This window comes from Pandoraea bronchicola (assembly GCF_902459805.1).
Classification (GTDB): Bacteria; Pseudomonadota; Gammaproteobacteria; order Burkholderiales; family Burkholderiaceae; genus Pandoraea; species Pandoraea bronchicola.
In genome coordinates this window covers 114,670-226,837 of sequence record NZ_CABPST010000005.1, presented here as the reverse complement: position 1 = coordinate 226,837, position 112,168 = coordinate 114,670, and the positions used below count along the sequence as shown (strand labels likewise).

Genomic DNA, 112,168 nt, shown 5'->3' with positions numbered 1-112,168 from the left:
TGTCCTTCGGCGTAAAGTCTTTGAGCGACTTGATGTTCGGGTTGTTCGTATTGAGCCAGAGCGGGCCGGTCGACAGGGCCGACAGACCGATGACTTCCGAGCGCGGAATGCCGTGTGCCTTCGACCACAGCGTAACGAAGCCCGGCGCCCCCGTGCCTGCCACATCGAGATTGCCGGCGAGCATGGCGTCGTTGATGACGTTGCCGCCGTCGAGAATCGTCCACGTGGTCTTCACGTCACCCAACCCCAGCGCCTTTGCATGTTTCTCGATGAGATGCTGGTCGCGCATGACCATCAAAGGCAGATAGAGAATGCCGTAGCCATGCGAGAGCCGCACGGTGTTGGCTTCGGCGTGGGCAGCGTTGCCAAACGTGGTGAAGGCCGTCGTGGCGGCAAGCGTCAGTGCGCTTGCCCAGCGGGCAAAATGGCGTCGGTTCATGGTGTTGTCGTCTCCGGATAGTTCGAATTATTCATGCCCCCGAAGGGGCGTCAATCAAATACAGCTGCACATTCGCACGTCAGTGCTGCATGCCCCAGCGATGCAGCGTGCGCTTCTCGATGCGGGCGAACAGCAGGTTTTCGACCGCGAGCCCGATCAGAATCACGAAGAACAGCCCCGCGAAGACGTTGGCCGTCTCCAGCGAATTGCGGTTCTCGAAGATGTACCAGCCCAGACCGCCAGATCCCGAGGACACGCCGAACACGAGTTCTGCTGCAATCAGCGTGCGCCACGCGAACGCCCAACCCACCTTCAGTCCGGTGAGAATGCTTGGGAACGCGGCCGGAATGAGCACGTGCTGAACCAGCGCGAAACGCTTGAGCCCGTAGTTCTGGCCGACCATGCGCAGCGTTTTCGATACGCCGCGAAAGCCGCTGTGCGTGTTGAGCGCCACGGCCCACAGCACGGAGTGCACGAGCACAAAAATCACGCTGCCGTTGCCGAGCCCGAACCAGATCAGCGCGAGCGGCAGCAGCGCGATGGCCGGTAGCGGGTTGAACATGGCGGTCAGGGTCTCGAGCAGATCGTTGCCGATCTTCGAACTGATGGCGACGGTGGTGAGCACTGCGGCGAGCGCAATGCCGATGCCGTAGCCGACGAGCAGCGTCTTGAGCGAGATTGCTGCGCGCAGCAGCAGTACACCGCTCGTCAGGCCGCTTGCGAATGCGCTGAGGGTGTCGGTGAAGCTCGGAAAGAGCAGGGCGTTGTCGAGCCAGCGGCCGTAGATTTCCCAGATGATGGCGAGCACGCACAGGATGACGGTCTTGCGCAGCCAGCTCAGACGGTAAAGCGTTTCAAAGGTCGAGAGCGGGCGCTGAATCGACGACAGTTCGGCGGGCGTCGGCTCCAGCACGATTTCGGGCCGGTACACCGGCTCGATGGGCGCTTGCGCAGACGAGGGCGTGTGTTGCGAGGCGATGGCGTTCATGGACGTCCCCTCAATGTGCTGCGAACAGCAGTTGATCGATGCGCGTCTCGAGCGCGCTCTGGTGCGCCGTGCCGAGTTGTTCGGGCGCGATGCTGTTGAGTTCCGCCTTGACCTGACCCGGGTGCGGCGAGAGCAGCAGAATGCGCGTGCCGATGCGGATCGCTTCGTCGATGCCGTGCGTGACGAACAGCACCGTGAAGCGCGTGTCGTCCCAGAGGCGCAGCAGTTCGTCCTGCATCTTGCGGCGGGTGAGGGCGTCGAGGGCGGCGAAGGGTTCGTCCATGAGCAGGACGTCGGGCTCCATGGCCATGCCGCGCGCGATGGACACGCGTTGCTTCATGCCGCCGGAGAGCGTATGCGGATAGCTGTCGATGAATTTCGCCAGACCGACTTTCTCGATGTAGTGCGCGGCGCGCTCGGCGGCTTCACGACCTTTCAGACGTCCGCTCGCGGTGAGCGCGAATTCCACGTTCTGACGCACGGTCTTCCACGGCAGCAGTTGGTCGAACTCCTGGAAGACCATCATGCGATCGGGGCCGGGTTCGGTGATCGTGCGGCCTTTGAGACGAATCTCGCCATGAACCGGGGGCAGATATCCGCCAATCGCCTTGAGCAACGTCGATTTTCCGCAGCCGGACGGGCCGAGCAGTACGAACCGGTCGCCCGGATAAACGTTGAAGCTCACTTGCTGCGCGGCGGTCACGAGGTAATCGTCGGTCTTGTATTGCAGCGTGACTCGGTCGATTTCCAGCAATGGCGGCACCGAGGGCGCAATTGTCCCGGCGGCGCCCGCAAGGGGGGCGTTGTGCATTGCGTGTCTCCTGATGGATGCTCTTATAATCGGCTCCGATACTAAGCAGCAAAGCTGTAGCGAAGCTGACATGCCGGACAGGTGGTACCCGAATTCAGGGGAAACACTGAGGAAGTCGCCGACAATTTCCGAGAGAATCGCAGGCATACACCGTGAGATTCGCCTCGGCGCGGTGTCCGGGAAGCGTTTCGTGCGCCCGGGGATATAAGAGGAAGGAGACTCAGGAATCATGCGCATCATGCTGGTGGAAGACACCGCCGATGTTGCCGAAGCGATCGCCACGCAGTTGCGCAAGCTTGGCCATGCGCTCGATTGCGAGTCGGACGGCGCAGCCGCAGCGGCGCGCATCGGCGACGATTACGACCTGTTGATCCTCGACGTCATGCTGCCGCACGTCGACGGTTTCGAGTTGCTCAAGCGAGTACGCGAGCGCGGTTTGTCCACCCGCGTGCTGATGCTCACCGCGTGTGCCGAGATTGAAGAGCGGGTGCGCGCGCTGGATCTCGGCGCCGACGATTACCTCACCAAGCCCTTCGACTTTCGCGAGTTGGAAGCGCGCGTGCGGGCACTCATGCGCCGCACCGGACAGGACGCCACGAACCGGCTGACCTGCGCCAATCTCTCGCTGGATCGCAAGAGTCGCGGTGTCGAGATCGACGGTCAGCCGATCGAACTCACGCGCCGCGAAGTGACGCTGCTTGAAATTCTCGCGGCGCGTCCGGGGCGCATCTTCGGCAAGGACGAACTCATGGATCGACTGTACGGCGACGAGCCCGTACCGAACGCGAACGCCATCGAGCAGTATGTCGCCCGTCTGCGCAAGAAGCTGGCTGCCGCGCAATTCCAGATTCGCACGTTGCGCGGACTGGGCTATCAACTCGTGCTGTCATGATCGTTCCCGGCCGGTCACTGTATCTGCGGCTGGTGGTGCGCATGGGCGCCGTGCTGGCGTTCGCCGCCGTGGCGGTGCTGCTCGGTATCTGGTTTTCGACGCGCTCGGCCGTCGACCGTGCGTATGATCGCTGGCTGCTCGGCAGCGCGCTGCAAGTGGCGGAGAACACGTGGTATCAGAACGGCGAAGTGAATGTCGACGTGCCGCTGGCGGCATTTTCCGCGCTCGCACCGGGCGATCAGATCTTCTATACCGTGCTCGATCCGAATGGCCGCTCGGTCGCGGGAGATTCGGAGTTCCGTCCGGTCATTCCGTGGGACAAACTCGCCGACGGCCCCGTCGTGGTCGACGGCACTTATCAGGAGATGCCGATCCGCATCGCCATCGTCGGACGCCGCATGCCGGTGGCAGCACCCCATCCGTGGGCGGTGGTGGCGTTGGCACACACCCAGAACGCCCGGGTGCGCTTCACACGCGGGTTGGCAGATAACACGCTGCTCATCACCATTGCGACAGGGGTGCTGGCGATGTTCGCCGCACTCTGGACACTACGTCAGGCGCTCATGCCGCTCAAGCAGATCGAGGCGGCGATTCGGGCGCGCGACTCGAACGATCTCGTCCCGCTGGCGGTGACGGTGCCGGCGGAGACGCTGGCACTCGTGGGGGCGATCAACGACTTCATGCAGCGGCTGGCGACATCGCGCGCGCTGATGCGCCGCGTGATCGGCGATGCGGCGCATCAACTGCGCACGCCGGTAACCGCGCTCACGGCGCAAGCGGAAATGCTCACGCAGACGCAGGATGACGCCGCACGTCAGACGCATATCGCACGCATTCAGAAGCAGGCACGCGGGCTTGGCGGACTCATCCACCAATTGATCAATCATGCGATGGTGCAGCACCGGGCCGACAGCGTGGCGCCGGTGCCTGTTGATCTGAACGAGCTGTTGCAGACGGCAATGCGCGAGACGCTCTCTTATGCGACGCGCGACATCGATGTCGCACTCCATGCGCCGCAGACGCCATGCATGATCGCCGGCGACCCACTGAGCCTGCGCGAAGCGATCAAGAACGTGTTGGTCAATGCGTTGGCCTACGGCGCGCCGCAGCGTCTGCATGTCGACGTGACGCGTGCAGGCGATCAATGGCGCCTGAGATTCTTCGACGATGGTCCGGGCATCCCGGAAGCGGAATGGCAGCGCGTGCGCACGCCGTTTTCCTCGCGCGCCGATGGCCGCGAAGGGGCGAGTCTGGGGTTGGCGATGGTGGCCGAAGTGATGCACGCTCACGGCGGCCAGATGACCTTTGAGCGGGTGGCGGGCGAGGGTTTTGCGGTGGTGTTCACGCTGCCGATGGCGGCATAAAAAAATCGGCTCGTCTCCGAACCGATCTTTTTACCGCGCAGGGCTCGCGCGAACGCTCAGAACGAATGTTCTTGCGTCGGGAACGTCCCGTGCTTTACGGCTTGTACATACGCTTCGATGGCCGCAGCGATGCTCGGTTGTCCGTCCATGAAGTTCATCGAGAACTTCGGCGACTTGCCGGGGAACACGCCCAGCATGTCCTGCAGCACGAGCACTTGTCCGTCGCAGTCGGGACCGGCGCCGATGCCGATGGTCGGCATCGTCGGCAATTCCGGCGTCACGCGCGCCGCCGCGGCGGCCGGAATCGCTTCCAGCACCACCAATTGCGCCCCAGCCGTCTGCAACGCCCGGGCATCGTGGAGCAATTTTGCCTGTGCGGCATCCTCTCGTGCCTGCACCTTGAAGCCCCCGAATGCGTGTACCGACTGGGGCGTCAGGCCCAGATGTGCGCAGACCGGAATGCTGCGCTCGACCAGAAAGCGCACCGTCTCGGCCAGCCACTCGCCACCTTCGATCTTCACCATCTGCGCACCCGCCTGCATGACGGCCACGGCGCTCTGATAGGCCTGTTCCTTCGTGCCATAGGTGCCGAACGGCAGATCGGCCAGCACGAGTGCCTTGTTGACGCTGCGCGCCACGCACTCGGTGTGATAGCAGATATCGCGCAGCGTAACCGGCAGCGTCGTGCGCTGACCTTGGATCACATTGCCGAGCGAGTCGCCAATGAGAATGGCATCCACGCCCACGCGGTCGAGCAGCGCGGCAAAACTCGCGTCATAAGCCGTGAGCATGGCGATCTTCTCGCCACGTTCGCGCATCTGGGCAAGTCCGGGAACGGTCACGGCCTTGCGGTTGGATTCTTGCAGATAACTCATATCGGCCTCGGTTCAGGAGGTGTTGCTGGCGCGATGCTCGGTCGGAGTGCGCTCAGGGGCGGGCGCCCTTGACGAAGACTTCCTTGCGCCCGCGCATCTGATCGATGCGTTCGACCAGCAGGGCGAAGTCGCTGTCGTTGTGTGCCGGGTCGAATTGCTCCGTGTCGACAGTCAATACCGGCGCAGCGGCGTAATGATAGAAGAATTCGCCGTAGATGTCGCACAACGCGCGAAGATAGGTGTCCGGAATTTGCTGTTCCATCGGAATCGCGCGCTTTTGAATGCGCGCGAACAGCGTCTCGGGGCTGGCTTGCAGATGAATCACGAGATCCGGTGCCCGATGCGGCCGCTCGATGTGCGCCACGAGCTTGCGGTAAAGCTCGAGTTCGTCGGCAGCGAGCGTGAGCCGTGCAAACAGGCCGTCCTTCTCGGGAAGGAAGTCGGTGAAGATCGGCTTGCCGTCGATATCGTGTCGCGCAATTTCCGTCGCTTCGTGTACTCGTTTCAGGCAGAAGGACAACTGTGCAGGCAGCGCATAGCGCGCACTGTCGCGGTAGAAGCGTTCGAGAAACGGATTGAGGGCCGGCTGCTCGAGCATTAGATCGGCACCCGCAGCATCGGCGAGGCGCCGCGCCAGCGACGTCTTGCCAACACCGATGGGGCCTTCGACGGCCAGATAGCGGAAACGCCCGAGGACGGGCGATCTCATGATGCGTAGGCTCGCTTCGTCGGGCAGCAGCACTGCTCGACGCGCTCGATGCGCTGGTCCGCCACATCGGCCAGCAGGGCGCTCACGCGCCCCACGCCGGGAATGTCGAGTTCGGGAGCAAGATCCGCGAGCGGGCGCAGGACAAAGGCCCGCAACGCCAGGCGCGGATGCGGCACGATCAGATCGGGCTCTGCAATGCGCTCATCGCCATACAGCAGCAGATCGAGATCGAGCGTGCGCGGCGCGTTCTTGTACGGCCGTTCGCGCCCGAAATGGAGTTCGATCTTCAGACACAGCGTCAGCAACTGGCGCGCCGTCAACGTCGTCTCGACGGCGACGGCACAATTGAGATAGTCGTCACCGCTCGACTCGATCGGCGCAGTGCGATACAGGTCGGACTTGGCCGTGATGGTGACGCCGATTTGCTGCGCCAGACAGACAATGGCGTCCTTGATCGCTTGGCGGGCGTCGCCGAGATTCGCGCCGAGCCCGATATAGGCAACAGTCATGAAGCACCTTCGGAACCATGCTGTGGCGATGATACCCGCTTGCCATGATTCGCGCTGGCAGCGTTCTCGTTACCCCCTCCCCCATCGCCACGATCGCCGCCCGAGCCTTCACCGCCCCCGCCGCCCGACGGTTTGCGACGCCGGCGGCGACGCTTCGCGGCCGGCGTGGTGCTGCCCGATCCGCTGCCCTGGGCGAGCAGGGCGTCGCGTGTGGCGGCGTCGCCTTCGAGGAAGTCCGTCCACCACTGACCGGCTTCTGCCGGGACTTCACCCGACTCGCAACGCAACAGCAGGAAGTCGTAACCGGCGCGCAGACGCGGATGCTCGAGCAGACGCAGCGGTGTGCGACCCACGCGCTTGTCGAGACGCACCTGCAAGCCCCAGATTTCCTTCATGTCGGCGACGAAGCGGCGCTGGATGGCCAGCTTGCCCGTTTGCGCATCGAGCACGTCGTCCATCGCCAGATGCAACGCCGGAATCGGATATTCGCCTGCGCTTTGATAGGCCTGCCACTTTTCCAGCACGAGATGCCAGAGCAGGGCGGCGAACAGGAAGCCCGGCGAGACCGGTTTGCCTGCGCGAATGCGCGCATCGGTGTTGGCGAGCGCCAGCGTGACGAACTTCTCGCCCAGCGGCTGCTCCAGCACCACGTCGAGCAACGGCAGCAGACCGTGATGCAGGCCCTGCGTGCGCAGTTGCTGCACACATGCCCAGGCATGACCCGAGAGCAGCAGCTTGAGCATCTCGTCGAACAGACGCGCTGCAGGCACGTTGTCGATGAGCGGGGCCAACTGCGGGATCGGCGCCGCCGTGGCGTCATCGATCTTGAAGCCGAGCTTGGCCGCGAAACGCACCACGCGCAACATGCGCACGGGATCTTCGCGGTAGCGCGTGGCGGGATCGCCGATCATGCGCAGCACTCGCTTCTGAATGTCTTCCCAGCCGTGGTGATAGTCATGCACCGTCTGAGCCGCCGGGTCGTAATACATGGCGTTGACGGTGAAGTCGCGGCGTGCGGCGTCTTCATTCTGCTCGCCCCAGACGTTGTCGCGCAGCACACGGCCCGATTCGTCGGTGACGTGGGTCTTGCGGTCGAGTTCGCCTTTTTTCGGACGGCGCGCACCGATCTGCTCGCTGTCGACGGCATCGACCAACGCCCGGAACGTGGAGGTCTCGATGATCTCCTGCCCGAATTGAACGTGCACGATCTGGAAGCGGCGGCCGATGATGCGCGCGCGCCGGAACAGGCGTTGGACCTGTTCGGGCGTGGCGCTCGTGGCGACGTCGAAGTCCTTCGGGGCGATGCCCAGCAGCAGATCGCGCACGGCGCCGCCCACAATGAAGGCCTTGAAACCGGCTTGCTGCAACGTGTCGGTCACGCGCACGGCATTCTTCGAGAGCAGGCTCGGATCTATGCCGTGAACCGAGACGGGGATGACGACCGGCAGGCCGGTGGCGGGCGGATTACCTGCGGCGCTCTCGGACCGGCCGTCTTTGCCCAGCAGCTTCTTGATGAGTTTACGGATCACTGGAACAACTCGAGAATGGGCCAGCGACGCGCCAGCGCAATGCTGCGCAGCGCCTCATCGGGGTTCGTTGCCACCGGATGGTTCACCTTCTCCATCAGGGGGACGTCGTTGGCGGAATCGCTGTAGAAAAATGCGTGGTCGAAATCGCTCCACGTCTTGCCTAGCGTTGCAAGCCAGGCTTCGGTACGTGTGATCTTGCCCTCGCGGAAGCTCGGTGTACCGACGTATTCGCCGGTGTAACGCGCATTGGGACCGTCACCGGCGGTGGCCGGCTCGGTGCCGATCAGGTGATCGATGCCGAATGCCTTGGCGATCGGTCGCGTGACGAACGTGTTGGTGGCCGTCACGATGGCGCACAGGTCGCCCGCCTCGCGGTGCACGTCGAGCAATTCGAGCGCTTCGGGCCGGATGTGCGGCAGGATCGACTCTTCCATGTACTGCGCGTGCCATGCGTCGAGCTGGTCACGCGGATAGCGTGCGAGCGGGGCGAGACAGAAACGCAGATAGGCCGGCATATCGAGCCGGCCTGCACGGTAGTCCTGATAGAAGGCCTCGTTGGCCTGCGCGTACGAGTCACGCTCGACCGCGCCCTGGCGCACGAGGAAACGGCCCCACTCTTTGTCGCTGTCGGTCGGCAGCAGGGTGTGGTCGAGATCGAAGAGAGCTAAATTGGTCATTGCGCGAATTTTACCTGAAGCTAGGGTCTGCCTAGTTTTTACCGTCGGGGGTGGCAGGATCGGTGTGGGTGAGCATCTGACGCAGCAACGGTAAGGTCACCGCGCGCTTTTGTTCCATCGAAAACCGGTCCAGGCGGTCGAGTAATGCCATCAGACTCGACATATCGCGCTGGAAGTGAGTGAGCAGGTAGGCGGGCACGTCGGCCGCCAACTGCAAGCCGCGCTCGCGCGCGGCGTTCTGCAACGCCTGTTTCTTGCCATCGTCGTCAAGTCCAACAATATGAAAAACGAGGCCCCAGCCGAGGCGCGTGCGCAAATCTTCGCGCAGCGGCATGTCGACCGGCGGCTGGGAACCCGCCGCCACGAAGGCGCAATGCGGTCTGGCCCGCGTCTCGTTGAACAGATTGAAAGCCGCGATCTGTTGTGTGGCAGAGAGGTGGTCGCAGTCGTCGACGCAATAGACCGTGCTCGCGTCGTCGAACGTGAAGGCCGCCAGTGGGCTGTTCGGGCGCAGATAGCGTGCGCTCGGGCCGACGGCATGGCACAGCGCCTCCATCAGGTGGGTGCGGCCGGACCCGGCGGCCCCCCAGAGGTAGATGCCGCGGTCGCGTGCCGTGCCGGCCGAGAGTTCGGCATTCAGGCCGGCGAGCGTTTGCGCCGGCTCGCGATTGGGCCCGACAATAAAATTGTCGAACGTGGCGGGCGGCGGTGTGCCGAGGTCGAGATACAGTTGCTGGATCACGAACGAAGAAAGCCGGCGGAAGGCCGGCACAGTACGGTTTACAGGGCACGACGGCCTTCGCCGGCGTCCGATATCCGGTTTGCGTGCCGAAAGGACACGCGCATCGGGTAAAATCGCATTTTACCGAACCTTGATGCATTCCCGTCATGTCACACCCTAACGAAACTTCCGGCCTTTCCTATCGCGACGCTGGCGTCGACATCGAAGCGGGCGACGCATTGGTCGAAGCGATCAAGCCGTTCGCCAAAAAAACCCTGCGCGACGGCGTGCTGGGCGGCATCGGCGGCTTTGGCGCACTGTTCGAAGTGCCCAAGCGCTACAAGGAGCCGGTGCTCGTTTCGGGGACCGACGGCGTGGGCACCAAGCTCAAGCTGGCCTTCACGCTGAACAAGCACGACACGGTTGGCCAGGATCTGGTGGCCATGAGCGTGAACGACATTCTGGTGCAGGGCGCCGAGCCGCTGTTTTTCCTCGACTACTTCGCCTGCGGCAAGCTGGACGTGGCCACGGCCGCGACGGTCGTCAAGGGCATTGCCCAGGGCTGCGAGCTGGCCGGTTGCGCCCTGATCGGCGGCGAGACGGCGGAAATGCTGAGCATGTACCCGGACGGTGAGTACGATCTGGCCGGTTTCGCGGTCGGCGCGGTCGAGAAGAGCAAGATCATCGACGGCACGACCATCGTGCCGGGCGACGTGGTGCTGGGCCTGGCGTCGTCGGGCGCGCACTCGAACGGCTATTCGCTCGTTCGCAAGATTATCGAAGTGGCCAAGCCGGATCTGGACGCCGACTTCCACGGCCAGCCGCTGCGCGACGTGCTGATGGCGCCGACGCGCATCTACGTCAAGCCGCTGCTGGCGCTGATGCAGACGCTGCCGGTCAAGGGCATGGCACACATCACGGGCGGCGGTATCGTCGAGAACATTCCGCGCGTGCTGCAGGACAACCTGACGGCCAACATCTCGAAGAACGCCTGGACCCTGCCGCCGCTGTTCCAGTGGTTGCAAGCGCACGGCAAGGTGGCCGACGCCGAAATGCACCGCGTGTTCAACTGCGGTATCGGCATGGCGGTCATCGTTTCGGCGGCTGACGCCGATGCGGCCGTCAAGCACCTCGAAGCATCGGGCGAGACGGTCTACCGTCTGGGCACGATCCGCGAGCGCAAGGAAGGCGAGGCGCAAACGATCGTGTCGTAAGGCACGAGAATACACGGGGAGGGCAACGCCCTCCCGGCATGAGGAATGCACTGAAAGCCCGCCGGGGATTGCCTCGGCGGGCTTTTCTTTTGGGAGAGAGGCCGCGTGCCTCAGGGCGTCGCGATGTCGGCCGATGGCTTACCCAGATCGGCGGGGCCGGTTCGCGGTCTACCGCCGAGGCAGGCAAACACGACGATGGCGCACAGCAGGGTGACGATCGCGAGCCGGTCGAGCAAGGTCGCGAAGGCGTGCTCGTAAGCGCTACGCAATGCCGCTTCCCCCCATGCCGGGGCGCTGGCGAGCGCACCGTGCATATCCCCCGCGACGAGCCGGTTGACGGCCTCGCGGGCCATGCCGGGCGCCACGGCCCCCTGCATGCCGGGCAACTGCGCGCTTATCAACGCCACCAACACGGCCCCGACGATCGCGAGCGCCACGCCTTCACTTGCGACTCGCGTCGTATTGAAAATGCCCATCGCCATGCCCGCGCGGTCCGTGGGCACGACGCTCACCGACAGTCCGTCCATCAAGCCCCAAGGCATCGCGCTGCCGGTGCCGATCAGAAGCATTGGCCATAGCGCGGGACTCAGCACGCCAGTGTCCGGCGAGCCGCTCGTGCGGGCCAGCCACACGAGGCCCGCCGCAGCCAGCCCCAACCCTGCGCTGCACAACACACCGGCGGGAATGCGCCGCGCCAGTTGCGTGGCGACGAAGGGCACCACGAGCATCGGCAGTGACAACGCCATCATGCGCAATCCGGCCACGACCTCGCTGTCGCCATGCACACCAATGAAACGCAACGGCAGCAATACGAGCAACACGATGTAGCAACAGCATGTGGCGATGGGCAGCATTTGCACGCCGATGAAACGCACGTAGCGAAAGAGCGTCAGGTCGAGCATGGGGTGCGCCACACGCCGTTCGATCGCGATGAACGCGACGGCCAGCAGCACCGAGAACGCGAGTGTGCCGACGACTTGCGGCGCTGTCGCCCCCAGCGCAGGGGCCTGAATCACGCCGTATGTGAAGCACGAGAGGGCACCGGTGAACGACAGCGTGCCGGGCCAGTCGAGTCCCGTGGCGGAGGGATCGCGCGATTCGCGCATGCCGCGTGCGCCGATGATCAGCGCGAGCGCCGCGATAACAGCGGTGGCCGCGAACACGCCTTGCCAGCCGAAGCGCGCGATAAGCCCCCCCGCGAGCAACGGCCCGAACGCCAAGCCAACGCCAAACGTCGTGCCCAGCAGGCCGTAGGCGCGTGCACGGGCGTGTCCGTCAAAGTCCTGGGCGAGCGACGCGCCACCACCGGCGAGCGTTGCCGCCGCCGCCACGCCCTGCAACGCACGAAGCCAGTCGACAACGAGCGCGGAGCGAGACAGGGCGAGCGCGAGCGACGTCAACAGCAGGGCCCCCACACCCAGCAGGAACAGGCGTTTGCGCCCAAACGCGTCGGCGCACGCACCGGCGGCCATCAGACAGCCACCGAACGCGAGCATGAACGCGCTGGTGATCCAGCGCATCTCGAGCGCGCTGCCGTGCAGCGCGGCCCCTATGGCGGGCGTGGCGACTGCCCCGCCCGAGAAGCTCATCGGAAGTAACAACGCCGCGAGACAAACGGAGAAAAGGCCCAGCAGCCGGCGGCGCAATGAGGCGTCGGCGCGCGGTGAGGGCCGGGAAGCCATGATCGACATGAAGAGAATCCTGATGAAGACGCGCTCACGCGCATCTGAAGCCGAAGGGAACGTTGGCCGACGTCATGCGATACATGCTAAATATTCGTCAATGCCAGATAAACGGGCGGGAGGTTCGTAAATTAGGGAATAAAATTCCGTAATCGACGGAGGGCGTTCAACCGCACTGGAGCATGAGACGATGGACAATCTGGCGGAAATCACCGCGTTCGTGAGCGCGGCAGAGACCTTGAGTTTCGTGGCGGCGGGGCGGGCGACGGGCGTGTCGGCGTCGGCGATCGGCAAGCAGATTGCGCGGCTCGAAGCGACGCTCGGCGTGCGGCTTTTCCAGCGCAGCACTCGGCGCGTGAATCTGACGGAGGCGGGGCAGATGTATTACGAGCGCTGCCGGCGCGTGCTCGACGAACTGGCCGACGCCCGCGCCATGCTCTCGCAGGTCTCGCAGACACCGCGCGGCAAATTGCGCGTCGGGCTGCCGGTCACGGCCTACCGGTTTGTGATGCCGTTGCTTCCCGCATTCACCGAAAAGTATCCGGACATCGAACTCGATCTGGATTTCGACGACCGCATCGTGGATCTGATCAAAGGCGGGTTGGACGTGGTGATCCGCAGCGGCGACTTACCGGACTCCACGCTGATGTCGCGACGCGCGGGGCCGTTTCGATTCGTGCTGTGCGCGTCTGCGGCTTATCTCGCGAGGCGCGGCACACCGCAAACCCCGAACGATCTCGAGACGCACGCGTGTATCCGCTTTCGCTTTCCGACGTCCGGAAAATTGCAGCCGTGGGCGTTCGTGTCAGAGGTGACGCACGCGCCGAAGCTGCATACGAGCCTTACGTGCAACAACATGGAGGCGTTGTTGAGCGCGACCATCCACGGGCTCGGCGTGGCGTACATGCCCGATTTTCTCGCTCGCGACGCGCTGGCCGCAGGCGAGCTTCAGGTCTTCCTCGGCGACTATCTGGAAAATCCCGGCCAGTTCTGGATGCTCTGGCCGTCGAGCCGTCACCTCTCGCCGAAGCTGCGCGTGTTTGTCGACGCCATGTGCGACAGAATGCTGTCTGAGTAGACGACAGACCAAAGACGCCGCGTCAGCGCTTCATCCGCGCCTCGACGGCGCGCATGACGTCCTCGAGCGTAGTCTCCATCACGCGTACGAGGTCGTCGAGTTGCGCACTGGGCGCGGCGGCGCGCGGCGTGATACGCAACGTGTGAAACGGCATGGACGGTTCGAAGCGGCGCAACACCAGATCGGAGTCGAGAAAATCGTAGGCGGACACGGGGTGCAGCAACCCTATGCCGACGTTCTCCTTGACCATCGTGCCGATGTTGACGGAGTAACGCGCCGTGGCGACGACCTGCTGATGCAGATTGCCGTCGGCGAAGAGCTGATCCATGCCCCAGCGCACCATGTCGGTCGGCTCGTACGACAGAATCGGCTGCCCCTTGAGATCGGCCAGACGGATCACCTTCTTGCGGGCGAGCGCGTGGCCCGCGGGCAGCGCGCAGATGGCATCGAGCTTGGCGAACGAGACGGCGTCGGTCGCCGCGACATCGATGGTGTCGGTCACGAGACCCAGTGCGAGTTGATGCGTGACGACCTGATCGCGAATCAGATCCGACGCCCCCGTGGTCAGCGCGAGTTGCACGCTCGGATGCAGCGCCCGGTAGCCGGCCATCACGCGCGCAAAGAACCCGAGGCCAAACGACACCACGGACCCCACCCGAATGACGGCCTTGTCGGGGTTGCGCAAATTAAGCGCAAACTCACGGATGTTGTCGAGCCCGGCGTACCGGCGCTCGACTTCCTCGAAGAGTGCGAACGCCTCGGCCGTGGGTTCGAGCCGGCCGCGCGCACGGTCGAACAGCGTGAGACGCGTCGAGCGTTCGAGATCGGCCACGAGACGGCTGACCGCAGACTGCGACGTGCCGAGCACCTGTGCCGCTTTGGTCGTCGTGCGCGTGAGCATCAGCGCCCGAAAGGCGTCGATGTGCCGGAAATCCATCGATTCTCCACGGAAGGGTTTGCGCTTGTGTCGCACCTTGCGCCGCACCTCGTGCGGCGCTCGCCTTACAGCGCAAAAGCGTGGATTCTACCGCCCTTCATCACCATCGGAATCCGCTCTCCCTGGCCGAGCAGACAGTCGAGCGAGGCGAGCGGATTGCCGTCGACGATCAGGACATCGGCAAGCGCGCCAGGCACGATTTCGCCCAACTGTCCGGACTGGCCAAGCACCTCGGCGCCGATGACCGTCGCGCTGCGCAGAATCTCTGCGGGCGAGAGGACTTCGGCGCGCAAACGGAATTCGTCGCTTTGCAGACGCTGCGACTCGCCCAGCAGATCCGAGCCGTATCCCATCTTCACACCGGCTTCGCGGAAGATCTCCAGCGAGCGCAGGCCGGCCGCATGCACATCGGCGATCTTCGCTACGCTGTCGTCGGGCAGGCCGAGCGACCTGCCTTCGTTCGCGAGGGCGTCGTAGGTGACCAGGGTCGGTACCGCGTAGGCGCCTTGACTGGCCATGTAGCGCGCCGTGGCGGCATCGACGAGATTGCCATGCTCGATGGTGCGCACGCCACAGCGCACGGCGCGTTCGATGGCCTGCGCCGTGTAGGCGTGCGCAAGCACATAGGTGCCGCGCCCGCGTGCTTCCGCGACGATGGCGCGAATCTCATCTTCCGAATAGCCCCAGGCGCCGACGGGATCGGTGGGTGATGCCACGCCGCCCGAGGCCATGATCTTGATCTGGTCGGCACCCATCTGCAATTCTTCGCGCACGGCACGGCGCACTTCATCGACGCCATCGGCCACCCGGGACAGGGCACCCACGCGCACGCAGCATGGGCAGGGACCGTCCGTGCCGATGTAATCGGTGCGCGGGCGTCCGTCGCCGTGTCCGCCGGTCTGACTGATTGCGCGACCCGATACGAACAGGCGTGGGCCTTCGGCCAGGCCGCTGTCGACCGCGTGTTTGATGGCGTACCCTGCACCGCCGGCATCGCGCACGGTGGTGAAGCCGCGACGCAGCATGCCCTGCAATATCGGCACCGACTTGAGCGTGACGAGCACATTCGGCAGGTGCGCTTGCGCGGAGAGGTTCAGTTGCGTGGCGTGAACGTGGACATGCAGATCGATCAGCCCCGGCATGACGGTGCGGCCATGTGCATCGATCTCGCGCGCGGACTGGGTGCGAATCGGCTTATCCGATACTTCCTTGATGCGGCCGTCCTCGATCAGGACGGCGTGGTCTTCGCGCAGTTCGCCCTTGACCGGGTCGAGCAACGCGCAATTCGACAACAGAATCGACTCCATGACCTCTCCTCCGGGATGATGTGTCTGGTCTTTGGTTCAGCGTCAGGTCGTTAGGCTCGCGTGCCCGGCGTTCAGTCGATCGTGGCGTGGGCGAGTGTGCGTGGGGTGCGGGTGAGCATCACGGGGGTGTCGCCGGTGACGACCGAGTCGTCCAGCCGGAAGCCACCGAGGCCGTAGACATAGATGCCCGGCTCTGCCGAATAGACTTCGTTCGCAAGCAGCGGGCGATGGTTGAACGCCATGTCGTCGGGGTACTCGTGGCCGATGATGCCCATGCCATGTCCTGTGCGATGGCGGATGTACTCGCCGCAACCGGCCTTCTCGATGACGGCCTGCGCGGCGGCGTCGATGCCGGACACCGGTTTGCCGGTCACGGCGGCGCTCACGGCGGCCTCGTTGGCCGCGCGGGCGACCTCGTAGAAGCGGGCCTGCTCGCTCGACGGCTTGCCGCAGAACCATGTGCGTTCGTTCTCGATGACGAGACCGTTCAGGCGCGGGATCACGATGTTGACCATGCCGTCGCCCGCGCTGATGCGCGCGCCGCACGAGGCGCCGTCGCCGTGCGGTGAGGCCGACGCGGGGCCGGAGAGCGTCCAGCAGCGCATCACTTCGAGGTTTTCGCCGGGGAAACGCTTCGCGCCCTCGGTGACCATCAGCGCGGCCATCGAGTAATCGAGTTCCTGCACAAGGCGCCCCGGACGGATGTTCTCGCGATAGCGGTCCTGCACCCAGTCGGCCAGCTCGGCGGCGGCGCGCATGATGGCAATTTCCTCATCGTGCTTGACCCAGCGCAGCGCGCGCATCTCGGCGAGCATCGGCACGAGCTTCGCATCGGGCAGCAATGCACTCGCGCGCGTAAGCGGGCCACCGGCCGCGTCGACGCCAATGCGCGAACCCGCGAGGCCGGCGCTGCGCAACGTGTCGGCGATCAGGGCGGGGACTTCGGCGAGCAGCGGCTGGCGTTGCGTGACACGCGGGTGCTCGGCGTAGAGCGTGACGCGATCGAGGTCGAGCCACAGATGACCGCGCTCGCGCGCCATCATCAGATGATGGGTGGACAGCTCGTTCATCACCGCGAAGGGCTCGCCGTTACGCGGCACGCAAATGGCGATCGGGCGCTCCCACGTCTGCACGTCGACGTGAAAGTTGGTGGCCCACTGGAAGAAGTCTGCGGCGGTGAACACGAGCGCATCGACGCGCGTGCGGTCCATCAGATCGTTCATCAGACTGCGGCGGTACTGACGTGTGGCGTGAGAGAGTGTCGGCATGGGAGATCCTTATCTGCAGAAGGTTGCGAAAGGTCAGGCGATGCCCGTGCGATGCCCGGCGTGGCATCGCGCGGGCAGGCCGGACTAAGCGGCAATCGCAGTCGGGGGAGTCAGGTCATCATCGTCTTCGCGTAACGGCGGTGGATGACCCAGTGCGAGGCAATGGCCAGCGCGAACGTCACGACCATCGACACGATGGAGAGCACTGCGCCGAACGGCCAGTTGTTGGCTTTCGCGATCTGGTCGTAGATCGTAGGCGTCATCATCGTGATGCCGGTGCCGCCGAGCAGCACGGGCGTGGCGTAGGCGTTCATGCAGAGAATGAAGACGAGCATGGTGCCCGCCGCAATGCCTGGCGCCGCCATCGGCAGAATCACGCGCGTGAGTGTCTGCCGGAACGTCGCGCCCAGATTGCGAGCGGCTTCTTCGACGGAAAAGTCCATGCCTTCGAGCACGCTTTGCAACGTGAGGATCATGTAGGGCAGTACTACGGCGGTGGTGCCCACGACGACGGCGAACGGCGTGTAGAGCAGGCGAATCGGTTGCGGCACGATGCTCAGCGACACGAGCAGCGAGTTGACGAAACCGGCGTTGCCCAGCATGACCATCCACCCGGCCGCGCGCACGACGTTACCCACGAGCAGCGGGAAGACGAGCAGCATCACGAGCAGGCTCTTGAAACGGCTCTGCGTGCGGGCGAGCACGTAGGCGACGGGAAATCTGAACACGAGCGCGAGGGCGGTACACAGCGACGCGACCTTGATCGTCATCCATAACACCGACAGGTAGTACGGATCGGTGAAGAACTTGAGATAGTTCGCGCCGGTCAATGCCGCCTGCATCATGTCGACGGGATCGAACCGGTTGAAGCTGTAGCGCACCAGTTGCAGCCCGGGCAGTACGATGACGAAGAGCACGACGAGCGTGGCGGGGGCGGCGAGCGCGCCGCCCGTGAACGCGCCGCGCACCGCGCGAGCGGTGGCGGCCCGGGAGGCTTGGGTGGACGGCGGGCGCGACGTCATCGCGGGCTCCGGCGTGTCGGTGACGTTCACAGACCCACCTTGAATTCCTTGTTCCAGAAGTCGAGCAACGCGGGCTTGTCAGCGGTGAAGCGAGCGTAGTCGAGCTTGACCATGCGATCGAGTTCCGCACTGGTGAAGCCCACGCTTTGTTGCAGCGACGGCGGCAGATTCGCGTTCTTCACGGTCGGCGCGTAGCCCATCGTCTCGGCAAAGCCGATTTGCGCACGCGGGTCGAGCATCGCGTTCAGATAGTTGAAGCCGCACGGCTTCGACTGCGAGTTCTTCGGCACGGCGGCCTCGAACGTCACCGGCACGGCGCCTTCCTTGGGGACCACGTAGTCGATGGGCACACCGGCCTTCTTCCATTGCAGTGCTCGCGCCTTCCACATGCAGGTGAACCAGATATCGCCGCTCTTGAGCGCGGAGGCCACCGCCTCGTTCGACGGATAGACCTTCGGCTGCTGTGACTTGCGCAACTCGCGCAGGAACTGCACGCCGCCGGCCATGTCGCCGTCCTTGTGACCTGCCGCAAGCGAGCTGCTCACCACGTTGAAGTTGTAGAGGATGTCGGAGAAGCCGACTTTGCCCTTGAGCTTGGGATCGAGCGCGGCCGTGAACGAATCGGGCTTCGTGCCGAGCTTCTCCGGGTTGTAGACGATCACCATCGCGCTGAAGATGTGCGGGATGGAATACGGGCGGCGCAGCGCCTCCAGCGTATTCGTCAGATTCGGCACGAGCTTGGCGTCGACCGCCTCGAGAATGCCCGAGCGGTTGATGTCGTACATATCGAGATCAGCCAGACACGCGACGTCGAGCGAACCGCGCCGCGACGCCTTCTCGGCGCGCAACTTCGTCATGCGCTCGACCTGCCCGGCAGAGTCGTAAGTGACTTTGCCGCCCGCCGCTTCGATGATCGGCTTGCCGATGTTTTGCTCGAGCAGATTCAGATAGTCGCCGCCCCAGGTGCCGACGACCACGTTCGGACAGGCGTCGGCGGCGTATGCCGAGAGCGCATCGAGGCCGAGCGCGGGAGCGATCACCAGGCCGGAAGCGGTCTTCAGAAACGAGCGGCGGTTCAGGGCGTGCGTCATGTCGTCATCCTTCAAAACATTGGCCACGGGTTGGCCAATACATGGGCCGAAGCGTTGGGGTGATTGATGCGTTGCCGTCAGGCGTTGAAAAACAGGCAGTCGGTACTCGCGAAGCAAGCCTTGAGCGCGCGGCCCGGGGCGTAGCGGCTCGCGTCGTCGCGTGCGGTGTTCTGCACGTGTGCTACGAGCATCTCGCCTTGCGGGCTCTTCAGGCGCAGTTCGAGCGTGGAGCCCAGATAGATCGTCTGATCGACCGTGACCGGCAGGGCTGTCTCGTCTCGCGTGGGGGCGTCGGTCAGCCGCAGGCGTTCGGGGCGAATGCCAAGCGTCGTGGCGTCGTGCACGGCACCCGCCAGCGCAAGGCGTTCCCCTTTCGCGGTCACGAAGTGCCCGTCGCTCATCCGGCCCGCGAGGAAGTTCATTTTGCCGAGGAAGTTCGCGACGAAAGGATTCGCCGGACGTTCGTACAGGGCGTCGGCCGTGCCGATCTGCTGCACGCAACCGTCGTGCATCACGGCCAGACGATCGGCAATGGCCAGCGCCTCTTCCTGATCGTGCGTGACAAAGATCGTCGTCAGACCAAGCCGGCGTTGCAAGGCGCGGATCTCTTCGCGCACTTCGGTGCGCAGCTTGGCGTCGAGATTGGAGAGCGGTTCGTCGAGCAGAAAGACGTCGGGACGGATCGCAAGCGCGCGGGCAATCGCCACGCGCTGTTGCTGACCGCCTGAGAGCTGGCGCGGATAACGATCTGCCAGCGGTGTGAGACGCACCATGTCGAGCGCTTCGCGAATGCGCGTGGCACGATCCGCGCCCGAGACGTGCCGCATCTCGAGCCCGAACGCCACGTTTTCAGCCACGGTCATATGCGGGAACAGCGCGTAACGCTGGAACACCATACCGGTGTTGCGGCGATTCGGTGGCAGGCGGGAGACTTCTTTGCCGCCGATCCAGATTTCGCCGGCCGTTGGCTCGACGAAGCCTGCGACCATGCGCAGCGTGGTGGTCTTGCCACAGCCGCTCGGGCCGAGGAAGGCGACGAGTTCGCCTTCGGCGATCTCCAGCGAAAAGTCCGCGACGGCAGCGGCGTTTCCGTATTGCTTGCGCAGTCCACGAAGCGAAACGTTGGCCATGTCAGATCACCTGGCTGAGTTTGACGAAGCGATCGGTGATCAGCATGACAATGCCGAGCAGCACGATCTGCGCGGCGGAAACCGCCGCAATCGTCGGGTCGAGGTTGAATTCGAGGTACTGCATGATCGCAATGGGCAGGGTGGTTTTGCCCGGCCCCACGAGTGGCAGCGTGAGTTCGAGGTTCTCGAACGACACGATGAAGCTGAACAGGACGGACGCCACAATGGCCGGACGCAGCATTGGCAGCGTGACGCGCCAGAGCGTGCGCCACGGCCCCGCGCCGAGGTTGCGGGCGGCTTCTTCGATGGTGCCGTCGATCTGCGCGAGGCTCGCGCCCACGAGACGCATCGTCCACGGAATGGTCAGGCAGACGTGTGCGACCACGAGACCGCCGAAGGTGCCGACGATGTCGACGTCGAGCGTGTTCTCCGCGCGCAGGTAGAAGAGGTAAGTGGCAATGCCCGCGACGATGCCCGGCACGACCAGCGGCAGCAGCAAGACATTGCCCAGCGTGCGACGTCCCGGGAAGCGGTAGCGCGCGAGGGCGAGAGAGGCGGCAACGCCGAGGATCACGCCGCCGATGGCCGCGCAGGCGGCGAGCTGCAGCGAGAGCAGGAAGCCGTTGGCGAACGCGGCATTGCGCCAGGCGTTCAGATACCACGACACCGTATAGCCGCTCGGCGGGAACGTGATGATCGCGTCTTTGAAGAAGCTCAGCCAGACGACGAAAATCAGCGGGCTGAGCATGAACAGGTAGATCACCGTGACGCCTGCGCGCACCGCCCACTTTGCGAGCGGCACACGCCGCGGCCTGCCTGCCGGCAGCCTCAGCACATCGCCCGTCATCCCACCTGGCTCCATCGAAGTCTGCGTCATTGGCAACCTTCCCGGTATCGTGGATTCGATGCAAATTTGCATTGATCGAAACGTTGATATGCAAATTAGCATATCAAAATCGTCATGCAAACCGGAAAGCTGTCAGGGTTTCAACGGAGGCGAGAGCGGGACTGGATGCATGTTCGATGCAGGTATCGAACGGCGGAAATGAAGCGGAAATGAAGCGGGAATGAAGCGAAAATCGCGCTGGGTGGACGCTTCGCCGCGGCGGCGAAGCGTTGAGTGGGCGGTGCTCAGGGCTGCCAGAGGGCGCGCACGGTGGCAAGGGCGCGCGGCGAGGCGTCGGCGGCGGTGCAGTCGACGATGTGCCGTTCGGGCATCGAACGCAGCCAGGTGAGTTGACGCTTGCACAACTGACGCGTGGCAAAGATACCTTTGTCGCGCATCGTGTCGTAGTCGGTCTCGCCGTCGAGGTATTCCCACACCTGACGATAGCCGACGCAGCGCATCGACGGCAGCCCGGGGTTGAGATCGCCGCGTGCGCGCAGGTGTTCGACTTCTTCGATGAAGCCGGCGGCAAGCATCAGGCGAAAACGTTCGGCAATGCGCGCGTGCAGGACCGAGCGGTCGCCGGGCTCCAGTGCCACCGGCACGAACGTGTGGGCCGATGGGGTGTCCGGTGTCTGCGCCTGTTCCGCCAGCCACTGCGACATGGGTTTGCCCGACAGTTCGAAGATTTCCAGCGCGCGCTGGATGCGCTGTGAGTCGTTTGGCGCAAGACGTGCGGCTGTTACGGGGTCGATCCCGGCGAGCCGTGCATGCATCGCGGGCCAGCCGTCGCGGGCGGCGTCTTCGTCCAGTCTGGCGCGCACCCCGGCGTCGGCGGACGGCAGTGGCGAGAGACCCTGCGTGAGCGCCTTGTAGTACAGCATGGTGCCGCCGACGAGCAGCGGACGACGCCCGCGTGCGGCGATCTCGTCGACCAGCCGTAGCGTGTCTTCGCGGAATTGCGCAGCGGAGTAGGCATCGCGCGGATCGATGATATCGATCAGATGATGTGGCACGGCGGCCCGCTCGGCGGCACTGGGCTTTGCCGTGCCGATATCCATCTCGCGATAGACGAGGGCGGAGTCGACGCTGATGATCTCGAGCGGTGTGTCCTGCGCCAGCGCGAGGGCGGCGGCGGTCTTGCCGGACGCCGTCGGCCCCAGCAGGCAGACGATTGGGGGATTTGCCTTCATGAACCGCTCAACGTCCGCGCATGAACAATTTGTCGAGGTCGCCGAGCGTGAGCTGGTACCAGGTGGGACGTCCGTGGTTGCATTGGTCGGCCCGCTCGGTCGCTTCCATCTGGCGCAGCAGCGCGTTCATCTCCTCGTGCGTGAGACGCCGGTTGGCGCGCACGGCCGTGTGGCACGCGAGCGTGCCCAGCAGTTCGTGCTGACGCTCCGTGAGCACGCGCGAGCCGCCGTACTGACGCAGGTCGGCCAGCACCGCGCGCGCGAGCGCTTGCGCATCGGCACCGTCGAGCAGCGCGGGAATGGCGCGCACGGCGAGCGTGGTCGGGGACATGGCGGCGAGGTCGAAACCGAGTGCGGTGAGCGTCTCCTGATGTTCTTCCGTCGTGCCGATTTCCACCGGGTCGGCGAAGAACGTCACCGGAATGAGCAACGGCTGCACCGGCACGCTGCGCTCCACCAGCGCCTGCTTGAAGCGCTCGTACAGAATGCGCTCGTGCGCCGCGTGCATGTCGACCAGCACGAGACCGTGAGCGTTCTGCGAGAGGATGTAGATGCCGTGCAACTGCCCGAGCGCGAAGCCCAGGGGGTGTTCGAGCGACATGGCGTCGGCGGTGCTGCCGGTGCCTGCCGGCAACGTCTCGAGGCCGGCGGCGAGCGCGGCGCCGTCTGGTGCGTCGCCGGTATTGCCATACGGGGGCGAAGGCGCATCGGTGACGCCCGGTTGACCGTAGGGGCGTGGTGCAGGCGGTGCGGCGCGTCCGAACAGGTTGTCGTAGACAGACAGCGGTTGGGCCATCGGCAGCGAGCCTTGCTGCATGCGCGGGTTCCAACTGCTGCCGCCCGGCGTGCCGAAACCGGCGGCCGGGCGCGCGCCCATGAAGCCGCTTGCGCCAGCGCCACCGGCCGCTCCCGGCCCGGCGGCGAGACTGCCGCCATCAGTCAGGTGCGCTGCGTGCGTTGCGCCACCACTGCCCGCCGCCCGGGCCAGCGCACGTTGCACGGCGTGGAACACGAATTGGTGAACGCTGCGGGCATCGCGAAACCGCACTTCGATCTTCGACGGGTGAACGTTCACGTCGACCAACTGGGGCGGCAGTTCGAAATACAGCACATATGCCGGATAGCGGTCGCCATGGAGCACGTCTTCATAGGCGGCGCGCACCGCGTGCGTGAGCAACTTGTCGCGCACGAAGCGGCCGTTCACGAAGAAGAACTGCTGGTCGGCGCGGCCCCGGCTGGCGGTCGGCAGACCGACGAAACCAGACAGGCGCAGCTCGGCCGCCCCCTCGTCGAGCGCGAGATGCGCGTCGGCGAAATCGTTGCCGAGCACGCGCGAGACACGCGTGGCGGCGTCCGACGCGTTCCAGTGCTCTACCGCCCGGTTGTTATGCAGGATCGAGAAGCCGACGTCCGGCCGCGCCAGTGCGCTGCGCCGGATGACGTCCATGCAATGACCGAACTCGGTTTGCTCGGTCTTCAGGAATTTGCGTCGCGCGGGCGTATTGAAGTACAGGTCTCGCACGTCGACCGTCGTGCCCACGGGGCCCGCTGCGGGCGTGAGTGCACCGGTATTGCCGTCGATGGCAGTCGCATGCGGCGCATCGGTCTGGCGGCTCGACAGCGTGAGCTGCGCAACCGACGCGATGGAGGCGAGCGCTTCCCCCCGAAACCCGAGTGTGAGCACCGATTCCAGTTCGTCCAGCGTGCGGATCTTGCTCGTCGCGTGACGGGTGAGGGCGAGCGGCAACTGCTCGGCGGACATGCCGCCGCCGTCATCGGTAATCGCGATGCGGCGCACCCCCCCTTCTTCGAGCTTGATCTGGAGTGCGCGGGCGCCGGCGTCAAGGGCATTTTCGAGCAATTCCTTGACGACGGATGCCGGACGCTCCACCACTTCGCCGGCGGCGATCTGACTGATCAGTTGGTCGGGGAGGACACGGATGGCGCGAGCCGGCGCGAGGCCCGCCGGCATGGGGCCGGGGCGGCGCAGGGGGGCGTCGGCGCTGGCGTCGCCGGGCACGGCGGCCAGGTCTTGCGCCGCGGGGGCGGGGGTCGGGGTGGCAGACATGGGAACCATTATAAAGGTTGCCCTCAAAGACATAAGTCGATCGACGTTTCAGCCTGCAAGACGCATCAGAACGCGCCAGTTTCCCATCATGGGAATGGCCGAAGGCGGAAGGGGTGGTCGACGCGCCCGGGCGGGTCGATGCCGACCGTCACGGGGACTTAACGACGCCCGACGCTTGCGCTGGTATGATGCGACACGTCGCGCGCCCGCGGGGACGGGCCGGCGTCCTTTATCTTGAGGAATCGTCTTGGATACTTTGGTGCAATTGCTGGAGATGGTGCTCCACATCGATAAACATCTGGGGGTGTTCATCGATCAGTACGGAAACTGGGTGTATCTATTCCTGTTCATGATTGTGTTCGTGGAAACGGGATTGGTGCTCTTTCCGTTCCTCCCGGGCGATTCCCTGCTGTTCATCGGTGGTGCGTTCGCAGCCACTGGCGCGATGGATCCCTGGCTGCTCGGCGTGCTGCTCTTCATCGCTGCCGTGACCGGGAACACGCTCAATTACTGGATCGGCTCGAAGATCGGGACGCGCGTGTACGAGAAGAACTGGCGTTTTCTCGATCGCGACGCCTTGCGCAAGACGCATGATTTCTATGAGCATCACGGCGGCAAGACCATCGTGATGGCGCGTTTCGTGCCGGTCGTGCGCACGTTCGCCCCGTTCGTGGCGGGGGTGTCGGCCATGTCGTGGGCGCGCTTCCAGCTCTATAACATGCTCGGTGCGCTGATCTGGGTGGTGCTGCTCGTGGGCGGCGGCTACCTGTTCGGCAACCTGCCGATCGTCAAGCAGTATCTGAACGTTATTGTGCTGGTCGGGATCTCGGCAGCGGTGGTGCCGATTGCCCTTGGCGCGGTCTGGAAGCTCTTCACGCGCGGTCGCCGTCGCGTGGCGCAAAGCCAGAGCAAGTAAGCTCGACTCGGCGCGATCGGTGAAAAATGGCGCGTCCCGTGACCGGGGCGCGCCATTTTCGTTTGGGCCGTCGTACGGCGCCAGCCATCAGGCCGTACGATTTTTCGCGAGCGGCGGGTTCTTGGCGAAATAGGCCTTGATGCCCTTGAGCAGTGCGTTGGCGAGCCGGTCCTGATAGGCGGGATCGTTCAGGGACTGCTCTTCCTTCGGGTTGCTGATGAAGGCTGTCTCGACGAGCACCGACGGGATGTCCGGCGCCTTGAGCACCGCGAAGGAGGCCTGTTCGACGTTCTTGCTGTGCAGCCGGTCCGCGACCGTGCCGATCTCGGCGAGCAGCGCCGAACCGAACACCTTGCTGTCGCGGATCTGCGCGGTCGTCGACATATCGAGCAGCGCATGCGCCACGGCGCGGTCGTTGGTCTTGATGTTGACGCCGCCGATCAGATCGGACGCGTTCTGCGTCTTCTCCAACAGACGTGCCGTCGCACTTGTGGCGCCGCGCTCGGACAGCGCGAACACCGACGCACCGTTCGCCGAGGGCGACGTGAACGCATCGGCATGAATCGACATGAACAGATCGGCATCTACGCGACGAGCCTTCTGCACGCGCACGCCGAGCGGCACGAAGAAGTCGGCGTCGCGCGTCATCATCGCGCGCATATTGGGTTGCGCATCGATCTTCTCGCGCAGCCGCTTGGCGATCTGCAATACCACCACTTTCTCGTAGGTGCCGCTGCTGCCGATGGCGCCGGGATCTTCACCGCCGTGGCCGGGATCGAGGGCGATGGTGAGCAGGCGGGCCGTCTTCGGACCGCGCGAGGGCATCGGTGTCGACAGATCGTTGTCATCGTCACCCTTGCGCTGGGCGAGTGGGGGTGTCTTGTCCGGTGCCGGCGTGGGCGCTGGACGCGAGGGGCGTGGCCCCTGTTCGCGCTGCGCGTAACGCTGGAAGAACGCTTCGCTTTCTTCCGTACTCGGTGTGCCCGCGCCTGACGAAGGCGATGAAGGTGACGAGGGCGGCGAGTTCTTCGCCCAGGCCTCGGCCTTGTTGCCGGATTTGGCGAGCAACTCCATGAGCGGATCGGGTTCGACGGCCGGATACAGATCGAACACCGTGCGGTACTTGTAGCCCGCGACCGGCGGCAACGTGAAGGACTGCGGCTTCACACCGGCCTTCAGGTCGAAGACCATGCGCACGACGCCGGGTTTGAACTGCCCCACGCGCACCTGCATGATTTGCGGGTCGTTCGGCTGGATTTTCGACACGAGATCGCGCAGCGCGGGACTCAGATCCACTTCATCGAGATCGATGACGAAGCGGTTCGGACTCTCCATCAGTTGCTGCTGGAATTTGACCGGATTGTCGGTCTCGAGCGTGACACGTGTGTAGTCCCTGGCCGGCCAGACGCGCACCGCCACGATGGCATTGGCGAACGCGAGGCGAGGGCCGGTGAGGGCGAGAATCAGCGTCGACGCGCCTGCGCGCAGTGCGCGGCGGCGGCCGGCATTGGGCGATGAGGCGTCGTCGGTACGGGTGAAGCGTTTGATCAGCATGAGTTCTGGCAAGCAAGACCGGCTGGCGTGTAGGCGCTCGTCGTCAGACGGCGGCTGTTGCCAACAGGTTCCAGCCAAAGGCTCAAATCGGGGGTGCCCAGGAGACCTTCGGCCTTCTCTGGCCACTCGACGAGGCACAGGGCGTCGCCTGCAAAGTGCTCCCGAAAGCCCGTGTCATGCCATTCGGCCGGATCGGCGAAGCGGTACAGGTCGAAATGATAGACCGGCAACACGCCTTGCGGGGTATCGATGTTGTATGGTTCACACAGCGCGTAAGTCGGGCTTTTGACGCGTCCCGTGTGGCCCAGCGCACGCAGCAGCGCACGCACGAGCGTTGTTTTGCCCGCGCCCAGGTCGCCCGAGAGCTGCACGTGCAGCCCCGCGTGCGCGGCGTCGGCGTGTGCCATGCGTTCCACGATGGCGCGCGCGAGCGCTGCGGCGAAGGCCTCGGTGGCAGCTTCGTCCGGCAGCGCGAAGATGCGCTCGCCTAGCGGTGACGGCGTCGATGGATCGGGCATTGCGTAAAATGGAGTCAATGAAAGCTACCGTGATTTTCCCCGCTACCGCCGCACAAGTCGAGCCGTCGACACGTCCGAATGCCCTGGAAGTGTCGTCCTCGCGCGACAATGCGACGCCTCAGACGCTCGATGCCGAGCGCCTGCGTGCTCTCGCCAGCCAGATTCGCGAGTGGGCGGGCGAACTCGGCTTCGGCCGGGTGGGCATCACGGACACCGATCTCGCGCATGCCGAAGCGGGGCTGCAACAGTGGCTCGACGACGGCTGTCACGGCGATATGGACTACATGGCGGCGCACGGCATGAAGCGCGCGCGGCCGGCCGAGCTGGTTCCCGGCACGGTGCGTGTCATCAGCGCACGCATGAACTATCTCCCAAGCGATACCGATATGGCGAGCTGGCGCCAGCGCGAAGCGGCGCGTGCGACGATGCCCGCCGAGGCGGTCGTCTCGCTCTACGCCCGCGGACGCGACTATCACAAGGTCATGCGCAACCGGCTGCAACAACTGGCTGATCGCATTACGCAGGCCATCGGGCCGTTCGGTTACCGCGCATTCACCGATTCGGCGCCGGTGCTCGAAGTCGAACTCGCGCAGAAGGCCGGGTTGGGCTGGCGCGGTAAGCACACGCTGCTGCTCTCGCGCGACGCCGGTTCGCTCTTCTTCCTCGGCGAGATATTTGTCGACGTGCCGTTGCCGGTGGATATCGATGTCGAGACTACGCCGGATGAGGGCGTGGGGCGCGGCATGCAACGCGGCGAACACTGCGGGCAATGCCAGCGATGCCGCGACGTCTGCCCGACGGGAGCGATCACCGAAGCCTTTCGTGTCGACGCGCGGTTGTGCATCTCGTATCTGACGATCGAGCACAAGGGGGCGATTCCCGAGAATCTGCGTGCAAAGATGGGCAATCGCATCTACGGCTGCGACGATTGCCAGCTCTATTGCCCGTGGAACAAGTTTGCCCAGCCGTCGCCGCTCGCCGATTTCGCCCCGCGCAACCGGCTCGACTGCGCCTCGCTCGTCGAACTTTTTGCCTGGAGCGAAGCCGATTTCATGGATAAGCTGGCGGGCAGCCCGATCCGTCGCATCGGTCATGAGCGATGGTTGCGCAATCTGGCCGTGGGGCTGGGCAATGCATTGCGCGAGACGGCCCACGCCGATGCCCGCACGCCGCTGCGCGAAGCCTTGCTGGCGCGGCGCGATCATCCCTCTGCGCTCGTGCGCGAACATGTCGAATGGGCGTTGGCCCAGGAAGGAGTCACGGCTTGAGCACGCGCGCAAGTAAATCGACCGGCGCCGCCGCAACCGGCGGCAATGACGCATCGCGCGATGAGATCGAACGGCAGAGCGACGACGCGCGCGACGCCGGTCTCGACACGTTCGACACGTTCGACGGCGCCGACGAGCCGTTCGAACAGGCCGCGCTCGATGCAGGTCACGACGCCGGTCACGACGACGCCGGCGAAGACCCGTCGCCGCCGCCAGCTTTCGATCCCGACAGCGCAGCCTACGTGCGCAGTACCGCCCTCATCGACCAGTTCTGCGACACGATCTGGCTCGAGGACGGCCTCTCGCGCAACACACTCGACGCTTATCGTCGCGATTTGCGCCTCTTCGCGCAATGGCTGGCGGCCAAGCGCGAGACCGCACTCGATGGCGTGGACGAGGCTGCACTCTCTGCCTATCTGGCGTGGCGTCGCGATAGTCTGGCGAGCAGCGTGAACCGTCGTTTGTCCGTCTTCAAGCGCTTCTATCAATGGGCGTTGCGCGAGCACATCGTGCAGCATGACCCCTGCTTGCGAATCGCGTCGGCCAAGCGTGCCCAGCGACTGCCCTCGACGTTGTCCGAGGCGCAAGTCGAAGCACTGCTGGGTGCCCCCGATCTGACCCAGCCGCTCGGACTGCGCGATCGGGCCATGCTCGAGCTGATGTATGCGAGCGGTCTGCGTGTGTCGGAGCTGGTCGCACTCAAGACCATCGAAGTGGGTTTGAACGAAGGCGTGCTGCGTATTTTCGGCAAGGGTGCGAAGGAGCGGCTGGTGCCGTTCGGCGAGGAAGCCAATAGCTGGCTCACGCGCTATCTGGCCGAGAGCCGGGGTGTGCTGTTGGCCGGCCGCGCGTGCGACACGCTTTTCGTCACGCAACGCGGCGACGGTATGACACGGCAGGCGTTCTGGTATCTGATCAAGCGCTATGCGTTGCAGGCCGACATTCGTGCGCCGCTCTCACCGCACACGCTTCGTCACGCCTTCGCGACCCATCTGATCAATCACGGCGCCGATCTGCGTGTGGTGCAGTTGCTGCTCGGCCACTCCGATATTTCCACCACGCAGATTTACACGCACGTCGCGCGTGAGCGCCTCAAATCGCTGCACGCGCAGCACCATCCGCGAGGGTGAGTGGGCCGTGCGCGGATGCCGGCCGCGCTCGTCAGAGCAGTGCTTTCAACCTGTGCTTGAGCACCTTGCCCGTCGACGCCGCGGGCAAGGCGTCCAGCACGCGAATCAGCGCCGGACGCTTGTAAGGCGCGAGGCGTGTCGCCGCCCACGCCGCCAGCGACGCCGCATCGATGCTATGGCCCGGGCGCGCTTCCACAAACGCGATGACCTGTTCGTTGTCGGCTTCGGGGCGGCCGATAACGGCCGCCTGGAGCACATCCGGGTGGCTCGCCAGCGCCTGCTCGACTTCGAGGGGGTAGACGTTGAAACCGGAGTGAATGATGAGTTCCTTCGCGCGTCCGGCGAGGAAGAGCGCGCCGTCTGGCGCGCGGCGGGCAAGATCGCCGGTGCGTAACCAGCCGTCTGCGGTCACGCTTGCCGCCGTCAATTCCGGCGCGCGGTAGTAGCCGAGCATCACGTTCGGACCGCGTACCCAGAGTTCGCCCACTTCGCCGTCGGGCAGATCCTGTCCGTCATGACCCACGATGCGCACCGCCACGCCGGGGATCGCCGGTCCCACGGCGCAGTCGTCGCGTGGCGCGTCGAGCAGCGTTTGCGAGACGGTCGGGCTGCTCTCCGTCAGGCCGTAACCGTTGTGAATCGGCAGGCCGTAGAACGCTTCGACACGCGCCTTGAGCGCTGCATCGAGTGGCGAGCCTCCCGAGTAGACGAAGCGCAAACGCGGCGCGACGAGCGATGCACCTTGCGTCGCCACATAGGCCATCAGACGCGCATGCATGGCAGGCACGCCTTGCAGGATCGTCAGCCCGTCGTGAGCGAGCGAATCGAGTACGGCCTCGGGGGTGAAGCGTGCCGCGAGACGCAACGTGCCGCCCGCGTACAGCGTGCCGAGACACACCGAGGTCAACCCATAGACATGCGAGATCGGCAGCACACCGTAGGCGATATCGTCGGCGCCGACGCGTCGCAGCGTGCTGGAGACTGCCGCAATGAACATCAGATTGCGATGCGAGAGGCGAACGCCCTTGGGCGTGCCGGTCGTGCCGGTCGTGTAGATGAGTGCCGCGCATTGCGCCGCCGGATCGGTCTGCACCGGTTCGGCGAGACTGGCAGGGTCGACGTCGGACGCGGCAATGGCGCCCAGCGCGAGTTCGGTCCAGACGATCTGGGCGGCATCCGCGCGGGCATGGGCAGCGGCATCGGGCGATGCGTCGACCGTGTAAATCGTGCATCGCGGCTGCGCGTGATCGCGGATGGCGCCCAACTCCGCTGGCGAGAGCCGCGCATTGCTCAACAGCGGCCAGGCGTCGAGGGAGGCCACGGCGAGCAGCAGAACGACATAGGCGATGCCATTCTCGCCGACGATCATCACACGGTCGCCGCCCCGCACGCCATGGGTGCGCAGGCGCTCGGCGCAGGCCGTCACGGCATTTGCCAGTTGGCCGTAGGTCAGGCGGCCGGAGTCGTCGATCAGGGCGATACGGGAGGGCGTCTGCGCGGCAATACGCGCGGGCAGGGCGTCGATGCGTGCGGGCAGATTCGCGAGCAACGTGGCGGCGAAGGTGTCCTGAGGCGAGGGGTCGAGAGGGGCAGACATGGCCGCATTGTAATGCGGGTGAGGCGATGAGGCAGCCCTCGGGCGTCGCAGGACGACGTGACGCATGCATTCCGGGACCGCAACGGCGATGCGTTTCATTACAATAGGCGCCCATGAGCAAGACCAAACACGTCTCGGAAACGCCAGCCACGCAGTTTCTGAAGCAAAAGCAAGTGGCTTTCACGGAACACGTCTACGAGTACGTCGATCATGGCGGCACCGGCGAGTCGGCACGTCAGTTGGGAGTGGACGAGCATGCCGTAGTCAAGACACTCGTCATGGAAGACGAAAAGGCCCGGCCGTTGATCGTGCTCATGCACGGCGACCGGACTGTTTCGACGAAGAACCTCGCGCGGCAAATTGGCGCCAAACGCGTGGAGCCCTGCAAGCCGGAGGTCGCCCAGCGTCACTCCGGTTATATGGTGGGTGGCACGTCGCCATTCGGCACCAAGCGGGCCATGACGGTATATGTCGAGGCGTCGATTCTCGATTTGCCGCAGATTTTCATCAATGGCGGACGGCGTGGCTATCTCATCGGCATTGCCCCGCCGGTCTTGCTCAATACGTTGGCGGCCAAGCCGGTGTCGTGCGCATTGAGCGACGAGTAACCGCTTCAAACCCCTTGTCGGATGGCCGCCTGCCCGGCACTTTGCGCCTTGGCGCAACCCCGTGTTTGCCAGAATGGGGTGACCGGGCCGCTCAAGTAGAATGGCGGCCAATACAAATTCTGCTCACAGTCGAAGTTCATGGCCACACTGGTTTTTATCGTTCTCGCGTATCTGATCGGCTCGGTGCCGTTTGCGGTGGTCGTCAGCCGCACGATGGGGCTTGCCGATCCGCGCAGCTACGGCTCGGGTAATCCGGGCGCCACCAACGTGCTGCGCTCCGGCAACAAGAAGGCCGCAGTGCTTACTCTGATCGGCGATGCCTTCAAGGGCTGGTTGGCGGTGTTCCTCGCAGAACGCTTTGCCGACGCCTGGGGCGTGGGCGATTTCGGTCTGGCGGCAGTGGCGCTCGCGGTCTTCGTCGGCCACCTTTACCCGGTGTTCCTGCGCTTCGCGGGCGGCAAGGGGGTGGCGACCGCAGCCGGTGTGCTGCTCGCCATCGACCCCATTCTGGGCCTGGCCGTGATCGCCACGTGGCTCATCATTGCGATCTTCTTCCGCTATTCGTCGCTCGCCGCGCTGGTGGCCGCCGTGTTCGCGCCGCTTTACTACGTGTTCATGTTCGGCTTTGGGCCCTATGCGCCGGCAGTCATCGTCATGGCGATTCTGCTGATCTACCGGCACCGAGCGAACATCGGCAAGCTGATCGCGGGCAAGGAAAGCCGCATCGGGCAGAAGAAGTAAGGCTGGCGTCCCGGGCTCGGTGCGAATGCGAGCCGGTGTGGAAAATAAAAAACCCGCAGCGAGTCTGCGGGTTTTTTTGTGCCTGCCGCGCGCGTCAGTCGCGGAAGTTGTTGAAGTCGAGCGGGGTGTCGGTCACGTCACGGCGCAGCAGCGCCATGGCGCTTTGCAGGTCGTCGCGCTTGGCACCCGAGACGCGAACGCTGTCGCCCTGGATGCTCGCCTGCACCTTCATCTTGCTGTCCTTGATCAGGCGCACGATCTTCTTGGCCAGATCGCCTTCGACGCCCTTCTTCACCTTGACGACCTGCTTGACCTTGTCGCCGCTGATCTTCTCGACCTTGCCGTAGTCGAGGAAACGCACGTCCACATTGCGCTTGGCCATCTTGCTGACGAGCACTTGCGTGACCTGTTCGAGCTTGAAGTTGTCGTCGGCGAAGAGCGTGAGTTCCTGCTCTTTGTGCTCGACGCGCGAGTCCGATCCCTTGAAGTCGAAGCGCGTCGAGATTTCCTTGTTGGCCTGCTCGATGGCGTTCTTGACCTCTACCATGTTGGCTTCGCTAACCACATCAAACGATGGCATCTGGCTCTCCTGAAATGTAAAGGGTTCGTGAAAATGACACGCCGGGCGTGCCGGGGTGATTCGGCGGCGCTGGCGTGCCCGTCCGGGGGTGTCGCACGGCGCAGGGCATGGCCGCGCGGCCGGTATAATGATGCGCAAAATTCTTTCGCCCGACATTGTAATTCAGCCGCTGGTTCCGCGTCCCTTCCGGACGATGTCCGGCACGGCGGCGCTCACTGGCTTCTCGATACTCCATGCTCCAGTTGCAACGCGACGTCAGTCTGCGCGAACTCAACACCTTCGGCCTGCCGGCCACCGCCCGCTTCGTTGTGACGATCGACAGCGAGGCGGCGCTGCTCGAGGCGCTTGCCATGCCCGAACTGGCAGGCCTGCCCCGGCTGGTGCTCGGCGGCGGCAGCAATGTGGTGCTCACGCGCGACTTCGACGGCGTTGTCCTGCGCATGGCCATTCGCGGCCGCGAGCGGCTCGCAGACGATGACCACGCCCGCTACGTGCGCGGCGGTGCTGGCGAGGTCTGGCACGAATTCGTCGACTGGACGCTGTCGCAGGACTGTCCCGGCCTGGAAAACCTTGCGTTGATTCCCGGCACGCTCGGCGCGGCGCCGATTCAGAACATCGGGGCGTATGGGCTGGAACTGGCCGAACGCTTTGCCGAAGTGCGTGCCCTCGATACCGCCACCGGCACGTTTGTCACGCTCACGCGCGAGGTATGCGCGTTCGGCTATCGCGATTCGCTGTTCAAGCGTGAGCCCGGGCGTTACATCATCGTCGCCGTGACGCTGCGGTTGCCGCAGCCGTGGCAGCCCGTCACGGGCTATGCGGATGTGTCGCGCACGCTCGCGCAGGCGGGCATCGATCAGCCGAGCGCTCGCCAGATTTTCGATGCGGTGGCCGACATTCGCCGTCGCAAACTGCCCGATCCGCTCGAACTCGGCAACGCGGGCAGCTTCTTCAAGAACCCGGTCGTGGACGCGGCGACATTCGCCGCGCTGCGTGAGCGCTTCCCGCAGACAGTCGGGTACCCCCAGCCTGACGGCTCCTGGAAGGTTGCGGCGGGCTGGCTGATCGACCAGTGCGGCTGGCGTGGCAAGTCGCTCGGCCACGCGGGGGTGCATGAGCGCCAGGCGCTGGTGCTCGTGAATCGCGGTGGTGCGAGCGGCGCCGAAATCGTGGCGCTCGCGCGAGCGGTTCAAGCCAGCGTGCAAGCGCGCTTCGGTGTCGCGCTCGAGCCCGAACCCCTCATGCTTTGATGGCGGTAGCGTCGGGCAGGCGCTGCAGGTAGTCGCGTCGCAGATCGACGGTGGAGCGCACGCCGACATCTGCGAAGTGCGCATCGAGCCATCGGCTGGCCGCTTCACGGCCACGGTCGCGCAGCGTCGTGAGGAAATTCCAGTCGGTGACGAATTTCGTCGATGAGGACAAGTCGTACAGTTCCTTGTCTGCGCGAATCGAGTGAATCAGCGGGTACTTCAGACGCTTGCGAAACTCCGGCTTGAGCCATCCCTCGTCAAGTAGCTTGTGTACGAAGGAGATGGCGCGGAATTCGCGCTGCAGCGACGCGTTGAAGGTAATCTCGTTCACGCGGTTCATGATCTGCCCCGGCAGCACCGGCTTTTCCTTCCGCTCGATCGGATTGATGTGCACGATCAGGATGTCGCTCGTGACCGTCTCGTAATAGAAGGGGTAGAGCGCAGGGTTGCCCAGATAACCGCCGTCCCAGTAAAAGTCTTCGTCGATCTTCACCGGTTTGAACAGCCATGGCAGACACGCCGACGCCATGGCGACGTCAAGCGTGATCTCGTGTGTGCGGAAGATGCGAATGTTGCCGGTGCGGATGTTGGTCGCCGACACGAACAGGTGTGTCGTGGTGCTCTCGCGCAGACGCTCGAAATCGACCTGCGCTTCGAGTACGGTACGCAGCGGATTGATTTCGGCCGGGGGCTGCGAGAACGGCATCATCCACTGCTGCATGCTCTGCATCCAGTCGTGCCAGACCGGATATTCGGTGGGACGGCCATTGAGCCAACTGAAAACGGTTTGCGCCCAGGCTGTCGCCGACGAGCCAGCTTGCGACACGCCCAGCCAGAAACTGTGCAGCGATTCACGCGCTTTCTCGCGCGGATCGACGCCGGGGCGGTCGAGCAGGCCGTGCGCGAGCACGACAGCATTCATCGTCCCGGCGGACGCACCGCTGATGCCTTCGAATTCCAGACGCCCGTCTTCGAGCAGTTTGTCGAGCACGCCCCATGTGTACGCGCCATGCGCGCCACCGCCTTGCAGACCCAGATCGATGCCTTTGCGCCTCGGAGCGTCGCGGCGGTTGCGGGAGGATTTCGCGGACTTGGCGGGCGCACGTAGGCCAATGCCGTCTGAGGTATCCGCGCTGCCTTTGGCGGCGATGGCTTCGTCGCCATCGGCCTTGCGCTCAGTGTCAGGGGGAGGCTTGCGCGCGCGCGGTGTGGCGGCTTTCCCGGGCACTTTGCCGGTTCGCGCCGGCCGGGTGAGCCCATCGGGGGGAAGCAGCGGCACATCGGTTGGCTCGAGATCGGTGCTCGTGCCGTTGACGGCGTTCGTGGGTGTGCCGGTCGCATCGCCCGTCAGAGAAGGCTGAAATGCGGCCTGCCCATCGGCGGGCGTGGCGGAAGACGTGTCACCGGCAGCATTGTCGGCGGATTCGGGGGGCAGACGCGACATAGTGAGTAGCGGCGCCGGGCCGCGCTGAACCGGCCGAGAGGGCGATGGCGCGAGAGGTCGCGCGCCGTCGCGATGCTGGCCAGTCGGTTAGCCGTAGTGGCAAACGTAATCGAGCGTCTCGACGACCTCGATATCGAACTTGCTATTGCCTGGCACGCTGAATTGCTGACCGGCAGCATATTCCTGCCACTCGGTCTGACCGGCCAGACGGATGCGGCAACGGCCGCCCGTGACTTCCATGATTTCCGGGGCATCGGTACCGAACTGGAGCGTGGCCGGGAAGATCACCCCCAGCGTCTTGCGCGTACCGTCCGGGAACAGCACAGTGTGGGAAACACACTTGCCGTCGAAATAAGTGTTGGCGCGCTTGATTACGGAAACGTTGTCGAACTGCGTGGCGTTTTGCGTCATGACCGAATGCGGTGTCGAATGCGATGGAAAGTCGCGATGGAAGGTCGATATGCCCGCCCCCAATGGGACAGGCGTGAATTCATGCTAGCACGTTTCGAACGTCCACCCGGCGCATTTTTGTGCGCTGCACAACAAATTCGCCCCGTCTTGGTGCAAATTGCGAAATGTTCTGATGGGCGGTCCGGACTGCATCGTGCTGCCATGAAGCGCGTGTCAACGAGGGACGGCGGCGCGTCAGCGATGATAGCGGAACGTTGATCGCTGCGGGCGATGACGGTGCTGTGGGGAAAGGAGAAAGCGGGAGGGCGAGGCGGGCAAGAGGGCGCGGCGCCAGAGGTGCCGCCCGGATGACATGGCGTCGTCCGGGCGTGGTGAGGCGGCAGGGTCAGACGCGACCCAGCATCAGGAACTCCATGAGCGCCTTCTGCACGTGCAGACGGTTCTCGGCTTCGTCCCACACGACGCTTTGCGGGCCATCGATCACATCGGCCGACACCTCTTCACCCCGGTGAGCGGGCAGGCAGTGCATGAACAAGGCATCGGGCTTGGCGCGTTGCATGAGGTCGGTATTCACACACCATTGAGCAAACGCCGCCTTGCGGGCTTCGTTCTCCGCTTCATAACCCATGCTCGTCCACACGTCGGTCGACACGAGATCGGCACCTTCGCAGGCCTGGCGCGGATCGTCGAACTCGCGCACGAACGGACGGCTCGATTCGGCCACCATCGCCTGATCGAGGCGGTAGCCCGGCGGCGTCGAGACGTTGACCTGGAAGCCGAAGATCTCGGCGGCCTGAATCCACGTGTACGCCATGTTGTTGGCGTCGCCGATCCACGTCACGGTCTTGCCCTTGATCGGGCCGCGATGCTCGTAGTAGGTGAAGATGTCCGCCAGTACCTGACACGGGTGGTACTCGTTGGTCAGGCCGTTGATCACGGGTACGCGCGAGTGTTGCGCGAAGCGCTCGATGATCTCCTGACCGAACGTACGGATCATGATGATGTCGGTCATGCGCGAGATCACCTGAGCGGCGTCTTCGATCGGCTCGCCGCGGCCGAGCTGGGTGTCGCGCGTGTTCAGAAACACGGCGTGGCCGCCCAACTGGTGAATCCCGGCTTCGAACGACAGACGCGTGCGAGTCGAGCTTTTCTCGAAAATCATCGCCAGCGTTCGGTCATGGAGCGGGTGGTAGGTCTCGTAGTTCTTGAATTTCTTCTTGAGGATGCGGGTGCGCTCGAGCACGTAGTCATACTCGTCGAGCGTGAGATCCGAAAACTGAAGGTAGTGCTTGATGGGTTTGGCGGTGGTCATTTGGATGTTCTGCTGGAGGCCGATATCGCGGGAATTCGAAGGGAACTCGCTCGCTTGCGGCACGACGAACAAGCCTTGAGGCCTGTCCCCCGGTCAGGCTCGTGAAGGTGTTCTACCGGTTGCTGGCTTCAGGGGAACAGCCCCTAGTCTACCAAATCGTTTTGCCGTCACACGAAAAGCGTATGATCGAGCCCGCTGCTGCACAGCCGAAAATGGCTGGCAAGACCGAAAAAAACATCTGCAGCAATGGAGGGGGACGGGTTTGAGTCTTATATAAGATATAATACTGTCTCTGTCGGCTGCGCTACCCGCGGTATGGCCGTCCAGGTGTTTTTTGAGGTGATTGAGCGATATGACCGACCAGGTTTCCGCGCGCGAGTATTTCATCCAGGGGCTCACCCGGGGTGGCAAGAAGTTCCGGCCGAGTGACTGGGCGGAGCGTCTGTGCGGCGCCGTGTCGTTCTGCGGCCGAAGTGATACCGGCCCGAACGCATACATGCAGTACTCCCCCTATGTGCGTCCGATTATGGTGGGTGACGTGAAATGCGTCGTCGTTGACGAGCGACTGCGCGACATCGAGCCAATGGCTTTCGATTTCGTGATGAATTTCGCACGCGATAACGATTTGCAGTTGACCGAAGCCTGCTTCGTCCCCGACGTCAAGTAATTCCCCTTGGCCGTTTTCCGGCCAGACGTGAGTGCCGGGCCTTTGGCCCTGACTCACCGTCGATCTGCAACGTCCTCAGCTACCTCAGCCACTCGGCGCCTCTCTTCTCGTAGGGCTTCCTGCCGTGATTCCATGGGTTCGCGCGCGGTTTTCGCGATCGCATCGCTGATGCGCGCCCGGACAGCGTGTTTCGCCACGCGTATGGGCACACAATCCGGTCTTGATCGCTGAAACAGGCGGGGGGCCTTAACAAGCGCACAAAAGAAAAAAGCCCGCGTGAAGCGGGCTTTTTAGTGTTCCGACCGTAGCCGGAACCGGCAAGCAACTTGTTCTGCTTTGCAGCTTACGCTGTTTTAGGCAGCAGCCGACATCGCCTTGATGGCGGCCGACAGGCGGCTCTTTTGACGAGCAGCGGTGTTCTTGTGAACGATCTTCTTGTCAGCGATGATGTCGATCGTCTTGGCCGACGTGCGCAGAACTTCCTTCGCGGCAGCCTGGTCGCCAGTGGCGATTGCCTTGCGGACAGCCTTCACAGCCGTGCGCAGGCGCGAACGCAGCGCCGAGTTGTGGGCGTTGATCTTAACGGTTTGACGCGCGCGCTTGCGTGCTTGTGCGGTATTTGCCATGTTCGGTGAATTCCTTGAATTGCTCCGCCTGATGCGGCTTCTATGCAGTTTGGCTCGGCTCCCTGGGAGACACGGTGGCCAGGAAGCAATCCATTGACTTCGAAACCGTCGATTATAGCCGAAGGCCAACGGAAATTGCAACTTCTTTGCTGCAATGCTGTGCGTATAATACGCGCAACATGAATTTGCTCAAAGCTCTCGCTACGGTCAGCGGTTTTACGATGCTTTCGCGCATCACCGGTCTGGTCCGTGAAATTCTTATCGCGCGCATGTTTGGTGCCGGTCCCATGACCGACGCCTACAACGTCGCGTTCCGCATTCCCAACCTGCTACGCCGCTTGTCTGCTGAAGGGGCGTTTTCGCAGGCATTCGTGCCTATTCTGGCCGAATTCAAAACACAACGTAGTGAAGAAGAGACGAAAACCCTCGTCGATTCGGTCACGACAGTGCTGTTCTGGGTGCTGCTGTCGATCACGATTGCGGGGGTGCTCGGGGCGTCCGGTGTTGTCTACGCGGTGGCAACGGGGCTCGCGCATGAAAACGGCACGTTCGACGCCGCCGTCTTCATGACACGCGTGATGTTCCCTTACATCACCCTGATTTCGATCACGACGCTTGCCGCCGGGGTGCTCAATACCTGGCGGCAGTTCTCGATGCCCGCATTCGCGCCGGTGCTGCTCAACGTCAGCTCGATCGTCGCCTCGCTGTGGGTCGCGCCGCATCTGAAGACGCCGGTCTACGCGCTGGCCTACGCGGTGATCGTCGGTGGCGTATTGCAGTTGGTTATCCAGCTCCCGGCGCTCGCGCGTATCGGCATGGTGCCGCGAATCACGATCAATGTGGCCGCGGCGCTGCGCAATGCCGGGGTGAAGCGGGTGCTGGCGAAGATGGTGCCGGCAACGCTCGCGGTATCGGTGGCGCAGGTGAGTCTGATCATTAATACGAACATCGCGTCGCGCCTCGCACAGGGCAGCGTGTCGTGGCTGGCTTATGCCGACCGGTTGATGGAGTTTCCGACAGCGCTGCTCGGCGTGGCACTGGGCACGATCCTGCTGCCGAGCCTGTCGCGGGCCCACGCCGACGGCGACGCCGCAGAGTATTCGGCGCTGCTGGATTGGGGGCTGCGTCTCACGTTTCTGCTGGCGATGCCGAGTGCTGTGGGCCTGTTTGTCTACGCGCAGCCGCTGACCGCCACGCTCTATCAATACGGCCGTTTCGACGCAACCGATGTCACGATGACGGCGCATGCGCTCACTGCGTACGGCGTGGGGCTGGTCGGCCTGATCCTCATCAAGATTCTGGCGCCGGGCTTCTACGCCAAGCAGGACATCAAGACGCCGGTGAAGATTGCCATTGTGGTGCTCATTGCCACGCAGCTCTCGAACGTGCTCTTCGTGCGCTGGTTTGCCCATGCCGGACTGTCGCTGTCGATTGGTGTCGGGGCGTGCATGAATGCCGCGCTGCTGTTCGCCGGACTGTACAAGCGCGGCATTTATCGTCCGTTGCCGGGCTGGCGGCTGTTCTTCGTGCAATTGCTGGCGGCCTGCCTGATTCTGGCCGGCGTGCTGCTGTGGTTCACCCAGAGTTTCGACTGGGTCGCGCTCGGCGCACGGCCGCTCTCGCGCATTGCGCTGCTTGGCGCCAGTCTGGTCCTATGCGCCGTGGTGTATTTCGGGGCATTATTCCTCATGGGTTTCAATTTCTCGTTCTTCCGTCGACGCACTCGCTAGTGCTCCACTAGCGGGCCGTTCACACGGCAGAATCCACGGATACCGCATGGCGAATCGAATTCTCGAGTATTTTGCTGCGCTGGTTGCGTCCGACGACGGTCTGCCGCTTACCGAGGCGGCCATTGCAATCGCGCAAGACGTTTATCCAGATCTCGACGTGCAGGACACGCTGACGCAGATCGATACGCTTGCCGCGCGGCTGGCCAAGCGTCTGCCGCCGGATGCCGGACCGCTGCAAAAGCTCCAGCTGCTCGACCACTACTTCTTCCGCGAACTCGGGTTCTCTGTCAACCAGAACGACTATTACGACCCAGACAACAGCCACCTGCATGTCGTGCTGGATCGTCGTCGCGGTATTCCCATCTCGCTGGCGGTGCTTTGCATGGAGATCGGTCACCAGATCGGTCTGCCGTTGCGCGGCTTGTCGTTCCCCGGGCATTTTCTGCTGCGGCTTGCCGTGCCGGCGGGCGATGTCGTCATCGACCCGCTCTCGGGCAATTCGCTCTCGCCGCAACGGCTGCTGGAGATGGTCGAGCCCTATTTGAAGCACTATCGCGACGAAAGCGCCGAGCCGATTCAGGAACTGGCCCTGTGGGCGCTGCTGCACCCGTTTCTTGAGCCTGCGACACCGCGCGAAATCCTCGCCCGGATGCTACGGAATCTGCGAGCAATCTACACGCAGAGCGAACGATGGGAACGTCTGCTCGCGGTGCAGGAGCGTATGGTGCTTGTTCTGCCCGACCAGCCGGTCGAGAAGCGGGATCGCGGGCTGGCCTATGCGCGTCTCGGACTGGTGCGTCCGGCGCAGGACGATCTCGAATGGTATCTGGGCAAGCGTCCCGATGCGGACGACGCCGACGCCATTCGCCAGGTGCTCGATGATCTGAGTCGTCGTCCGGGCAGTCACGGGTAACGGCCAGCCGCTCCGCATGTTGTCTCGCCGAATGAAAAACGCCAGCCCTGTCGGCTGGCGTTTTGACTTTTCATGTCGATGCGCGAGGTGCTTCGACCTTCACACCGACTGCGCCGCGAGTTCCTGGACTCGCCGTTGCAGGCCCGGCTTGTAACCGAAGTGGAAGAACACCTCCGCCATCAGGAACATCGGCGCGATAAATATCTGAAAGAGGTTGTCGAGCAGCGCAGGTTTGCGGCCCTCGAAATGATGGCCAATCAGTTGAATGATCCAGCCCCCGACGAACAGCGCGCCAAAGACGGTCAGCGCCCAAGGCCACGGCAGTCTGGCCAGATGCTGCGTGACGGCCAGCAGCACGGCGAAAAAAGCCGTCATGGCCAGTGCGAGCGGGACATCGAGCAGGAAGTAATACATCAGCAGCACCAGCACGATCACATGCGTGGCATTCAGACCGCTCGGGCCGAGCGGCACCCACGAGAACGCCTGCATCACGGCAAGAATGATCATGGGAACGCCGAAGAAATGGGTGAGGCGATTCTTGGGACTGCGGTGATAGCGCTGGTAGAACGACATCTGTTGCGCCAGTGATTTCATGCCAGCCTCCTGCCAAGGGGGACGGGGACATTGCGAGGGCGCCGGCGACGGAACCGGCGTCTGAGCCGACCGCAAGAGACGGTCGGCATTCCATTGTAGTCACACTCGGAAAGACATTTTGCTGCGATGCGTCAAAGTGACTCGGATGCCGGACGAAGCGATTTCCCGTCCTATTTCGGCTGCATGCGGATTGCGCCGTCGAGCCGGATGACCTCACCGTTGAGCATCGGGTTGCGCACGATCTGCTCCACGAGCATCGCGTATTCGGCGGGTTTGCCCAGACGCGGCGGGAACGGCACCATCTGCCCAAGCGACGCCTGCACTTCGGCCGGCATGGCGAGCATCATGGGCGTCTCGAAAATGCCTGGCGCGATGGTCATCACGCGGATTCCGCTGCGCGACAGGTCGCGAGCCACGGGTAACGTCAGACTCGCCACGCCGCCTTTGGACGCCGCGTATGCGGCCTGCCCCATCTGGCCGTCGTATGCAGCGACCGAGGCGGTGTTGACGATTACGCCGCGTTCGCCTTCGCCGTTGGGTTCGCCCTGGCTCATCGCGCTGGCCGCGAGACGAATCATGTTGAACGTGCCGATCAGGTTGATCTGGATGACGCGAGAGAAGGTGTCGAGGGGATGCGGCCCATCGCGGCCCACGGTCTTGCTGCCAATCGCAATGCCCGCACAATTGACGAGGCCGCGCAGTGTGCCGAGCGCCTCTGCCGCCGCCACCGCCGCTTTGCCGTCGTCTTCGCGAGTGACATCGCACTTGACGAACTTGCCGCCGAGTTTCTCGGCAAGCGCTTCGCCCTCATCGACATTCACATCGGCGAGCACGACCTTTGCACCGAGTCCGGCAAGCCAGCGCGCGGCGGCCGCACCCAGGCCTGAGGCGCCACCGGTGATCAGAAACACATTGCCCTGAATTTCCATGCGTCATCCTCCTTCGGCAAAAAAGGCGGCCCAGTGTGAACTGGCCGCCTTTTTCTATGGCGTCATTAACGTCGACCTGACCGTGAGCGCTGAGTCCTGCACCGGGTCATGAGGGCGACGGCGACGGACTTACTTCAGTGCCTCGAACACGCGCGCGCGGATTTCGTCCACGCTGCCCTGGCCCGAGATCTTGCGATACTGCGGCGGCTCGACGATCGCGCCCGGGCTGCCATGCTTCGCCCAATCCGAATAGTAGGCGACGAGCGGCTTGGTTTGCGATTCGTACACGGCGAGGCGCTTCTTGACGGTTTCTTCCTTGTCGTCGTCGCGCTGCACGAGCGGTTCGCCGGTCACGTCGTCCTTGCCTTCGACCTTGGGCGGGTTGAACGTGACGTGATAGGTACGGCCCGACGCCGGGTGCGTGCGGCGACCACTCATGCGGGTAATGATTTCATCGAACGGCACGTCGATTTCGAGCACGAAATCGATCGCGACGCCAGCTTCCTTCATGGCTTCCGCTTGCGCGATCGTGCGCGGAAAACCGTCGAACAGATAACCGTTCTTGCAATCGTCGGCGGTCAGGCGTTCACGCACCATGCCGATGATGACGGCATCCGGCACGAGGTCGCCGGCGTCCATGAAGCGCTTGGCTTCGAGACCGAGTTGGGTGCCTTCCTTGATCGCGGCGCGCAGCATGTCGCCGGTCGAGATTTGCGGAATGCCGAATTTTTCTTTGATGAAAGTAGCTTGGGTGCCCTTGCCGGCCCCGGGTGCCCCCAACAAAATCAGACGCATTGATGACTCCTGAAAGTTTGTGATTTGTGAATGCTGTGCGTGCGGCAGGCGGGTGCGTCTCCGGCAATCTGCGGCGGTTGCGGGTCCTGTGACCGGCCAAACGCGCTGCGCGCAGACGACGCGCTCGGGCAGGGCGCGACGCGCGCGACCGGGGGTCTGCTCGCGAGAATCAGAGCGATTATGCCACGACGTGCCCGCCCGGCGGCGTTTTGCCGACTTGCGAACGTTGTGCCACTGCGATTTCCGGGACGCTGGCGAGCCCTTCCGACTCGCGTGATGGCCCGGAAATTCGCACGGGATTGGACTTCAGTTTTGCAGCAGTGCGCGAACGCGCTCGAGATCGTCTGCGGTGTCGACACCTGGCAGCGGTGCATCATCCGTGACCAGCACGGCAATGCGTTCGCCATGCCAGAGCGCACGAAGTTGCTCGAGCGATTCGGCGGTCTCGATCGGCGCCTGCGGCAGGCTCGGATAGCTGCGCAGGAACTTGGCACGATAGGCGTAAAGCCCGATGTGACGGAAGATGGGCGTGCTCGCCGCAGGCAAGGTTGCCGTATTGGCAAGCCCGGCAGACCATGCATCGCGCGACCAGGGAATGGGGGCGCGAGAAAAGTAGAGCGCCCGGCTATGCGCGTCGAGTACAACCTTGACGACGTTCGGCGAGAAGATCTCCGCGTTGTCGGTAATCGGGTGTGCGGCCGTCGAGAGGGCGCATTCCGGATGTTCCGCCAGATGCGCGGCCACCGCATGTATCAGACGCGGATCGATGAGCGGCTCGTCACCCTGCACGTTGACGACGATGGTCTCGTCGGACCAACCCTGCTGTACGGCGACTTCGGCAAGACGATCGGTACCCGTCGGATGATCGGCGCGTGTCAGCGCCACGTCGAAGCCGTGGTCGGTGACGGCGTCGACCACGCTCTGGGCGTCGGTGGCGACCACGATCTGGCGTGCGCCCGATTCGCGAGCCCGCTCAGCGACGCGCACGACCATCGGCTTCCCGCCGATATCGGCGAGCGGCTTGTTGGGCAGACGGGTCGACGCGAGGCGCGCCGGTACCACAGCAACGAAGTCGATGGTGCTGATCGAATCGCTCACGATGCAGATTTGTCGTCGTTGACCGGTACCGGGGTGCCCTCGACAGACTGGCGAGCTTCATCGGCCAGCATGACGGGAATGCCGTCACGAATCGGGTAGGCGAGCTTGTCTGCGTGGCAAATCAGCTCCTGGGCTTTCTTGTCGTACTCCAGGGGGCCCTTGCACAACGGGCAGACGAGAATCTCAAACAGTCGGTTGTCCACGCAATTTCTCCACTACCAGTGATACGAGGCGCGCATCGAGCGTGGCCTCGGCAGGAACGGCCCACACACGCGGGTCGGACCAGGTGACGCATTTTACTGCATCCTTTTCGGTGATCAGGATGGCATCGGCTGCGACGCCGTCGAACGGATTCGCCGCAAAGTCGTAATGATCGGGCAAGGCCAGCGTTTCGATTTGCAGACCGGCCGCCCGCAGCGCTGCGAAGAAGCGTTCCGGCGCACCAATGCCGGCCGCTGCCAGCACGCGTTTGCCGGCAAAGTGCGAAAGCGTCCGGGTGAGGGCGGGCTGGCTCACGCACCAGGCGTCACCCAGCACGAGCGTCAGCCGCCACGTGTGCGGCCACTCGGGAAGTGTTCTGCCGTACGGATCGTTGATGAGGTTGGCGTCGCGCTGACGCGAGAGCGGCTCGCGCAACGGCCCGGCGGGCAGCAGGAAACCGTTACCGCCCAGCCGATGGTCGAAGACGGCGATCTCGACGTCTCGCGCGAGGGCGTAGTGCTGGAGGCCATCGTCACAAACGATGACATCGCATGCCGGATGCGCGGCGAGCAGTGCACGGCCGCCTTCGACACGCGACGGCCACACCCACACCGGGGCACCCGTTCGCCTGGCGATCAGCAGTGGCTCATCGCCGACGTCCTCTGGACGTGCCGTTTCGCCGACTTCAGTCGGACGGGACAATGTTGCGCCATACCCGCGCGAGAGTACTCCGGGCGTATAGCCATGCTTACGCAGCGCGCCGACAAGTGCGATGACAGTTGGCGTCTTGCCCGTACCGCCCACGGTCAGGTTACCGACCACGATCACTGGCACCGGCAGTCGCGTCGACGTTTTCCAGCCCTGGCGAAAGCTCGCACGCCGCCATGCGGCAACGGCCCCGAAAACCCACGACAGGGGCCACAGCAGCCACGCGATGAGTCCTCGCCGCTGCCATTGCGCGCTCACCCAATGCACGAGCGAACCCGACAGGCGCGGCACCAGTGCGCGCGAGCGCGGGCCGGTGCTCGGACCAGAGCGTGATGAGGGCATCGTCATCGGGTCGGGGAGGCTGCCCCGCCGTGCGCGGCCGTCGAGCGCGCGGCGAAGGTCAGACGCGACAAACCGGCCTCGCGGGCAGCTTCCATCACGTTGATGACCGACTGATGGGAGCTCTTGGCGTCGGCGTTGATGATGATGACCGGTGATTCGGCGCCGCTGCTCGCGGGGCCCGCGGCCTGACGCAGCGCCGCGGTGAGGCTGGCTACATCGCGTTGCGCGAGCGCATGCCGATCGATCGCGTAACTACCGTCGGCACCCACCGATACCACGATCTGACGCGGCGGAACGACAGCCTTTTCCGCATCGGCCGTCGGGAGATTGACTTTGAGCGCCGTGTAACGCGTATAGGTCGTGGTGACCATCAGGAAGATCAGGATGACGAGCAGCACATCAATGAGCGGGATCAGATTGATCTCCGGCTCGTCGCGTGTGGAGAGACCTCGACGGAAATTCATCGTGCGTCTCTCGGTTCAGTGCCGCGGCAGTGTGGCATCGAGAAAATGGACCGCCTGCGTCTCGAGTTCGACCAGAAACGCGTCGACGCGCGTGCGGTAGTAACGATAGAAGATCATCGCGGGAATCGCGATCATCAGACCGAACCCGGTGTTGTACAGCGCCACCGAAATGCCGTGCGCCAGTTGCGCCGGGTCGGTGCCCGTGGCGTCTTGAGCGCCGAAGATCTCGATCATGCCGATGACGGTGCCGAACAGGCCCATCAACGGAGCGACGGACGCAATGGTGCCCAACGCAGGCAGGAAGCGTTCGAGTTCGTGCGCGACGGCACGTCCGGTCTCCTCCAGTGCTTCCTTGGCGCCTTCGCGCGGTCCCTGCGGGTTGTGCGCGACGAAACGAACGCCCGTGGCGAGTACGCGCCCGAGCATCGAACCACGTGCCAGCGCATCGGTCGCGTCCTGTTTGGCCGAACCGCGGCGGGCAAGCGTGATCGCGCTTTCGAGAACGCCACTCGGCAGTACGCGCGCGCGACGCAGCGACAGGGCGCGCTCGACAATCAGGGCGAGGGCGATAACGGAAGCGATGAGAAGTGGCCAGATGGGCCAGCCGGCGGCCTGGATGACGGCAAACAAAGACGACCTCTTACTTATTGCGGGGGATGGGCAAACGAGTCCGAACTGTAGCGTGCAGGGGGGGGATGGGCAAGCACCGTTTTCCACACCATCCGAGCACAAGGATGTGGACAACCTTGGGATACTTTAGGCAACTCTTTGACCTGACGGTACTTTTTAGTTCGTGATGAAAAAATGGGCAGCAAATCGTTTCAGAAATGAACACCGCCGCAAACTCACGATTCCCAAGAAACTCGAGATGGCCTGTGGATAACTATGTGCACATGTTGTCCTCTGAACATATATCTTCGTGGCCCCGCCGCAATGGCGCAGCGACGTCACTCTGATGCCCGCTGAAAAGCCCGGTAAATCAAGGATTTGGCATCTTGATGCTGGAAATATAGGGCGCCCGGGCGCGAAAACCCTTAAATTAGCGGGCCTGTGGACAGTTTTTCGTCAGCGAACACGCATGAACCTATCTTTCGACGACGCCCGGCCCACCGGTGGTGCGGATCGCGTGCTAAGTGTTTCGGATTTGAACAAGGCCGTTGCCGGCGTGCTGGAGCGCAGCTTTCCGCTGGCGTGGGTCAGCGGCGAAATCTCGAACTTCACGCGCGCGGCAAGCGGCCACTGGTATTTCTCGATCAAGGACGCACAGGCGCAAATGCGTTGCGTGATGTTCCGTGGCCGCGCGCAGCACGCCGACTTCTCGCCCAAGGAGGGCGATCGGGTGGAAGTTCGCGCGCTGCTCTCGATGTATGTGCCGCGCGGGGAGGTTCAGCTCAATGTCGAGGCGATCCGCCGCGCCGGACAAGGCAACCTGTACGAAGCGTTCCTGAAACTCAAGGAGAAGCTCGCCGCGGCAGGGTTGTTCGACGCTCAGCGCAAGCGTGCCTTGCCGAGATATGCCCGCCGCGTGGGCGTTGTCACATCGTTGCAGGCGGCGGCTTTGCGCGACGTGCTGACGACGCTGGCCCGGCGCGCCCCGCACGTCTCGGTCGTGGTCTATCCAGCCCCCGTGCAAGGCAGCGACGCCGCCTCACGGCTGGCGGCCGCGCTCGATACGGCCAACGCCCGTTGCGAGGTGGACGCCCTTTTGCTGTGCCGTGGTGGCGGTTCCATCGAAGATCTGTGGGCGTTCAACGAAGAAGTGCTTGCCCATGCCATCGCTCGCAGTGAGCTGCCCGTTGTCTCCGGTGTGGGGCACGAAACCGATTTCACGATTGCGGATTTCGTGGCCGACGTGCGCGCGCCCACGCCGACGGCCGCGGCCGAACTGATCAGTGCAGCCCGCGACGAGTGTCTGCGCGAGGTCGACCGGCAGCGCCAGCGCCTGACCCGGGCGATGTGGCGCATGTTGGAGCAGCGTGGCCAGCAGCTCGATAGTCTGTCTCGCGGGCTGGTTTCGCCTCGTGAGCGTCTGGCGCGTCAGCGCGGCGAACTCGCGCACCTGAGCGACCGAATGCGTCACGCGCTGGAACGGCCGCTGGCCCAGCGCCGCGGGCGTTTCGAGATGTTGCGCCTTCGTCTGGCGCGCGCCGTACCCGATGTGGCGTCGCAGCACGAGCGTGTCTCGCTACTCTTGCAGCGTATGCAAAGCACCATGTCACGCCGCGCAGAGCGCGCCACCCAACGACTCGCCGACGCCACGGCGCAACTCGAGTTGCTCAATCCGCGCCGCACGCTGCAGCGCGGCTACGCCGCCGTACTCGACGGGAAGGGCCAGCCGGTGCGCGATCCGAGAAAACTGCAGCGGGGCCAGCAAGTGACAATGCATCTGGCCGATGGCGCCGCGGACATCGGCATTGGTGATGTTCAGGTCAGGCTAGACGATACTTTTTAGCGGGACCGGTTCAGCAATACTGACAAATCGCAGCCATCGTGCGTCGATTAGCCGGGATTGGCAAACAATCGTCGCGTGGATATCGGATGGTGCGGCAAATCGAGTAACCGTGCGGTTTGCGGGGTTTTCGCATCTGCCCTAGAATCGATGGCTCCGGATAACGCAAAATCGGGTTCCCCTCAGAGCACAAAGGACAATTGCCATGGAACACAAGCTCCCTGAACTGCCGTACGCCATCGATGCACTGGCGCCGACCATCTCCAAGGAAACGATGGAGTATCACTACGGCAAGCATCACCAAGCCTATGTGACCAACTTGAACAACCTGATCAAGGGCACCGAGTTCGAAAACGCCAGCCTCGAAGACATCATCAAGAAGTCGTCGGGCGGCGTGTTCAACAACGCAGCACAGGTGTGGAACCACACCTTCTTCTGGAACACCCTGTCGCCGAAGGGCGGCGGCGCACCGACGGGCGATCTGGCCAAGGCCATCGACGCCAAGTTCGGTTCGTACGATGCCTTCAAGGAAGCCTTCTCGAAGTCGGCCGTGGGCAACTTCGGTTCGGGCTGGACGTGGCTCGTGAAGAAGGCCGACGGTTCGGTCGACATCGTCAACACCAGCAACGCTGCTACGCCGCTGACCGGCGCTGACAAGCCGCTGATCACCATCGACGTGTGGGAACACGCCTACTACATCGACTACCGCAATGCCCGTCCGAAGTTTGTCGAGGCATTCTGGAATCTGGTCAACTGGGAATTCGCCGCGAAGAACTTCGCGTAATCGAGCCTCCCGGACTTTGCTGGCCGAGACCATCGACTTCGGCGAGATTCGCTAAAAGGAGCGTCAGGCGCCCAACCCGAGCGTCTGGCGTTGCCGGCAAAACGAAAGCCCACCGCTTGCGGTGGGCTTTTTGTTTTCAGCGGTTGCAGGACCGCGCGCTTCTGCACATTGCTTGATCGCCATCAACATTCTTATATTCGCTCGTCATTAGAGTGTCCACTTCAAACTGAATGGACAACGTATGCCCGACCCTGCGCCAGCGCACGACACTCACGCCGCCCCGGTTTCATCCTCGCCAGATACCCTGCGCGATAGCAGCGGCCCTGAAGCCAGGAGTGACGCTTCACCTCATCGATACTGGCTCGCCGACGCCCGCCTCATGCGCAGTCTGCCGCCGGCCGCGTGGACACTCTTTCGCCTTGCCGAACACAAACGCGGCGGAACTGCCACGCACATGTGGCGCGTCGGCTCGCTTGCGTGGCGTTTCGCGCAAGCGCTCGGCATGCCGGCCGTCGAGGCCCAGGCCCTCGGGCTTGCCGCGGCACTGCACGATACCGGCAAGCTGTGCATTCCGAACGCGATACTCGAAAAGCCGGGCAGGCTGACGCCCGGCGAAATGCGTGTGATGCGAATGCATCCGCAATTGGGTGCCGATGTATTGGGGACGATTGGTGGCGCGGCATGTGAGCTGGCCGCCTGCGTCGCTCGCACGCATCATGAGCGCTATGGCGGCGGCGGTTATCCATACGGCCTGTCGGGGAATCGTATTCCGTTGGCAGGACGGATCGTCGCGCTGGTCGACGTATTCGACGCACTGGCGAGTCACCGCCCATATCGTGCGGCACTCAGTCCGGCGCAGATCGTGGGCGCAATGCTCGCCGAACGTGGGCGTCACTTCGATCCGTGGCTGCTGGATTGTTTTCTCGAGCGCTCGCTTGGCACCGCGTTGGAGATATCGAGCGGCGCCCGTTGAGCGAGCGCCGTCGAATGCCGACGATCAGCGCGGCAGGCCGGAGATCTTCGCGCCCGGGCCGAGGTTCTTGTGCTTGAACCAGCCGAGATTCATTTCGAGGGCGTAACGCACAGCCGCGCGCGGGCAGTGGTTATCTTCGGTCTGCGGTGCCATGTCTTCGATGTTCACGATCGTGCCGTCGTCGGCGAGAAACGCGATGGACAACGGCAGATTCGTGTTTTTCATCCAGAAGCAGTGCCCCGCACGTTGTTCGAACACGAAGAGCATGCCGGCGTTGGCGGGCATCGTCGTGCGATACATCAGACCCTGTTCACGGTCTGCCTCGTTGGCGGCGACTTCGGCCTTGATGAGGTACATACCGGCAGAGAGCTGGATGGTCGGGAACTGCCCCGGCTGCTTGATTTGTGCGGTGGCGCTCACTGGCACGAGCGCCATGATGGCAGCGGTGGTGGCAAACGTGGCGCTGGCGGCGATCGCAGCCAGTTGACGTGAAATCCGGATCACAAACGGCTCCTGGGAAGCTCGGGGGAACGTCAGATAGGTGGCGAGCCATTGTAGCCGCCGGACGAAAAAAAAGCAGGTTGCATGAGCAACCTGCTTATTACCGTCCGTTGCGCAGTGAGCCGCGCAATGCGGTACTTACTTGCTGGCAGCGGCCGGAGCTTCAGCAGCCGAAGCCTTCTTAGCCGACTTCTTGTGCGTCGACTTCTTGTGCGACGACTTCTTCTTGGCAGCCGGCTTGCTAGCAGCGGCCGGAGCGGCACCAGCGTCAGCGGCCGGAGCCGAAGCTTGGGCGAACACGCCAGTTGCGAACAGGCCAGCGACCAGGGCAGCGATCAGTTTTTTCATGAGATTCCTCGTTGAAGCTCGATGTTTGGGTGGTGTACTCGTTGACCCGCGAAGTGAGTCATCTCCTTTAACGTCCGGTCAGGACATCGGTTGACAACCCACCCGAGGATTTTTTCGATAGCCAGTATTACGGCTTATTGCCAGCCGGCGGTTGGCTCATTGCCTTCTTGCCGGACTTCTTGTGGTGATGCTTCTTGTGCGTGGAAGCCTTTTTCGCCGGGGCAGCATGATCAGCAGGCGCAGCTGCTGCAGGCGCCGCCGGGGCGACAGGCGCCGTTGCCGGTGCCGATTGTTGGGCCATCGCGGCGCCGGACACAATCAGGCCGGCGGTCAGTGCGAGCAGCAGTTTGTTCATGACTTGGTTTCCTCGTTTCAGTTAGTGGTGCGTATGTTGCGCACCTGTTCCCTCAACGAGATGGACGACTGCGCGGTTGACCCGAAAGTGTAAGTAATTGTTGCGGCAGTTCGCACCATTGTCCTGGGGCGAGGTTCAACGAAAAGACGTCGACCGGACCGATGGCGACGCGCACGAGCCGCAGCGTCGGTTTGCCGACGGCGGCGGTCATGCGTCTGACCTGACGGTTCTTGCCTTCGACAAGGGTGATCTCCAGCCAATGGGTCGGGATGCTGGCCCGATAGCGGATCGGCGGGTTACGCGGCCAGAGATGGGATGGCTCCGGGATTTCGCGCGCCTCGCACGGCAGCGTGACGAAGTCGCCCAGATCCAGACCGCGGCGCAGCCGTGCCACGGCAGTTTCGTCGTATGCACCTTCCACCTGCGCCCAATAGGTCTTTGGCAGTTTGCGTTCCGGTTCGGCGATGCGGGCTTGCAGTCGCCCATCGTCGGTGAGCAGCAGGAGTCCTTCACTGTCGGCGTCGAGCCGTCCTGCCGGATAGACGTCCGGCAGCGTAATGCACTCGGCAAGCGTCGGGCGCGTCGGATGCGGCGAAAACTGGCAAATCGTGCCGAAGGGTTTGTTAAGCGCGAGAAGTGTCATACCGGGGGAAGAAAATCGGAAATTGCCGAGGCATCGGTGTGCGATATTCGTTGCGTCGCCCATGACACGAACGCATGACGCGGTGACTCGCTCCTCTGGTCAGCCCCGCCATGTTAATGCATAATCCAAAACGTCAGTCTTATGTCTTATATAAGACTTAAGCCATGTCACACGCATCAACCGGTGCTGTGACTACAATAGGGCGGAAATGCGTCGAGCGGTCACTCACCCCTCATCCGGATCGATGCGCGCAGTCCGATCCCTTCATTGGAGCCCCACCATGTCGTATCAGCACATCAAGGTCCCGGCAGGCGAGAAGATCACCGTCAACAAGGATTTCTCACTGAACGTGCCGGACAATCCGATCATCCCGTACATCGAAGGCGACGGCACGGGCGTGGATATTACGCCAGTGATGCTCAAGGTCGTCGATGCTGCCGTGGAGAAGGCGTACGGTGGCAAGCGCAAGATCAGTTGGATGGAAATCTATGCGGGCGAGAAGTCGACCCGTATCTATGGCCCGGACGTGTGGTTGCCCGATGAGACGCTGCAGGTCGTGAAGGACTATGTCGTGTCGATCAAGGGGCCGCTGACGACGCCGGTCGGTGGCGGTATCCGTTCGCTCAACGTGGCAATGCGTCAGCAACTCGACCTGTACGTTTGTCTGCGTCCTGTGCAGTACTTCAAAGGGGTGCCGTCGCCGGTGCGTCAACCCGAGAAGATCAACATGGTGATCTTCCGCGAGAACTCCGAAGACATCTATGCCGGGATCGAATGGGAAGCTGAATCCGCCGGGGCGAAGAAGCTGATCGCGTTCCTGCAAAACGAAATGGGCGTGACCAAGATCCGCTTCCCTGGCACTTCGGGCATTGGCGTGAAACCGGTGTCTCGCGAGGGCACGGAACGATTGGTGCGCAAGGCCATTCAGTACGCGCTCGACAACAACCGCGATACGGTCACGCTCGTTCACAAAGGCAACATCATGAAGTTCACGGAGGGCGCGTTCCGCGATTGGGGATACGCACTGGCCAAGAACGAATTCGGTGCGACGGAGATCGATGGCGGCCCGTGGTGCAAAGTGAAGCACCCCAAGACGGGCAAAGAGATCATCATCAAGGATTCGATTGCAGATGCCTTCCTGCAGCAGATCCTGCTGCGTCCGGCAGAGTACGACGTGATCGCCACGCTTAACCTCAACGGTGACTACATCTCTGACGCGCTTGCCGCACAGGTGGGTGGCATTGGTATCGCGCCGGGCGCGAACCTGTCCGATTCGGTGGCGATGTTCGAAGCGACGCACGGCACGGCGCCGAAGTATGCTGGCAAGGACTACGTGAATCCGGGTTCCGAGATCCTCTCGGCAGAGATGATGCTGCGTCACATGGGCTGGACAGAAGCCGCAGATCTGATCATCGCGTCGATGGAGAAGTCGATCCTCTCCAAGAAAGTGACGTACGACTTCGCACGCCTGATGGAAGGTGCAACGCAGGTGTCGTGCTCGGGCTTTGGCAGCGTGATGATCGAAAACATGTAATACGTGCTGCCCTCGCGACGAATGCCTTAGCGCTCAGACAAACCCCGGTGCGGCGACGCAATCGGGGTTTTCTATTTGGGCCCAGGCGCCCGACGACGACGCCCGTCATGGTGGACCCGATGAGGGCGAAGTTCGCCACGTGCCTGAGTTTCTTTCGGGTGTCTTCGGTGAGTTTGATCATAAGGCTTGGCGCGACAAACGCGACGTAGAGGGGGGCGCAGGAGAAATTCTATTTCGCCCCGATACGTCCAACGCAGGCCCTGAGTCGCCTGTCGGCCAGCAAATCGGACAAATCTCGAAGTGCTACGCCTCGCTACCGGACAACGATGGTCGTGGTCACGCGATGGTCGCCTGAGCTTGGTACGTGGCTGGTGAATTCGCGCGGGAATCCGACGGTCCAGACGACAACGTCCTTGCCGGGCGCCTGTCCCGCCTGATACCAGACGATCAGGCCGGGGAAGCGCATCGTTTCGCAACGCCGGCCGTCCGGCACCGTGTAATCGATCCATTCCGGCAAGACTTCACCGAGCGCCGGTGTCGAATCGAGCTGGAACGTCGGCTGGCCCAGCGAACGGCACAGCACACTGTAGTTCGGTTGCACCCAGATTGCGATCTTCTGGCCGACGGTAACGCTGAGCTCGATGGTGGGCGGCGGATACGCCGCCTGCGCGTGCGCCGTGCTCATACTCAGCACGCACGCGATGAACGCCATCGTGCGCAATGCGGTTCCTGTGGTGTCCATGATGGACCTCCCAGCCCCCTTTGCGGCCGACGCATAGACCTTCTCTTGGTCCCTGCAAGCCATCGGCACGACGCTTTCATTACAGTGCATGCGTGAAGACAACGCAAGGAACGCACGCGCTAGCGTCTCGTGCTACGCTTCCCGCGTGTTTTCTATACGTCATTTGGGGGAGGAAGCGCATGAAGGTCCATCGCATCGTTGCCAACATTGCGGCGCCGTCGCCCCAGGCGCTGCGGGCGGCGCAACGCTTTTACGGCGAATTGCTCGGGCTGGATCTGCTGATGGATCACGGCTGGATTGCTACCTACGGCAATGCGTCGAAGATGAGCGTTCAGGTCAGCATTGCCACCGAAGGCGGCAATGGCACGCCAGTGCCGGATCTTTCGGTGGAAGTCGACGATGTCGACACTGCGCTTTCACGCATGCGCGACGCTGGCATTGCCATCGAATATGGACCCGCCGACGAACCCTGGGGCGTGCGGCGCTTCTACGTGCGCGACCCGTTCGGTCGTCTGCTTAACATCCTCTCGCATCGCTGATCGCCAACGGTCTGCGGCGCCGAATCTCATCGCCAGGGCACCAACTTACCGTCCGTCGAACCAGGCCGCGAGGCGTTGTTGTTCGAATGCCTGGACAACGTGATCCACGAACACACGCGTTCGCAGCGGCAACAGCTTCTTGTTCGAGTAGTAGATGGACACCCCGCCATACTCTTCGAACCAGCCTGGCAGCAACCGTTGAATGCGGCCCGACGCCAGCAATGGCGCCGCGTGCGGCATTGGCAGCAACGCCACGCCATAGCCTAGCGCTACAGCATGTGCCATGGCCTCCGGATCGTCGAAGATCATGCGGGTCCGTGCCTCGATGCTGACCCGCTCACCGGCGGCGTTGCACAGGTCCCATGCGCGAAGTCGTCCCGACATGCCGGAGCGCCGGATCACGGCGTCGCAGGCGGCCAGATCCGCTGGATGCGTGGGCGCTTTGCGTCCGGCCATGTACTCAGGGGATGCGCAAATCACGGCGTAGGTCGGGGCAAGCCGGCGTGCGATAACGCCGGGCGTGAGCTCGATGCCTCCGCCAATCGCGGCGTCGAAGCCCTCCGCCACCACGTCCACGGTCCGGTTGTCGAACCGCCAGTCCGGCACGATGTCCGGATAGCGCGCAAGAAAGTCGCCGAGCAACGGCACGAGATACTGACGGCCGAACGCATGCGCCACGCTGACCTTGAGCACGCCGGACGGCTTTCCCTCGCCTTCTGCGGCGCGCGAGAAGGCGTCGGTCAACGCGGCGAACGGTCCATCGACGTCGAGCAGGAAACGCTCGCCGCCCGCCGTCAGCGTGAGGCTCCGGGTGCTCCGATGAAACAGCCGCAAGCCGAGTTGGGCTTCCAGACGCGCCACATTCTTGCTCACCGCCGCAGGCGTCATCCCGAGTCGCCGCGCGGCTGCCGAGAAACTTCCCGCACGTGCGCTGAGGACGAAGGACTCGATCAGATGCAGCGCGTCCATTTCATCTGTTCCATTGGGTTGAAATTAATGATCGTCATTATGGTCTAGTTGCGATGTAATTTGCCACCGATACTGGCTTCACTTTTCAACCGGTGGAGCAACACCATGGCAACGAATTTCCAAGGCAAAGTGGCATTTGTGACGGGCGGCTCGCGCGGTATTGGCGCGGCCATCGTGCAGCGGTTCGCCGACGGCGGGGCGACCGTCGCCTTTACGTACAAGGGATCGAAGGCGGCAGCGCAAGCCCTCGTGGCCCGCATTCAGGCGTCGGGCGGTCGTGCGATCGCCTTGCTCGCCGACGCGAGCGATGCCGCCGCGTTGACCCGCGCAGTGAACGACACCGCGCAGCAACTCGGCAAGATCGACATTCTTGTGAACAACGCCGGCGTGTTCACGCTGGGATCGGTTGCCGATCTCGCGCTCGAGGACTTCGATCGCATGCTCAACGTGAACGTGCGTGCCGTGTTCGTCGCGTCGAAGGCGGCGCTCGCGCACATGGGGGAAGGCGGACGCATCATCAACATCGGCTCATGCAACGCGGAGCGCATACCGTTCGAGGGCGGCGCGACGTATGCAATGAGCAAGGCAGCGCTGGTCGGCCTCGTCAAAGGCATGGCGCGCGATGTCGGTGGGCGAGGCATCACGGTCAATAACGTTCAGCCGGGCCCGACGAATACCGACATGAACCCCGCCGAGGGCGATTTCGCCGCGTCGATGCACGACATGATGGCGCTCAAGTATCACGCCCGCCCGGAGGACATCGCGGCGATGGTGGCCTACGTCGCCAGCGACGAGGCGAGCTTCGTGACCGGCGCAAGCCTCACCATCGACGGCGGTTATAGCGCGTGAGCATCGTCTGAATTCGTGGCGCATGCGGTGTGAGCGTCATCGTAAGAAATGCAACGTCGCGGCGGTGAAAAGTCGATCGACCCGAGGGCTTGCGAGATTGGCAAACTCCGGGAAACCGCCCGATACCCCGCACCGTTGCTGTGTTTCATCGTTTCGCGCGTGAGTGCGGCCGCTGCCGAGCGGCGTATTACAGGCGTAACGGCATGTAAGTTGCGCCGTGCGTCACCGTAAACCCGCGCATGGTGCAAGCGACGTAGACTGCGCGAATGAAGGTCGTCCACCTCTCTCATACGCCAGTGGCGGGCAGCCCGGGCAACATCGTCTCGGCGCTGAACCGGCATACCGATATCGCCGCGCGGCACGTCGTCTATGACGCGGCCGCATATGCGTCGCGCACCTTTGCCGTTGACCTCGACTGGCAGCGTCATCGTGAAGAAGCCCTCGACGTCATTGCTGCGGCAGATGTCATTCATATCCATCAGATATTTCCGATGGAGGCGACGTTCGGCGCCGACGTTCTGCGTCGTTTCGGCAACAAGCGCTTGATCCGTCAGTTTCACTCGGCGCCAGAGCTATGGTGCCGCGACGACGCCGTCATGCGCGAGCGCATCGTCAACGACCCGCTGCCTCAACTCGTCATTGCCCAGGGGCCCGAGCGCTTCTATCCGTTCGCGCGCGTGGTACCCAATATCGTGCCGCTCGACGACGAGCGCTATCTGCCGCAACCCGAATGTCCAGGCGAGACGGGGTGTCCTGTGGTCGTTTTTTCGCCCAGTGGAGCCTCGTCGGGTTGGCGCAAGCGCTGGGAGACGAAGGGGGCGCCGCAGACGCTGCGCTTGCTGCGTCGGCTCGAGCGCCGGGGGCTGTGCGAGGTCCGGCTCATCATGGGGGTGCCGCATGACGAGTGTTTGCGCCTGAAGCAGCGTGCTGCCGTTGCGCTGGACGAATGTGTGACAGGCAACTATCACCTCTCGGGCCTCGAGGCGCTCTCGCAAGGCAAACCAACGCTCGGTCACCTCGACAATCGCGTGCAGGCACAGCTTCGCCATCTGACCGGGGCTTGCGATCTTCCCTGGGTCGACGTGCCGCTGGAGGCTGCCGAGGCGCCCTTGGCGGCGTTGCTGGAGAACGCGTCGCTGCGTGCGCAGATCGGGGCGGCGTCGCGTCGCTGGATGGAAACCTACTACCGTGACGCCGCGATGGTGCAGCACTACCGGCAGGCGTATCTCGACCTCTTCAATGCGCCGCACCGCTTCGGCGAGCGCCGCATCGATCTCGCCAGCCAATGGCTCGCCGTCGCGCTGCCGAATTTTCGCTGGCAGGCGCGGCGTAACGCCAACGCGTTCTGGCGCGGGCTGTGGGAAACCTGGCACGGACGCTGAGCCTCGAGCGTCACTCCGAAAACAGATCGAATAACAGGGTGCGCATCCACCGGCTCGCCGGCTCCTGGTGATAGCGCGCATGCCAGAACAGATTGATCTGTACGTCCGGCAAATCCAGCGGATGATCGACATAACGCAGACCGAAGTGCTGCGCGCTGCGCAGGGCGAACTTCTCCGTCACGGTCGCAATGAGATCCGTAGCGTGCAGGATGTCGGCGAGCGCGACGAAATGCGGCACACGCAGCCGGATGTTGCGTTGCACGTGGGCTCGCGCCATGAAGTCGTCGACCTGTCCGTGCCCGGTGCCTGCGGCAATGACCATGACCTGTTCCGCCCGCTCGAAATCCTCGCGCGCCATGCGTGTTTTCTTCGGTTTGTCGAGCGGATGCCCCGGCCGGAACATACACACATACTTCTGCCGGAACAGCCGCCGCTGGAAGAACTCGGCCGTGAGATCGGGCAGATGCCCTACGGCGAGATCCACCTGACCCGCCGCCATCTCCTCCCGCAAGTTGACGGCCGTATTGCGCACCGTGCTGACCGTGATGCCCGGCGCCTGCTCGCCAAGTGCATGCATGAGCTTCGGCAGGAAATGTACTTCGCCAATGTCCGTCATGGCGATCTGAAATGCGCGTTGGCTCGTTGCCGGATCGAAGGCGAGCTGGCGGTTGAATACGCCATGTAACGCGTCCAGCGCAGTGGCCACCGGTTCGGCCAGTTCAATCGCCATCGGCGTTGGCAGCATACCTCGCGAAGTGCGGATGAAAAGCTCGTCGTTGAACAACTTTCGCAGTCGCGCGAGCGAGTTGCTGACGGCCGGTTGCGTAACGCCGAGCGTTTCGGCCACGCGCGAAACGCGTCTCGCGTTGTACAGATGCTGGAAGACCACCAGCAGGTTCAGGTCGACAGAATGCAGGTCCATGGGGCGGCGTGTCTTGGTGATTCGTAAAATCACTGAAATCTATGGGCGATATAAATGAGATTCTATTGGTTTATATCGCGAGTTGCGCGATGCTTCTTGCAAACGGCGTCTGAACGCCAGATGCAGCGTCCGGCGGGCGCTGACGTAATGGAGACAATCCCCATGCAAGTTCACGTGCAGCCGCTCGGCGAGCGCCTTGACGTCGCCACCGGCGAAAACCTGCTCAAAGCGCTCACCGACCGTCAGATTCCGATTTCGTACAGTTGCCTGTCCGGGCGCTGCGGCACATGCCGTTGCCGGGTGATTTCGGGGGACGTGCTGCAAGCCGAAGGCATCGAATATCGCCATCACGACGACGGGGCGAACCCGGCGCGATATGTCCTCGCTTGTCAGTCCACCGTGCACGCAGACTGCGAAATCGAATTGCCGGAGGTCGACGAAGTCGTCGTGCATCCTGCGAAGATTCTCAAGGCGACGGTGCTCGCCATCGAGCCGCTGACCCACGACATCAAACGACTCGTGCTCAAGCCCGCGAAGCCGCTCAGCTTCTCTCCCGGTCAGTACGCAACGCTGCAATTCACGTCCTCGCACATCCGCCCCTATTCGATGGCCGGACTCGACGCCGACGACACGCTGGAATTCCACATCCGCCGCGTGCCCGGCGGTGCCGTGACCGGTTACATCGACGAACAGCTCAGGGTTGGCGATACCGTGCGTGTGTCGGGGCCGCTCGGCACGTCGTATCTGCGTACGCGTCACGACGGGCCGATGCTCTGCGTCGCGGGGGGCACCGGGCTCGCGCCGGTGTTGTCGATCGTGCGCGGCGCGCTCGCCCGCGGCATGAACAATCCCATCGAAATCTATGTCGGCGCGCGCGCTCCGGAAGACGTGTATGGCCTCGCTTGGCTGCGCGAACTCGCGTCGCGTCACAACGGTATTCGTCTGCATGTCGTGACAACCACCGCAACCACGGGGCGGGAAGATCGTGCGTTCCGTCTCGGGCACGTTACCGAAGCGCTCGCTACCGATTTCACCGCACGAGACGCGCTCACCGGCTGGCGTGCGTATCTCTGCGGCGCGCCACCGATGGTTGACGCCGCCACCAGGCTTCTGCGCGAGCGCGGCCTCGACGCCGCGCATATCTACGCCGACGCGTTCTACGCAAAGGCGGCATGACGCACTGGGCAAGCCCGTTCGCCGATGCCATTTTCCGCTTGCCTGTATCGCCTGCATTCCCCATCCGCCTCAGGAGACGATCGTGAGTACAACACCGCAGACCGGGTTCGAACCGGCGCAGTCCGCTGGCGCCGAACCTTCGGACTTCTGGCCCACCGAGGGCTCGAGCCGCATTCCATTTCGCGTCTACACAGACGAACAACTGTACCGGCGCGAGTTGGACGAGTGCTTCTATCGCCATCACTGGAACTACGTCGGACTCGAAGCCGAAGTGCCGCATCCGGGCGATTTCAAACGGACGGTGATTGGAGAGCGCTCCGTCATCGTGACGCGAGATGCATCGGGTGAGATCAACGTTGTGGAAAACGTCTGCGCACATCGCGGCATGAAGTTCTGTCGCGAAAAGCGCGGCAATCGCACGGACTTTCATTGCCCGTATCACCAGTGGAACTATGACCTGAAGGGCAATCTGCAAGGGGTGCCGTTCCGGCGCGGTGTCAAGCAGGACGGCAAGGTCAACGGCGGCATGCCGAAGGACTTCAGGCCGGAAGATCACGGCCTCACCCAGTTGAAGGTCGCCACACGCGGTGGTGTGATTTTCGCGTCGTTCGATCACGGCATCGAATCGCTCGAAAACTTTCTCGGGCCGGACATCTGCGCGTATTTCGATCGCCTGTTCGATGGGCGAAAGCTGAAACTCCTCGGCTACAACAAGCAACGTATTCCGGGGAACTGGAAGCTGATGCAGGAGAACATCAAGGATCCGTACCACCCGGGACTGCTGCATACGTGGTTCGTGACGTTCGGCCTGTGGCGCGCGGATAACAAGTCGCGTCTGGTGATGGACGCCCACGGACGTCACGCCGCAATGATCTCCACGCGCGGGCAGGGCGGCGGCGGCGAGGTGACTTCGGGGGTGTCGAGCTTCAAGGAATCGATGTCGCTCAACGACATGCGCTTTCTCGACATCGTGCAGGAAGACTGGTGGAAGGGGCCGACGGCGGTGCTTATGACGCTCTTCCCCAGCGTGATCCTGCAACAGCAGGTCAACTCCGTGTCGACGCGTCATATTCAGCCGCGCGGGCCCGATTCATTCGATTTTGTCTGGACCCATTTCGGCTTCGAAGACGATACCGAAGAAATGACGCAGCGCCGCTTGCGTCAAGCCAATCTGTTTGGCCCGGCGGGTTTCGTGTCGGCCGACGACGGCGAGGCCATCGAGTGCTCGCAGGAGGGCTTCGCGCAGAAGCCGTGGCACCGCGTGATCGCCGAATTGGGCGGCACGGGCGTGGAGAACACCGAACATATGGTGACGGAAACCTTGATCCGCGGCATGTACGCCTATTGGCGCCGCGTCATGGGCGTTTGAGGAGACGACACGATGGTGGATTTTGCAACCTTTCAGGCGGTGGTCGAACTCAATGCCGCTTATGCGGCGGCGCTCGATGCGCAACAGTGGGACGCCTGGCCGGACTTCTTTCTCGACGACTGCATCTACCGCATTCAGCCGCGCGAGAACTTCGAGATGGGGCTGCCGCTGGCCACGCTGTCGTTCGAAAGCCGCGGCATGCTGCGAGACCGTATCTATGGGATTCGCGATACGCTGTTTCACGACCCGTATTACCAACGTCATGTGATCGGGCTGCCGGCAATCCGTCGACTTGACGCGGATACGCTGCATGTCGAGGCCAACTACGCGGTGTTTCGCACGAAGCCCGATCAACTCACCGACATCCTGTCGGTCGGGCGCTATCTGGACATCGTCAAACACACCGGCGACGGATGGAAGTTCGCATCGCGCCAGTGCATTTTCGACAGCGAGATGATTCCCAACTCGCTGATTTACCCGATCTGAGATGAGAAACATCATGTGTGGAAACTGGATTGAGGCAGCGTCGCGCGACGCGATTCCCGAGGATGACGTGATCGGCCTGATCGTGGGCGGCCGGGACATTGCCTTGTACGGCGTGGATGGCGAGGTGTTTGCAACCGATAACGCGTGCACTCACGGAAACGCGCGCCTGTGCGACGGGTTTCTGGAGGGGCATGAGATCGAGTGCCCGCTGCATCAGGGCAAATTTGACGTCCGAACCGGCGCCGTCCTGTGCGCGCCGCTCACCGAGGCCGTGAGGACCTACCCGATTCGCATTGAGGCCGGCAAGGTCTACGTCGATCTGGGCTGACGGCATCCCCACTTTAGGCGGAAGTGTCCAAACGGGCTGCCGACGGGCGGCCCGTTGCATTTCCAAGTCAGGAACGCACGCCTAGGGGGCGGGCCGGTCAGCGTTCCGGCGCAGGGGAGGGCGCGGCGGGATCACACGTGCCATATGGGAAACAGGCAATCGATTCACGCACGCCCTTCGGGTTCCGGTTTTGCTTTCGGAAAGGTTAAAAAGCTATTTCTTTCCGATGCTTGACGAATGACTACGTGATGCTGGTTAACCGTGCGACTGCGTAGGAATACTTAGTCAATTGCTGCAATTGCGTAATTGATTTCCGCAACCGGGGAAGTGTCGGGAGTTATTTTAATAACGGAGTGGAATATTGCGATGAATGAAACTTTATAAGAGATTAAACGCAGTTAAATTCCGGGAAGCTCCTGGCATGGAGTGGAAAGTTGCGTTCTCATTTGCATTCAAAAACGGATCCAAAATGTTTCACTATGGTGCGCACATTGTTGCGGTGCAATAAAAAACCCGGCCGAAGCCGGGTTTTCAATGCATCGAACGGCGCTGCTCTCAGGCAGCAGCCTGGATGTTCGAAGCCTGCTTGCCCTTCGGGCCTTGGACGACCTCGAACTGCACCTTCTGACCTTCCTTGAGGGTCTTGAAACCGTTCATCTGGATCGCCGAGAAGTGGGCGAACAGATCTTCGCCACCCTCATCCGGCGTGATGAAACCAAAACCCTTGGCGTCGTTAAACCATTTGACCGTACCGGTTGCCATACAAACTTCCCCTAAACAATTACGACTACTACATATCACCGCAACAACGAGCACATCTGAAAAACCCGCCGGCTGGCGGCGGCTTCTTAGGCTCACCCAGGCATCTTTTCTTTTAAAACGCTTATAGAGGAAAAGCGCCACGATGATTGTTTTCGCTAACTGCCAATAGTGTCAAGCCCTTTTTGAACGATAGAAGTTGTGTTCGATCAGGTTTTACCCTTATATCTGAGGGGGTATAAGGGGTGCAGAGACACGCCCTTGAAATTTGGGTTAAGCTGACTCATATGGGTGTGGCACCCCCCGATAGTCCGGGCTGCGGCGCCTTGCTGGACAACGCGCGCGCTGATAGACGAGTGTTGGCATTCCGGTGGACGACCGGACGGCAGGCGGCAATAGGGGCTCCGATTGCTTCCTGCACCCGGGAGTTGTTTAGAATCCACGTATGGCAACCTTACCGACAACGCATGACGACACCGTACAGGAGCGGCAAGAGCAAAAGCTCAAGCCGCCATCGATGTACAAGGTGGTACTGTTGAACGACGATTTCACCCCGATGGAATTCGTGGTGATGGTCATTCAGGAATATTTTAATAAGGACCGGGAGTCTGCCACGCAGATCATGCTCAAGGTTCACCGTGAGGGCAGGGGAGTTTGTGGGGTCTTTACGCGCGACGTCGCGGCGACCAAAGTTGAGCAAGTTGTTAGCCATGCAAGGCAGTCCGGGCACCCGCTGCAGTGCGTGATGGAGGAAGCATGATTGCCCAGGAATTGGAAGTCAGCCTGCACATGGCGTTTATGGAAGCGCGCCAGGCACGACACGAATTCATTACGGTCGAGCATCTTTTGCTCGCCCTCTTGGATAACCCGACCGCTGCCGAAGTGTTGCGCGCCTGCGCGGCAAATCTCGACGATTTGCGGCAGAACCTGCGCAACTTCATCGCGGACAATACGCCGACGGTGCCGGGGAGCGACGAGGTCGACACACAGCCCACGCTCGGTTTCCAGCGCGTGATTCAACGCGCCATCATGCATGTGCAATCCACTTCCAATGGCAAGAAGGAAGTGACGGGGGCGAACGTGCTGGTGGCCATCTTCGGTGAAAAGGACTCCCATGCGGTCTACTACCTGCAACAGCAGGGTGTGACGCGTCTGGACGTCGTCAATTTCATCTCCCACGGCATTACCAAGACCGGTGCGTCCGGCGAGTCGGCCAAGGCCGGCGAAGGGAGTGCCGAAGGCGAGGAGGGCGCCAACACGAAGGAAAGCCCGCTCGCGCAGTACACCCAGAACCTCAACCAGATGGCGCGCGACGGCAAGATCGATCCGCTCATCGGACGCGAGTCGGAAGTCGAGCGCGTAGTGCAGGTGTTGTGCCGCCGTCGCAAGAACAATCCGCTGCTCGTCGGCGAAGCGGGGGTGGGCAAGACGGCCATCGCCGAGGGACTCGCCTGGCGTGTCACGCGCGGCGAGGTGCCCGAGATCTTGCAGGACGCCACCGTCTACTCGCTGGACATGGGCGCGCTGCTCGCCGGCACCAAGTATCGCGGTGACTTCGAGCAACGCCTGAAGGCGGTACTCAAGGAACTCAAGGAGCGCAATAACGCGATCCTGTTCATCGACGAAATTCACACGCTGATCGGCGCGGGCGCCGCGTCCGGCGGCACGCTCGATGCCTCGAACCTGCTCAAGCCGGCGTTGTCGTCGGGGCAACTCAAGTGCATCGGCGCGACCACCTTCACCGAGTATCGCGGCATCTTCGAGAAGGATGCGGCACTGTCACGCCGTTTCCAGAAGATCGACGTGAACGAGCCGACCGTCGAGCAGACGGTCCAGATCCTGCGCGGGCTGAAGTCGCGTTTCGAAGAGCACCACGGCGTGAAGTATTCGTCGAGCGCGCTCTCGGCCGCTGCCGAATTGTCGGCCAAGTTCATCACTGACCGTCACTTGCCCGACAAGGCGATCGACGTGATCGACGAAGCCGGTGCGGCCCAGCGCATTCTGCCGAAATCCAAGCAGAAGAAGACGATCGGCAAGGGCGAGATCGAAGAGATCGTGTCGAAGATCGCGCGGATTCCGGCGCAGAGCGTGTCGGCGGACGACCGCGGCAAGCTCCAGACGCTCGACCGCGATCTCAAGAGCGTGGTGTTCGGGCAAGACCCGGCCATCGACGCACTGTCTGCCGCGATCAAGATGTCGCGCGCCGGGCTGGGCAAGACGGACAAGCCGATCGGCGCGTTCCTGTTCTCGGGCCCGACCGGTGTCGGCAAGACCGAAGTCGCCAAACAGCTCGCGTTCACGCTGGGAATCGAACTGATTCGCTTCGACATGTCGGAGTACATGGAGCGTCACGCGGTGAGCCGTCTGATTGGCGCGCCGCCGGGCTATGTCGGCTTCGATCAGGGCGGGCTGTTGACCGAGGCCATCACGAAGAAGCCGCATTGCGTGCTGTTGCTCGACGAAATCGAGAAGGCGCATCCGGACATCTTCAACGTGCTGCTTCAGGTGATGGACCACGGCACGCTCACGGACAACAACGGTCGCAAGGCAGATTTCCGTAACGTCATCATCATCATGACGACCAATGCGGGCGCCGAGACGATCAACCGCGCGAGCATTGGCTTCACGAACGAGCGTCAGGCCGGCGATGAAATGGCCGACATCAAGCGCATGTTCACGCCGGAGTTCCGCAACCGTCTGGACGCGATCATCAGCTTCAAGCCGCTCGACGAGCAGATCATCCTGCGCGTGGTCGACAAGTTCCTGATCCAACTGGAAGATCAGTTGCACGAGAAGAAGGTCGAAGTGGTCTTCACCGACAAGCTTCGGACTTATCTCTCGAAGAAGGGCTTCGATCCGCTCATGGGGGCTCGTCCGATGCAGCGTCTGATTCAGGACACGATACGTCGTGCGCTGGCGGACGAATTGCTGTTCGGGCGTCTGACCAGCGGTGGCCGAGTCACGGTGGATCTGGACGAGCACGATCAGGTGCAACTGTCCTTTCCCGAGGACGGCAACACACGTGCTCAACCGGAAGCTGCCGAAGTCGAGTAATCGTCAAGGTATCTCGCAGCCATGAAAAAGCGCCGCTTCATGCGGCGCTTTTCTTTTGTGACGGTGTGCGTCGCGGCTTAACGGTGACGTTAGTGTTTCCCGGTGCTGCCGAAACCGCCCGCGCCACGATCGCTTTCGGGGAATTCGTCCACGATGTTGAATTCGGCCTGTACAACCGGCACGATCACCAGTTGGGCGAGACGCTCGAACGGATTCAGCACGAACGGCTCATTGCCACGGTTCCAGGTCGAGACCATCAACTGGCCTTGATAATCCGAATCGATCAGTCCGACCAGATTGCCAAGCACGATGCCGTGCTTGTGGCCGAGCCCCGAGCGCGGCAGGATCAGCGCGGCGTAGCCCGAATCGGCCAGATGGATCGCCAGCCCCGTTGGCACGAGCACGGTCTGGCCCGGTGCGATGGTCAGCGGCGCGTCGAGGCAGGCGCGCAGATCCAGCCCCGCGCTGCCCGGCGTGGCGTAGGCGGGCAACTGCGAGCGCAGGCGTTCGTCGAGAATCTTGACGTCGAGTTTCATGGCGTTATGGCGTTATGGCGTTATGGCGGTGAAAGGGGCGTAATTCGATCGAAAATTCAGCCGGAGAAGCGCGGCGCTCGCAGGTCGCTCAATCGGCCTCGGCGGCGCGCAGCGAGAATGCCTGTGCCAGCAATTCGTGCGAACGCAGGCGAGCGCGATAGCTGCCAGCCACCGTCAATACGACGATTTCGTCGGCCTCGAACTGTTCCTGCAATGCCAGCACGCGCTCCGTGACGCGCTCCGGGGTGCCGATGATACTACGTGGCTTTTCGCGCGCGATGACCGACAACTCGCGCTCACGATACTGCGGCTTCGCTTCGGCGCCCTGTTCGATGCTCGGAATCGGCTCGTTCATGCCGTACGCCATCTGTACGCGGCGCAGATCGACACCGGCTTCGAGCGCTTCAGCCTCGGCGTCGGTGTCGGCGCAGATGACGAAGAGCGCCACCGAACAGTAAGGCGTCTCCAGTGATCCCGGTGTGAAGCGCTCGCGATACGCTTGCGTGACGCGATCGCCGTAGTGAGCGTTGATGAAGTGGGCGAAGCAGTATCGCAAGCCAAGCTGAGCGGCCAGCAGACCACCGAATTCGCTCGAGCCAAGCACCCACAATTCGGGGCGTGTCTGCACCGCCGGTTGCAGCAGCACGCCACGGTAGGGATGGTCGTCGGCCAGCGTGCCGTTGAACAGCCCGGCCAGTTCGGCGACCTGTTGCGGGAAGTGCTCGCCCGCGTCGTACGGTCCCTTCGCAACGGCACGTGCCGTGCGCATGTCGCCTCCGGGGGCACGGCCCACGCCCAGATCGATGCGATTCGGAAACAGCGCCTCGAGCATCAGAAATTGCTCTGCCAGCTTGAACGGGCTGTAGTACGGCAGCATCACGCCGCCGGAGCCCACCCGCAGACGCTTCGTCACACTGGCAAGCCGGGCGATCATGACTTCCGGCGCCGGGTTCGCCACGCCGCGCAGGCCGTGATGCTCTGCGCACCAATAGCGCGTGTAGCCGAGTTCGTCGGCAGCTTGGGCCAGCTCGACGGTCGCCGCGATCGCGTCCGCCACACTGTGACCGTGAATCACCGGTGTCTGATCGAGGATCGACAGCTTGATGGGGGCAGAAGACGTTTGCGCCATGAGTTCGATGCTCCACGTCGACGATAGCGGCTCGTCGACACATAGTCTGAGAGATCAGTGACCGCTTTCAGCGCAGGCGTTGGCCTGTGCCGTGGCGGGGGCTGCGTGCGGCAGGCGCGCAATCATCACAATGGCCACGATCCCGCCGAGTGCGCCGCAAAGGAATATCGAAGCGTAGCCGAAAAAGTTGGCGACGAGTCCGGCCATCGGCCCGATCAGGCCGAGGGCCAGATCGAAGAACGCCGAATAGGCCGCCAGCGCTGCGCCACGATTCTGCGGCGGCACCTGTCGCAGTGCCTCCACGCCCAAGGCAGGGAAGACCAGCGAGAAGCCCACGCCGGTGAGCCCCGCGCCAACGAGGGCCATCGTCGGGCTCGTCGCACCCCACAGCAGGAATTGGCCGGCGATGTTCAATACCAGCGAGCCCATGGCGACGCGGCGTCCGCCGAAACGGTCGACCGCGTGCGCGAGCAGAATTCGCATGCCGATGAAGCAGGCGCTGTAAAGCGTGAGCGCGTAAGCCGCCCCCGACCAGCCGTGGCTCGCATAGAACAGTGTGATGAACGCGGCGATCACGGCATAGCCGATGCTCCCCAGCGTCATGGCCAGACCCGGACGCCATACCCGCCCCACGACACGCAGGAACGGCAGACGATGTCCGCCCACAGGGGCCGCTGCGGGCAGTCTCAGCGCGATGAGAAAAGCGATGGCGGGCAGGACGATATTCACGAGCGAGACTGCCGTAAAGCCCGCCGATTGCAGCAGATAGGCGCCGAACGGAGCGCCGGTGGCGAGTGCGGTGTACATCGACACGCCTTGCCACGAAATGGCCTTGCTCGCGTGAGCGGCGCCCAGCAGGCCGATGCCCCACGACATGCCGCCGGTCAGCATCAGGCTCTCGCCAAAGCCGAGCACGACGCGTCCGGCGATGAGGATGCCCAGCGCGAGCGCCGGGTCCGGGACCATCGACGCGGCCAGGTACAGCACGCCCGCAGCAGCGCAGCCGCACAGGCCGGTGAGCACTGCACGGCGCGGGCCGCGGGTGTCGACGGTGCGTCCGGCGTAGGAGCGCAGCAGCAGCGTGACGACCGACTGAATGCCGATCGTCACGCCCACGACGAATGACCCGTAGCCGAGCGTTTCATGGACATAGACCGGCAGCACGGGCAGCGGCATGCCGATCGTCATGAAACCGAAGAACATGATCGCGGCGAGCATGCTCAGTGTCCCGTAGACACTGACAGGCGGCCGGGCGGTCGTAGGAGGTTGCGTCATGGTGGTTTGTTGTTGTGTGCGATGGCTCGGGGGCGGCCTGCCGAAGGCGTCAGATCATGCCGCCTTGATGCGATACACCGTGAGCCGGGCGTTCCTGCCAGTCTGCCAGCGTCGCCGGACAACGACGATGACAGACCAAAAGCCGGGGTGCCGGCATGCCGGCGTGGCGGCGCGCCCGTCAGCCGGGCGTGCGTGAGGGAAGTCTTGCCGCGATTTCGATGATCAGGCTGCGGGCAAGCGATTGCTTGTCGGCGCGCGGCAGGCGTTTCTGCCCGGCGTCGTCGAAGAGGATGACTTCGTTGTCGTCCTGCCCGAACGTGGCGGGGCCAAGATTGCCGACGAGCAGCGGCACCCGCTTGCGTTTGCGCTTTTGTGCGCCGTGCGTCTCCAGATCGCCCGACTCGGCGGCGAAGCCCACGCAATACGGCGGTGTCGGCAACTTCGCTACGGCCGCGAGAATGTCGGGATTCTGGACGAAGTCGAGCGTCGGCACGTCGGCGTCGTCCGTCTTCTTGATCTTGTCGTGCGCCACATCGCGCACGCGCCAGTCGGCTACCGCAGCCACTGCGATGAAGATATCGTTGTGGGCCACGTCGGCCATCACGGCGTCGTACATCTGCTGCGCCGTCTGCACGTTGCTGCGTGTCACGCCGTAAGGCGTCGCCAGCGCGGTGGGGCCTGCGACCAAATGCACGTCGGCACCGGCCTGCGCTGCCGCGCGGGCGAGTGCGAAGCCCATCTTCCCGCTGGACAGATTGGTCAGGCCGCGCACCGGGTCGATCGGCTCGAACGTCGGGCCGGCGGTGATCAACACGCGGTGTCCGGCGAGGCGTTTGGGCTGGAAGAAGGCGACGAGCGCCTCGAAGAGTTCTTCCGGCTCGAGCATCCGTCCGTCGCCGATTTCGCCGCACGCCTGATCGCCGCTGCCGGGACCGAGGATCGCCACGCCATCGCCGCGCAGCGTCGCCGCGTTACGCTGGGTCGCGGGGTTGGCCCACATCTGACGGTTCATGGCAGGCGCGACCAGCAGCGGGCAGTCGCGTGCCACACAAAGAGTGGAGAGCAGATCGTCTGCCATGCCGTGTGCGAGCTTGGCGAGAAAGTCGGTGGAGGCGGGCGCGATGATGATGGCGTCGGCCTCGCGCGAGAGGTCGATGTGCGCCATGTTGTTATCGACGCGAGGGTCCCACTGGCTGCTGAAGACCGGGCGGCCCGAGAGCGCCTGCATCGTGAGCGGCGTGATGAATTGCGTGGCGGCTTCGGTCATGACGACCTGCACCGTTGCGCCAGCCTTGATGAGCAACCGGGTGAGTTCGGCCGACTTGTAGCAGGCGATGCCGCCCGTCAGGCCGAGAACGATGGTCTTGCCCGCAAGTTCACCGCGTTCCATAGGGAAATGCCTCCTCCAAAGTGCCGCGCGGCGCCTCTGGGGCGCCGCGACGGTGTTTGCTTGCGATCCGCAACACCTGCCGTGGGCAGTGGGCGAATCGCGCCGCAGATACTGCGGCGGATATGCCTGATGCGCTACTTGCCGCGCCGCACGCGTCGCAGCTCGTCGATCACCAGCAGCACCGCGCCCACGCAAATGGCCGAGTCGGCCACGTTGAACGCCGGCCAATGCCAACCGCCGACATGAAAGTCCAGAAAGTCGACCACGTGACCATAGATCACACGATCGATTACGTTACCCAGCGCGCCGCCGAGAATCAGTGACAGCGACAGGCAGAACATCTTCTGGCCGTTGTGACGCTTGAGCAGCCAGATGATGACCGTTGCCGCGACGATGCCGAGCAACGTGAAGAACCAGCGCTGCCAGCCACCAGCGGCCGCCAGAAAACTGAATGCTGCGCCCTTGTTGTACACCAGCACCAGATTGAAGAACGAGGTCAGCGCACGGAATTCGCCGTACTGGAACGTCTTCAGAATGGTGAGCTTGGTGACCTGATCGAGCAGGATCGCAACGATCGCGATCCCGAGCCACGGGGCCAGGCCATAAGCGGCGCCCCCGCGGGCGCCACCATGGTTGCTACGTCTTGCGCCCGTACGGGCGCCTGCTTTGCTTGCCATTATGCCGCGCTCCGGTGTTCGCCGCTGCCGAACAGGTTCGACACGCAGCGGCCGCAAAGGGTCGGGTGGGCGGCGTCTGCGCCTACGTCCTCACGATAGTGCCAGCAGCGCTCGCACTTCTGATGCGACGACGGCGTGACGACCACGCCTTCCTCGGCCTCGGTGGCCACCTGCGTGACGGCAGCCGCCGAGGTGATCAGCACGAAGCGCAGGTCGTCGCCAAGGCTTGCCAGCACATCGAACTTGCGGCCAGAGACGCGCACGTCCACTTCCGCCTGCAGCGACGAGCCGATCTGCTCGGCCGCGCGCGCCTCTTCGAGCGCCTTGGTGACGTCGCCGCGCACCGTGCGCAGCAAGTACCACTTCTCGAGCAGGCGCGTGCCTTCCGCGATTTCCGGATAAGCGTAGTACGTCTCCGTGAAAATCGTGTCGTTGCCCGGCTGGAAGACTTGCCACGCCTCTTCCGCGGTGAACGACAGGAACGGCGCCATGAGTTTGAGCAGGCCGTGCGTGATGTGGTACAGCGCGTTCTGCGCGGCGCGGCGCGCCGGGGCGTCCGCTGCGCTCGTGTACAGACGATCCTTCAGGATGTCGAGGTAAAAGCCGCCGAGGTCTTCCGAGCAGAACGTCTGGAGCTTGGCCACGACCGGGTGGAACTCGTAGCGGTCGTAGTGGCCGAGCACTTCGGTTTGCAGCGACTGCGCCAACGCCACGGCGTAGCGGTCGATTTCCAGCCATTGCTCGGCCGGCAGCGCGTGCTTCGCGTGGTCGTAATCGGCCAGATTCGAGAGCAGGAAGCGCAGCGTGTTACGGATACGGCGATACCCTTCGGTCACGCGCTTGAGGATTTCGTCGGAGATCGACAGCTCGCCCGAGTAATCGGTCGATGCCACCCACAGGCGGATGATTTCGGCGCCGAGTTTGTCGGCGACGTCTTGCGGCAGAATCGTGTTGCCGATCGATTTCGACATCTTGCGGCCCTGACCGTCGACCGTAAAGCCGTGCGTGAGCAGCGCCTTGTAGGGCGGGCGGCCATCGATCATCGACGCCGTGAGCAGTGACGAATGGAACCAGCCGCGGTGCTGATCCGAGCCTTCCAGATACAGGTCTGCCGGGAAGCCCAGTTCATGCGCGTGCGAGCCGCGCAGCACGTGCCAGTGGGTGGTGCCCGAATCGAACCACACGTCGAGCGTGTCGCGGTTCTTCACGTAATCCTTGGCTTCGTCACCCAGCAGCTCCACCGGGTCGAGCGTCTGCCACGCTTCGATGCCTTCGGTTTCCACGCGCTTGGCCACGGCTTCGAGCAGTTCCAGTGTGCGCGGATGCAGTGCGCCGGTTTCCTTGTGCACGAAGAATGCCATCGGCACGCCCCATTGGCGCTGGCGCGAGAGCGTCCAGTCCGGGCGATGCGCGATCATGTTGTGCAGGCGCTGCTTGCCCCACGCCGGGAAGAACTCGGTGGCCTCGATGCCTTCGAGCGCGATCTCGCGCAGCGTCTTGCCGCCGCCCGGCGCGCCGTCGACCGGCGTCGTGTCCATGCCCGCGAACCACTGGTTGGTGGCGCGGTAGATGATCGGGGACTTGTGACGCCAGCAGTGCATATAGCTGTGCGTGTATTTGAACGAATGGAACAGCGTGCCCGCTTCGCGCAGCGCATCGACGATTTGCGGGTTGGCGTCCCAGATCGACTGGCCGCCGAACAGCGGCAGGCTGTCCTGATAGCGGCCGTCGCCCAGCACCGGCATGCGGATGTCCGCGTCGGTCATGCCGTGCGCCTTGCACGACACGAAGTCTTCCACGCCATAGGCAGGCGCCGAGTGGACAATGCCGGTCCCCGTGTCGGTCGTCACGTAGTCGCCCAGGTAGATCGGCGAGGTGCGCTCGTAGCCCGCGTCGGCGCTCGAGAGCGGGTGACGGAAGCGGATCAGCGAGAGGGCTTCCCCCTTCGTGCGGGCGATGATTTCGCCGTGCAGGCCGTACGTCTTCAGGCAGTCTTCAACGCGCTCGGTCGCGAGAATCAGCAGACCGCGCTCGGTCGAGACCAGCGCGTATTCGACTTCCGGATGAACGTTGAGCGCCTGGTTCGACGGGATCGTCCACGGCGTGGTCGTCCAGATGACGATGTAACCGTCTTCGCGCGGCAGCTTCGGCAGGCCGAAGGCCTTCGCGACCTTCTCCGGTTCGGCGAAGGCGAAGCCGACGTCGATGGCCAGATCGGTCTTGTCCTTGTACTCGACTTCCGCTTCGGCGAGGGCCGAGCCGCAGTCGAAGCACCAGTTCACCGGCTTCAGGCCGCGGTAGACGTAGCCGTTCTCCATGATCTTCGCGAGCGCCCGAAGCTCGTTCGCTTCGTTCGAAAAGTTCATGGTCTTGTACGGGTTGTCCCAGTCGCCGAGCACGCCCAGACGCTGGAAGTTGGGCTTCTGGCGCTCGATCTGTTCAGCCGCGTAGGCGCGTGCCTTTTCCTGCACTTCGCGCACCGGCAGATGCTTGCCGAACTGCTTTTCGATCTGGATTTCGATCGGCATGCCGTGGCAGTCCCAGCCCGGCACATAGGCGGCGTCGAAGCCCGCCAGGCTGCGCGCCTTGACGATCATGTCCTTGAGGATCTTGTTGACCGCGTGGCCGAGGTGGATGTCACCGTTGGCATACGGCGGGCCATCGTGCAGGATGAACTTCGGACGGCCTTTGCTGGCGCGGCGGATCTTGTCGTAGATCTTCTTTTCCTGCCATTGCTTGACCCACTGCGGCTCGCGCTTGGGCAGATCGCCGCGCATCGGGAACGGCGTGTCCAGCAGGTTGACAGGATATTTGCTCGGGGCTTTCTTTTCGCTCATGGTGAGTCGCTACGAATTTTGAATGTCGGGTGTGGGGCGCTCGCGCCGGTGGCGTTGACGTCAGGCCTTGTGGGCCGCGAGGTGCAACGCCCGGGCAGGTGCCAGTGGCGCAGGCGGGCCGCGCGCAAGGCGCTGGGCGCCGGCGCACGCGGGCGAAGATCAACTAATTCGGTCGGTGGCCGAGGTGGCGAAGTCGCGTCGGGCGCTCGGGCCGTTGGCGTCGAGCGCGTGTGCGAAGTAGGCGCGAGCCTCGCGGGTGTCCTGCGCGATGGCCGCCTCGAGTTCGGCGAGCCCGTCGAATTTGGCTTCGTCACGCAGCTTCTGCAAAAACTCCACGCGCACCAGCTTGCCATAGCAATTGCCCGCGAAGTCGAGCAAATGCACTTCGAGCAGCACGCGCCCCGAGTCGTCCACCGTCGGGCGCAGGCCCAGACTGGCGACGGCGGGCAGCGGCTTGTCCGCCAGACCATGCACCTGCACCACGAAAATGCCGGTGAGAGCCGGATGCTTGTGGGCGATGCGCAGATTGAGCGTGGGGTAGCCCAGCTTGCGGCCGAGCTTCATGCCATGCACGACGTGACCGGTGATGGCGTACGGGCGGCCGAGCAGCGCGTGGGCGCGCTCGAAGTTGCCGTCGGCGAGCGCGGCGCGCACTTCCGAGCTGGAAATCCGCACGCCGTCGTGCGCAATGGTCGGCATCTGTTCGACGACGAAGTCGAAACGGCGGCCGGCCTCACGCAGGTATTCAATGTCGCCCGCGCGTTTCGCACCGAAGCGGAAGTCGTCTCCCACCAGCAGCCAGCGGGTGTGCAGGCCGTCGACGATGATGTTGCGGACGAAATCTTCGGGCGATTGTCCCGCGAAATGGGCGTTGAAGTGCTCCACCACCAGGCGGTCGACGCCTTGCGAGCGCAGTGCCTCGAACTTGTCGCGCAGATTGGAGATGCGCGCGGGTGCCCGGTCAGGCATGAAGTATTCGCGGGGATGCGGCTCGAACGTCATCACACACACCGGCAGGCCGCGCGCAGCCGCTGCGGCGCGCACGCGCGCGAGCAGTGCCTGGTGGCCCAGATGCACGCCGTCGAAGTTGCCGATCGTCAGCACGCAGGGCGCTTTGCTTTGCGCGTTGGGTAGACCCCGGAAGACTCGCACGATAAAGGGAGCGTCAGTACAGGACGTTGAGTGAGCGTTGGTGGATGAACCGTGCGGCACAGCGGTAGGGGTCCGGGGGCCTGCGATGCGGGCAGAGCCCGATGCGCAGGACGGCCGATCCGACATTGCGGCGCCGCAGAACGTTGAATTATAAACGCTTCGGGGCCATCGCGGCGCGCATCGGGTGTCTGGTGCGCCGCGCCAATGATAAAATCCGCCGATGAAGAACATTGTCATCCTGATTTCCGGACGAGGCGGCAACATGCAGGCTATCGTCCGGGCCTGTACCGCAGAAGGCTGGCCGGCCCGCGTGGCTGCGGTCATTGCCAATCGCCCCGAGGCCGATGGCCTCGGATTTGCGCAGGAAAACGGTATCGCCACAGCCGTTGTTCCGAGCCGTGGCAAGACCCGCGAGGCATTCGATGCCGAACTTGCCGCCGAAATCGACCGTCACCAGCCCGATCTGGTCGTGCTCGCCGGTTTCATGCGCATTCTCACGCCGGCATTTACCGAGCGCTACGCCGGCAGGCTCATCAACATCCACCCGTCGCTGCTGCCCGCCTTCCCGGGCCTGCAAACGCACGCCCGTGCACTGGACGCTGGCTGCAAGATCGTCGGCGCCACGGTGCATTTCGTCACGGCCGAACTGGATCATGGCCCGTACGTGCTGCAAGCGGCCGTGCCGGTGCGCATGGGGGACACGCCCGAGATACTGGCCGAGCGCATCCTGCCGCTGGAACACATCATTTATCCGCGCGCCGTGCGCTGGTTCGTGGAAGACCGTCTGGTCGTGGCCGATGGCCGCGTGACGGTGACTCCCGCCAGCGACGGCACGCCCGATCCGCAATGGCTTTTTGGTGATGACGCATGAGCACACGCCCGACGCAACGCCGCGATGGCGCTAATCAATCCGGTCACCGCTCCGGCGGCCGATCCTCCGACGCCCGTCAGCCGTCCAAGGGGGGGCAGGCGGGAGAGCGGCAGGAGCGTTACGTGCGCCCTGACCGCTACGACCGTTCGCGCAACGATCGCCGCCCCGAGGCCCCGCCCGCCGAGACGGCCCGCATGCGCGGCGAGCATCTGTCGCCCGCACTCTTCGAACACACCCAACGCTTGCTCGGCAGCGTGCTGACATTCAGCGGCCCGGCCGATACGCTGGTGAGCACGTACTTCCGCGCCAACGCCAAGCTGGGCCATCGCGAGCGGGGTGTTCTGGCGGAGACGGTCTTCGCCATCCTGCGTCGCAAGCTCGAGTTCGGTCAGCACGCGGGAAGCGGCTCCGGTCCGCTGGAACGCCGTCTCGCACTGCTCGGGCTGGCGTTCACGCGCGGTCTGGCGTCGGTGCAACTGGTGGCAACACCCGATGAAGTCTCGTGGCTCGAACACGTCGGTCAGATCGACCCGGCAAGCCTTTCCGCACGCGTGCGCACCAATTTGCCGGAATGGCTCTACGAGCGTCTGGCCAAGCGGTTCGAGGGCGCTGAACTCGAAGCCCTCGCCGCTGCACTCAACCAGCCCGCACCGCTCGACTGCCGCGTGAACCTCATCAAGGCGAATCGCGACGACGTACTCGCGAAGCTGCGTGAAGACGGCTTCTCGGCCGAGGCGACGCCGCTCGCGCCCAATGGCATCCGTCTGTCGGGCAAGCCGGCGTTGCAGAAGCACCCGCTATTCATGTCCGGCGCTATCGAGGTGCAGGACGAGGGCAGCCAGTTGCTGTGCCAATTGGTCGCGCCGCGCCGCGGCGAGATGATCGTCGATTTCTGTGCCGGCGCCGGCGGCAAGACGCTCGCCCTCGGGGCGCAGATGCGCTCCACGGGGCGTCTGTATGCGTTCGACGTTTCGGAGAAGCGTCTGGCGAAGCTCAAGCCGCGGCTGGCACGCAGCGGTCTGTCGAACGTCTATCCGGTGATGATCGACAGCGAGAACGACAGCAAGATCAAGCGTCTGGCAGGCAAGATCGACCGCGTGCTGGTCGACGCGCCGTGCAGCGGCCTCGGCACGCTGCGTCGCAATCCGGATCTGAAGTGGCGCCAGTCGCCGCAGTCGGTCGAGGAACTCACGCAGAAGCAGACGTCGATCCTCGCGAGCGCGGCCCGGCTGGTAAAACCGGGCGGGCGTCTCGTGTACGCCACGTGCAGTCTGCTGACCGAAGAGAACAGTGCCATTGCCGAGGCGTTTGCTGCCGCGCATCCCGATTTCGTCCTGTTGCCGGCGAACGAATTGCTCGCGTCGCAGAAAATCGACCTCGATACGGGCAAGTATCTCGAACTGCTGCCGAACCGCAATGCGACCGACGGCTTTTTTGCCGCCGTGTTCGAGCGTCGTGCGGCATAAGTGGATTCTGGGCGTCAGCTAACAACAAGCAGAGAGATAGCGATGCAGGAAAGTCCGACTTTCGCGCGGTTGGTGCGGGACGTTGTCCGTGACTTCGGCGACCCGCAATTCATTTGGCAAATCGTGGCGCTGGTGGGGGCGCTGGCTGTCGCCCTGGTGCTGCGGCGCTGGATGATCGGCCGGCTCGACCGTCATTTCGAGCGTGTCGCACCTGCGCGCCGCGCGGGCTCGTCGAGCCTGCGGCGCTCGTTCTTCCCGATGTTCGGCTGGATGTGCGTGACGCTTACGCGCGTGGTGCTTCAAGAGTACATGCGCGTCTCGCTGCTGCGGCTGGCCGAGGTGCCGTTGTTCGGCACCGCGCTCATCTATCTGGCGTTCTACTTCGTGCGACGGCTGTTTGCCTCGTCGCCGCAGGCCTACGGGCTGCTGAAGGTCTTCGAGCGTGTGTTTACCGCGCTCGCCTGGCTGACGATGGTGGCCTACGTACTCGGAGTTCACGACGACATCCTCAATTGGCTGGGCAGCGTGCGCTTCGCGGTCGGATCGAGCCATCTGACGTTGCTCTCGATCCTTTCGGGCCTGCTCTGGATCGGGGTAACGCTGGTGCTGGCAATGTGGGTCGGATCGCTGATCGAAGACCGGATCATGCGCACAACCACGCTCGACGGCAATCTGAAGGTGGTGCTGTCGCGACTGGTCAAGGGTGTGCTGACCCTGATTGCGGTGCTCGCGACGCTGTCGTTCGTGGGCATCGACATTACCGTACTCGGGGTATTCGGCGGCGCGTTGGGCGTGGGGCTGGGCTTCGGTTTGCAGAAGATTGCGTCGAACCTCGTGTCGGGCTTCATCATCTTGCTCGACCGCTCGGTACGCATCGGCGACCTGATTACCATCAGCCCGTATCACGGCACCGTTTCGCAGATCAATACGCGCTATACGGTCGTTCGCGGACTGGATGGCGTCGAAGCGCTGGTGCCGAACGAGCAACTGGTGACGAATGTGGTGCAGAATCACTCGTTTACCGAGACGCGCGGGCGCGCCAAGGTCAATGTGCAAGTGGCCTACAGCGCCGACGTGGAGCTGGCGATGTCGCTGATGCTGAAAGCGGCAGAGGGCATTCCGCGGGTGCTCACGGACCCGCCGCCGTCTGCCTTGCTGCTTAACTTCGGTGCTGATGGGATGGATCTTGAAATGGGCTTTTGGATTCAAGATCCGGCGCAGGGCAGTGGAGGGATCCGATCGGCCATCAATATGCGGATTTGGCGCACTTTTCGCGAGCACGGTATTGAAATTCCGTATGCGCAGCGCGAAATACGCATTCTCAATGACTGGGCCGAGGGTGTGCCCGCTGTGAGCGTTCATGGTCCGGATTTGCCGGCCGGGATACCGGCCGATAGGCCGCAACCCGCGCTACCACAGGCCGGTGACGGCGAGAAGACGCGTTCATAGACCGTTTTGCCCAGGGCTGCGGGTTGACCTGCGACAAAATGCGTGGCGGGCAGGCTACACACGGGCAACAGTCCGTCAGGTAAAATGCTCCGCAAACCAATAACAACTCGACGTTCACCGGCACGTTTTCCGCCCATCTCGCCTCGGCATTCAGCAACTTGCCGAACTCCAGCGAATCCAAGCGTCAAGCGAGCGTAAGAACGAGACCTGACGCGACGGCGATCGATGCCGCATCGGCCCGACAAGACAAGACACGGCGGTTGTTGCCGTGATTGCTACCGTATTGATTAGTTTGGAGTGATATTTTGCTGGACAGTCTCCTTGGATTCATCTCTAACGGCCTGCTCGACTGGAGCGGCTGGGAGATCACGTTGTTCACGTTGGCCGTCACCCATGTGACGATCGCCGCCGTGACGATCTATCTGCACCGTTGCCAGGCGCACCGCGCGCTCGACGTGCATCCGATCGTCGCCCACTTCTTCCGTTTCTGGCTGTGGATGACCACGGGCATGGTCACCAGTGAGTGGGCCGCCATTCACCGCAAGCACCACGCCAAGTGCGAAACGCCGGAAGATCCGCACAGCCCGCAAACGCGCGGCCTGTGGAAGGTCCTCGCAGAGGGCGCCGAGCTGTATCGCGCCGAAGCGAAGAACGAAGAAACGATTCGCAAGTTCAGCCACGGCACGCCGAACGACTGGCTGGAGAATCACGTCTACAGGCGTTATCCGATTCTGGGCGTGAGCTTCATGATGATCATCGATATTGCGCTGTTCGGCGCGATCGGTCTGACCGTGTGGGCCGTGCAGATGGTCTGGATTCCCTTCTGGGCTGCCGGTGTGGTCAACGGTCTGGGCCATTACTGGGGCTATCGCAACTTCAACTGCGCCGACGCGTCGACGAACCTGCTGCCGTGGGGCATCATCATCGGCGGCGAAGAACTGCACAACAATCACCACACGTACGCGACGTCTGCCAAGCTGTCGAACAAGTGGTACGAGTTCGATATCGGCTGGCTCTACATTCGTTTGTTGTCGATGGTGGGGCTGGCCAAGGTGAAGAAGATTGCGCCGACGCCGAAGCTCGCGAAGAGCAAGACCGCGTGTGACGAAGATACGTTGCAGGCCGTGCTCTCGAACCGCTACGAAGTGATGGAGCGTTACGCCAAGACTTTCAAGCGTGCTTATGGCCAGGAGCTGGCGCGTTTCAAGGATAAGCGTCAGCACGGCGAGTACCAGTTGTTCCGTGGCGCCCGTAAGTGGCTGCATCATGACGAAGCCTCGCTGCAAGAGCCGCAGAAGCAGCAACTGGGCGAAATCTTCGCCCATAGCAACGCCGTGAAGACCTACTACGAACTGCGTCGTGAATTGGCCGGTATCTGGGAACGTTCGAACGCATCGCGCGAGCAGCTTCTGGGCCAGTTGCAGAACTGGTGCCACCGCGCAGAGCAGAGCGGTATTCACGCGTTGCAGGAATTCGCGTCGCGTTTGCGCCGCTACGCGTGAGCGGGCTACGCCAGAAATCCGTTTTTGACGCATAATCGAAACCCCGCCAAGGCGGGGTTTTGTCATTCCCGGCCCCCCAAGGGCCAAGCGAAAATGAATGCCTCACTCAAATCCGTAGAATTCGAGCGCCCCGCACCGAGCGGCGCCACGTGCGTTGCCCACGCTTGGGCGCGTGTCCCGGATGCGCCGTCGCAGGAGGAGCGCGCAGCGCTCAAGGCCCGAATCAAGCGTCTGCTCGTTGAGCAGAATGCCGTGCTGGTGGCGCATTACTACGTCGACGCCGACTTGCAGGACCTCGCCGAAGAGACCGGCGGCTGCGTGGCCGATTCGCTCGAAATGGCGCGCTTCGGCCGGAATCATTCGGCCAAGACGCTGGTGGTGGCTGGTGTGCGCTTCATGGGCGAGACGTCGAAGATCCTCAGTCCCGAAAAACGCATTTTGATGCCGGATCTCGACGCGACCTGTTCGCTCGATCTGGGCTGCCCCGCCGACGAGTTCGCGGCATTCTGCGATGCGCACCCCGACCGTACGGTTGTCGTCTATGCGAATACGAGCGCCGCAGTGAAGGCACGGGCCGACTGGATGGTGACGTCGTCGATCGGGCTGGAAATCGTGGCGCATCTGCATGCGCAGGGCAAGAAGATTCTCTGGGCGCCGGATCGCCATCTGGGCAGCTACGTCCAGAAGCAGACGGGCGCCGACATGCTGCTTTGGCAGGGCGCCTGCCTGGTGCATGACGAATTCAAGGGCACTGAGCTTGAGCTGCTGCGCCGCGAGTTTCCGAACGCCAAGGTGCTCGTGCATCCGGAGTCGCCGGCTTCCGTAGTCGAGCAGGCTGACGTGGTCGGTTCGACCTCGCAGATGATTACTGCCGCTCAGACGATGGACGCCACCGAGTTCATCGTGGCCACGGACAACGGCATTCTGCACAAGATGCGTGCCGCAGCCCCGGGCAAGCGCTTCATCGAAGCGCCGACAGCCGGTAATAGCGCGACGTGCAAGAGCTGTGCACATTGCCCGTGGATGGCGATGAACAGTCTGCAGAATCTGGCCGACGTGCTGGCGTCCGGGCGTAATGAGATTCACGTCGATGCGGAAATCGGCCGTCGCGCCCATACCTGTATCGACCGTATGCTGAAGTTCGCCGAAGCGCGTAAGCAGAATGTGCGCGCCAGTGGTGATTTCGCGCGCGATGGCGCGCTGTTTGCCGGTGTAGGTCCCGCATGACGACGCAAACCAAGACGCTGAGCACCGACGAGGCGCTCTCTCCGGATTTCGCCGCGTTCGGCGAGCCGCTCGAGGCAGCGCTCTCGCGCAACGTGCATGAGGCCCTCGCTGAGGACATTGGCAGCGGTGATCTGACGGGCCTGCTCGTGCCGTCCGATGAAATGGCGCATGCGCGCATCATCGTGCGTGAGTCGGCGGTGCTGTGCGGTGTGCGTTGGTTCGAGCGCTGCATGCAAGGGGTAAATGCCGAGGTCCGCGTGCAATGGCACTACCGCGAGGGCGAGCGCATGACGCCTGACTCGGCGGTGTGTGACATTTATGGACCGGCGCGCGCATTGCTGACGGGCGAGCGTACGTCGATGAACTTCCTTCAATTGCTCTCCGGTGTGGCGACGGCAGTGCGCCGCTATGCCGATATCGTCGAAGGGACGAAGGCGCGCGTGCTCGATACGCGCAAGACGCTGCCGGGCCTGCGTCTCGCACAGAAGTTCGCGGTACGCGTGGGCGGTGGAGCGAACCAACGCCTTGCGCTCTACGACGGTATCCTCATCAAGGAAAACCATATCGCGGCGGCTGGCGGTATTCGTCAGGTGCTGGCGAACGCCGATCGTCTGGCCGATGGTGCGCCGGTGCAGATCGAGGTCGAATCGCTCGAAGAACTCGAAACGGCGCTGGAGTGTGGTGCTACGTCCATCCTGCTCGATAACTTCACATTGGAAATGATGCGCGAGGCCGCGCGAGTTGCCGATGGCCGCGCCGTGCTGGAGGCGTCGGGCGGCATCAATCTCGAATCGCTGCGTGCGATCGCAGAGACGGGTGTCGACCGGATTTCCGTGGGCGGACTCACCAAGGACGTTCGTGCCACCGATTTCTCGATGCGGATTCTGGAGACGGTGGGGTAAGCGCTGAGGCCCGTCTGCGCTGTCGCTGCAGAAAGTCAAAGGCCGCAGGGGAAAAACCTGCGGCCTTTTGTTTGCCTTGGCGCTGGGGTGCGGATCAGCGAACGCGCCGCGGCAAGGCGGGCGACAGTACCGTCGGCAAGGCTTTGGGTAGCGTGTCCGGGAAGTCTCGCGAGAAGTGCAGCCCCCGGCTCTCGTGCCGGTCCAGGGCACTGTCAACGATCAACGACGCCACGTCGACCAGATTGCGCAATTCGAGCAGATCGCGGCTTACACGGAAATTCGCGTAGTACTCGGCGATCTCTTCGCGCAGCAGGGCAATTCGGTGTTGCGCCCGTTCCAACCGCTTGGTCGTGCGGACAATGCCGACGTAATTCCACATCATGCGGCGCAACTCGTCCCAATTGTGCGCCACCACGACTTCCTCGTCGGCGTCTGAAACGCGACTTTCGTCCCATGCCGGGACGTCCGTTGCCGCGGGGTGTGTCGATTCACCGCGTTGAATATCCTCTGCGGCGGCTTTGCCGAGTACGAGGCATTCGAGCAGCGAGTTGCTGGCGAGGCGGTTGGCGCCATGCAGGCCGGTGTAGGTCGCTTCGCCAACGGCATAGAGTCCGGGCAGATCCGTGCGGCCGTGCATGTCGGTGACGATACCGCCGCACGTATAGTGCGCGGCCGGCACGACCGGGATCGGCTGCTTCGTGATGTCGATTCCCAGTTCGGCGCAGCGCGCCAGAATCGTGGGGAAATGCTCACGCAGGAATTCCGGGCTTTGATGGCTGATGTCGAGATACACGCAGTCCAGGCCGTGCTTCTTCATCTCGAAGTCGATGGCGCGGGCGACGATGTCGCGGGGCGCCAGCTCGGCGCGCGGGTCATGCTGCAGCATGAAGCGCGTGCCGTCCGGCAGTACCAGACGCCCGCCTTCACCGCGTACCGCTTCCGTAATCAGGAACGACTTGGCATACGGATGGTAGAGGCAGGTCGGGTGAAACTGGATGAACTCCATGTTCGCGATTCGGCAGCCGGCACGCCAGGCCATGGCGATACCGTCGCCGGTCGCGGTGTCGGGGTTGGTGGTGTAAAGATAGACTTTGCCCGCGCCGCCGGTCGCGAGCACCGTGTGCCGTGCCGTCATGGCGAGCACTTCGCCGGTGCCGAGGTCCTGAATATACAAGCCTTGGCAATGACGCCCGGCAGTCGGGGCCGCGTCGACCCGGTCGGACGTAATCAGATCGACCGCGAAATGATTTTCGAAGAGGGTGATATTCGGATGCTGGCGCACGCGCTCGGTGAGCGTGGCGATGACGGCGTGTCCGGTGGCGTCGGCGGCATGGATGATGCGCCGATGGCTATGGCCGCCTTCGCGCGTCAGGTGGAAGCCGAGTTCGGCTGCGTCGTCGCGCGTGAAAGGCACGCCCTGCGCGATGAGCCACTCGATGGCTTCGCGGCTGTGCTCGACGATGAATCGCGTGGCCGCCTCGTCGCACAGACCCGCCCCGGCAATGAGTGTGTCGGCGACATGCTCGTCGACGCTATCGGTCGAGTCGAGTACGGCGGCAATGCCGCCTTGTGCCCAGTCGCTCGCCCCTTCGGGCATCGGGCGTTTGGCAACCAGCGCCACGCGGCAGGTGCTGGCCAGATGCAGGGCGACGGACTGGCCGGCGAGCCCACTGCCGACGATGACGACATCGAAATTCATGATACGCGCGGTCTCTGGAATCGACGCCACGAGTGCGGTGCGATTCTTGTTATGGAAGTGAGCCAGTATAGCGAGTCCATACGCGCGTGACATATGACCCTATGCGCACTTCGGCAAATTTGTACCTTGCGTGACTACGCATAGCGTAGCGTTGCTGATTTCGGGACGTCCAAACGAAAAACCCCGCCAGTGGCGGGGTATCGAACGCAGCAGCGAACTGCTGCGAGAAAACCTGTTGATCTTATTTGATCTTGGTTTCCTTGTAGGGCACGTGCTTACGAGCCACCGGATCGAACTTGCTGATTTCCATCTTTTCCGGATGGGTACGCTTGTTCTTGGTGGTCGTATAGAAATGACCCGTACCTGCGGTCGATTCCAGCTTGATCTTGTCGCGAGCGCCTTTTGCCATGATGAGCTCCTAAACTTAGACTGCGTTGCGCGAACGCAGATCTGCCAGAACGGCGTCGATACCGTTCTTGTCGATCAGGCGCAGGCCAGCTCGCGAAATACGAAGACGAACAAAGCGGTTTTCACTTTCAACCCAGAACCGGCGATTTTGCAAGTTCGGGAGAAAACGGCGCTTGGTTTTGTTGTTGGCGTGGGAAACGTTGTTGCCGACCATCGGCGCTTTCCCGGTCACTTGACATACGCGTGCCATGAAGCACTCCTAACCCAGAATTCTGTGTAAAAAAAGGTGAGTCGAAAAGACAGACCGCGATGATACCACAAAAATCCCAGACAAATCAATCGCTTTAGTGATTAGGATGCGAGTCCCTGGCGGGAAACGTCTGTCGGAGATTCGGGGAAGGGACGGATTATAGCGCAAGCGTTCCGCGAACGCGACCCGAATGCCAAAATCTTGGGCAAATGTTGTAACGCGTCACAGATCACCGTTCTCGGCGAGCGAGTACACGCTGTCGCCGGCCACGATGAAATGGTCGACAAGACGGATCTCGAGCAGGGCCAATGCATCGCCCAACTGCCGGGTGAGCGCCAGATCCGCCGCGCTTGGGGTTGGCACGCCCGAAGGATGATTGTGCGCGACGACGACGGCCGCCGCGTGAACGTCGAGCGCAGCGCGTACGATCTCGCGTGGATACGCACATGTTTGAGTCAGTGTGCCCTCGAACATTACGCGGGTGCTGACGAGCCGGTGCGCAGCATCAAGAAACAGGCAGGCAAAGCGCTCACGCGAGCGATCCTGCAGCGTGAGGCGCAGATAGTCGCGCACCCGGGTCGGGGAATCGAGCAGGCTGCCTGACTGCATGCCTTCTCCCAGCATTCTGCGAGCCACTTCAAGCGCGGCCTGAAACTGCAGGGATTTCGCCAGCCCCAGTCCGGGGATCTGGCGCAAGCTGTCAAAGGGCATGGAGAGCAAGCGGGCGAGCGATCCGCTGCGAGAGAGCAATTCGCGCCCGAGATCGACGGCATTGCGCCCTTGCGAGCCGGTGCGCAGCAGAATCGCCAGCAACTCGGCATCGGACAAGGCATGCGCGCCTAAGGCCAGCATTTTTTCACGGGGACGCTCGGCAAGCGGCCATTGGGCGATGGACATGACGACTCCAGAAGCGGACACGGGCGCGCGCATGATCGCGGGTGTCACAAACTGATTGGAAACGCGGCCGCCGAAGGGAGAAAATCGGGGCTGCTTTGCTGGGGAGCCGGACGCGCAACGCGGCGTCATTTACAATAATAGCTTGACCTTGCTGTGAGACCCCCATGAGTTCTGTTGCAACCCCCGTGGTTCAAGACGATTCCTATCTGACGCTCCACTACCGGATCGCTGCGCCCGACGGCGCGGACATTGTCAACACTTTCGAAGGCACACCAGCGACGCTGCAGCTCGGCGGCGGCCAGATGGCCCCGACGCTGGAGCAGGCGCTGCTGGGAATGACGGTGGGGGAGCGGCGTCGGATCGAACTGGCACCTGAGCAGGCCTTTGGCCCGCGCAATCCGGAGCTGCTGCAACGCGTCTCGATGAAGACGCTTCAGGAAAACAGCAACTTTGGCGAAGCATATAGCGTTGGCGATCTGGTCGAGTTCAACGCGCCGAGCGGTGGCCGCTATGCGGGCATCCTGCGCGAGCTGGGCGACGGCTGGGCATTGTTCGACTTCAACCACCCGCTGGCCGGCCAGCCGATCGTGTTCGAAGTCCAGATTATCGGCATTCTGTAGGAATCGAAATGAGCGCCACCCAAGTCGTAGCACCGATGTTGTCGGATGCAGAAATCCTGCTGGCTCAGCCGCGTGGCTTTTGCGCGGGTGTTGACCGTGCCATTGAGATCGTCGAGCGCGCACTCGCCATGTACGGCGCGCCGATCTATGTGCGTCACGAGATCGTGCACAACGCGTATGTCGTCGAAAACCTTCGCAAGAAGGGCGCGATTTTCGTCGAAGAATTGACGGACGTGCCGTCGGGCAACACGCTGATCTTCAGTGCTCATGGCGTGTCGCAAGCGGTGCGTACCGAGGCGGAAGCTCGCGGCCTGCGCATCTTCGATGCGACGTGCCCGCTCGTCACCAAGGTGCACGTCGAAGTGGCGAAGATGCGCGGTCAGGGGCTGGAGATCATCATGATCGGCCACAAGGGCCACCCGGAAGTGGAGGGTACGATGGGGCAGTCGGGCGAGGGCATGTTCCTCGTCGAGACGATTGACGACGTGCTGGCGCTGCAGGTGGCGAATGAGGACAAGCTCGCGTACGTGACGCAGACAACGCTGTCTGTCGACGATGCCGCCGAGGTCATCAATGCGCTCAAAAAGCGCTTCCCGCTGATCACCGAGCCGAAGAAGCAGGACATTTGCTACGCGACGCAGAATCGTCAGGACGCCGTGAAGTTCATGGCGCCGCAGTGCGACGTGGTCGTGGTCGTCGGCAGCCCGAACAGTTCGAATTCGAACCGCCTGCGCGAGGTTGCCGAAAAGATGGGCGTGCCCGCCTATATGGTCGACTCGCCCGATCAGCTCAAGCCTGAATGGTTCGATGGCAAGCGCCGGATCGGTGTGACGGCCGGCGCATCGGCGCCGGAAGTGCTGGCGCAGTCCATCGTGTTGCGTTTGCGCGAACTTGGTGTCAATCAGGTCAAGGTGCTCGAGGGCGTGGAGGAAAATATCGCTTTCCCGCTGCCCAAGGGCCTCGCGCAGGTGGCTGCCGGCTAAGCGCCGTCCGCGCAGCCAGATCGAACGGCCAGCGGTAACGCCGCATGGCCCGCAAACCGGGTGTCGCATAACGCGGCCCCGGTTTATTTACGTCCTCATTTCCGCCGCCCCCCTTCTGCGCACACGACAGCGTCGGCGGCCCACCCCAGGCCGTCTGATGCGACGCGCATCCCGTGCCCCTGCCGCTCGCCCCCATCAGCGAATCCGGTTGCACAATTCTCGCATTATCAGACGCAATTACGAAAAAAATCCGCGCGGCGAATTTCGCATGTTTTGATGTCTTGTCAGGCGAAACCAATGACACCAATTGATAATTCAACGAATAAAGAATTGGGAAAAGAAAATAGCGTCTGGTTTTCCGGAATCTAATTATTTATATATTCACTTAATTAGATGCAACCCTCCAACTGTGATAGGCATGCTAATTGCTTATTAACATGATGTGGCGCTCAAGCCCATCAGTGGTGCATTGGTTGCACCATGAGGCCGCCCGGGCCGGTGCGCGCGGGTGCGTAAAACCTTTAACAAATCCGGGGTTGCGCTTTTGAAAAATTAGGGTTGCACAAGTCGGTATAAAACCTTAGTCCTCCATTATGGAAAACCCTGTGGCGGCGAGCGTCGCAGCCGCAAAGAATGGAGTTACAATGCGCGCGTTTCGCATACGAAACATCGAATTGGCGTTTTTGGCGTTATTAAACCGCCGACAATCAGGAGATAAACAAATGCAACTCAAGTTCGCGAAGGTACTGCCCGTTGTCGCCGCAGTGACGCTGTTGGCGGCATGCGGTCAGAAGGAAGAAAAGCAGGCCGATTCGGGTGCCGCTTCTGCACCTGCCGCGACGACAGCCGCCAGCGGGGGCGGCGATGCGGTTGTTATCAAGATCGGTCACGTTGCACCGCTGACGGGCCAAATTGCTCACCTGGGCAAAGATAACGAAAATGGTGCACGCCTGGCTGTCGAAGAGGCCAACAAGGCTGGCCTGACCATCGATGGCAAACCGGTCAAGCTGGAGCTGGTAGCGGAAGACGATGCTGCCGATCCGAAGACTGCAACGCAGGTTGCCCAGAAGCTCGTCGACGAGAAGGTCGTCGCCGTGGTGGGCCACTTGAATTCCGGTACGACGATTCCGGCGTCGAAGATCTATAGCGATGCAGGTATCGTGCAGATCTCGCCGTCGGCAACCAACCCGGCATATACCCAGCAGGGCTTCAAGACCGCCTATCGTGTGGTCGCGACCGATGCTCAGCAGGGTCCGGCACTGGCCAACTACGCCACCAAGGCGCTGGGTGCCAAGTCGGTGGCCATCGTCGACGACGCGACTGCCTACGGCAAGGGCTTGGCTGACGAGTTCGAGAAGACCGCCAAGGCCAACGGCCTGAAGGTGCTCTCGCACGATGCGACCAACGACAAGGCCACGGACTTCCGCGCCATTCTGACGAAGATCAAGGGTGAGCGTCCGGACATCATCATGTACGGCGGTATGGATGCCACCGGCGGCCCGTTCGCCAAGCAGTCGAAGGAACTGGGTATCGGTGCCAAGGTGCTGGCCGGCGACGGCGTGTGTACCGACAAGGTGGCCGAACTGGCCGGCGACGCCATCGACAACATCGTTTGCTCGGAAGCGGGCATGGCGCTGTCGAAGATGGAAGGCGGTGCGGACTTCGCGAAGCGCTACGAAGCCCGTTTCAACCAGCCGATCCAGATCTACGCCCCGTTCACGTATGACGCCGTCAACGTGATCGTCGACGCGATGAAGCGTGCCAACTCGACCGATCCGGCGAAGATTCTGGCAGCGATGCCGGCGACGGACTACAAGGGTGTCATCGGTCATATCGCTTTCGACAGCAAGGGTGACATGAAGGAACCGGTCATCACGCTCTACAACTACAAGGACAAGAAGAAGAGCGTGCTCGACGTGGTGAAGATGTAACTCCCGGGCGCTCGCGCCATGAAACGGCACCGGTGCCTACCCGTTCGGTGCCGTTTCGATATCTGCGGAACGATGCCGTGCCTGCATGACGGGCACGGCCCCCCTCCTGACACAGGATTACGCCTCATTACCCGCAGTTCTCTCGACCCCCTCGCGCGCCCTATCGGGCAAGCGTGTCGAGAGCCCGTTTTCGGGACAAGGAGTTAGCTTCATGGATATCTTTATCCAACAAATCTTGAACGGCCTCGTGCTTGGTAGCGTGTACGCGATCATTGCGCTGGGCTATACGATGGTCTACGGCATTCTGGGCATCATCAACTTTGCCCACGCCGACGTGATGATGATCGGCGCGATGGTCGCGCTGTCCACCATCAACCTGTTGTTGAAGGTCGCGCCGAACATGCATCCGGCGCTCATGCTGGCCATCGCCACGCTCGTTTGTATGCCCACGTGCGCCTTGGTCAACTTCGTGATCGAGCGCGTGGCATACCGGCCGTTGCGCAATGCGCCGCGTCTCGCGCCACTGATCACGGCCATTGGTGTGTCGCTGTTGTTGCAGACGATCGCCATGCTGATCTGGTCGCGTAACCCGCTCTCGTTCCCGCAACTGCTGCCCACCGACGCCATGACGATCATCCCGCAACGCGGTGATCACCCGGGCGCCGTGACCAACGGCACCGGTATCGTGATCGTGGTGGTCGCGTTCCTCGTGATGTTCGGCCTCACGCAGCTCGTGAACCGCACCAAGCTGGGCCGCGCCATGCGCGCGACGGCGGAGAACCGCAACGTCGCGGGTCTCATGGGCGTGAACCCCAACTTCGTGATCTCGGCCACGTTCGCACTGGGCGGTGCTCTCGCAGCACTTGCCGGGGTGATGATGGCCTCGAACTACGGCAATGCCCACTTCTACATGGGCTTCATTCCCGGGATGAAAGCATTTACCGCAGCGGTGCTTGGCGGTATCGGCAACCTGCAAGGTGCGATGGTCGGCGGTGTGCTGCTGGGTCTCATCGAAGCGTTGGGCGCCGGCTATATCGGCGATCTGACCGGTGGGGTGTTCGGCAGTAACTATCAGGACGTGTTTGCCTTTGTCGTTCTGATCATCGTGCTGGTGTTCCGTCCGAGCGGTCTGCTCGGCGAGCGCGTGGCAGATCGTGCATAAGCGGGGAGGAGCCACACTATGAATCAACCTGTGCAAACCTCCACGCCGGCGACGCAGATCTCTGCGGCGGCCGCTACCCGCAAGGCCTATCGCGGCCTTGCAATCTTCCTGATCGGCGCTATCGTCGCACCTATGCTCGTGGGCTACGCTGGCGGCAACTACTGGGTGCGCGTGCTCGACTTCGCGCTGCTCTACATCATGCTCGCGCTGGGCCTGAATATCGTGGTGGGCTTCGCCGGCCTGCTCGATTTGGGCTATATCGCGTTCTATGCGGTGGGTGCGTACGTCACGGCGTTCCTCAGCTCGCCTCACCTGACCACGCAGTTCGAGTGGATCGCGCATCTCTTCCCGGGCGGCCTGCATGTGCCGGTGTGGTTCACGATACCGATAGGGGCAGCGGTCGCGGCGATCTTCGGCATCTTGCTGGGCGCGCCGACGCTGCGTCTGCGCGGAGACTACCTGGCCATCGTGACGTTGGGCTTCGGCGAGATCATCCGTATCTTCATGAACAACCTCGACCGGCCGGTGAACATTACCAACGGCCCGAAGGGGATCACCGGCATCCAGCTCGCGTCGTTGTTCGGCTTCGACTTCTCGAAAGCGCACAACGTCTTCGGGATTCAGGTCAACTCGGTGTACATGTACTACTACCTGTTCGTGTTCCTGGCGTTGCTCATTGCGTTCATCTGCGTGCGCTTGCAGCACTCACGCATCGGACGCGCCTGGGTCGCCATTCGTGAAGACGAAATTGCCGCCAAGGCGATGGGTATCAATACACGCAACATCAAGCTGCTCGCGTTTGCCATGGGCGCGTCGTTCGGCGGCGTGGCCGGGGGCATGTTCTCGGCGTTCCAGGGCTTCGTCTCGCCCGAGTCGTTCACCTTCTGGGAGTCGATCGTCGTGCTCTCGATGGTGGTGCTCGGCGGCATGGGCCACATTCCGGGCGTGATTCTGGGCGGTGTGCTGCTCTCGGCGTTTCCCGAGATCTTGCGCTCGACCATGGGCCCGTTGCAGATGAAGTTGTTCGGCAGCGTCATCGTCGATCCCGAAGTGATCCGGCAGTTGCTGTACGGTCTGGCCATGATTCTGATCATGCTGTACCGTCCGGCCGGCCTGTGGCCGTCGCCGCGTCCGGAAGAACGGACTCTGTAAGCCGAGGGAGACGAATTCAAGATGAGCGAACAAATTCTTCTGTCCGTCAAGGGCGTGAACAAGCGCTTCGGCGGTCTGCAGGCCCTCACCGATGTGGGGCTGGAGATCAAGCCGGGGCAAATCTACGGGCTGATCGGCCCGAACGGTGCGGGCAAGACCACGTTCTTCAACGTGATTACAGGCCTGTACACGCCGGACTCGGGCGAGTTCCGGCTCGCCGGAGAATCGTACAAGCCTACGGCCGTGCATGAAGTGGCCAAGGCTGGCATTGCGCGCACGTTCCAGAACATTCGCCTGTTCGGCGGCATGACCGTCGTCGAGAACGTGATGGTCGGACGCCACGTGCGCACGAAGATGGGGGTGGTCGGCGCGATCTTGCGTTACCCGGGCGCGAAGGCCGAGGAACGTGCCATTCGCGATCGCGCGATGGAACTGCTCGAGTACGTGGGCGTGGCGAAGTACGCCAACTACACGGCGGCGAATCTCTCGTACGGCCACCAGCGTCGTCTGGAGATTGCGCGTGCGCTGGCGACCGATCCGAAGCTGCTCGCGCTCGATGAGCCGGCGGCCGGCATGAACGCGACCGAGAAGGTGGAACTGCGCGGGTTGCTCGACAAGATCCGCAGCGATGGCCGCACGATCCTGCTCATCGAGCACGACGTGAAGCTGGTGATGGGCTTGTGCAACCGGATGACGGTGCTCGATTACGGCAAGGTGATTGCCGAAGGTTTGCCGCAGGATGTGCAGAAAAATCCGGCGGTGATTGAAGCGTATCTCGGTGCAGGAGGCCATTGATGAGCGCAATGTTGACGATCAAGGGCCTGAAAGTCGCTTACGGCGGGATCAAGGCGGTCAAGGGGATTGACCTGCATATCCAGCCGGGCGAACTGGTCACGCTAATTGGCGCGAACGGTGCGGGCAAGACCACCACGATGAAGGCGATCACGGGGCTGTTGCCGTGGGCCGATGGCGATATCGAGTATCTGGGTAAGTCGATTCGTGGCGTGAAGGCGTTCGATCTGCTCAAGCAGGGGCTGGCGATGGTGCCCGAGGGCCGGGGCATTTTCACGCGCATGACCATCCTCGAGAACATGCAGATGGGGGCGTATCTGCGCAACGACAGCGCGGGCATCAAGCAGGACGTCGACAAGATGTTCGGCATTTTCCCGCGTCTGAAGGAGCGCAAGGACCAGCTCGCCGGCACGCTCTCAGGGGGGGAACAGCAGATGTTGGCGATGGCGCGCGCGCTCATGAGCCAGCCCAAGCTGCTGCTGCTCGACGAGCCGTCGATGGGTCTCTCGCCGATCATGGTCGAGAAGATCTTCGAGGTCGTGCGTACCGTGTCGGCCGAAGGCGTGACCGTGCTGCTCGTGGAGCAGAACGCGCGTCTGGCGCTGCAAGCGGCGCATCGCGGCTACGTGATGGACAGTGGCCTCGTCACCATGACCGGTGACGCGAAAGACATGCTCGACGATCCGAAGGTGCGCGCCGCGTATCTGGGGGAGTGAGGCGTTCGCCAGCGAGCATGAACGTCTGACGCAAGCCGGACGATGAGCAAAGGGCGCCGAAGGCAACTTCGGCGCCCTTTGTGTTTTGCTTCGACCGGTGTTGTTGCGGGTGACGGTGAGTGACGGTGAGTGACGGTGAGCTATGGCGGATTAAGGCATCGTCTGACCGTTTGCGGTCGAGACGAGCGGCAGTCGCTTGCCCAGACTCACGACATCGTCTGCGGCGTAGCCGTGCGCGGCGTAGAACGCCAGCGCTTCGCGCGAGTGCGTGAGGACTTGCAGATTGAGCTTGAGGCAGCCGCGTTCGGTCAGTGCGATTTCCGCGTGACGCAGCAACGCGCTTGCGACGCCGCGACGTCGCAGCGCACGCGACACCGCCAGCGAGTAGACCCAGCCGCGATGACCGTCGTACCCGGCCATGACAGTGCCCGCGATTTCGCGCTCACGCACGGCGACGAAGAAAAGCCCGTCGCGCATGGCAATCTTGTTCGCAATCGAGCGGCGCGGTTCGCGATGCGGCTTGTCCGACGCGTTGTATTCGGGGAATGCCTCGCGCCAGAGCGCGATGACGGGCTCGGTGTCGGCGTCATCGAACGTCCGGATGTGAATATCGGCGGGCGTCGCGATCATGGCGCCTCCTGTTTGCCGGTGTAAATGTCGGGCCGGTGAATCTGCATCATCTTGTTGACGGGGCCGAGCGGCTCGAAGCCGTAGCGGGCATAGAGGCCCGCCGCGTCGGTGGTGGCGAGCAGAAAACGCCGCAGTTGCTGCAAGGCGGGGTGCGCCAGCACGTTCTCGCACAGACGCTTACCAATGCCCAGCCCGCGCATGGACGGATCGACGAACACGTCGGCCAGATAGGCAAATGTCGCGTGGTCCGTGATCACGCGGGCGAACCCCACTTGATTCGCTGGGCCGCCTTCCACTTGCGTTGCATACGCACCGAAGCACAGCGAGTGGGAGATGGCGCGCACGAGCGTGTCTCGCGGTATGTCCTTGGCCCATTGTGTTTGCGTCGACAGCGCATGATGGATGAAGCCGATGTCGAGCCGTGCCGGATCGGCCGAGATTTCGACGATGGCGTCGGCGGGCGGCGTCGGATGCCCGTGACTCAGATCGTTCATGAGAAGTGTCTCCAGTGCGATGGCGCACGCAGCGCGCCGCCCGGGAGGCTCCGGGCGTGGCGTGCGCGCGTATCCGGCTGATTTGCCGGACGCGGTCGTGTCATCGTCAGACGTGTTTGGCGAGAAGCGTGTCGAGCATCGAGAGCATCTGGTCGATCTCGTCGCGGCTCACATTCAGTGCAGGCATGAAGCGCAGCAGGTTCGGGCGCGCGGCGTTGAGCAACAAGCCGTCCGGTGTCATCTCGCGCGCGGCTTCGACCAGTTGCGGACCGATGTCGCGCCCGAGCAGCAGCGCGCGCAGCAAGCCGGCGCCGCGCTCGCCCTCACCGCCGTAGCGCGACGACAGATGCTGCAACCCGGCGCTCAGATAGTCCGCCTGTGCGCGCACGAATTCGAGAAAGCCCGGGGCGCTGACCGTGCGCATGACCGCAAGACCAACGGCGCACATGAGCGGATTGCCGTTGTATGTACCGCCCTGATCGCCCGGTTGGAAGACGGCGAATTCGTCGCCGCAAAGCATGGCAGCGAGCGGCACACCGCCCCCGATCCCCTTGCCGAGCGTCATGATGTCGGGGACGATGCCGGCCTGCTGATGCGAGAAGAGTGTGCCCGTGCGTCCGCATCCCGTCTGCACCTCATCCACGATCAGCAGCAGCCCGCGCGCTTTCGTGAGGGCACGCAATGCCTTCAGGAACGCTTCGGTGGCCGGCACGACACCGGCTTCGCCCTGAATCGGCTCGAGCATCACGGCGACGGTGTCGGGGCCGATGAGGGCTTCGACCGACGCGATATCGTTCATGTCGGCCTTCGGAAAACCCGGCACCTGCGGGGCGAAGATCGTGTCCCAACCCGGCTTGCCGCTCGCGGACATGGTGGCGAGCGTGCGTCCATGGAACGCGTTCTTGAACGTGATGATCTCGAAACGCGCACCGCCCGAGGCGTTCGGGTGCAACTGCCCCCACTTGCGTGCCAGCTTGATCGCGCTCTCGTTGGCCTCGGCGCCGCTGTTGGCGAAGAAGACCTTGCCGAGCCCCGAGAGTCTGGTGAGCAGGTCGGCCAGCTCGATCATCGGCAAGTTGTAATACGCGGGGCTGGGGTTGAGCAGCATCGCGCCTTGCGTGGCGAGGGCGTCACGCATGACCGGATGGCAATGGCCGAGACTGTTGACGGCCCAGCCCTGAATGAAGTCCAGATATCGCTTGCCGTCGTGGTCATACAGCCAGCGGCCTTTACCGTGTGTGAACACGAGGTCGGGGCGCGACGTGATAGGCAGCAACGCCTGCGTGGCGAACTCTGTGAACTTGGCGTTGCGTGCCGTCTTAGGGGCGGCGGACGGCGGGACGGCGGACGAATTGGCAAGCGACATGACGGTCTCCGAAGGGCAAGGTGAGAGAGACAGGGAAATAAAAAAAGCCACGGGGGTTGCCCGTGGCTTCGCTGTGCTTGAGAACCTGCGTGTTATCGCAGTCGATAGCGTGCCGCGCGGCATCCCGGTTGGGGCAGCGTACGGCGACGTCGGATCGAGGCGATGGCACTCAGGTTCATGCTGGCAAGCATAAGGCGGTGACGCGGCGCTTGTCAAAGGATATGCACACACTGTGGCGTGCGCGCATCTTTGCACCCGCGTGCATCATTCGCTTCACTGACCGGCGCCGGGGTTGTCGGCTTCGGTGGTGAAGGCGTCGGCGTAGAACGCCTCTTCGGGCAGTTGGTGATGCGCGACGAAATCCCGGCGCGCCGATTCCACCATGACCGGTGCGCCGCAGGCGTAGACTTCGTACCCCGACATATCCGGCAGGTCTTCCGCCACGGCGCGATGCACGAAGCCCGTGCGGCCTTGCCACTGATCTTCGGGCGCGGCTTCCGAGAGTACCGGCACGAACCGGAAGCCCGGGATGTCGCGCGCCCACTGTTCGGCCAGCTCGCGCATGTAGATGTCCTTCAACTGACGCGCGCCCCAGTAAAGTGTCATCGGCCGGTCGAGGCCCTTGTGAGCGGCATGCTCGACGATCGCCTTGATGGGGGCGAAGCCGGTGCCCGAGGCGAGCAGCACGATGGGCTTGTCCGAGTCTTCGCGAAGGAAGAACGTGCCGAGCGGCCCTTCGAAGCGAAGAATCTCGCGCTCCTTCATGGTGTTGAAGACGTGGTCGGTGAATACGCCGCCGGGCATGTGACGCAGGTGAAGCTCGAGGAAGCCTTCTTCGTGCGGTGCGGTCGCCATCGAATAGCTGCGCCGCTTGCCGTCCTTCAGGATGAACTCGATGTATTGGCCGGCAAGGTACTGGAAACGCTCGTTGGCGGGCAATTGCAGACGCATCACGATGACGTCGTCGGCGCGCCGCTCGAGGGCGTTCACGCGGCACGGCAGGCGCTTGACCGGAATGTCGCCGAAGCCTTTGACTTCGCGCGACTCGATGACGAGGTCGCTTTTGGCGTGTGCGCAGCACAGCAATGCGAAACCGCGCGTTTCCTCATCCTTGGAAAGTGCCGAGCCGGAATGCGCGCCATGCTCGACGCTGCCTTCGACCAGCCTAGCCTTGCAGGAACCGCAACCGCCATTCTTGCAGCCGTAAGGCAGGCCGATCCCCTGACGCAGCGCAGCAGAAAGCACGGCCTCGCCGTCTTCGACCTGGAATTCGCGCCCGCTCGGCACGAGGCTAACGTTGTAAGCCATACTACAATCCGAAAAATGAAAAATTCGTCGAAATCCTTCGGTCGCCCGCGCCTGTTGGTCGTAGGCTGCGGCGACGTCGGCATGCGCGCACTGCCGGCTCTCGTCAAACGCTTTCGTGTCTTTGCCGTGACCTCCAGCAATGCCCGTCATGCGGCCTTGCGCGCGGCGGGCGCCGTGCCCGTCGTCGCCAATCTGGACGACGCGGCGAGCCTGCATCGCATCGGCCGTCTGGCCCCACGGGTACTGCATCTTGCCCCGCCCGCCGGGGTCGCCGGCAGCGGTTCGCTGGACCTGCGCACGCGCCGTTTGCGCGCGGCGCTGAACCGTGCGCCGAAGCCCGTCATTGTACCCGAGGGGGGGCGTCGCGCCTTGCCGCACCAGCCCCGTGCACCCCGTCGCATTTTTGTCTATGCGAGTACTAGCGGGGTCTACGGCGACTGCGGCGGCGCCTACGTGGACGAGACCCGCACGCCGCGGCCGCGTTCGCCGCGCGGGCAGCGCCGCGTCGATGCCGAACGCACGGTGCGCTCGCTCGGCCGCCCGTCGGCGCACGCCCGTAACGTCCGCCGCGTGCTGGCCGCTGGCCCGGCGCGCGCCGGGGCCCCGGCAGTGACAGGTGCGCGCGCGGCATGGCGTCACACTGTGCACGCACGAGCGTCCTGGCGGGCGTCTATCGTGCGTATTCCGGGCATTTACGCGGCAGACCGCCTTCCGATCGCGCGTTTGCAGCGTGGCACCCCGGCGTTGCAGGCGTGCGACGACGTTTTCACCAACCATATACACGCTGACGATCTGGCGGCGATCCTGATTCGCGCGATGTGGCGCGGCAAGGCGCAGCGGATCGTGCATGCGAGCGACGACACCGAGTGGCGCATGGGCGAGTATTTCGACCGCGTGGCCGACGCGCTCGGCCTTGCCCGCCCGCCGCGTATTTCGCGCGACGAAGCCGGCCGCGTGCTGGAGCCGACGCTGCTGTCGTTCATGTCGGAGTCGCGCCGGCTGGCCAACACGCGGCTCAAGCGCGAACTGGGCTATCGGCTGAGGTATCCCGATGTGGCGGCGCTGCTTGCCACATTGCCGTGCGCGCCGCCGTCGAGCGAGGCCGCCCGAGCCTCCTGAGCCTCCTGAGCCGCGAGCGGGGCCCGACGGCGCCGGCGTCTCAGCCGTCGTTCCCCAGCGTCCCGCCCAGCGCCTTGACGAGCGAGAGCGTCGCATCGACTTGATCGAGGCGCGACTGCGCGGCATTGCGTCGGGCCTGGCGCGCGAGCCGCTGGGCGTCGAGCCAGCTTTGCAGGCCGATATCCCCCGCGCGATACCGGGCGCCCGATAAATCTGCCGCGCGCTGCGCCAATGCCGCCGCACTGGCGAGCGACGTGTATTGCGACGTTGTGCGCTCGCGCGCCGAGAGCGCGTCTTCGACTTCGGTCAACGCCGTGAGCAGTGTGCTGCGGAACGTGACGACTGATTGTTCGTAGTCGTTGCGGGCAAGCGCGGTGGTGAAACGCGCGGTCTGCACTTGCAGGAACGGCATGGCGACGGTGGCCGCGAGCGTGCCCACGGGATTGGCCAGCAGCCGCGACATCGAGTCGCTGAGGGTGCTGGCCGTGCCGTTGAGTGTGATCGACGGATAGAAAGAGAGCCGCGCGGCGTCGACATCGGCCAATCGCGCACGCACGCGGGTCTCGGCGGCGGCAAGATCGGGCCGCCGCGCGAGCAGCGACGCGGGCAGGCCCGGCGCGATGTCGGGCAGATGCACCGGGGTGAGCGAGGGGCTTTCGGCAAATCGCGTCTGCGCAGGAAGGCCCACGGCGTTGGCGAGCGAGTGACGCGCGATGTCGCGCAGCCGTTCCCAGTCTGCCAGCGCCCCGGCCACCGCGTCGCGATCCTGTTGCGCTTGTACCTGATCGATTGCCGCCACGTCACCGGCGCGCCGGCGCGCATCGACCAGTGCGACCGCCCGCTCTGCAGCGGCGAGGTCCTCCGTGGCGCTGCGCACGTTCTCGTTCAGATACGCCACACGCCAATAGAGCGACGCCACCTGACTCGATAGCGAGAGCGCGGCAGCGCGTCGATCCCATGCGCTGGCGGTGGCTTGCCAATGGGCGGCGTCGCGTTGCGCGGCGAGTTTGTTCCACAAATCGACTTCGTAGCTGATGCCGATGCTCGCGCCCGACGTCGTTTGCGTCTGCCCGTTGTAGACGAGCGCGGCCATGCCGCCGTCGAGCGCTCGCGACTTGGCGGCGGTCACGGTGCCGGAGACCTGCGGCCAGCGATTCGCGCCGGTAAGGCCAGCTTGCAGCGCGTCGCGATCCGCCTGCAAGGCCCTGAGGGCGAGAGCGGGGTTGGTATCCATCGCCTGCCTGACGAGCGTGTCGAGCTGCGGGTCGCGGAACGCCTGCCACCACGGATCGATGCCGTCATCGGCGCGTTGCGATGCGCTCGCGGTGGTGCTCTGTATGCCATCGAGCGGCGCGGCAAACTGTGCCGGGACGGGCAGCGCAGGGCGTTCGTAGTCCGTGCGCGTGAGGCCGCACCCGGCGAGCAGTGCGGCGGCGGCCATCACGCAGAGCGACGGCCGTATCGGCGTGGCGGACCGCATGCGGCGAGCGTGAGGGAGTCGTGAAAAGCGAATCATCGAATCTGCCAAAAAGACCCCCGCGCGCGACACCGAATCGCGCGCGGGGTATAAAAGCCATCCCGAGCCAGAGGGGGGCGCTGCGGGACGGTTGGGGGCAAATCATTCACGGGCCAGAGCATCGACCGGGTCGAGCCGCGCGGCGCTGCGCGCGGGCCACCAGCCGCTGACGACACCGATGGCGCAGGCGCATATCACTGCCGCAGTCAACGTGCTCGCGGAGAACACGACGGCGACTTGCGGCACGAGCGCTTCAACGAGCCAGCCGATGGCGTAGGACAGCCCCACACCGACAGCGCCGCCCATCATGCACACGAGCACCGCTTCGATCAGAAACTGCCGGAGAATGTCTTGACGGCGCGCGCCGATGGCGCGTCGAATGCCGATCTCGCGCGTGCGTTCCGTGACAGACACCAACATGATGTTCATCACGCCGATACCGCCGACCACGAGTGAAATCAGCGCCACGAACGAGAGCAGCAGCGTGAGCATGTGGCTCGTGCGTGAGATCGACTTCACGATGGTGTCCATGTTGAACGTGAAGAAGTCCTTCTGACCGTGCGCGCGCGTGAGCACGCGGATAATGCCGGCCTCGGCGGCCGCGGGAGGATGCCCGTCGAGGATGCGCACGGTGATCGACTCCAGATGCTGCTGTCCGGACAGACGGCTCGCGACTGTCGTCCACGGCGCATAGACGTTCAGCGAGCGGCTGATGAACATCGACGAGCGATCGCGCACCACGCCGATGATCCGCAACGGGAGAGATCCCGCGAGCACGATCTGGCCGACGGGATCGCCACCGTTCGGCATGAGCTTCCTGAGGGTGTTCTCTCCGAGCAGCGCGACCTGTGCCTGGTGCTCGACTTCGACGGTGTCGAAGCTGCGTCCACGGGCGAGCTTCAGACCGTTGGCGCGCAGAAAATCGGCCCCTTCGCCATGCACTTGCGCGTCGGTGTCGAGACGTCCGAAGCGCATGCGGGCCGTGCGCGGGCCGACCTGTGGCGTCACGCTGTCGGTGTACGGCTGCGCGGCGAGCAGGGCGGCGTCGCGTGGCAGCAGCGTGCGAATCTCGACGGCCCTGTCGTCGTTGAAGTCCTTGCCACGCAGCACGGTGATCGTGTTCGGTGCGATATTACCGATGTCGTCGAGCACGCGCCGCTTTGTGCCCTCGCCAATCGCAGAGAGCGACACGACCGACGTGATGCCGATGATGATGCCGAGCATCGTCAGCCCCGTGCGCAACCGATGCGACGCAAGTGCGTGCCAGGCCATCGACAGGCTTTCGGAGAACGTTGGCCAGCCGCGCATCCAACGGCTCGGTTGGCGTCGGAAGGTTGCCGTTGCCGCAGCTGTGGCGGCGGATGGCGTCTGACCCTCCGCGCGGTCATCGCGTGACGTCTCGTAGTGCGCCGTCGCCGCCGAATCCGTGACGGGCACGCAAGGCGTATCGTTCATGCGATCGCGCACGATGCGTCCATCGGCAATCTCGATGATGCGTTGCGCCCATGCCGCAACACCGGGGTCGTGCGTCACCAGAATGATCGTGTGACCTCGCGCGTGCAATTCGCGCAGGATCTGCATGACCTCAAGGCCGCTTCGGCTGTCGAGCGCGCCGGTCGGTTCGTCGGCGAGGATGATGTCGCCGCCATTCATCAGCGCACGCGCGATGCTTACGCGCTGCTGCTGTCCGCCGGACATTTGCGAAGGGCGATGCGACAAGTGCTTGCCGAGTCCCAGGCGTTCAAGCAATGCCGCCGAGCGCAACGAGCGGGCCGTCTTCGATGTGCCTGCGTACACTGCGGGCACTTCGACATTGCCCTGCGCCGTGAGATGCCCCATCAGGTGATAGCGCTGGAAGATGAAGCCGAACGACTCGCGCCGCCGTGCGGCGAGCGCATCGTCACTGAGCGAAGCGACGTCGTAGCCGTCGATTTCATAGCGTCCCGCACTTGCCCGGTCGAGACAGCCGAGCACGTTCATCAGCGTCGATTTTCCCGAGCCGGACGGCCCCATGATCGCGACCATCTCGCCACGCCCGATCTCGAGGTCGACGTCGCGCAGCACCGTGACGGCACCCACGCCCTCGCCGAACGTACGTGAGACGCCCTCGAGGCGCAACAGCGGTGCGGTGGCGCTTGTCACAGCGGGGTTCCTCCGGCATCGTTGTTGCCGGGCGGCGGCGCATCGGTCGGGTCGGCGGTCACGACCCGGTCGCCCTCGGACAGGCCGTCGAGCGCCTGCGCCGTGAGGCGGTTATCGATCCCGACCTTCACCCAGCGAGCGTGGGCCATGCCATGGTTGTCGAGCACGCGCACACGATAGCGGCCGTCGGCACGCTTCTCGCCGAGAGCGACGGACGGGAAGGTCAGTGCGCTTTCGATGTGTGCACGAACGATCGAGACTTGCGCGGTCATGTCGGGGCGCAAGACGCCGTTCGGATTCGGCACGTCGAAGAGTGCATTGAAGAAGATCGCGTTGTTGATCTTCTCAGGCGATGGCTGAATCACTCTCAGCTTGCCTTCGTAGCGCGTCTCGGGCGCGCCGAGAATCGTGAAGTACACGCGCTGACCTTCGCGGATGCGCACGACGTCGGCTTCGGAGACCTGCGCGCGCACCGTCATCATCGACAGGTCGGCGACTTTCAGAATGGTCGGGATCTGATAGATCGACGTTACCGTCTGACCTTCCTGCGTGCTGATCGCCGTGACTGTGCCGTTGATCGGCGCAGTGATGCGGGTGTACGACTGATTCGTGCGGGCCTTGTCGACCTTCACATGCTGCTGGCTGATCTGCGAATCGAGGGAAGCGAGTTCGGCGCTCAGGGCGTCGGACTCGGTGCGGGCCTTTTCCAGCTCGCGCGGCGAGGTGGCCTCGTCGAGGGCCAATTGGCGCTGACGTATCAGCTCGCGCTCGGCCTGCGCGTGACGTATTGCCTTGGCGCGACGATCGGCCGCCAGCGTGGTGAGCCCGGCGTTCGCCTCGCGCAGATCGTTGTCGCTCGATGTCGGGTCGATTTCCGCGAGCAGTTGCCCTTTGGTGACGTGATCGCCGAGCGCGACCTTGAGCGAGCGCAATTGACCATTGGCCTGCGACCCGACCTCCACTTGCTTGATCGGCTGAAGCACGCCGGTGGCGAGCACGGCATCTTCGAGATTGCCACGCGTGACCTTCGCGCTGAGATAGGCGGGCGGCTTGGGCCGCGGCCATTGCCAGATAGCGAGGCCGCAGAGCACCACGAGAACCGCTACGCCGATCTTGCGGCGGCGCGTGAGAGGGAGCAGGGGAAAACGCTTCATCGATCGGGGAATAGGCCAATGGCTGCCGCAATGCGCGGACCAGTGGCAATCCTAATCAAATGGGACGTCGCAAACTGTTTTCAGTTGTTGAGACTTTGTGAACAGAGTTGACTGGCCAATGGCGTCAGGGCAGCGCGCGGGCCCCGGCGGGCAGGTCGGGGTGTTCGGGCGTCGGATACGTCAGGCGGGGCAGGGGCGCTCCCGGCCGGCGCACGATGACCTGATCGACCACGGCTTCCACGTCGGCCGTCTCGGCCAAGGCCTTGAGGAAGGTCGACAGCGCAAAACCTGGGGCGACGCAGCCTTGCACAACGACGATGCGTCGCTGAAACGTGAGCCAGAGCGATGTCTGCGCCGCCCATGGAATCACGGCGGCAATGCTCGAGAGCCGTCGTTGCGCCGATTCGGCAATTTCCACGTCGTAGCGATAGCTGTTCGACAGCCGGCAGCGCCCTTCCAGCCAGCAGTGGTTTCCTTTTTCGATCCGATGATGCGCATCGGCGAGCCAGTCGGATTCGCGCATGGCAGGGCCGAGCGGGGTGGGGCAGTCGGCAATGGCGGTGGAAATGTGGAGAAAGGGGTCGTGACCGAAATTCTGCACAGTGGCTGTGGCGGGGGCGCTCGACGCCGCGCCCGGCGACGAATCGACCCGGCCAGACAAGGCGCTCGGGGCGGCTGCGAGGTTGGCGCTCAGGGCGAGACTCGTCGCCAGGGTCGTCGCCTTGCGGCTGCACAGTGTGAAGATTGCGCGGCACATGCTGCCTCCCATGCCCCTCTCGGACAATGTGGACAACGCCGCAGCGTCGGCGTGTGCGCGTCAAGATGGGTATAATTGCGCGCTATGTCGCCTAACGTCGCTGAAATCTTGATTTTCCTGCCATTGGGCCGCTTGTCATGCCGTCGCGCGGCATCGTGCCGCCTTACCAATCCTTTCTGAAATAAGGATTAGGCGCCATTCTATAAGATGCTTCGGCCAATACGACGCTGGACGTGCGCGCAAACTGCGGTGTAACTCGACACCGAGGGAGCATAAATCATGTCCAGAGGCATAGGGGCGCCGAATTCGGCGCTGCACCGCGCCTGGCGTTTGCCGGGTCAGGGATCTGCTGCGACGGTCGGCACACGCCGTGCGTCGTCGTCGCCGGATCGATTTACGAATGCGCTCCGGGCGCTTTCCAGCACGCCGGAGCCGCCCGTTGTGACGCAAGACAGTGCCGTTCACCTGTCGCAAGGCGCCAGCGCCCCGCGCAACACTTAAATTACCGAGAGAATTTCATGAGTCTGCATGTTCTTCTGGTCGACGACGATCCTGTCGTTCGCGACCTCTTGCGCGAATTGCTGCACGCCAATGGCATGCAGGTCTCGGTGCTTCACAACGGTGCGTCGCTGTTGCGCCGGCTCGAACTCGAGCGGCCGTCGGTGATTCTGCTCGACATCATGATGCCCGAGCGCGATGGCCTGCGTGCGTTGCAGGACCTGCGCGCGGCTGGCGAAGACATTCCGGTGATCATGCTCTCGGCGCGGGGCGGTCCGCTTGACCGCGCGCTCGGGCTGGAGCTGGGCGCAGACGACTATCTGGCCAAGCCCTTCGATCCGCGTGAGTTGCTCGCACGTATTCACGCGGTGCTGCGCCGTCGCGGACCGGTGGCGGCGAGCGCTCCCGACGCGCGCGCCCCGTACCGCTTCGGTCCGTTCGAGCTGGATTTCTCGCTGCGCACCCTGCAGCGCGAGGGGGAGCGCTTACCGCTGCGCGATACGGAATTCGCCATGCTCAAGGCGTTTACGCAGCATCCGATGCAGGTGCTGCCGCGTGTGAAGCTGCACGCCATGCTCTACGGCGACGGCATCGCGTTCCGCGATCGGAGTCTGGACGTGCCGGTGTGGCGTTTGCGGCGCCTGATCGAAACCGATCCGTCGGAGCCTCGCTACATCCAGACGATTCGCGGCAAGGGCTATGTTTTCGTGCCGGGCGGCGAATTGTCCGAAGGCGCGACGTCCGACGCCCGTGAGCGATCCGGTGGCGTTGGCAGCAACAACGGCAACGACGGCAGCGACGATGAGCCATCGCTCGCACCGGCGGCATCCGCATCGGTCGGCAAGCGCACCGTGCGCGGCTGGCGGGAGTCGGTTGCGTGAGTCTGCGTTGGCTGCTGCGCGACTCGCTGTTCGCGCGCATGGCATGGCTGGGCATCGCCGTCTTGCTGGTGATGCATCTGGTGTGGAGTGCGCTGGTGTTCTATCAGCGTCCCCGCCAGCAGGTGGACGGCTTCGCGCGCGGCCTGCTCATCGCCATCCAGAGCGTGGATCAGCGGGCGGTCACGCCGGGCAGCCTTGCGCCGCCGCATGGGCTTCGACGCGTGCCGCTGGCCGACGCCCCGGCGTTTGCCGATGGCGCGGATGACGAACGCGCGACCCGTCTGCGGCAGGAACTGCTCTCGCGATTGCCGCCGGGCACGCAGTTGCACATGATCAACGAACGCAAGCGCGGCAGCTTGTGGGTCTTGCTGCCGCAGCATAACGAATGGATTGTCATCGGCGTCGACTTGCCGCCGATGCCGCCGTTCGTACGCGAGACAGTGGGCATCCTGATCGGCGCGGTGCTGCTGGCGTTGCTGGTGGCATGGCAGATGCAGCGGCCGATCGCGCGCGTGGCGCAAGCGGCGCGCGTGATTGCCCGGGGGCGTCGCCCGGCGTTACTGCCGGAGCAGGGGCCCCATGAGTTGCGCGATCTGGCGCACGCCTTCAACGACATGGCGAAGCGACTGGCCGAAGCGGAAGACAATCAGGCGATCATGCTCGCCGGCATTGCACACGATCTGAAGTCGCCCCTCACGCGCCTGCGTTTGCGCGCCGATCTGATCGACAGCGACAGTTCGCGCGATGGGTTCGTGCGCGATATTGCGTCTATCGACCATATCGTCCAGCAATTTCTCGCCTACGCACGCGACGAAGCCGATACGAGTCCGCTGGTGGGCGTCGACGACTTTCTGCGAGAGCAATTCCCGGCGGATGACGACGGTGACGACGGTGAAACGGCAGCCCGTGCTGCCGGCGACCCCGAGGGGGATGCCTCGCTATTCGTCTGCCATTTGCGCGCGGGCCCGGACTTCATGCTGCCGCGCACGCTGCTCGACCGGGTCATGTCGAATCTTGTCGACAACGCGTTGGAGCACGGCGAGCCACCGGTGCGTCTGGCCACGTGGTGCGAGGGGGCGGAGGGATATATCGAGGTGAGCGACTGGGGCGCGGGCATTCCCGACGAACAGGTGGCGCTTGCGATGCGTCCGTTTGTGCGTCTGGACGCCTCGCGCGGCGGCGAAGGCCATTGCGGCCTCGGTCTGTCGCTGGTCGGGCGGCTGGTCGAAGGGCTGGGGGGGACCGTGCGTCTGGACAAGGCGCAGGGCGGCGGTCTGCGGGTCACGCTGCGTTTGCCGTTGGCATCGGTGTCCGCACTTGCTTGGGTTCCGGCCGCCTAGCCGCCTGCCGGCGCGAGCCGTTTGCGCGGCACTGGCTCAGGTGGCTCGGGCGTGCGCGATGCGCAGCCTGAGCCACCGTCAATCGAACGACGTCAGTAAATCTCCGGCACGATCATTTCATTGGCCACTGGGTGACGGATGTAGTCCTCGCTGCGCGCGCGCTCGGGCAGCACCACGGGCGAGCGTTCCACGTCGTGATACGGCATTTGTCCGAGCAGGTGATGAATGCAGTTCAGACGCGCGCGTTTCTTGTCGTCCGCCTGTACCACCCACCACGGGGCTTCCGGAATGTGCGTGCGCTCGATCATCACTTCCTTGGCGCGCGTATAGCTTTCCCAGCGACGACGGCTTTCCAGGTCCATCGGGCTGAGTTTCCACTGCTTGAGCGGGTCCTGAATGCGCGCGAGGAAGCGCGCTTCCTGCTCTTCGTCCGAGATCGAGAACCAGTACTTGACGATCTGGATGCCGCTGCGCACGAGCATCTTTTCGAACTCTGGCACCGAGCGGAAGAATTCCTCGTACTCGCTCTCGGTGCAGAAACCCATCACGTGTTCCACGCCGGCGCGGTTGTACCAGCTTCGGTCGAACAGCACGATCTCGCCTGCGGCGGGCAGATGCTGGACATAACGTTGGAAATACCACTGCGTGCGCTCGCGATCGTTGGGCGCGGGCAGGGCGGCCACACGGCACACACGGGGATTCAGGCGTTGCGTGATGCGCTTGATTGCACCGCCCTTGCCTGCGGCGTCGCGGCCTTCGAAGATCACCACAAGCCGGTGACGGCTGCGAATCACCCAGTCCTGCAATTTGACGAGTTCGCCTTGCAGACGGAACAGCTCGCGGAAGTATTGCAGACGATCGCCGCGGGCGGCATCGGTCAGATCGTTCAGGCCGGGCAGACGAAGGTCGTCGATTTCCATCTCGATCTCTTCATCGTAGCTGTCGATCAGGTCATCCTGGAGGCGACGCGCGAGCGAGGCGTCGTGGTCGGCGTCGGAATCGAATTGGGTCATGGCGACGATCTCTTACGGGCCAGAAAACACAAAAGGCACCCTTGTAGCTTGGGTGACGGCAGGCATACGCTGCGCGATACCGCGTGCATGGCGCGCCCGAGGGTGAGTTCGAGTATGCGACGATTTTATGACACTCGCATGGCGTTGGCGAATACCGGTCCGGCCGAGCGCCTCGTTGCGGCCCGTCAGGCGGGCAAGCACGGCTTGGGGGGCGGTGGTGGGCATGGGATTTTGTTGTCACGAAAACGAAATATGACATTGTCATGATGGCCGATCCCACCGTGCCGCGGTGCGGTTCATGTCAATCCCCACGTCCGTTCAGACACCGCACGCATGTTCGCCGACCTGGTTCACAACGCTTACGGCTGCGATCAGGCTGGCCTGATCTACGGCTACCGATTTACCGACGGCGCGCCGCCCGAACCGATCGATACGGCCGGGGCGCTCGGGTGGCTGGCGCAAGGTGAGCGTGCGCCAGGCTTTCTGTGGCTGCATTTCAACTTCGCGCACGCGGCGTGCGAGAAGTGGCTGCAACAGCATCTGAGCCTGCCTCACGAATTCCACGAGAGTCTGGGTGAAGGGTCTCGCTCCACACGCATCGAACATTCCGACGACTGGCTGCTTGCCGTCATCAACGACGTGATTTTCGCGTTCGACATTGCGCAGTCGGAGATTTCGACGTTGCGGGTCGCGGCGAACGCGCGGCTGCTGGTGACTGGCCGCGTGAAGCCGCTGCGCTCTATCGACAAGTTGCGGGCGTCGGTCAAACGCGGCGATGCCTTCCGCTCGCCGCTGGCGCTGCTGGTGCACCTGCTGCGCGATCAGGCGGATGTGCTCGAGCGCATCGTGCGTGAGACGAGCCGCCGTGTGGATACGGTCGAGGATCGGTTATTGCAGCAGCGCATCGAGAGCAATCGCGCCGACCTGGGGTCGTTGCGCCGCGTGCTCGTGCGATTGCAGCGTCTGCTGGCCCCGGAGCCGGCGGCGCTTTTCCGGCTGCTCAGCCGTCCTCCCGTGTGGGGGCATGCCGAGGACGTGCAGGAATTCCGTCAGGCGACGGAAGAGTTCGCAGTGGTGCTAAACGACCTGTCGGCATTGCTCGAGCGGATCAAACTATTGCAGGAAGAGATCGCGGCAATGGTCAGCGAGCGCACGGAGCGCACCATTTACACGCTGACGGTCGTGACCGTGCTCGCGTTGCCGATCAACATCGTGGCGGGTTTCTTCGGCATGAACGTGGGCGGCATCCCGCTCGCAGACCATCCGCACGGCTTTTGGGTGCTCGTCGCCATCGTTGCCTCGGGCACGGCTGCCGCTGGCTGGTGGGCATTTCGGCGGCGGCCCGATTGAGCGACGCAGGACGGCGTTGAGCCCAGAAGTCGCTTCCCGCCGTTGTCGGCCGGGTCGATACGGCGTTCGCGAGCGGCAATGACCCGCGCTCAGCACGCTGCGTGTGCCGCCGCCCCTGCCTGTATCTTGTCCACCGCAGCCAGCACGTCCTCCGGGGCAATCTCCCGCGTGCACTCGAACGCCCGCGCGGTGCCCTGATGCCGCGGGCACCAGTGAAAATCGTCATGGTCGTAGCGCAGCGCCGGGTCGTGCCAACAGCCGGTGCAGACATCGTGCGCGATCACGCGGTACGGTGTGGCGAACTCGTTGTGCGGGAGCGTGAAGCCCGAGATGAGCACCGTGGGCGTGCGCATCGTCCACGCGAGCCAGGCCAGTCCGCTCGACAAGCCGATGAACGCGTTTGCGTGCATCAGCCAGCGCGCCCGTTCGGTCAGCGGCAGATCGCCCGTTGCGTCGACGGCGCCTTCCGGGATCGACTGCCAGAAGTCCCCTTTGCCATGCCGCGCCTTCTGATCGATGCACACGACTTGCACACCGCGCGCGCGCAAGCCTGCTACGACCGCCTCCCATCCGTCCTGCCGGTTCCAGTACTTGCATTGCGCAGTGCTCTGTACGGCGATACAGATATACGGCTCGGCCATCGGCCGTGATACGTCTGGCAGTGCTGTCTTCGCGGGCGTCTCGGCGTCGTCGACCCCGAGAATGTGTGCCGCCGTACGATGCAGCCCTGTCTCGCGGAAGTCGCGCGGCTGGTGGACGCATTCGTTATCGTCGAAGAACAGGCCGACGTTGTATGTCGCGTAATACTTGCGCCGTTCCACTTTGTCTTGCGCGACGAAGTCCACGCCGGGATAGGCGTCGCGAAACAGCGCCGCTACCGCAGGCGTGACCACACAGGCCAGGCGGCACCCGTGTGTTTCGGCAAATCGCAGGGCATAGGGCAGCCAGCCGAGGACGTCGCCCAGCGCAGCGAGCGGAAACTGGACGAGCACATCCTGATCGCGGGCCTCGTAGCGATGTTCGAAGACCACCACGTCGTTGAGCCAGATCGTGATGCCATACGGCACAAAGTACTTTGCCGGACTGCGCACGACGCCCGAAGACAGCGAGACCTCGGTCAGCGCGGTGCCATCGCGCAAATCGCTGATCCGCACGCGCCACGGCAGCGGCTGGCCGAAATCGGGGATGACCACGCGGGCACCGTCGTTGAAGTCGAAGCGCAGGCCGGCCGGGCCGACTTGCGTCGGCAGCAGGGCGGGCGCCAGAAAGATCTGGTGCGGCGAGGGGATAAACGGCGTTACCACCGGCGCATTGGCGGTGGACGTCACGTTGGTTTGGGCGGCGGCGGCGAAGGCATCGTTCATGAACGACACCTTACGCCGGACCTCACGCGAGCCATCGCGAGGCAAACGTGCCGAAACGGGTCTATTTCGCGAAATTGCCCGGTTTTGACGTCAGAAGACCTTTCCGCGCCTTTCCGCCGGACGAACAGCACTTATGTCGCGCCGGTCATCGTCTGGTATTGAGTGCGCAGCGCCTGTGTGAAAAGCCGATGCGTTTCGCGAGGATTTTCGCGGCGGGTGAACATCGCCACCGGCGGGAGCGTCCAGGTGAGCGACCACGGGACGACGGCCACGCCGGCAACCCGTACCAGCTCTTGCGCAATGTCGGCGGGCAGCAGCGACACTGCCCGCTCGCTGCTTGCGAGCAGCTCTCCGGTCAGCCGCGACGAGAAGCTCTCGACGACAGGCACCGGCGGCACGACGCCCGCATGCAGGAACAGGTCCGACAGTTGATCGCGCATCGGCGTGTTGGGGGCGCCCATCACCCAATCCAGCTCGGCCAGTTGCGACCATACGGGTGCGCTGCGTCCGAGCCGGGCGGCCAGACGGCGGCTGGCCACCACGCGCGGCATCTGGTGGTGAAGCACTTCGAATTGCACCTGCGTCAGATCGACGCTGGCTGCCGCGCGTCCGATCACGACGTCGAGCGTGTGATCGCGCAGTTGTGCCATCAGCGATTCGCTGGTGCCTTCGTGCAGGGTGACGGTCAGCCGCTGGGGAATCTGGGCGAGTGTTTGCTGAATGGCGGCCGCAAGCGTTTTGCCTGAAATGTAGGGGATCACGCCGACCTGAAGCCGTGCGGCATGCCCGGCCATCACGGCCTCGATGTCACGGGTCAGATGGTCCAGATCGTGCACCATCGCCTGCGCTCGGGCGAGCACGACTGCGCCCAGTGGTGTTGGCGTCATGCCGCGCGGGGTCCGGTCGAACAGCGGGCCGCCGAGCATGCTTTCCAGCTCCGCAAGGGCGCTCGTGACCGCCGGCTGACTCGTTGCCATATGCTCGGCCACCCGGGTGAGCGAGCCGTGCTGCTGAATTTGCAGCAACAGCACGAGATGACGCATCTTGAGCCGGGTCGTCAGCCGCCGAACCGCTTCCCCCGTATCGAATGGCACCGCCCCCATCTGTCCTCAGTCCCCTGAAACCCCCGATGCTCCGGGCTTATATCGAAAATATGATGCCCCCATAGTAATTCAGAATCGTCCCTCGCTGGCGGCTGCCTAGAATGGCCAGACATCTGATGCGCCGGGGCGGCAATCGTCTCCAGAACGGTCCCCGGCGCTTGG

Annotated in this window: 107 protein-coding genes and 1 pseudogene (1 of these 108 cut by a window edge); 43 read left to right on the top strand and 65 right to left on the bottom strand. The window is 63.5% G+C overall.

Going from position 1 to position 112,168, the window contains the following annotated elements; translation table 11 throughout:
* From PBR20603_RS12585 to PBR20603_RS12575, 3 genes are all read right to left on the bottom strand, one after another.
* Positions 1 to 439, bottom strand: partial view of an ABC transporter substrate-binding protein gene (locus PBR20603_RS12585; protein ID WP_150559854.1) — the 5' end (the start) only. 590 nt of this gene lie to the left of the window's left edge; only the first 439 of its 1,029 coding nucleotides appear in the window; the start codon lies at positions 437 to 439; the stop codon falls past the left edge of the window.
* Between the two features lie 79 nt (positions 440 to 518).
* A complete protein-coding gene (locus PBR20603_RS12580; protein WP_246174604.1) occupies positions 519 to 1,427 on the bottom strand; it encodes an ABC transporter permease in 909 nt (302 codons plus the stop codon).
* Positions 1,428 to 1,437: 10 nt separating this feature from the next.
* Positions 1,438 to 2,238 carry an ABC transporter ATP-binding protein gene (locus tag PBR20603_RS12575; protein WP_150559853.1) on the bottom strand — a complete coding sequence of 267 codons (801 nt, stop codon included), beginning with the start codon at positions 2,236 to 2,238 and terminating at the stop codon, positions 1,438 to 1,440.
* Positions 2,239 to 2,467: 229 nt separating this feature from the next.
* Between PBR20603_RS12575 and PBR20603_RS12570 the strand changes: the two genes are divergently transcribed.
* Both PBR20603_RS12570 and PBR20603_RS12565 read left to right on the top strand, forming a co-directional pair.
* The gene (locus PBR20603_RS12570; protein ID WP_150559852.1) at positions 2,468 to 3,130 is read left to right on the top strand and encodes a response regulator transcription factor; all 663 of its coding nucleotides are present in this window, start codon (positions 2,468 to 2,470) and stop codon (positions 3,128 to 3,130) included.
* Positions 3,127 to 4,494, top strand: coding sequence for a sensor histidine kinase (locus PBR20603_RS12565; RefSeq protein WP_150559851.1), 1,368 nt, complete (start codon positions 3,127 to 3,129; stop codon positions 4,492 to 4,494). The genes PBR20603_RS12570 and PBR20603_RS12565 overlap by 4 nt, the downstream gene beginning before the upstream one ends.
* Before the next feature lie 56 nt (positions 4,495 to 4,550).
* Here the strand turns inward: PBR20603_RS12565 and panB are convergent, their stop codons facing one another.
* The 6 genes from panB to hda are packed head-to-tail and all read right to left on the bottom strand — an operon-like array spanning position 4,551 to position 9,535.
* Positions 4,551 to 5,369 (bottom strand): 3-methyl-2-oxobutanoate hydroxymethyltransferase, encoded by an 819-nt coding sequence (panB, locus tag PBR20603_RS12560; protein WP_150559850.1) that lies wholly within the window; start codon positions 5,367 to 5,369, stop codon positions 4,551 to 4,553.
* A 52-nt stretch (positions 5,370 to 5,421) separates the two neighbouring features.
* Positions 5,422 to 6,078 carry a deoxynucleoside kinase gene (locus PBR20603_RS12555; RefSeq protein WP_150559849.1) on the bottom strand — a complete coding sequence of 219 codons (657 nt, stop codon included), beginning with the start codon at positions 6,076 to 6,078 and terminating at the stop codon, positions 5,422 to 5,424.
* Positions 6,075 to 6,587, bottom strand: coding sequence for a 2-amino-4-hydroxy-6-hydroxymethyldihydropteridine diphosphokinase (gene folK / locus PBR20603_RS12550; RefSeq protein WP_150559848.1), 513 nt, complete (start codon positions 6,585 to 6,587; stop codon positions 6,075 to 6,077). The genes PBR20603_RS12555 and folK overlap by 4 nt, the downstream gene beginning before the upstream one ends.
* Entirely contained in the window at positions 6,584 to 8,116 is a 1,533-nt protein-coding gene (gene pcnB, locus PBR20603_RS12545) for a polynucleotide adenylyltransferase PcnB (RefSeq protein WP_150559847.1), read from the bottom strand. The genes folK and pcnB overlap by 4 nt, the downstream gene beginning before the upstream one ends.
* Positions 8,113 to 8,793, bottom strand: coding sequence for a histidinol-phosphatase (locus PBR20603_RS12540; protein WP_150559846.1), 681 nt, complete (start codon positions 8,791 to 8,793; stop codon positions 8,113 to 8,115). Before PBR20603_RS12540 ends, pcnB begins: the two co-directional genes overlap by 4 nt.
* Before the next feature lie 31 nt (positions 8,794 to 8,824).
* Positions 8,825 to 9,535 (bottom strand): DnaA regulatory inactivator Hda, encoded by a 711-nt coding sequence (gene hda / locus PBR20603_RS12535; protein WP_150559945.1) that lies wholly within the window; start codon positions 9,533 to 9,535, stop codon positions 8,825 to 8,827.
* 146 nt (positions 9,536 to 9,681) lie between these two features.
* Here hda and purM point away from each other — a divergent pair, with 146 nt between their 5' ends.
* On the top strand, positions 9,682 to 10,728 hold the full coding sequence (gene purM / locus PBR20603_RS12530) for a phosphoribosylformylglycinamidine cyclo-ligase (RefSeq protein ID WP_150559845.1): 1,047 nt from the start codon (positions 9,682 to 9,684) through the stop codon (positions 10,726 to 10,728).
* Between the two features lie 110 nt (positions 10,729 to 10,838).
* Here purM and PBR20603_RS12525 read toward each other — a convergent pair whose 3' ends face one another.
* Positions 10,839 to 12,410 (bottom strand): MFS transporter, encoded by a 1,572-nt coding sequence (locus PBR20603_RS12525; protein WP_150559944.1) that lies wholly within the window; start codon positions 12,408 to 12,410, stop codon positions 10,839 to 10,841.
* Positions 12,411 to 12,600: 190 nt separating this feature from the next.
* Between PBR20603_RS12525 and PBR20603_RS12520 the strand changes: the two genes are divergently transcribed.
* Positions 12,601 to 13,488 carry a LysR family transcriptional regulator gene (locus tag PBR20603_RS12520; protein WP_150559844.1) on the top strand — a complete coding sequence of 296 codons (888 nt, stop codon included), beginning with the start codon at positions 12,601 to 12,603 and terminating at the stop codon, positions 13,486 to 13,488.
* A 22-nt stretch (positions 13,489 to 13,510) separates the two neighbouring features.
* On the opposite strand, the gene PBR20603_RS12515 is transcribed toward PBR20603_RS12520, so the two are convergent.
* The 9 genes from PBR20603_RS12515 to mutL form a co-directional block, all read right to left on the bottom strand.
* Complete coding sequence (locus PBR20603_RS12515) at positions 13,511 to 14,425, bottom strand: LysR substrate-binding domain-containing protein (protein ID WP_150559843.1); 915 nt, start codon at positions 14,423 to 14,425, stop codon at positions 13,511 to 13,513.
* Between the two features lie 65 nt (positions 14,426 to 14,490).
* A complete protein-coding gene (locus PBR20603_RS12510; RefSeq protein ID WP_150559842.1) occupies positions 14,491 to 15,732 on the bottom strand; it encodes a metal-dependent hydrolase family protein in 1,242 nt (413 codons plus the stop codon).
* A 71-nt stretch (positions 15,733 to 15,803) separates the two neighbouring features.
* Positions 15,804 to 17,000: a M24 family metallopeptidase gene (locus PBR20603_RS12505; RefSeq protein WP_150559841.1), complete on the bottom strand. Its 1,197-nt coding sequence runs from the start codon at positions 16,998 to 17,000 to the stop codon at positions 15,804 to 15,806.
* A gap of 110 nt (positions 17,001 to 17,110) precedes the next feature.
* Positions 17,111 to 18,022 (bottom strand): ABC transporter permease, encoded by a 912-nt coding sequence (locus PBR20603_RS12500; protein WP_246174601.1) that lies wholly within the window; start codon positions 18,020 to 18,022, stop codon positions 17,111 to 17,113.
* Positions 18,023 to 18,048: 26 nt separating this feature from the next.
* On the bottom strand, positions 18,049 to 19,113 hold the full coding sequence (locus tag PBR20603_RS12495; RefSeq protein WP_150559840.1) for an extracellular solute-binding protein: 1,065 nt from the start codon (positions 19,111 to 19,113) through the stop codon (positions 18,049 to 18,051).
* Between the two features lie 77 nt (positions 19,114 to 19,190).
* Positions 19,191 to 20,243, bottom strand: coding sequence for an ABC transporter ATP-binding protein (locus PBR20603_RS12490; protein ID WP_150559839.1), 1,053 nt, complete (start codon positions 20,241 to 20,243; stop codon positions 19,191 to 19,193).
* 1 nt (position 20,244) lies between these two features.
* Positions 20,245 to 21,090 carry an ABC transporter permease gene (locus tag PBR20603_RS12485; RefSeq protein WP_246174626.1) on the bottom strand — a complete coding sequence of 282 codons (846 nt, stop codon included), beginning with the start codon at positions 21,088 to 21,090 and terminating at the stop codon, positions 20,245 to 20,247.
* Between the two features lie 284 nt (positions 21,091 to 21,374).
* Positions 21,375 to 22,322 carry a tRNA (adenosine(37)-N6)-dimethylallyltransferase MiaA gene (gene miaA / locus PBR20603_RS12480; RefSeq protein ID WP_150559838.1) on the bottom strand — a complete coding sequence of 316 codons (948 nt, stop codon included), beginning with the start codon at positions 22,320 to 22,322 and terminating at the stop codon, positions 21,375 to 21,377.
* Between the two features lie 7 nt (positions 22,323 to 22,329).
* On the bottom strand, positions 22,330 to 24,390 hold the full coding sequence (gene mutL / locus PBR20603_RS12475; protein WP_425495810.1) for a DNA mismatch repair endonuclease MutL: 2,061 nt from the start codon (positions 24,388 to 24,390) through the stop codon (positions 22,330 to 22,332).
* A gap of 247 nt (positions 24,391 to 24,637) precedes the next feature.
* Here mutL and PBR20603_RS12470 point away from each other — a divergent pair, with 247 nt between their 5' ends.
* Positions 24,638 to 25,306: a VTT domain-containing protein gene (locus PBR20603_RS12470; protein ID WP_150559837.1), complete on the top strand. Its 669-nt coding sequence runs from the start codon at positions 24,638 to 24,640 to the stop codon at positions 25,304 to 25,306.
* A gap of 87 nt (positions 25,307 to 25,393) precedes the next feature.
* On the opposite strand, the gene PBR20603_RS12465 is transcribed toward PBR20603_RS12470, so the two are convergent.
* Both PBR20603_RS12465 and tsaE read right to left on the bottom strand, forming a co-directional pair.
* Entirely contained in the window at positions 25,394 to 26,860 is a 1,467-nt protein-coding gene (locus PBR20603_RS12465; RefSeq protein ID WP_246174599.1) for an N-acetylmuramoyl-L-alanine amidase, read from the bottom strand.
* Positions 26,854 to 27,378, bottom strand: coding sequence for a tRNA (adenosine(37)-N6)-threonylcarbamoyltransferase complex ATPase subunit type 1 TsaE (gene tsaE, locus PBR20603_RS12460; protein WP_150559835.1), 525 nt, complete (start codon positions 27,376 to 27,378; stop codon positions 26,854 to 26,856). Before tsaE ends, PBR20603_RS12465 begins: the two co-directional genes overlap by 7 nt.
* Positions 27,379 to 27,386: 8 nt before the next feature.
* On the opposite strand from tsaE, the gene queG reads away from it, so the two are divergent.
* The gene (queG, locus tag PBR20603_RS12455; RefSeq protein ID WP_150559834.1) at positions 27,387 to 28,646 is read left to right on the top strand and encodes a tRNA epoxyqueuosine(34) reductase QueG; all 1,260 of its coding nucleotides are present in this window, start codon (positions 27,387 to 27,389) and stop codon (positions 28,644 to 28,646) included.
* A 242-nt stretch (positions 28,647 to 28,888) separates the two neighbouring features.
* Positions 28,889 to 29,776, top strand: coding sequence for a site-specific tyrosine recombinase XerD (xerD, locus tag PBR20603_RS12450; RefSeq protein ID WP_150559940.1), 888 nt, complete (start codon positions 28,889 to 28,891; stop codon positions 29,774 to 29,776).
* A 31-nt stretch (positions 29,777 to 29,807) separates the two neighbouring features.
* Here xerD and PBR20603_RS12445 read toward each other — a convergent pair whose 3' ends face one another.
* Positions 29,808 to 31,373, bottom strand: coding sequence for a class I adenylate-forming enzyme family protein (locus tag PBR20603_RS12445; protein ID WP_150559833.1), 1,566 nt, complete (start codon positions 31,371 to 31,373; stop codon positions 29,808 to 29,810).
* Positions 31,374 to 31,486: 113 nt separating this feature from the next.
* Here PBR20603_RS12445 and ybaK point away from each other — a divergent pair, with 113 nt between their 5' ends.
* Together ybaK and plsY are read left to right on the top strand one after the other, a co-directional pair.
* The gene (gene ybaK, locus PBR20603_RS12440; protein ID WP_150559832.1) at positions 31,487 to 31,981 is read left to right on the top strand and encodes a Cys-tRNA(Pro) deacylase; all 495 of its coding nucleotides are present in this window, start codon (positions 31,487 to 31,489) and stop codon (positions 31,979 to 31,981) included.
* Positions 31,982 to 32,119: 138 nt separating this feature from the next.
* The gene (plsY, locus tag PBR20603_RS12435) at positions 32,120 to 32,722 is read left to right on the top strand and encodes a glycerol-3-phosphate 1-O-acyltransferase PlsY (RefSeq protein WP_150559831.1); all 603 of its coding nucleotides are present in this window, start codon (positions 32,120 to 32,122) and stop codon (positions 32,720 to 32,722) included.
* 94 nt (positions 32,723 to 32,816) lie between these two features.
* Here plsY and PBR20603_RS12430 read toward each other — a convergent pair whose 3' ends face one another.
* Positions 32,817 to 33,302 (bottom strand): YajQ family cyclic di-GMP-binding protein, encoded by a 486-nt coding sequence (locus PBR20603_RS12430; RefSeq protein WP_010807150.1) that lies wholly within the window; start codon positions 33,300 to 33,302, stop codon positions 32,817 to 32,819.
* Between the two features lie 233 nt (positions 33,303 to 33,535).
* On the opposite strand from PBR20603_RS12430, the gene murB reads away from it, so the two are divergent.
* On the top strand, positions 33,536 to 34,552 hold the full coding sequence (gene murB, locus PBR20603_RS12425) for a UDP-N-acetylmuramate dehydrogenase (RefSeq protein WP_150559830.1): 1,017 nt from the start codon (positions 33,536 to 33,538) through the stop codon (positions 34,550 to 34,552).
* Here murB and PBR20603_RS12420 read toward each other — a convergent pair.
* The 3 genes from PBR20603_RS12420 to argF form a co-directional block, all read right to left on the bottom strand.
* Positions 34,542 to 35,996, bottom strand: a complete 1,455-nt coding sequence (locus PBR20603_RS12420) for a patatin-like phospholipase family protein (protein ID WP_150559829.1) — start codon at positions 35,994 to 35,996, stop codon at positions 34,542 to 34,544. The two genes, murB and PBR20603_RS12420, sit on opposite strands and share 11 nt — an antisense overlap.
* Before the next feature lie 87 nt (positions 35,997 to 36,083).
* Positions 36,084 to 36,407, bottom strand: coding sequence for a pyrimidine/purine nucleoside phosphorylase (gene ppnP, locus PBR20603_RS12415; protein WP_150556707.1), 324 nt, complete (start codon positions 36,405 to 36,407; stop codon positions 36,084 to 36,086).
* A 385-nt stretch (positions 36,408 to 36,792) separates the two neighbouring features.
* Positions 36,793 to 37,719 (bottom strand): ornithine carbamoyltransferase, encoded by a 927-nt coding sequence (gene argF, locus PBR20603_RS12410; protein WP_150559828.1) that lies wholly within the window; start codon positions 37,717 to 37,719, stop codon positions 36,793 to 36,795.
* A 352-nt stretch (positions 37,720 to 38,071) separates the two neighbouring features.
* Between argF and PBR20603_RS12405 the strand changes: the two genes are divergently transcribed.
* Complete coding sequence (locus tag PBR20603_RS12405) at positions 38,072 to 38,386, top strand: DUF3579 domain-containing protein (RefSeq protein WP_150559827.1); 315 nt, start codon at positions 38,072 to 38,074, stop codon at positions 38,384 to 38,386.
* A 353-nt stretch (positions 38,387 to 38,739) separates the two neighbouring features.
* Here the strand turns inward: PBR20603_RS12405 and rpsT are convergent, their stop codons facing one another.
* Positions 38,740 to 39,012, bottom strand: a complete 273-nt coding sequence (gene rpsT, locus PBR20603_RS12400) for a 30S ribosomal protein S20 (protein WP_010807144.1) — start codon at positions 39,010 to 39,012, stop codon at positions 38,740 to 38,742.
* Positions 39,013 to 39,191: 179 nt separating this feature from the next.
* Here rpsT and murJ point away from each other — a divergent pair, with 179 nt between their 5' ends.
* A complete protein-coding gene (gene murJ / locus PBR20603_RS12395) occupies positions 39,192 to 40,742 on the top strand; it encodes a murein biosynthesis integral membrane protein MurJ (protein ID WP_150559826.1) in 1,551 nt (516 codons plus the stop codon).
* A 46-nt stretch (positions 40,743 to 40,788) separates the two neighbouring features.
* Positions 40,789 to 41,655 carry a SirB1 family protein gene (locus PBR20603_RS12390; RefSeq protein WP_150559825.1) on the top strand — a complete coding sequence of 289 codons (867 nt, stop codon included), beginning with the start codon at positions 40,789 to 40,791 and terminating at the stop codon, positions 41,653 to 41,655.
* Positions 41,656 to 41,754: 99 nt separating this feature from the next.
* On the opposite strand, the gene PBR20603_RS12385 is transcribed toward PBR20603_RS12390, so the two are convergent.
* The 8 genes from PBR20603_RS12385 to PBR20603_RS12350 form a co-directional block, all read right to left on the bottom strand.
* Positions 41,755 to 42,249: an Mpo1 family 2-hydroxy fatty acid dioxygenase gene (locus tag PBR20603_RS12385; RefSeq protein WP_150559824.1), complete on the bottom strand. Its 495-nt coding sequence runs from the start codon at positions 42,247 to 42,249 to the stop codon at positions 41,755 to 41,757.
* A gap of 170 nt (positions 42,250 to 42,419) precedes the next feature.
* Entirely contained in the window at positions 42,420 to 43,178 is a 759-nt protein-coding gene (locus PBR20603_RS12380; protein WP_150559823.1) for an SDR family NAD(P)-dependent oxidoreductase, read from the bottom strand.
* Between the two features lie 129 nt (positions 43,179 to 43,307).
* Positions 43,308 to 43,973, bottom strand: a complete 666-nt coding sequence (gene adk, locus PBR20603_RS12375; protein WP_150559822.1) for an adenylate kinase — start codon at positions 43,971 to 43,973, stop codon at positions 43,308 to 43,310.
* Between the two features lie 306 nt (positions 43,974 to 44,279).
* Positions 44,280 to 45,071 (bottom strand): 3-deoxy-manno-octulosonate cytidylyltransferase, encoded by a 792-nt coding sequence (kdsB, locus tag PBR20603_RS12370; RefSeq protein WP_150559821.1) that lies wholly within the window; start codon positions 45,069 to 45,071, stop codon positions 44,280 to 44,282.
* Positions 45,068 to 45,274, bottom strand: a complete 207-nt coding sequence (locus tag PBR20603_RS12365; RefSeq protein WP_150559820.1) for a Trm112 family protein — start codon at positions 45,272 to 45,274, stop codon at positions 45,068 to 45,070. The genes kdsB and PBR20603_RS12365 overlap by 4 nt, the downstream gene beginning before the upstream one ends.
* Positions 45,255 to 46,271 (bottom strand): tetraacyldisaccharide 4'-kinase, encoded by a 1,017-nt coding sequence (gene lpxK / locus PBR20603_RS12360; RefSeq protein ID WP_150559939.1) that lies wholly within the window; start codon positions 46,269 to 46,271, stop codon positions 45,255 to 45,257. Before lpxK ends, PBR20603_RS12365 begins: the two co-directional genes overlap by 20 nt.
* Positions 46,272 to 46,324: 53 nt before the next feature.
* Positions 46,325 to 46,786: an ExbD/TolR family protein gene (locus tag PBR20603_RS12355; protein WP_150559819.1), complete on the bottom strand. Its 462-nt coding sequence runs from the start codon at positions 46,784 to 46,786 to the stop codon at positions 46,325 to 46,327.
* Positions 46,787 to 46,801: 15 nt separating this feature from the next.
* Complete coding sequence (locus tag PBR20603_RS12350; protein ID WP_150559818.1) at positions 46,802 to 47,416, bottom strand: MotA/TolQ/ExbB proton channel family protein; 615 nt, start codon at positions 47,414 to 47,416, stop codon at positions 46,802 to 46,804.
* A gap of 448 nt (positions 47,417 to 47,864) precedes the next feature.
* Here PBR20603_RS12350 and xseA point away from each other — a divergent pair, with 448 nt between their 5' ends.
* The 3 genes from xseA to PBR20603_RS12335 all read left to right on the top strand — a co-directional run bounded on the left by xseA (position 47,865) and on the right by PBR20603_RS12335 (position 50,992).
* Positions 47,865 to 49,238, top strand: a complete 1,374-nt coding sequence (gene xseA / locus PBR20603_RS12345) for an exodeoxyribonuclease VII large subunit (protein WP_150559817.1) — start codon at positions 47,865 to 47,867, stop codon at positions 49,236 to 49,238.
* 202 nt (positions 49,239 to 49,440) lie between these two features.
* Positions 49,441 to 50,019, top strand: coding sequence for a superoxide dismutase [Fe] (sodB, locus tag PBR20603_RS12340; RefSeq protein ID WP_150559816.1), 579 nt, complete (start codon positions 49,441 to 49,443; stop codon positions 50,017 to 50,019).
* 379 nt (positions 50,020 to 50,398) lie between these two features.
* Positions 50,399 to 50,992, top strand: coding sequence for an HD-GYP domain-containing protein (locus tag PBR20603_RS12335; protein WP_174977904.1), 594 nt, complete (start codon positions 50,399 to 50,401; stop codon positions 50,990 to 50,992).
* Positions 50,993 to 51,016: 24 nt separating this feature from the next.
* Here the strand turns inward: PBR20603_RS12335 and PBR20603_RS12330 are convergent, their stop codons facing one another.
* The 4 genes from PBR20603_RS12330 to PBR20603_RS12315 form a co-directional block, all read right to left on the bottom strand.
* Complete coding sequence (locus PBR20603_RS12330) at positions 51,017 to 51,427, bottom strand: DUF192 domain-containing protein (protein ID WP_150559938.1); 411 nt, start codon at positions 51,425 to 51,427, stop codon at positions 51,017 to 51,019.
* Positions 51,428 to 51,631: 204 nt separating this feature from the next.
* On the bottom strand, positions 51,632 to 51,841 hold the full coding sequence (locus tag PBR20603_RS12325; protein WP_150559814.1) for a hypothetical protein: 210 nt from the start codon (positions 51,839 to 51,841) through the stop codon (positions 51,632 to 51,634).
* A 127-nt stretch (positions 51,842 to 51,968) separates the two neighbouring features.
* Positions 51,969 to 52,196: a hypothetical protein gene (locus PBR20603_RS12320; RefSeq protein WP_150559813.1), complete on the bottom strand. Its 228-nt coding sequence runs from the start codon at positions 52,194 to 52,196 to the stop codon at positions 51,969 to 51,971.
* A 52-nt stretch (positions 52,197 to 52,248) separates the two neighbouring features.
* Positions 52,249 to 52,839 (bottom strand): pseudouridine synthase, encoded by a 591-nt coding sequence (locus tag PBR20603_RS12315; RefSeq protein ID WP_150559812.1) that lies wholly within the window; start codon positions 52,837 to 52,839, stop codon positions 52,249 to 52,251.
* Between the two features lie 280 nt (positions 52,840 to 53,119).
* Between PBR20603_RS12315 and icd the strand changes: the two genes are divergently transcribed.
* A complete protein-coding gene (gene icd, locus PBR20603_RS12310) occupies positions 53,120 to 54,373 on the top strand; it encodes an NADP-dependent isocitrate dehydrogenase (protein ID WP_150559811.1) in 1,254 nt (417 codons plus the stop codon).
* Between the two features lie 313 nt (positions 54,374 to 54,686).
* On the opposite strand, the gene PBR20603_RS12305 is transcribed toward icd, so the two are convergent.
* Complete coding sequence (locus tag PBR20603_RS12305; protein ID WP_150559810.1) at positions 54,687 to 55,115, bottom strand: hypothetical protein; 429 nt, start codon at positions 55,113 to 55,115, stop codon at positions 54,687 to 54,689.
* A 179-nt stretch (positions 55,116 to 55,294) separates the two neighbouring features.
* On the opposite strand from PBR20603_RS12305, the gene PBR20603_RS12300 reads away from it, so the two are divergent.
* A complete protein-coding gene (locus PBR20603_RS12300) occupies positions 55,295 to 55,654 on the top strand; it encodes a VOC family protein (RefSeq protein ID WP_150559809.1) in 360 nt (119 codons plus the stop codon).
* Between the two features lie 45 nt (positions 55,655 to 55,699).
* Here PBR20603_RS12300 and PBR20603_RS12295 read toward each other — a convergent pair whose 3' ends face one another.
* Positions 55,700 to 56,623 (bottom strand): LysR family transcriptional regulator, encoded by a 924-nt coding sequence (locus PBR20603_RS12295; protein ID WP_150559808.1) that lies wholly within the window; start codon positions 56,621 to 56,623, stop codon positions 55,700 to 55,702.
* A gap of 105 nt (positions 56,624 to 56,728) precedes the next feature.
* Between PBR20603_RS12295 and PBR20603_RS12290 the strand changes: the two genes are divergently transcribed.
* Both PBR20603_RS12290 and PBR20603_RS12285 read left to right on the top strand, forming a co-directional pair.
* Entirely contained in the window at positions 56,729 to 57,472 is a 744-nt protein-coding gene (locus tag PBR20603_RS12290) for an SDR family oxidoreductase (protein ID WP_150559807.1), read from the top strand.
* Between the two features lie 266 nt (positions 57,473 to 57,738).
* On the top strand, positions 57,739 to 58,854 hold the full coding sequence (locus PBR20603_RS12285) for a hypothetical protein (protein ID WP_150559806.1): 1,116 nt from the start codon (positions 57,739 to 57,741) through the stop codon (positions 58,852 to 58,854).
* 10 nt (positions 58,855 to 58,864) lie between these two features.
* On the opposite strand, the gene PBR20603_RS12280 is transcribed toward PBR20603_RS12285, so the two are convergent.
* Positions 58,865 to 59,776: a LysR family transcriptional regulator gene (locus PBR20603_RS12280; RefSeq protein WP_150559805.1), complete on the bottom strand. Its 912-nt coding sequence runs from the start codon at positions 59,774 to 59,776 to the stop codon at positions 58,865 to 58,867.
* 162 nt (positions 59,777 to 59,938) lie between these two features.
* Between PBR20603_RS12280 and PBR20603_RS12275 the strand changes: the two genes are divergently transcribed.
* The 4 genes from PBR20603_RS12275 (at position 59,939) to PBR20603_RS12260 (ending at position 63,135) form a co-directional block, all read left to right on the top strand.
* The gene (locus tag PBR20603_RS12275) at positions 59,939 to 60,952 is read left to right on the top strand and encodes a 2Fe-2S iron-sulfur cluster-binding protein (protein ID WP_150559804.1); all 1,014 of its coding nucleotides are present in this window, start codon (positions 59,939 to 59,941) and stop codon (positions 60,950 to 60,952) included.
* Between the two features lie 172 nt (positions 60,953 to 61,124).
* Positions 61,125 to 62,321, top strand: a complete 1,197-nt coding sequence (locus PBR20603_RS12270) for an aromatic ring-hydroxylating dioxygenase subunit alpha (RefSeq protein WP_150559937.1) — start codon at positions 61,125 to 61,127, stop codon at positions 62,319 to 62,321.
* A 12-nt stretch (positions 62,322 to 62,333) separates the two neighbouring features.
* Positions 62,334 to 62,807 (top strand): aromatic-ring-hydroxylating dioxygenase subunit beta, encoded by a 474-nt coding sequence (locus PBR20603_RS12265; RefSeq protein ID WP_150559803.1) that lies wholly within the window; start codon positions 62,334 to 62,336, stop codon positions 62,805 to 62,807.
* A gap of 13 nt (positions 62,808 to 62,820) precedes the next feature.
* On the top strand, positions 62,821 to 63,135 hold the full coding sequence (locus PBR20603_RS12260; protein ID WP_150559802.1) for a non-heme iron oxygenase ferredoxin subunit: 315 nt from the start codon (positions 62,821 to 62,823) through the stop codon (positions 63,133 to 63,135).
* A gap of 555 nt (positions 63,136 to 63,690) precedes the next feature.
* Here the strand turns inward: PBR20603_RS12260 and cspD are convergent.
* On the bottom strand, positions 63,691 to 63,897 hold the full coding sequence (cspD, locus tag PBR20603_RS12255; protein WP_010807119.1) for a cold shock domain-containing protein CspD: 207 nt from the start codon (positions 63,895 to 63,897) through the stop codon (positions 63,691 to 63,693).
* A gap of 442 nt (positions 63,898 to 64,339) precedes the next feature.
* On the opposite strand from cspD, the gene clpS reads away from it, so the two are divergent.
* A complete protein-coding gene (gene clpS / locus PBR20603_RS12250; RefSeq protein WP_150559801.1) occupies positions 64,340 to 64,654 on the top strand; it encodes an ATP-dependent Clp protease adapter ClpS in 315 nt (104 codons plus the stop codon).
* The gene (gene clpA / locus PBR20603_RS12245; protein WP_150559800.1) at positions 64,651 to 66,948 is read left to right on the top strand and encodes an ATP-dependent Clp protease ATP-binding subunit ClpA; all 2,298 of its coding nucleotides are present in this window, start codon (positions 64,651 to 64,653) and stop codon (positions 66,946 to 66,948) included. The genes clpS and clpA overlap by 4 nt, the downstream gene beginning before the upstream one ends.
* A gap of 89 nt (positions 66,949 to 67,037) precedes the next feature.
* Here clpA and dut read toward each other — a convergent pair whose 3' ends face one another.
* The 7 genes from dut to PBR20603_RS12210 all read right to left on the bottom strand — a co-directional run bounded on the left by dut (position 67,038) and on the right by PBR20603_RS12210 (position 75,944).
* Positions 67,038 to 67,484, bottom strand: coding sequence for a dUTP diphosphatase (dut, locus tag PBR20603_RS12240; RefSeq protein WP_010807116.1), 447 nt, complete (start codon positions 67,482 to 67,484; stop codon positions 67,038 to 67,040).
* An 88-nt stretch (positions 67,485 to 67,572) separates the two neighbouring features.
* Positions 67,573 to 68,613, bottom strand: coding sequence for an LLM class flavin-dependent oxidoreductase (locus tag PBR20603_RS12235; RefSeq protein WP_150559799.1), 1,041 nt, complete (start codon positions 68,611 to 68,613; stop codon positions 67,573 to 67,575).
* Positions 68,614 to 68,667: 54 nt separating this feature from the next.
* Positions 68,668 to 69,888 (bottom strand): MFS transporter, encoded by a 1,221-nt coding sequence (locus PBR20603_RS12230; RefSeq protein WP_150559798.1) that lies wholly within the window; start codon positions 69,886 to 69,888, stop codon positions 68,668 to 68,670.
* A gap of 178 nt (positions 69,889 to 70,066) precedes the next feature.
* Positions 70,067 to 71,278 (bottom strand): bifunctional phosphopantothenoylcysteine decarboxylase/phosphopantothenate--cysteine ligase CoaBC, encoded by a 1,212-nt coding sequence (coaBC, locus tag PBR20603_RS12225; protein WP_150559797.1) that lies wholly within the window; start codon positions 71,276 to 71,278, stop codon positions 70,067 to 70,069.
* A gap of 134 nt (positions 71,279 to 71,412) precedes the next feature.
* A complete protein-coding gene (gene lspA / locus PBR20603_RS12220) occupies positions 71,413 to 71,955 on the bottom strand; it encodes a signal peptidase II (RefSeq protein ID WP_150559796.1) in 543 nt (180 codons plus the stop codon).
* A complete protein-coding gene (gene ileS, locus PBR20603_RS12215) occupies positions 71,955 to 74,792 on the bottom strand; it encodes an isoleucine--tRNA ligase (RefSeq protein ID WP_150559795.1) in 2,838 nt (945 codons plus the stop codon). The genes lspA and ileS overlap by 1 nt, the downstream gene beginning before the upstream one ends.
* 159 nt (positions 74,793 to 74,951) lie before the next feature.
* Entirely contained in the window at positions 74,952 to 75,944 is a 993-nt protein-coding gene (locus PBR20603_RS12210; RefSeq protein ID WP_150559794.1) for a bifunctional riboflavin kinase/FAD synthetase, read from the bottom strand.
* A 220-nt stretch (positions 75,945 to 76,164) separates the two neighbouring features.
* Between PBR20603_RS12210 and purN the strand changes: the two genes are divergently transcribed.
* The 6 genes from purN (at position 76,165) to nadC (ending at position 83,361) form a co-directional block, all read left to right on the top strand.
* The gene (purN, locus tag PBR20603_RS12205) at positions 76,165 to 76,815 is read left to right on the top strand and encodes a phosphoribosylglycinamide formyltransferase (protein ID WP_150559793.1); all 651 of its coding nucleotides are present in this window, start codon (positions 76,165 to 76,167) and stop codon (positions 76,813 to 76,815) included.
* Positions 76,816 to 77,009: 194 nt separating this feature from the next.
* Positions 77,010 to 78,281: an RsmB/NOP family class I SAM-dependent RNA methyltransferase gene (locus tag PBR20603_RS12200; protein WP_150559936.1), complete on the top strand. Its 1,272-nt coding sequence runs from the start codon at positions 77,010 to 77,012 to the stop codon at positions 78,279 to 78,281.
* A 42-nt stretch (positions 78,282 to 78,323) separates the two neighbouring features.
* Complete coding sequence (locus PBR20603_RS12195; RefSeq protein ID WP_150559792.1) at positions 78,324 to 79,730, top strand: mechanosensitive ion channel family protein; 1,407 nt, start codon at positions 78,324 to 78,326, stop codon at positions 79,728 to 79,730.
* A gap of 305 nt (positions 79,731 to 80,035) precedes the next feature.
* Positions 80,036 to 81,232 (top strand): DesA family fatty acid desaturase, encoded by a 1,197-nt coding sequence (locus PBR20603_RS12190; RefSeq protein ID WP_150559791.1) that lies wholly within the window; start codon positions 80,036 to 80,038, stop codon positions 81,230 to 81,232.
* 93 nt (positions 81,233 to 81,325) lie between these two features.
* Complete coding sequence (gene nadA / locus PBR20603_RS12185; RefSeq protein ID WP_150559790.1) at positions 81,326 to 82,459, top strand: quinolinate synthase NadA; 1,134 nt, start codon at positions 81,326 to 81,328, stop codon at positions 82,457 to 82,459.
* Positions 82,456 to 83,361 carry a carboxylating nicotinate-nucleotide diphosphorylase gene (gene nadC / locus PBR20603_RS12180; protein ID WP_246174596.1) on the top strand — a complete coding sequence of 302 codons (906 nt, stop codon included), beginning with the start codon at positions 82,456 to 82,458 and terminating at the stop codon, positions 83,359 to 83,361. The genes nadA and nadC overlap by 4 nt, the downstream gene beginning before the upstream one ends.
* 94 nt (positions 83,362 to 83,455) lie before the next feature.
* On the opposite strand, the gene nadB is transcribed toward nadC, so the two are convergent.
* The 4 genes from nadB to radC all read right to left on the bottom strand — a co-directional run bounded on the left by nadB (position 83,456) and on the right by radC (position 86,615).
* Positions 83,456 to 85,060 (bottom strand): L-aspartate oxidase, encoded by a 1,605-nt coding sequence (gene nadB / locus PBR20603_RS12175; RefSeq protein ID WP_150559789.1) that lies wholly within the window; start codon positions 85,058 to 85,060, stop codon positions 83,456 to 83,458.
* A gap of 241 nt (positions 85,061 to 85,301) precedes the next feature.
* Positions 85,302 to 85,469, bottom strand: coding sequence for a 50S ribosomal protein L33 (rpmG, locus tag PBR20603_RS12170; protein WP_010807102.1), 168 nt, complete (start codon positions 85,467 to 85,469; stop codon positions 85,302 to 85,304).
* A 15-nt stretch (positions 85,470 to 85,484) separates the two neighbouring features.
* A complete protein-coding gene (gene rpmB / locus PBR20603_RS12165; RefSeq protein WP_010807101.1) occupies positions 85,485 to 85,718 on the bottom strand; it encodes a 50S ribosomal protein L28 in 234 nt (77 codons plus the stop codon).
* A gap of 222 nt (positions 85,719 to 85,940) precedes the next feature.
* Entirely contained in the window at positions 85,941 to 86,615 is a 675-nt protein-coding gene (gene radC, locus PBR20603_RS12160; RefSeq protein ID WP_150559788.1) for a RadC family protein, read from the bottom strand.
* Positions 86,616 to 86,779: 164 nt separating this feature from the next.
* Here radC and PBR20603_RS12155 point away from each other — a divergent pair, with 164 nt between their 5' ends.
* The 7 genes from PBR20603_RS12155 (at position 86,780) to PBR20603_RS12125 (ending at position 93,971) form a co-directional block, all read left to right on the top strand.
* Positions 86,780 to 87,235 carry an FKBP-type peptidyl-prolyl cis-trans isomerase gene (locus PBR20603_RS12155; RefSeq protein ID WP_150559787.1) on the top strand — a complete coding sequence of 152 codons (456 nt, stop codon included), beginning with the start codon at positions 86,780 to 86,782 and terminating at the stop codon, positions 87,233 to 87,235.
* A gap of 8 nt (positions 87,236 to 87,243) precedes the next feature.
* Positions 87,244 to 88,218, top strand: coding sequence for a 4-hydroxy-3-methylbut-2-enyl diphosphate reductase (gene ispH, locus PBR20603_RS12150; RefSeq protein ID WP_174977903.1), 975 nt, complete (start codon positions 87,244 to 87,246; stop codon positions 88,216 to 88,218).
* Between the two features lie 722 nt (positions 88,219 to 88,940).
* Positions 88,941 to 90,149: a branched-chain amino acid ABC transporter substrate-binding protein gene (locus PBR20603_RS12145; protein WP_150559786.1), complete on the top strand. Its 1,209-nt coding sequence runs from the start codon at positions 88,941 to 88,943 to the stop codon at positions 90,147 to 90,149.
* Positions 90,150 to 90,360: 211 nt separating this feature from the next.
* Positions 90,361 to 91,311, top strand: coding sequence for a branched-chain amino acid ABC transporter permease (locus PBR20603_RS12140; protein ID WP_150559785.1), 951 nt, complete (start codon positions 90,361 to 90,363; stop codon positions 91,309 to 91,311).
* A gap of 18 nt (positions 91,312 to 91,329) precedes the next feature.
* A complete protein-coding gene (locus tag PBR20603_RS12135; RefSeq protein ID WP_246174595.1) occupies positions 91,330 to 92,463 on the top strand; it encodes an ABC transporter permease subunit in 1,134 nt (377 codons plus the stop codon).
* Positions 92,464 to 92,484: 21 nt separating this feature from the next.
* Positions 92,485 to 93,258, top strand: a complete 774-nt coding sequence (locus PBR20603_RS12130) for an ABC transporter ATP-binding protein (RefSeq protein WP_150559784.1) — start codon at positions 92,485 to 92,487, stop codon at positions 93,256 to 93,258.
* Positions 93,258 to 93,971 carry an ABC transporter ATP-binding protein gene (locus tag PBR20603_RS12125; RefSeq protein ID WP_150559783.1) on the top strand — a complete coding sequence of 238 codons (714 nt, stop codon included), beginning with the start codon at positions 93,258 to 93,260 and terminating at the stop codon, positions 93,969 to 93,971. Before PBR20603_RS12130 ends, PBR20603_RS12125 begins: the two co-directional genes overlap by 1 nt.
* 150 nt (positions 93,972 to 94,121) lie before the next feature.
* On the opposite strand, the gene PBR20603_RS12120 is transcribed toward PBR20603_RS12125, so the two are convergent.
* From PBR20603_RS12120 to PBR20603_RS12105, 4 genes are all read right to left on the bottom strand, one after another.
* A complete protein-coding gene (locus PBR20603_RS12120; RefSeq protein WP_150559782.1) occupies positions 94,122 to 94,601 on the bottom strand; it encodes a GNAT family acetyltransferase in 480 nt (159 codons plus the stop codon).
* Positions 94,598 to 95,095, bottom strand: coding sequence for a GNAT family N-acetyltransferase (locus tag PBR20603_RS12115; protein ID WP_150559781.1), 498 nt, complete (start codon positions 95,093 to 95,095; stop codon positions 94,598 to 94,600). Before PBR20603_RS12115 ends, PBR20603_RS12120 begins: the two co-directional genes overlap by 4 nt.
* A gap of 106 nt (positions 95,096 to 95,201) precedes the next feature.
* Positions 95,202 to 96,461, bottom strand: a complete 1,260-nt coding sequence (locus PBR20603_RS12110; RefSeq protein WP_150559780.1) for an acetylornithine transaminase — start codon at positions 96,459 to 96,461, stop codon at positions 95,202 to 95,204.
* 273 nt (positions 96,462 to 96,734) lie between these two features.
* Positions 96,735 to 97,769, bottom strand: a complete 1,035-nt coding sequence (locus PBR20603_RS12105) for a CDP-6-deoxy-delta-3,4-glucoseen reductase (protein WP_150559779.1) — start codon at positions 97,767 to 97,769, stop codon at positions 96,735 to 96,737.
* 81 nt (positions 97,770 to 97,850) lie between these two features.
* On the opposite strand from PBR20603_RS12105, the gene PBR20603_RS12100 reads away from it, so the two are divergent.
* Positions 97,851 to 98,888, top strand: a complete 1,038-nt coding sequence (locus PBR20603_RS12100) for a Rossmann-fold NAD(P)-binding domain-containing protein (protein WP_425495809.1) — start codon at positions 97,851 to 97,853, stop codon at positions 98,886 to 98,888.
* Positions 98,889 to 98,928: 40 nt separating this feature from the next.
* On the opposite strand, the gene PBR20603_RS12095 is transcribed toward PBR20603_RS12100, so the two are convergent.
* The 4 genes from PBR20603_RS12095 to PBR20603_RS12080 all read right to left on the bottom strand — a co-directional run bounded on the left by PBR20603_RS12095 (position 98,929) and on the right by PBR20603_RS12080 (position 104,457).
* A complete protein-coding gene (locus PBR20603_RS12095; RefSeq protein ID WP_174977902.1) occupies positions 98,929 to 100,368 on the bottom strand; it encodes an efflux transporter outer membrane subunit in 1,440 nt (479 codons plus the stop codon).
* A 138-nt stretch (positions 100,369 to 100,506) separates the two neighbouring features.
* Complete coding sequence (locus PBR20603_RS12090) at positions 100,507 to 102,546, bottom strand: MacB family efflux pump subunit (RefSeq protein WP_150559777.1); 2,040 nt, start codon at positions 102,544 to 102,546, stop codon at positions 100,507 to 100,509.
* Complete coding sequence (gene macA, locus PBR20603_RS12085) at positions 102,543 to 103,700, bottom strand: macrolide transporter subunit MacA (protein WP_150559776.1); 1,158 nt, start codon at positions 103,698 to 103,700, stop codon at positions 102,543 to 102,545. The genes PBR20603_RS12090 and macA overlap by 4 nt, the downstream gene beginning before the upstream one ends.
* Positions 103,701 to 103,824: 124 nt before the next feature.
* Positions 103,825 to 104,457 carry a hypothetical protein gene (locus PBR20603_RS12080; protein ID WP_174977901.1) on the bottom strand — a complete coding sequence of 211 codons (633 nt, stop codon included), beginning with the start codon at positions 104,455 to 104,457 and terminating at the stop codon, positions 103,825 to 103,827.
* Between the two features lie 518 nt (positions 104,458 to 104,975).
* Between PBR20603_RS12080 and PBR20603_RS12075 the strand changes: the two are divergent.
* Both PBR20603_RS12075 and PBR20603_RS12070 read left to right on the top strand, forming a co-directional pair.
* Positions 104,976 to 105,704, top strand: a pseudogene (locus PBR20603_RS12075) (response regulator); the annotation flags it as partial.
* 128 nt (positions 105,705 to 105,832) lie between these two features.
* The gene (locus tag PBR20603_RS12070; protein WP_246174592.1) at positions 105,833 to 107,176 is read left to right on the top strand and encodes an ATP-binding protein; all 1,344 of its coding nucleotides are present in this window, start codon (positions 105,833 to 105,835) and stop codon (positions 107,174 to 107,176) included.
* Positions 107,177 to 107,268: 92 nt separating this feature from the next.
* Here PBR20603_RS12070 and ppk2 read toward each other — a convergent pair whose 3' ends face one another.
* Positions 107,269 to 108,189 (bottom strand): polyphosphate kinase 2, encoded by a 921-nt coding sequence (ppk2, locus tag PBR20603_RS12065; RefSeq protein WP_150559774.1) that lies wholly within the window; start codon positions 108,187 to 108,189, stop codon positions 107,269 to 107,271.
* Positions 108,190 to 108,522: 333 nt separating this feature from the next.
* Here ppk2 and PBR20603_RS12060 point away from each other — a divergent pair, with 333 nt between their 5' ends.
* A complete protein-coding gene (locus PBR20603_RS12060; protein WP_150559773.1) occupies positions 108,523 to 109,539 on the top strand; it encodes a transporter in 1,017 nt (338 codons plus the stop codon).
* 89 nt (positions 109,540 to 109,628) lie between these two features.
* Here PBR20603_RS12060 and PBR20603_RS12055 read toward each other — a convergent pair whose 3' ends face one another.
* Both PBR20603_RS12055 and PBR20603_RS12050 read right to left on the bottom strand, forming a co-directional pair.
* Positions 109,629 to 110,903 carry an autotransporter strand-loop-strand O-heptosyltransferase gene (locus tag PBR20603_RS12055; protein ID WP_150559772.1) on the bottom strand — a complete coding sequence of 425 codons (1,275 nt, stop codon included), beginning with the start codon at positions 110,901 to 110,903 and terminating at the stop codon, positions 109,629 to 109,631.
* Between the two features lie 131 nt (positions 110,904 to 111,034).
* Positions 111,035 to 111,997 carry a LysR family transcriptional regulator gene (locus tag PBR20603_RS12050; protein ID WP_150559771.1) on the bottom strand — a complete coding sequence of 321 codons (963 nt, stop codon included), beginning with the start codon at positions 111,995 to 111,997 and terminating at the stop codon, positions 111,035 to 111,037.
* Positions 111,998 to 112,168: the final 171 nt, after the last annotated feature.

Bases quoted from the DNA above. Each gene is read 5' to 3' on its own strand.
- PBR20603_RS12555 (WP_150559849.1), bottom strand. From the start codon at position 6,078: ATGAGATCGCCCGTCCTCGGGCGTTTCCGCTATCTGGCCGTCGAAGGC.
- PBR20603_RS12500 (WP_246174601.1), bottom strand. From the start codon at position 18,022: ATGACGTCGCGCCCGCCGTCCACCCAAGCCTCCCGGGCCGCCACCGCT.
- PBR20603_RS12485 (WP_246174626.1), bottom strand. From the start codon at position 21,090: ATGACGGGCGATGTGCTGAGGCTGCCGGCAGGCAGGCCGCGGCGTGTG.
- PBR20603_RS12430 (WP_010807150.1), bottom strand. From the start codon at position 33,302: ATGCCATCGTTTGATGTGGTTAGCGAAGCCAACATGGTAGAGGTCAAG.
- PBR20603_RS12140 (WP_150559785.1), top strand. From the start codon at position 90,361: ATGGATATCTTTATCCAACAAATCTTGAACGGCCTCGTGCTTGGTAGC.
- tsaE (WP_150559835.1), bottom strand. From the start codon at position 27,378: ATGCCCGATCCATCGACGCCGTCACCGCTAGGCGAGCGCATCTTCGCG.
- rpsT (WP_010807144.1), bottom strand. From the start codon at position 39,012: ATGGCAAATACCGCACAAGCACGCAAGCGCGCGCGTCAAACCGTTAAG.
- PBR20603_RS12295 (WP_150559808.1), bottom strand. From the start codon at position 56,623: ATGGACGCGCTGCATCTGATCGAGTCCTTCGTCCTCAGCGCACGTGCG.
- miaA (WP_150559838.1), bottom strand. From the start codon at position 22,322: ATGAAGGCAAATCCCCCAATCGTCTGCCTGCTGGGGCCGACGGCGTCC.
- PBR20603_RS12580 (WP_246174604.1), bottom strand. From the start codon at position 1,427: ATGAACGCCATCGCCTCGCAACACACGCCCTCGTCTGCGCAAGCGCCC.
- PBR20603_RS12235 (WP_150559799.1), bottom strand. From the start codon at position 68,613: ATGGCGCAAACGTCTTCTGCCCCCATCAAGCTGTCGATCCTCGATCAG.
- PBR20603_RS12320 (WP_150559813.1), bottom strand. From the start codon at position 52,196: ATGAACAAACTGCTGCTCGCACTGACCGCCGGCCTGATTGTGTCCGGC.
- queG (WP_150559834.1), top strand. From the start codon at position 27,387: ATGGAGTCAATGAAAGCTACCGTGATTTTCCCCGCTACCGCCGCACAA.
- rpmG (WP_010807102.1), bottom strand. From the start codon at position 85,469: ATGGCAAAAGGCGCTCGCGACAAGATCAAGCTGGAATCGACCGCAGGT.
- PBR20603_RS12330 (WP_150559938.1), bottom strand. From the start codon at position 51,427: ATGGCGCTCGTGCCAGTGAGCGCCACCGCACAAATCAAGCAGCCGGGG.
- ppk2 (WP_150559774.1), bottom strand. From the start codon at position 108,189: ATGACCCAATTCGATTCCGACGCCGACCACGACGCCTCGCTCGCGCGT.
- purN (WP_150559793.1), top strand. From the start codon at position 76,165: ATGAAGAACATTGTCATCCTGATTTCCGGACGAGGCGGCAACATGCAG.
- PBR20603_RS12510 (WP_150559842.1), bottom strand. From the start codon at position 15,732: ATGGAGTCGATTCTGTTGTCGAATTGCGCGTTGCTCGACCCGGTCAAG.
- PBR20603_RS12525 (WP_150559944.1), bottom strand. From the start codon at position 12,410: ATGGCTTCCCGGCCCTCACCGCGCGCCGACGCCTCATTGCGCCGCCGG.
- PBR20603_RS12385 (WP_150559824.1), bottom strand. From the start codon at position 42,249: ATGAAATCACTGGCGCAACAGATGTCGTTCTACCAGCGCTATCACCGC.
- lspA (WP_150559796.1), bottom strand. From the start codon at position 71,955: ATGGCAAGCAAAGCAGGCGCCCGTACGGGCGCAAGACGTAGCAACCAT.
- ybaK (WP_150559832.1), top strand. From the start codon at position 31,487: ATGAGCAAGACCAAACACGTCTCGGAAACGCCAGCCACGCAGTTTCTG.
- PBR20603_RS12290 (WP_150559807.1), top strand. From the start codon at position 56,729: ATGGCAACGAATTTCCAAGGCAAAGTGGCATTTGTGACGGGCGGCTCG.
- plsY (WP_150559831.1), top strand. From the start codon at position 32,120: ATGGCCACACTGGTTTTTATCGTTCTCGCGTATCTGATCGGCTCGGTG.
- ispH (WP_174977903.1), top strand. From the start codon at position 87,244: ATGAGCGCCACCCAAGTCGTAGCACCGATGTTGTCGGATGCAGAAATC.
- nadB (WP_150559789.1), bottom strand. From the start codon at position 85,060: ATGAATTTCGATGTCGTCATCGTCGGCAGTGGGCTCGCCGGCCAGTCC.
- PBR20603_RS12315 (WP_150559812.1), bottom strand. From the start codon at position 52,839: ATGACACTTCTCGCGCTTAACAAACCCTTCGGCACGATTTGCCAGTTT.
- clpA (WP_150559800.1), top strand. From the start codon at position 64,651: ATGATTGCCCAGGAATTGGAAGTCAGCCTGCACATGGCGTTTATGGAA.
- ileS (WP_150559795.1), bottom strand. From the start codon at position 74,792: ATGAGCGAAAAGAAAGCCCCGAGCAAATATCCTGTCAACCTGCTGGAC.
- adk (WP_150559822.1), bottom strand. From the start codon at position 43,973: ATGCGTCTGATTTTGTTGGGGGCACCCGGGGCCGGCAAGGGCACCCAA.
- ppnP (WP_150556707.1), bottom strand. From the start codon at position 36,407: ATGACGCAAAACGCCACGCAGTTCGACAACGTTTCCGTAATCAAGCGC.
- mutL (WP_425495810.1), bottom strand. From the start codon at position 24,390: ATGTCTGCCACCCCGACCCCCGCCCCCGCGGCGCAAGACCTGGCCGCC.
- PBR20603_RS12060 (WP_150559773.1), top strand. From the start codon at position 108,523: ATGTTCGCCGACCTGGTTCACAACGCTTACGGCTGCGATCAGGCTGGC.
- PBR20603_RS12465 (WP_246174599.1), bottom strand. From the start codon at position 26,860: ATGCTGATCAAACGCTTCACCCGTACCGACGACGCCTCATCGCCCAAT.
- PBR20603_RS12505 (WP_150559841.1), bottom strand. From the start codon at position 17,000: ATGCCGACACTCTCTCACGCCACACGTCAGTACCGCCGCAGTCTGATG.
- PBR20603_RS12080 (WP_174977901.1), bottom strand. From the start codon at position 104,457: ATGTGCCGCGCAATCTTCACACTGTGCAGCCGCAAGGCGACGACCCTG.
- PBR20603_RS12275 (WP_150559804.1), top strand. From the start codon at position 59,939: ATGCAAGTTCACGTGCAGCCGCTCGGCGAGCGCCTTGACGTCGCCACC.
- PBR20603_RS12445 (WP_150559833.1), bottom strand. From the start codon at position 31,373: ATGTCTGCCCCTCTCGACCCCTCGCCTCAGGACACCTTCGCCGCCACG.
- PBR20603_RS12130 (WP_150559784.1), top strand. From the start codon at position 92,485: ATGAGCGAACAAATTCTTCTGTCCGTCAAGGGCGTGAACAAGCGCTTC.
- PBR20603_RS12325 (WP_150559814.1), bottom strand. From the start codon at position 51,841: ATGAAAAAACTGATCGCTGCCCTGGTCGCTGGCCTGTTCGCAACTGGC.
- nadC (WP_246174596.1), top strand. From the start codon at position 82,456: ATGACGACGCAAACCAAGACGCTGAGCACCGACGAGGCGCTCTCTCCG.
- PBR20603_RS12565 (WP_150559851.1), top strand. From the start codon at position 3,127: ATGATCGTTCCCGGCCGGTCACTGTATCTGCGGCTGGTGGTGCGCATG.
- rpmB (WP_010807101.1), bottom strand. From the start codon at position 85,718: ATGGCACGCGTATGTCAAGTGACCGGGAAAGCGCCGATGGTCGGCAAC.
- murB (WP_150559830.1), top strand. From the start codon at position 33,536: ATGCTCCAGTTGCAACGCGACGTCAGTCTGCGCGAACTCAACACCTTC.
- PBR20603_RS12575 (WP_150559853.1), bottom strand. From the start codon at position 2,238: ATGCACAACGCCCCCCTTGCGGGCGCCGCCGGGACAATTGCGCCCTCG.
- PBR20603_RS12230 (WP_150559798.1), bottom strand. From the start codon at position 69,888: ATGACGCAACCTCCTACGACCGCCCGGCCGCCTGTCAGTGTCTACGGG.
- PBR20603_RS12420 (WP_150559829.1), bottom strand. From the start codon at position 35,996: ATGTCGCGTCTGCCCCCCGAATCCGCCGACAATGCTGCCGGTGACACG.
- folK (WP_150559848.1), bottom strand. From the start codon at position 6,587: ATGACTGTTGCCTATATCGGGCTCGGCGCGAATCTCGGCGACGCCCGC.
- sodB (WP_150559816.1), top strand. From the start codon at position 49,441: ATGGAACACAAGCTCCCTGAACTGCCGTACGCCATCGATGCACTGGCG.
- PBR20603_RS12570 (WP_150559852.1), top strand. From the start codon at position 2,468: ATGCGCATCATGCTGGTGGAAGACACCGCCGATGTTGCCGAAGCGATC.
- PBR20603_RS12305 (WP_150559810.1), bottom strand. From the start codon at position 55,115: ATGGACACCACAGGAACCGCATTGCGCACGATGGCGTTCATCGCGTGC.
- PBR20603_RS12200 (WP_150559936.1), top strand. From the start codon at position 77,010: ATGCGCGGCGAGCATCTGTCGCCCGCACTCTTCGAACACACCCAACGC.
- argF (WP_150559828.1), bottom strand. From the start codon at position 37,719: ATGACCACCGCCAAACCCATCAAGCACTACCTTCAGTTTTCGGATCTC.
- PBR20603_RS12540 (WP_150559846.1), bottom strand. From the start codon at position 8,793: ATGACCAATTTAGCTCTCTTCGATCTCGACCACACCCTGCTGCCGACC.
- PBR20603_RS12115 (WP_150559781.1), bottom strand. From the start codon at position 95,095: ATGAACGATCTGAGTCACGGGCATCCGACGCCGCCCGCCGACGCCATC.
- cspD (WP_010807119.1), bottom strand. From the start codon at position 63,897: ATGGCAACCGGTACGGTCAAATGGTTTAACGACGCCAAGGGTTTTGGT.
- PBR20603_RS12490 (WP_150559839.1), bottom strand. From the start codon at position 20,243: ATGGCCAACGTTTCGCTTCGTGGACTGCGCAAGCAATACGGAAACGCC.
- PBR20603_RS12195 (WP_150559792.1), top strand. From the start codon at position 78,324: ATGCAGGAAAGTCCGACTTTCGCGCGGTTGGTGCGGGACGTTGTCCGT.
- PBR20603_RS12335 (WP_174977904.1), top strand. From the start codon at position 50,399: ATGCGCAGTCTGCCGCCGGCCGCGTGGACACTCTTTCGCCTTGCCGAA.
- PBR20603_RS12260 (WP_150559802.1), top strand. From the start codon at position 62,821: ATGTGTGGAAACTGGATTGAGGCAGCGTCGCGCGACGCGATTCCCGAG.
- PBR20603_RS12495 (WP_150559840.1), bottom strand. From the start codon at position 19,113: ATGACGCACGCCCTGAACCGCCGCTCGTTTCTGAAGACCGCTTCCGGC.
- panB (WP_150559850.1), bottom strand. From the start codon at position 5,369: ATGAGTTATCTGCAAGAATCCAACCGCAAGGCCGTGACCGTTCCCGGA.
- PBR20603_RS12405 (WP_150559827.1), top strand. From the start codon at position 38,072: ATGACCGACCAGGTTTCCGCGCGCGAGTATTTCATCCAGGGGCTCACC.
- PBR20603_RS12105 (WP_150559779.1), bottom strand. From the start codon at position 97,769: ATGGCTTACAACGTTAGCCTCGTGCCGAGCGGGCGCGAATTCCAGGTC.
- murJ (WP_150559826.1), top strand. From the start codon at position 39,192: ATGAATTTGCTCAAAGCTCTCGCTACGGTCAGCGGTTTTACGATGCTT.
- PBR20603_RS12095 (WP_174977902.1), bottom strand. From the start codon at position 100,368: ATGCGGTCCGCCACGCCGATACGGCCGTCGCTCTGCGTGATGGCCGCC.
- clpS (WP_150559801.1), top strand. From the start codon at position 64,340: ATGGCAACCTTACCGACAACGCATGACGACACCGTACAGGAGCGGCAA.
- icd (WP_150559811.1), top strand. From the start codon at position 53,120: ATGTCGTATCAGCACATCAAGGTCCCGGCAGGCGAGAAGATCACCGTC.
- PBR20603_RS12155 (WP_150559787.1), top strand. From the start codon at position 86,780: ATGAGTTCTGTTGCAACCCCCGTGGTTCAAGACGATTCCTATCTGACG.
- PBR20603_RS12110 (WP_150559780.1), bottom strand. From the start codon at position 96,461: ATGTCGCTTGCCAATTCGTCCGCCGTCCCGCCGTCCGCCGCCCCTAAG.
- PBR20603_RS12300 (WP_150559809.1), top strand. From the start codon at position 55,295: ATGAAGGTCCATCGCATCGTTGCCAACATTGCGGCGCCGTCGCCCCAG.
- PBR20603_RS12100 (WP_425495809.1), top strand. From the start codon at position 97,851: ATGCGCGCACTGCCGGCTCTCGTCAAACGCTTTCGTGTCTTTGCCGTG.
- PBR20603_RS12135 (WP_246174595.1), top strand. From the start codon at position 91,330: ATGAATCAACCTGTGCAAACCTCCACGCCGGCGACGCAGATCTCTGCG.
- radC (WP_150559788.1), bottom strand. From the start codon at position 86,615: ATGTCCATCGCCCAATGGCCGCTTGCCGAGCGTCCCCGTGAAAAAATG.
- PBR20603_RS12520 (WP_150559844.1), top strand. From the start codon at position 12,601: ATGGACAATCTGGCGGAAATCACCGCGTTCGTGAGCGCGGCAGAGACC.
- PBR20603_RS12390 (WP_150559825.1), top strand. From the start codon at position 40,789: ATGGCGAATCGAATTCTCGAGTATTTTGCTGCGCTGGTTGCGTCCGAC.
- PBR20603_RS12285 (WP_150559806.1), top strand. From the start codon at position 57,739: ATGAAGGTCGTCCACCTCTCTCATACGCCAGTGGCGGGCAGCCCGGGC.
- nadA (WP_150559790.1), top strand. From the start codon at position 81,326: ATGAATGCCTCACTCAAATCCGTAGAATTCGAGCGCCCCGCACCGAGC.
- PBR20603_RS12355 (WP_150559819.1), bottom strand. From the start codon at position 46,786: ATGAATTTCCGTCGAGGTCTCTCCACACGCGACGAGCCGGAGATCAAT.
- PBR20603_RS12380 (WP_150559823.1), bottom strand. From the start codon at position 43,178: ATGGAAATTCAGGGCAATGTGTTTCTGATCACCGGTGGCGCCTCAGGC.
- purM (WP_150559845.1), top strand. From the start codon at position 9,682: ATGTCACACCCTAACGAAACTTCCGGCCTTTCCTATCGCGACGCTGGC.
- PBR20603_RS12265 (WP_150559803.1), top strand. From the start codon at position 62,334: ATGGTGGATTTTGCAACCTTTCAGGCGGTGGTCGAACTCAATGCCGCT.
- PBR20603_RS12120 (WP_150559782.1), bottom strand. From the start codon at position 94,601: ATGATCGCGACGCCCGCCGATATTCACATCCGGACGTTCGATGACGCC.
- coaBC (WP_150559797.1), bottom strand. From the start codon at position 71,278: ATGGAACGCGGTGAACTTGCGGGCAAGACCATCGTTCTCGGCCTGACG.
- PBR20603_RS12515 (WP_150559843.1), bottom strand. From the start codon at position 14,425: ATGGATTTCCGGCACATCGACGCCTTTCGGGCGCTGATGCTCACGCGC.
- macA (WP_150559776.1), bottom strand. From the start codon at position 103,700: ATGAAGCGTTTTCCCCTGCTCCCTCTCACGCGCCGCCGCAAGATCGGC.
- PBR20603_RS12055 (WP_150559772.1), bottom strand. From the start codon at position 110,903: ATGAACGATGCCTTCGCCGCCGCCGCCCAAACCAACGTGACGTCCACC.
- dut (WP_010807116.1), bottom strand. From the start codon at position 67,484: ATGAAACTCGACGTCAAGATTCTCGACGAACGCCTGCGCTCGCAGTTG.
- PBR20603_RS12280 (WP_150559805.1), bottom strand. From the start codon at position 59,776: ATGGACCTGCATTCTGTCGACCTGAACCTGCTGGTGGTCTTCCAGCAT.
- PBR20603_RS12145 (WP_150559786.1), top strand. From the start codon at position 88,941: ATGCAACTCAAGTTCGCGAAGGTACTGCCCGTTGTCGCCGCAGTGACG.
- PBR20603_RS12125 (WP_150559783.1), top strand. From the start codon at position 93,258: ATGAGCGCAATGTTGACGATCAAGGGCCTGAAAGTCGCTTACGGCGGG.
- xseA (WP_150559817.1), top strand. From the start codon at position 47,865: ATGAACCTATCTTTCGACGACGCCCGGCCCACCGGTGGTGCGGATCGC.